General features: G+C 46.1%; 122 protein-coding genes, 2 pseudogenes, 2 riboswitches and 1 other annotated feature (1 of these 127 cut by a window edge). Of the genes and pseudogenes, 34 read left to right on the top strand and 90 right to left on the bottom strand.

The window, feature by feature from the left end:
• Positions 1-35: 35 nt before the first annotated feature.
• From BN1080_RS03275 to BN1080_RS03250, 6 genes are read right to left on the bottom strand one after another with little or no spacing between them, the layout of a single operon-like run.
• Positions 36-1109 (bottom strand): ABC transporter ATP-binding protein, encoded by a 1074-nt coding sequence (locus tag BN1080_RS03275; protein WP_052650522.1) that lies wholly within the window; start codon positions 1107-1109, stop codon positions 36-38.
• Entirely contained in the window at positions 1106-1930 is an 825-nt protein-coding gene (locus tag BN1080_RS03270) for an ABC transporter permease (RefSeq protein WP_052650521.1), read from the bottom strand. The genes BN1080_RS03275 and BN1080_RS03270 overlap by 4 nt, the downstream gene beginning before the upstream one ends.
• On the bottom strand, positions 1930-2814 hold the full coding sequence (locus BN1080_RS03265) for an ABC transporter permease (RefSeq protein WP_052650519.1): 885 nt from the start codon (positions 2812-2814) through the stop codon (positions 1930-1932). The genes BN1080_RS03270 and BN1080_RS03265 overlap by 1 nt, the downstream gene beginning before the upstream one ends.
• Positions 2798-4045 (bottom strand): ABC transporter substrate-binding protein, encoded by a 1248-nt coding sequence (locus BN1080_RS03260; RefSeq protein ID WP_052650517.1) that lies wholly within the window; start codon positions 4043-4045, stop codon positions 2798-2800. Before BN1080_RS03260 ends, BN1080_RS03265 begins: the two co-directional genes overlap by 17 nt.
• Positions 4046-4070: 25 nt before the next feature.
• On the bottom strand, positions 4071-4736 hold the full coding sequence (locus BN1080_RS03255) for a TVP38/TMEM64 family protein (RefSeq protein WP_052650515.1): 666 nt from the start codon (positions 4734-4736) through the stop codon (positions 4071-4073).
• A complete protein-coding gene (locus tag BN1080_RS03250; protein WP_052650513.1) occupies positions 4733-6619 on the bottom strand; it encodes an FAD-dependent oxidoreductase in 1887 nt (628 codons plus the stop codon). Before BN1080_RS03250 ends, BN1080_RS03255 begins: the two co-directional genes overlap by 4 nt.
• Positions 6620-6771: 152 nt before the next feature.
• Here BN1080_RS03250 and BN1080_RS03245 point away from each other — a divergent pair, with 152 nt between their 5' ends.
• The 6 genes and pseudogenes from BN1080_RS03245 (at position 6772) to BN1080_RS03220 (ending at position 11446) form a co-directional block, all read left to right on the top strand.
• Positions 6772-7353 carry a CDP-alcohol phosphatidyltransferase family protein gene (locus BN1080_RS03245; protein ID WP_052650511.1) on the top strand — a complete coding sequence of 194 codons (582 nt, stop codon included), beginning with the start codon at positions 6772-6774 and terminating at the stop codon, positions 7351-7353.
• A gap of 15 nt (positions 7354-7368) precedes the next feature.
• A complete protein-coding gene (locus BN1080_RS03240; protein ID WP_052650509.1) occupies positions 7369-8460 on the top strand; it encodes an FAD-dependent oxidoreductase in 1092 nt (363 codons plus the stop codon).
• A 91-nt stretch (positions 8461-8551) separates the two neighbouring features.
• Positions 8552-8656, top strand: a pseudogene (locus tag BN1080_RS17330) (hypothetical protein); the annotation flags it as partial.
• 179 nt (positions 8657-8835) lie between these two features.
• A complete protein-coding gene (locus tag BN1080_RS16960; RefSeq protein WP_234398920.1) occupies positions 8836-9900 on the top strand; it encodes an IS3 family transposase in 1065 nt (354 codons plus the stop codon).
• Between the two features lie 201 nt (positions 9901-10101).
• On the top strand, positions 10102-10425 hold the full coding sequence (locus BN1080_RS03225; RefSeq protein ID WP_052654367.1) for a PadR family transcriptional regulator: 324 nt from the start codon (positions 10102-10104) through the stop codon (positions 10423-10425).
• The gene (locus BN1080_RS03220) at positions 10418-11446 is read left to right on the top strand and encodes a DUF4097 family beta strand repeat-containing protein (protein ID WP_052650505.1); all 1029 of its coding nucleotides are present in this window, start codon (positions 10418-10420) and stop codon (positions 11444-11446) included. The genes BN1080_RS03225 and BN1080_RS03220 overlap by 8 nt, the downstream gene beginning before the upstream one ends.
• A gap of 42 nt (positions 11447-11488) precedes the next feature.
• Here BN1080_RS03220 and BN1080_RS03215 read toward each other — a convergent pair whose 3' ends face one another.
• The 3 genes from BN1080_RS03215 to BN1080_RS03205 all read right to left on the bottom strand — a co-directional run bounded on the left by BN1080_RS03215 (position 11489) and on the right by BN1080_RS03205 (position 14648).
• Positions 11489-12337, bottom strand: a complete 849-nt coding sequence (locus BN1080_RS03215) for a patatin-like phospholipase family protein (RefSeq protein ID WP_052650503.1) — start codon at positions 12335-12337, stop codon at positions 11489-11491.
• Between the two features lie 55 nt (positions 12338-12392).
• Complete coding sequence (locus BN1080_RS03210) at positions 12393-13070, bottom strand: SOS response-associated peptidase (protein ID WP_052650501.1); 678 nt, start codon at positions 13068-13070, stop codon at positions 12393-12395.
• A gap of 90 nt (positions 13071-13160) precedes the next feature.
• Complete coding sequence (locus tag BN1080_RS03205) at positions 13161-14648, bottom strand: GGDEF domain-containing protein (protein ID WP_052650499.1); 1488 nt, start codon at positions 14646-14648, stop codon at positions 13161-13163.
• A gap of 290 nt (positions 14649-14938) precedes the next feature.
• On the opposite strand from BN1080_RS03205, the gene BN1080_RS03200 reads away from it, so the two are divergent.
• Entirely contained in the window at positions 14939-15370 is a 432-nt protein-coding gene (locus tag BN1080_RS03200) for a hypothetical protein (protein ID WP_052650497.1), read from the top strand.
• Positions 15371-15493: 123 nt separating this feature from the next.
• Here the strand turns inward: BN1080_RS03200 and BN1080_RS03195 are convergent, their stop codons facing one another.
• On the bottom strand, positions 15494-15682 hold the full coding sequence (locus BN1080_RS03195; RefSeq protein ID WP_052650495.1) for a hypothetical protein: 189 nt from the start codon (positions 15680-15682) through the stop codon (positions 15494-15496).
• 67 nt (positions 15683-15749) lie between these two features.
• On the bottom strand, positions 15750-16229 hold the full coding sequence (locus tag BN1080_RS03190) for a metal-dependent hydrolase (RefSeq protein WP_052650493.1): 480 nt from the start codon (positions 16227-16229) through the stop codon (positions 15750-15752).
• Positions 16230-16322: 93 nt separating this feature from the next.
• Here BN1080_RS03190 and BN1080_RS03185 point away from each other — a divergent pair, with 93 nt between their 5' ends.
• From BN1080_RS03185 to BN1080_RS03170, 4 genes are all read left to right on the top strand, one after another.
• Entirely contained in the window at positions 16323-16949 is a 627-nt protein-coding gene (locus BN1080_RS03185) for a YfbR-like 5'-deoxynucleotidase (RefSeq protein ID WP_052650491.1), read from the top strand.
• Positions 16950-17043: 94 nt separating this feature from the next.
• Positions 17044-18345, top strand: a complete 1302-nt coding sequence (locus BN1080_RS03180) for a hemolysin family protein (RefSeq protein WP_052650489.1) — start codon at positions 17044-17046, stop codon at positions 18343-18345.
• Between the two features lie 157 nt (positions 18346-18502).
• Positions 18503-18862 carry a YolD-like family protein gene (locus BN1080_RS03175; protein WP_052650487.1) on the top strand — a complete coding sequence of 120 codons (360 nt, stop codon included), beginning with the start codon at positions 18503-18505 and terminating at the stop codon, positions 18860-18862.
• A 122-nt stretch (positions 18863-18984) separates the two neighbouring features.
• Positions 18985-19833 carry a YihY/virulence factor BrkB family protein gene (locus BN1080_RS03170; protein ID WP_052650485.1) on the top strand — a complete coding sequence of 283 codons (849 nt, stop codon included), beginning with the start codon at positions 18985-18987 and terminating at the stop codon, positions 19831-19833.
• 36 nt (positions 19834-19869) lie between these two features.
• Here the strand turns inward: BN1080_RS03170 and BN1080_RS03165 are convergent, their stop codons facing one another.
• The 31 genes from BN1080_RS03165 to BN1080_RS03015 all read right to left on the bottom strand — a co-directional run bounded on the left by BN1080_RS03165 (position 19870) and on the right by BN1080_RS03015 (position 49254).
• Positions 19870-20643: a class I SAM-dependent methyltransferase gene (locus BN1080_RS03165; RefSeq protein ID WP_052650484.1), complete on the bottom strand. Its 774-nt coding sequence runs from the start codon at positions 20641-20643 to the stop codon at positions 19870-19872.
• Positions 20644-20653: 10 nt separating this feature from the next.
• Positions 20654-21613, bottom strand: a complete 960-nt coding sequence (locus BN1080_RS03160; protein ID WP_052650482.1) for a dipeptidase — start codon at positions 21611-21613, stop codon at positions 20654-20656.
• Positions 21614-22336: a gamma-glutamyl-gamma-aminobutyrate hydrolase family protein gene (locus BN1080_RS03155; RefSeq protein ID WP_052650480.1), complete on the bottom strand. Its 723-nt coding sequence runs from the start codon at positions 22334-22336 to the stop codon at positions 21614-21616.
• A 153-nt stretch (positions 22337-22489) separates the two neighbouring features.
• Positions 22490-23872, bottom strand: coding sequence for an LLM class flavin-dependent oxidoreductase (locus tag BN1080_RS03150; RefSeq protein ID WP_199876581.1), 1383 nt, complete (start codon positions 23870-23872; stop codon positions 22490-22492).
• Between the two features lie 31 nt (positions 23873-23903).
• Positions 23904-24449: an NADPH-dependent FMN reductase gene (gene ssuE, locus BN1080_RS03145; protein ID WP_052650478.1), complete on the bottom strand. Its 546-nt coding sequence runs from the start codon at positions 24447-24449 to the stop codon at positions 23904-23906.
• A gap of 99 nt (positions 24450-24548) precedes the next feature.
• A riboswitch (SAM riboswitch) is annotated at positions 24549-24657 on the bottom strand.
• 41 nt (positions 24658-24698) lie between these two features.
• Complete coding sequence (locus BN1080_RS03140; RefSeq protein ID WP_052650476.1) at positions 24699-25289, bottom strand: DedA family protein; 591 nt, start codon at positions 25287-25289, stop codon at positions 24699-24701.
• Positions 25290-25309: 20 nt separating this feature from the next.
• The gene (locus BN1080_RS03135; RefSeq protein ID WP_052650474.1) at positions 25310-26422 is read right to left on the bottom strand and encodes an MGDG synthase family glycosyltransferase; all 1113 of its coding nucleotides are present in this window, start codon (positions 26420-26422) and stop codon (positions 25310-25312) included.
• Between the two features lies 1 nt (position 26423).
• A complete protein-coding gene (locus BN1080_RS03130) occupies positions 26424-26993 on the bottom strand; it encodes a hypothetical protein (RefSeq protein WP_052650472.1) in 570 nt (189 codons plus the stop codon).
• 183 nt (positions 26994-27176) lie between these two features.
• Positions 27177-27446, bottom strand: coding sequence for a hypothetical protein (locus tag BN1080_RS03125; RefSeq protein WP_052650470.1), 270 nt, complete (start codon positions 27444-27446; stop codon positions 27177-27179).
• Between the two features lie 104 nt (positions 27447-27550).
• Positions 27551-28795 carry a dicarboxylate/amino acid:cation symporter gene (locus BN1080_RS03120; protein ID WP_052650468.1) on the bottom strand — a complete coding sequence of 415 codons (1245 nt, stop codon included), beginning with the start codon at positions 28793-28795 and terminating at the stop codon, positions 27551-27553.
• A 510-nt stretch (positions 28796-29305) separates the two neighbouring features.
• Complete coding sequence (locus BN1080_RS03115; RefSeq protein WP_052650466.1) at positions 29306-30292, bottom strand: quinone oxidoreductase family protein; 987 nt, start codon at positions 30290-30292, stop codon at positions 29306-29308.
• Positions 30293-30314: 22 nt separating this feature from the next.
• Positions 30315-31706 (bottom strand): short-chain fatty acid transporter, encoded by a 1392-nt coding sequence (locus tag BN1080_RS03110; protein WP_052650464.1) that lies wholly within the window; start codon positions 31704-31706, stop codon positions 30315-30317.
• A 12-nt stretch (positions 31707-31718) separates the two neighbouring features.
• The gene (locus tag BN1080_RS03105) at positions 31719-33242 is read right to left on the bottom strand and encodes a class I adenylate-forming enzyme family protein (RefSeq protein ID WP_052650462.1); all 1524 of its coding nucleotides are present in this window, start codon (positions 33240-33242) and stop codon (positions 31719-31721) included.
• Positions 33243-33260: 18 nt separating this feature from the next.
• Positions 33261-34034: an SDR family NAD(P)-dependent oxidoreductase gene (locus BN1080_RS03100; protein ID WP_052650460.1), complete on the bottom strand. Its 774-nt coding sequence runs from the start codon at positions 34032-34034 to the stop codon at positions 33261-33263.
• A gap of 58 nt (positions 34035-34092) precedes the next feature.
• Positions 34093-34446: a MaoC/PaaZ C-terminal domain-containing protein gene (locus tag BN1080_RS03095; RefSeq protein ID WP_052650458.1), complete on the bottom strand. Its 354-nt coding sequence runs from the start codon at positions 34444-34446 to the stop codon at positions 34093-34095.
• Positions 34443-34892, bottom strand: coding sequence for an FAS1-like dehydratase domain-containing protein (locus BN1080_RS03090; protein ID WP_052650456.1), 450 nt, complete (start codon positions 34890-34892; stop codon positions 34443-34445). Before BN1080_RS03090 ends, BN1080_RS03095 begins: the two co-directional genes overlap by 4 nt.
• Before the next feature lie 23 nt (positions 34893-34915).
• Complete coding sequence (locus tag BN1080_RS03085) at positions 34916-35971, bottom strand: phosphotransferase family protein (protein ID WP_052650454.1); 1056 nt, start codon at positions 35969-35971, stop codon at positions 34916-34918.
• A gap of 21 nt (positions 35972-35992) precedes the next feature.
• Positions 35993-36838 (bottom strand): 3-hydroxyacyl-CoA dehydrogenase family protein, encoded by an 846-nt coding sequence (locus BN1080_RS03080; protein WP_052650452.1) that lies wholly within the window; start codon positions 36836-36838, stop codon positions 35993-35995.
• Positions 36839-36857: 19 nt separating this feature from the next.
• Positions 36858-37640, bottom strand: a complete 783-nt coding sequence (locus tag BN1080_RS03075) for an enoyl-CoA hydratase/isomerase family protein (protein ID WP_052650450.1) — start codon at positions 37638-37640, stop codon at positions 36858-36860.
• 17 nt (positions 37641-37657) lie between these two features.
• A complete protein-coding gene (locus BN1080_RS03070; protein ID WP_052650448.1) occupies positions 37658-38404 on the bottom strand; it encodes a 2-phosphosulfolactate phosphatase in 747 nt (248 codons plus the stop codon).
• Positions 38405-38430: 26 nt separating this feature from the next.
• Positions 38431-39015, bottom strand: coding sequence for a TetR/AcrR family transcriptional regulator (locus tag BN1080_RS03065; protein ID WP_052650446.1), 585 nt, complete (start codon positions 39013-39015; stop codon positions 38431-38433).
• Positions 39016-39059: 44 nt separating this feature from the next.
• Positions 39060-39608, bottom strand: a complete 549-nt coding sequence (locus tag BN1080_RS03060) for a TRAP transporter small permease (RefSeq protein WP_052650444.1) — start codon at positions 39606-39608, stop codon at positions 39060-39062.
• Between the two features lie 23 nt (positions 39609-39631).
• On the bottom strand, positions 39632-40957 hold the full coding sequence (locus BN1080_RS03055; protein WP_052650442.1) for a TRAP transporter large permease: 1326 nt from the start codon (positions 40955-40957) through the stop codon (positions 39632-39634).
• 75 nt (positions 40958-41032) lie between these two features.
• Entirely contained in the window at positions 41033-42145 is a 1113-nt protein-coding gene (dctP, locus tag BN1080_RS03050; RefSeq protein ID WP_052650440.1) for a TRAP transporter substrate-binding protein DctP, read from the bottom strand.
• A 58-nt stretch (positions 42146-42203) separates the two neighbouring features.
• Positions 42204-42980 (bottom strand): enoyl-CoA hydratase/isomerase family protein, encoded by a 777-nt coding sequence (locus tag BN1080_RS03045; RefSeq protein ID WP_052650437.1) that lies wholly within the window; start codon positions 42978-42980, stop codon positions 42204-42206.
• Between the two features lie 17 nt (positions 42981-42997).
• Positions 42998-43978 (bottom strand): NADPH:quinone oxidoreductase family protein, encoded by a 981-nt coding sequence (locus tag BN1080_RS03040; RefSeq protein WP_052650435.1) that lies wholly within the window; start codon positions 43976-43978, stop codon positions 42998-43000.
• 33 nt (positions 43979-44011) lie between these two features.
• Positions 44012-45238: an acyl-CoA dehydrogenase gene (locus BN1080_RS03035; protein WP_052650433.1), complete on the bottom strand. Its 1227-nt coding sequence runs from the start codon at positions 45236-45238 to the stop codon at positions 44012-44014.
• On the bottom strand, positions 45231-46814 hold the full coding sequence (locus BN1080_RS03030) for a class I adenylate-forming enzyme family protein (RefSeq protein ID WP_052650431.1): 1584 nt from the start codon (positions 46812-46814) through the stop codon (positions 45231-45233). Before BN1080_RS03030 ends, BN1080_RS03035 begins: the two co-directional genes overlap by 8 nt.
• 226 nt (positions 46815-47040) lie before the next feature.
• Positions 47041-47757, bottom strand: a complete 717-nt coding sequence (locus BN1080_RS03025; RefSeq protein WP_052650429.1) for a YebC/PmpR family DNA-binding transcriptional regulator — start codon at positions 47755-47757, stop codon at positions 47041-47043.
• A gap of 140 nt (positions 47758-47897) precedes the next feature.
• Positions 47898-48137 (bottom strand): hypothetical protein, encoded by a 240-nt coding sequence (locus tag BN1080_RS03020; RefSeq protein WP_052650427.1) that lies wholly within the window; start codon positions 48135-48137, stop codon positions 47898-47900.
• 13 nt (positions 48138-48150) lie between these two features.
• On the bottom strand, positions 48151-49254 hold the full coding sequence (locus BN1080_RS03015; protein WP_234398919.1) for a nitric oxide synthase oxygenase: 1104 nt from the start codon (positions 49252-49254) through the stop codon (positions 48151-48153).
• Between the two features lie 127 nt (positions 49255-49381).
• Between BN1080_RS03015 and BN1080_RS03010 the strand changes: the two genes are divergently transcribed.
• On the top strand, positions 49382-50185 hold the full coding sequence (locus tag BN1080_RS03010) for an HAD family hydrolase (protein ID WP_052650423.1): 804 nt from the start codon (positions 49382-49384) through the stop codon (positions 50183-50185).
• A 20-nt stretch (positions 50186-50205) separates the two neighbouring features.
• On the opposite strand, the gene serA is transcribed toward BN1080_RS03010, so the two are convergent.
• The 11 genes from serA to BN1080_RS02955 all read right to left on the bottom strand — a co-directional run bounded on the left by serA (position 50206) and on the right by BN1080_RS02955 (position 62484).
• Complete coding sequence (serA, locus tag BN1080_RS03005; RefSeq protein ID WP_052650421.1) at positions 50206-51792, bottom strand: phosphoglycerate dehydrogenase; 1587 nt, start codon at positions 51790-51792, stop codon at positions 50206-50208.
• Position 51793: 1 nt separating this feature from the next.
• On the bottom strand, positions 51794-52951 hold the full coding sequence (locus BN1080_RS03000) for a pyridoxal-phosphate-dependent aminotransferase family protein (protein WP_052650419.1): 1158 nt from the start codon (positions 52949-52951) through the stop codon (positions 51794-51796).
• An 85-nt stretch (positions 52952-53036) separates the two neighbouring features.
• Positions 53037-53263, bottom strand: a binding site (T-box leader).
• 219 nt (positions 53264-53482) lie between these two features.
• On the bottom strand, positions 53483-54061 hold the full coding sequence (locus BN1080_RS02995; RefSeq protein ID WP_052650417.1) for a TerD family protein: 579 nt from the start codon (positions 54059-54061) through the stop codon (positions 53483-53485).
• Positions 54062-54087: 26 nt separating this feature from the next.
• Entirely contained in the window at positions 54088-55167 is a 1080-nt protein-coding gene (locus BN1080_RS02990) for a toxic anion resistance protein (protein ID WP_052650415.1), read from the bottom strand.
• 19 nt (positions 55168-55186) lie between these two features.
• Positions 55187-56800 (bottom strand): YceG family protein, encoded by a 1614-nt coding sequence (locus tag BN1080_RS02985; RefSeq protein ID WP_052650413.1) that lies wholly within the window; start codon positions 56798-56800, stop codon positions 55187-55189.
• A 15-nt stretch (positions 56801-56815) separates the two neighbouring features.
• A complete protein-coding gene (locus BN1080_RS02980; RefSeq protein ID WP_052650411.1) occupies positions 56816-57631 on the bottom strand; it encodes an HAD family hydrolase in 816 nt (271 codons plus the stop codon).
• On the bottom strand, positions 57628-58737 hold the full coding sequence (locus tag BN1080_RS02975) for a cysteine protease StiP family protein (RefSeq protein ID WP_052650409.1): 1110 nt from the start codon (positions 58735-58737) through the stop codon (positions 57628-57630). The genes BN1080_RS02980 and BN1080_RS02975 overlap by 4 nt, the downstream gene beginning before the upstream one ends.
• Positions 58734-60104 (bottom strand): phosphoribosyltransferase family protein, encoded by a 1371-nt coding sequence (locus tag BN1080_RS02970; protein ID WP_052650407.1) that lies wholly within the window; start codon positions 60102-60104, stop codon positions 58734-58736. The genes BN1080_RS02975 and BN1080_RS02970 overlap by 4 nt, the downstream gene beginning before the upstream one ends.
• Positions 60037-61182, bottom strand: a complete 1146-nt coding sequence (locus tag BN1080_RS02965; RefSeq protein WP_052650405.1) for an HpcH/HpaI aldolase/citrate lyase family protein — start codon at positions 61180-61182, stop codon at positions 60037-60039. The genes BN1080_RS02970 and BN1080_RS02965 overlap by 68 nt, the downstream gene beginning before the upstream one ends.
• A 93-nt stretch (positions 61183-61275) precedes the next feature.
• Positions 61276-61854, bottom strand: a complete 579-nt coding sequence (locus BN1080_RS02960; protein ID WP_052650403.1) for a TerD family protein — start codon at positions 61852-61854, stop codon at positions 61276-61278.
• 15 nt (positions 61855-61869) lie between these two features.
• Complete coding sequence (locus BN1080_RS02955) at positions 61870-62484, bottom strand: TerD family protein (protein WP_052650401.1); 615 nt, start codon at positions 62482-62484, stop codon at positions 61870-61872.
• Positions 62485-62809: 325 nt separating this feature from the next.
• Here BN1080_RS02955 and BN1080_RS02950 point away from each other — a divergent pair, with 325 nt between their 5' ends.
• From BN1080_RS02950 to BN1080_RS02925, 6 genes are all read left to right on the top strand, one after another.
• On the top strand, positions 62810-63751 hold the full coding sequence (locus tag BN1080_RS02950; protein ID WP_052650399.1) for a glycosyltransferase family 2 protein: 942 nt from the start codon (positions 62810-62812) through the stop codon (positions 63749-63751).
• Complete coding sequence (locus BN1080_RS02945) at positions 63738-64148, top strand: GtrA family protein (protein ID WP_052650397.1); 411 nt, start codon at positions 63738-63740, stop codon at positions 64146-64148. Before BN1080_RS02950 ends, BN1080_RS02945 begins: the two co-directional genes overlap by 14 nt.
• Positions 64149-64152: 4 nt before the next feature.
• Positions 64153-66735, top strand: a complete 2583-nt coding sequence (locus BN1080_RS02940) for a YfhO family protein (protein WP_052650395.1) — start codon at positions 64153-64155, stop codon at positions 66733-66735.
• Positions 66736-66854: 119 nt separating this feature from the next.
• Positions 66855-67439: a superoxide dismutase family protein gene (locus BN1080_RS02935; protein WP_052650393.1), complete on the top strand. Its 585-nt coding sequence runs from the start codon at positions 66855-66857 to the stop codon at positions 67437-67439.
• Between the two features lie 120 nt (positions 67440-67559).
• Complete coding sequence (locus BN1080_RS02930; protein WP_052650391.1) at positions 67560-68435, top strand: SDR family oxidoreductase; 876 nt, start codon at positions 67560-67562, stop codon at positions 68433-68435.
• Positions 68436-68558: 123 nt separating this feature from the next.
• Positions 68559-68954 carry a DUF2512 family protein gene (locus BN1080_RS02925; protein WP_052650390.1) on the top strand — a complete coding sequence of 132 codons (396 nt, stop codon included), beginning with the start codon at positions 68559-68561 and terminating at the stop codon, positions 68952-68954.
• A 119-nt stretch (positions 68955-69073) separates the two neighbouring features.
• On the opposite strand, the gene BN1080_RS02920 is transcribed toward BN1080_RS02925, so the two are convergent.
• From BN1080_RS02920 to BN1080_RS02910, 3 genes are all read right to left on the bottom strand, one after another.
• On the bottom strand, positions 69074-69898 hold the full coding sequence (locus tag BN1080_RS02920; protein ID WP_052650388.1) for a manganese catalase: 825 nt from the start codon (positions 69896-69898) through the stop codon (positions 69074-69076).
• A 64-nt stretch (positions 69899-69962) separates the two neighbouring features.
• Entirely contained in the window at positions 69963-70214 is a 252-nt protein-coding gene (locus BN1080_RS02915; RefSeq protein WP_052650386.1) for a hypothetical protein, read from the bottom strand.
• Positions 70215-70396: 182 nt separating this feature from the next.
• Positions 70397-70816: an organic hydroperoxide resistance protein gene (locus tag BN1080_RS02910; RefSeq protein ID WP_052650384.1), complete on the bottom strand. Its 420-nt coding sequence runs from the start codon at positions 70814-70816 to the stop codon at positions 70397-70399.
• Between the two features lie 205 nt (positions 70817-71021).
• On the opposite strand from BN1080_RS02910, the gene BN1080_RS02905 reads away from it, so the two are divergent.
• Positions 71022-71726 carry a type 1 glutamine amidotransferase domain-containing protein gene (locus BN1080_RS02905; RefSeq protein ID WP_052650383.1) on the top strand — a complete coding sequence of 235 codons (705 nt, stop codon included), beginning with the start codon at positions 71022-71024 and terminating at the stop codon, positions 71724-71726.
• A gap of 57 nt (positions 71727-71783) precedes the next feature.
• The gene (locus tag BN1080_RS02900; RefSeq protein WP_052650381.1) at positions 71784-71993 is read left to right on the top strand and encodes a hypothetical protein; all 210 of its coding nucleotides are present in this window, start codon (positions 71784-71786) and stop codon (positions 71991-71993) included.
• A 70-nt stretch (positions 71994-72063) separates the two neighbouring features.
• Here BN1080_RS02900 and BN1080_RS02895 read toward each other — a convergent pair whose 3' ends face one another.
• From BN1080_RS02895 to ribE, 11 genes and pseudogenes are all read right to left on the bottom strand, one after another.
• Entirely contained in the window at positions 72064-73260 is a 1197-nt protein-coding gene (locus BN1080_RS02895) for a S1C family serine protease (protein WP_052650379.1), read from the bottom strand.
• Between the two features lie 13 nt (positions 73261-73273).
• Positions 73274-74143, bottom strand: a complete 870-nt coding sequence (locus tag BN1080_RS02890; RefSeq protein WP_052650377.1) for a peptidylprolyl isomerase — start codon at positions 74141-74143, stop codon at positions 73274-73276.
• A gap of 136 nt (positions 74144-74279) precedes the next feature.
• Entirely contained in the window at positions 74280-75695 is a 1416-nt protein-coding gene (locus BN1080_RS02885; protein WP_234398918.1) for a sensor histidine kinase, read from the bottom strand.
• Positions 75676-76359 (bottom strand): response regulator transcription factor, encoded by a 684-nt coding sequence (locus BN1080_RS02880; protein ID WP_052650375.1) that lies wholly within the window; start codon positions 76357-76359, stop codon positions 75676-75678. The genes BN1080_RS02885 and BN1080_RS02880 overlap by 20 nt, the downstream gene beginning before the upstream one ends.
• Positions 76360-76472: 113 nt before the next feature.
• Positions 76473-77486 (bottom strand): GTPase, encoded by a 1014-nt coding sequence (locus BN1080_RS02875; protein ID WP_199876580.1) that lies wholly within the window; start codon positions 77484-77486, stop codon positions 76473-76475.
• A gap of 67 nt (positions 77487-77553) precedes the next feature.
• Positions 77554-79377, bottom strand: coding sequence for an LTA synthase family protein (locus BN1080_RS02870; protein ID WP_052650373.1), 1824 nt, complete (start codon positions 79375-79377; stop codon positions 77554-77556).
• Between the two features lie 56 nt (positions 79378-79433).
• Positions 79434-79958, bottom strand: coding sequence for a histidine phosphatase family protein (locus BN1080_RS02865; RefSeq protein ID WP_052650371.1), 525 nt, complete (start codon positions 79956-79958; stop codon positions 79434-79436).
• 11 nt (positions 79959-79969) lie between these two features.
• Entirely contained in the window at positions 79970-80677 is a 708-nt protein-coding gene (locus BN1080_RS02860) for a DUF421 domain-containing protein (protein ID WP_052650369.1), read from the bottom strand.
• A 126-nt stretch (positions 80678-80803) separates the two neighbouring features.
• Positions 80804-81268 (bottom strand): 6,7-dimethyl-8-ribityllumazine synthase, encoded by a 465-nt coding sequence (ribH, locus tag BN1080_RS02855; protein WP_052650367.1) that lies wholly within the window; start codon positions 81266-81268, stop codon positions 80804-80806.
• 74 nt (positions 81269-81342) lie between these two features.
• Positions 81343-81954: pseudogene (gene ribB, locus BN1080_RS02850) on the bottom strand (3,4-dihydroxy-2-butanone-4-phosphate synthase); the annotation flags it as partial.
• Between the two features lie 14 nt (positions 81955-81968).
• The gene (gene ribE, locus BN1080_RS02845; RefSeq protein WP_052654359.1) at positions 81969-82598 is read right to left on the bottom strand and encodes a riboflavin synthase; all 630 of its coding nucleotides are present in this window, start codon (positions 82596-82598) and stop codon (positions 81969-81971) included.
• Positions 82599-82918: 320 nt separating this feature from the next.
• A riboswitch (FMN riboswitch) is annotated at positions 82919-83149 on the bottom strand.
• An 87-nt stretch (positions 83150-83236) separates the two neighbouring features.
• On the opposite strand from ribE, the gene BN1080_RS02840 reads away from it, so the two are divergent.
• The gene (locus tag BN1080_RS02840; protein ID WP_052654357.1) at positions 83237-83563 is read left to right on the top strand and encodes a CHY zinc finger protein; all 327 of its coding nucleotides are present in this window, start codon (positions 83237-83239) and stop codon (positions 83561-83563) included.
• Positions 83564-83618: 55 nt separating this feature from the next.
• Here the strand turns inward: BN1080_RS02840 and BN1080_RS02835 are convergent, their stop codons facing one another.
• The 10 genes from BN1080_RS02835 to BN1080_RS02790 all read right to left on the bottom strand — a co-directional run bounded on the left by BN1080_RS02835 (position 83619) and on the right by BN1080_RS02790 (position 90643).
• On the bottom strand, positions 83619-84116 hold the full coding sequence (locus BN1080_RS02835) for a GNAT family N-acetyltransferase (protein WP_052650365.1): 498 nt from the start codon (positions 84114-84116) through the stop codon (positions 83619-83621).
• Between the two features lie 118 nt (positions 84117-84234).
• Positions 84235-85059, bottom strand: coding sequence for a metallophosphoesterase (locus BN1080_RS02830; protein ID WP_052650363.1), 825 nt, complete (start codon positions 85057-85059; stop codon positions 84235-84237).
• Between the two features lie 66 nt (positions 85060-85125).
• Positions 85126-85512 (bottom strand): VOC family protein, encoded by a 387-nt coding sequence (locus tag BN1080_RS02825; protein WP_052650361.1) that lies wholly within the window; start codon positions 85510-85512, stop codon positions 85126-85128.
• A 137-nt stretch (positions 85513-85649) separates the two neighbouring features.
• Positions 85650-86435 (bottom strand): ABC transporter permease, encoded by a 786-nt coding sequence (locus BN1080_RS02820; protein WP_052650359.1) that lies wholly within the window; start codon positions 86433-86435, stop codon positions 85650-85652.
• A complete protein-coding gene (locus tag BN1080_RS02815) occupies positions 86432-87316 on the bottom strand; it encodes an ABC transporter ATP-binding protein (RefSeq protein ID WP_052650357.1) in 885 nt (294 codons plus the stop codon). Before BN1080_RS02815 ends, BN1080_RS02820 begins: the two co-directional genes overlap by 4 nt.
• The gene (locus BN1080_RS02810) at positions 87313-87507 is read right to left on the bottom strand and encodes a PLD nuclease N-terminal domain-containing protein (protein ID WP_052650355.1); all 195 of its coding nucleotides are present in this window, start codon (positions 87505-87507) and stop codon (positions 87313-87315) included. The genes BN1080_RS02815 and BN1080_RS02810 overlap by 4 nt, the downstream gene beginning before the upstream one ends.
• A 35-nt stretch (positions 87508-87542) precedes the next feature.
• Positions 87543-88643, bottom strand: a complete 1101-nt coding sequence (locus tag BN1080_RS02805; RefSeq protein WP_052650353.1) for a DUF1648 domain-containing protein — start codon at positions 88641-88643, stop codon at positions 87543-87545.
• Positions 88640-89029 carry a GntR family transcriptional regulator gene (locus BN1080_RS02800; protein WP_052650351.1) on the bottom strand — a complete coding sequence of 130 codons (390 nt, stop codon included), beginning with the start codon at positions 89027-89029 and terminating at the stop codon, positions 88640-88642. The genes BN1080_RS02805 and BN1080_RS02800 overlap by 4 nt, the downstream gene beginning before the upstream one ends.
• Positions 89030-89140: 111 nt before the next feature.
• Complete coding sequence (locus BN1080_RS02795) at positions 89141-89836, bottom strand: MgtC/SapB family protein (protein ID WP_052650349.1); 696 nt, start codon at positions 89834-89836, stop codon at positions 89141-89143.
• A gap of 129 nt (positions 89837-89965) precedes the next feature.
• A complete protein-coding gene (locus tag BN1080_RS02790) occupies positions 89966-90643 on the bottom strand; it encodes a peptide-methionine (S)-S-oxide reductase MsrA (RefSeq protein WP_052650346.1) in 678 nt (225 codons plus the stop codon).
• A 152-nt stretch (positions 90644-90795) separates the two neighbouring features.
• Here BN1080_RS02790 and dacB point away from each other — a divergent pair, with 152 nt between their 5' ends.
• Positions 90796-92280 carry a D-alanyl-D-alanine carboxypeptidase/D-alanyl-D-alanine endopeptidase gene (gene dacB / locus BN1080_RS02785; protein ID WP_052650345.1) on the top strand — a complete coding sequence of 495 codons (1485 nt, stop codon included), beginning with the start codon at positions 90796-90798 and terminating at the stop codon, positions 92278-92280.
• 106 nt (positions 92281-92386) lie between these two features.
• Positions 92387-92971 (top strand): protein-L-isoaspartate(D-aspartate) O-methyltransferase, encoded by a 585-nt coding sequence (locus tag BN1080_RS02780; RefSeq protein WP_110925554.1) that lies wholly within the window; start codon positions 92387-92389, stop codon positions 92969-92971.
• A 99-nt stretch (positions 92972-93070) separates the two neighbouring features.
• Here BN1080_RS02780 and BN1080_RS02775 read toward each other — a convergent pair whose 3' ends face one another.
• Together BN1080_RS02775 and BN1080_RS02770 are read right to left on the bottom strand one after the other, a co-directional pair.
• Entirely contained in the window at positions 93071-93274 is a 204-nt protein-coding gene (locus tag BN1080_RS02775; RefSeq protein WP_052654353.1) for a heavy-metal-associated domain-containing protein, read from the bottom strand.
• Positions 93275-93350: 76 nt separating this feature from the next.
• Positions 93351-95459 carry a type IA DNA topoisomerase gene (locus BN1080_RS02770; RefSeq protein WP_052650343.1) on the bottom strand — a complete coding sequence of 703 codons (2109 nt, stop codon included), beginning with the start codon at positions 95457-95459 and terminating at the stop codon, positions 93351-93353.
• Positions 95460-95600: 141 nt separating this feature from the next.
• Here BN1080_RS02770 and BN1080_RS02765 point away from each other — a divergent pair, with 141 nt between their 5' ends.
• Complete coding sequence (locus BN1080_RS02765; protein ID WP_110925552.1) at positions 95601-96278, top strand: oxidoreductase; 678 nt, start codon at positions 95601-95603, stop codon at positions 96276-96278.
• An 85-nt stretch (positions 96279-96363) separates the two neighbouring features.
• Here the strand turns inward: BN1080_RS02765 and BN1080_RS02760 are convergent, their stop codons facing one another.
• Together BN1080_RS02760 and BN1080_RS02755 are read right to left on the bottom strand one after the other, a co-directional pair.
• Positions 96364-96816, bottom strand: coding sequence for an OsmC family protein (locus BN1080_RS02760; protein ID WP_052650339.1), 453 nt, complete (start codon positions 96814-96816; stop codon positions 96364-96366).
• Positions 96817-96843: 27 nt separating this feature from the next.
• On the bottom strand, positions 96844-97785 hold the full coding sequence (locus tag BN1080_RS02755; protein ID WP_052650337.1) for a carbohydrate kinase family protein: 942 nt from the start codon (positions 97783-97785) through the stop codon (positions 96844-96846).
• A 165-nt stretch (positions 97786-97950) separates the two neighbouring features.
• On the opposite strand from BN1080_RS02755, the gene BN1080_RS02750 reads away from it, so the two are divergent.
• Together BN1080_RS02750 and BN1080_RS17145 are read left to right on the top strand one after the other, a co-directional pair.
• Positions 97951-98511, top strand: coding sequence for a GNAT family N-acetyltransferase (locus tag BN1080_RS02750; RefSeq protein WP_052650335.1), 561 nt, complete (start codon positions 97951-97953; stop codon positions 98509-98511).
• 206 nt (positions 98512-98717) lie between these two features.
• The gene (locus BN1080_RS17145) at positions 98718-98894 is read left to right on the top strand and encodes a hypothetical protein (protein ID WP_199876578.1); all 177 of its coding nucleotides are present in this window, start codon (positions 98718-98720) and stop codon (positions 98892-98894) included.
• Positions 98895-98946: 52 nt separating this feature from the next.
• Here BN1080_RS17145 and BN1080_RS02745 read toward each other — a convergent pair whose 3' ends face one another.
• Positions 98947-99732, bottom strand: a complete 786-nt coding sequence (locus tag BN1080_RS02745) for a carbon-nitrogen family hydrolase (protein WP_052650333.1) — start codon at positions 99730-99732, stop codon at positions 98947-98949.
• A gap of 89 nt (positions 99733-99821) precedes the next feature.
• Here BN1080_RS02745 and BN1080_RS02740 point away from each other — a divergent pair, with 89 nt between their 5' ends.
• On the top strand, positions 99822-100985 hold the full coding sequence (locus BN1080_RS02740) for a pyridoxal phosphate-dependent aminotransferase (RefSeq protein ID WP_052650331.1): 1164 nt from the start codon (positions 99822-99824) through the stop codon (positions 100983-100985).
• Positions 100986-101032: 47 nt separating this feature from the next.
• Here the strand turns inward: BN1080_RS02740 and lepB are convergent, their stop codons facing one another.
• The gene (gene lepB / locus BN1080_RS02735) at positions 101033-101566 is read right to left on the bottom strand and encodes a signal peptidase I (RefSeq protein ID WP_234398917.1); all 534 of its coding nucleotides are present in this window, start codon (positions 101564-101566) and stop codon (positions 101033-101035) included.
• A 138-nt stretch (positions 101567-101704) separates the two neighbouring features.
• On the opposite strand from lepB, the gene BN1080_RS02730 reads away from it, so the two are divergent.
• From BN1080_RS02730 to BN1080_RS02720, 3 genes are read left to right on the top strand one after another with little or no spacing between them, the layout of a single operon-like run.
• A complete protein-coding gene (locus BN1080_RS02730; RefSeq protein ID WP_052650329.1) occupies positions 101705-102607 on the top strand; it encodes an acetamidase/formamidase family protein in 903 nt (300 codons plus the stop codon).
• Positions 102608-102619: 12 nt separating this feature from the next.
• A complete protein-coding gene (locus tag BN1080_RS02725; RefSeq protein WP_052650327.1) occupies positions 102620-103144 on the top strand; it encodes a GNAT family N-acetyltransferase in 525 nt (174 codons plus the stop codon).
• A gap of 49 nt (positions 103145-103193) precedes the next feature.
• A complete protein-coding gene (locus BN1080_RS02720) occupies positions 103194-104213 on the top strand; it encodes an SEC-C metal-binding domain-containing protein (protein ID WP_052650325.1) in 1020 nt (339 codons plus the stop codon).
• 350 nt (positions 104214-104563) lie between these two features.
• Here BN1080_RS02720 and BN1080_RS02715 read toward each other — a convergent pair whose 3' ends face one another.
• Positions 104564-105046 carry an acyl-CoA thioesterase gene (locus BN1080_RS02715; RefSeq protein ID WP_052654348.1) on the bottom strand — a complete coding sequence of 161 codons (483 nt, stop codon included), beginning with the start codon at positions 105044-105046 and terminating at the stop codon, positions 104564-104566.
• 126 nt (positions 105047-105172) lie between these two features.
• On the opposite strand from BN1080_RS02715, the gene BN1080_RS02710 reads away from it, so the two are divergent.
• Positions 105173-105994, top strand: a complete 822-nt coding sequence (locus tag BN1080_RS02710) for an AAC(3) family N-acetyltransferase (protein WP_052650323.1) — start codon at positions 105173-105175, stop codon at positions 105992-105994.
• 24 nt (positions 105995-106018) lie between these two features.
• On the opposite strand, the gene BN1080_RS02705 is transcribed toward BN1080_RS02710, so the two are convergent.
• The 4 genes from BN1080_RS02705 to adh form a co-directional block, all read right to left on the bottom strand.
• Positions 106019-106615 (bottom strand): Fic/DOC family protein, encoded by a 597-nt coding sequence (locus BN1080_RS02705; RefSeq protein ID WP_052650321.1) that lies wholly within the window; start codon positions 106613-106615, stop codon positions 106019-106021.
• Positions 106608-106802, bottom strand: coding sequence for a hypothetical protein (locus BN1080_RS02700; RefSeq protein WP_234398916.1), 195 nt, complete (start codon positions 106800-106802; stop codon positions 106608-106610). Before BN1080_RS02700 ends, BN1080_RS02705 begins: the two co-directional genes overlap by 8 nt.
• 234 nt (positions 106803-107036) lie before the next feature.
• Positions 107037-107399, bottom strand: coding sequence for a DUF779 domain-containing protein (locus tag BN1080_RS02695; protein WP_052654343.1), 363 nt, complete (start codon positions 107397-107399; stop codon positions 107037-107039).
• 35 nt (positions 107400-107434) lie between these two features.
• The gene (gene adh, locus BN1080_RS02690; protein WP_052654341.1) at positions 107435-108955 is read right to left on the bottom strand and encodes an aldehyde dehydrogenase; all 1521 of its coding nucleotides are present in this window, start codon (positions 108953-108955) and stop codon (positions 107435-107437) included.
• Between the two features lie 234 nt (positions 108956-109189).
• Here adh and rluF point away from each other — a divergent pair, with 234 nt between their 5' ends.
• The 3 genes from rluF (at position 109190) to BN1080_RS02675 (ending at position 111241) form a co-directional block, all read left to right on the top strand.
• Positions 109190-109897, top strand: coding sequence for a 23S rRNA pseudouridine(2604) synthase RluF (rluF, locus tag BN1080_RS02685; protein ID WP_052650319.1), 708 nt, complete (start codon positions 109190-109192; stop codon positions 109895-109897).
• Between the two features lie 11 nt (positions 109898-109908).
• The gene (locus BN1080_RS02680; RefSeq protein ID WP_052650317.1) at positions 109909-110625 is read left to right on the top strand and encodes a DUF6904 family protein; all 717 of its coding nucleotides are present in this window, start codon (positions 109909-109911) and stop codon (positions 110623-110625) included.
• 199 nt (positions 110626-110824) lie between these two features.
• A complete protein-coding gene (locus tag BN1080_RS02675; RefSeq protein WP_052650315.1) occupies positions 110825-111241 on the top strand; it encodes a hypothetical protein in 417 nt (138 codons plus the stop codon).
• 49 nt (positions 111242-111290) lie between these two features.
• Here BN1080_RS02675 and BN1080_RS02670 read toward each other — a convergent pair whose 3' ends face one another.
• Both BN1080_RS02670 and BN1080_RS02665 read right to left on the bottom strand, forming a co-directional pair.
• Positions 111291-112013: an amino acid ABC transporter ATP-binding protein gene (locus BN1080_RS02670; RefSeq protein ID WP_052650313.1), complete on the bottom strand. Its 723-nt coding sequence runs from the start codon at positions 112011-112013 to the stop codon at positions 111291-111293.
• A 14-nt stretch (positions 112014-112027) separates the two neighbouring features.
• Positions 112028-112388, bottom strand: the 3' portion of a protein-coding gene (locus BN1080_RS02665; RefSeq protein ID WP_052650310.1) for an amino acid ABC transporter permease. Its footprint extends 305 nt past the window's final position; 361 of the gene's 666 nt are visible here — the last part of the coding sequence; its start codon lies beyond the right edge, outside the window; it ends in the stop codon at positions 112028-112030.

Here is a 112388-nt window from a genome sequence, read left to right as displayed (position 1 = left end):
CAGCGCTCTTTTTTGCAATATTAGGAAGAATAAACTCATCGGCTGACGAAGTGCAAGCCTTTTAACTGGGCACTAAGCTTCACCTTTTGACCGATGGAAACTGTTTCCGCTTGTCTGCTGGAAATTGAGCATTCCAACAGCGTGTTTTCCGTTTGGACGGTGCAAAGATAAAAACCGTGATTGAAGCGCAATTGCTTTACGATCCCTTCAAATATGATTTCCTCAGCTGTCGATTGCTTCTCCAAATCGGTGGAAAGCTGCAGTTTTTCAGGGTGGATGATCAAATGCGTCATGGAAGACTTTCTTGAATCCGCTAGCTCAACTTGCTGGCTTCTGTTTTCCATCCCAAACTTTCCGGCGCTTCCTTTTAAAATATTTTTAAGGCCTAGAAAAGAAGCCACTTGAATGCTGGCCGGCTTTTCGTATAATTCCTTTGCACCGGCCACTTGCAGCAAGTTTCCGTCGCTCATCACACCGATTCGGTCGGAAAGATGGAAAGCTTCCTCGCGGTCATGAGTGACGAACACGACCGTTGTCCCAAACTCTTGGTGGATGCGGCTCAGCAAAATCCGCATTTCTTCCCGCAGGCTCGGATCCAGTGCACTGAATGGTTCATCCATCAATAACACGCGCGGATCCGACACAAGCGCCCGTGCAAGCGCCGCCCGCTGCTGCTGTCCGCCGCTCAGTTCATCCGGAAAGCGTTGCCCATAGCCTTTTAAACCGACATGCCCGAGCATTTCACGTGCCCGTTCAATCCGTTCGGCTCTTTTCACCTTCTTCATTTTCAGGCCAAAGGCAATATTGTCTTCAATATTCATGTGCGGAAACAAGAGCGGCTGTTGAAAGACCATGGCAAAGTTCCGTGATTCGGGAGGGACATTGGTTATCTCCGTTTCGCCTATCCAAATTTCTCCCTGGTCCGCCTGCTCCAATCCTGCCAGCAATTTCAATAGCGTGGTCTTCCCGCAGCCGGACGGCCCCAAAAGCGAAAAAAATTCGCCTTCTTTTATCGTCAAATGAACCGGTTTAAGTGAAAAAACCGGGTTCTCATCCTTTTTTCTGTCTTCGAACTTTTTTTCGAGCTGAATAATCCGCAGCTGATTCATTCCCTCACTCCTTTACTGGCAGCGGCCTGCTTTTTCTTATAATATCTTTTCAATGCCAAGTCCAGAATGAGCAAGGCAGCAACGGCCATCCCTGCAAAAACTAAGGAATAGGCCGAAGCGATTGCCGGATCTCCGCCGCTGATAAATGGAAACAGCAGAATCGGCAAAGTCATCACTTGTCCGCTGCCAATAATGAAGGTGATCAAATACTGGCTTAAGGAAATCAAAATGCTCAAGCTGGCTCCTGCTGCGATGCCTGGCAGCAAATGCGGAAGCACCACATGATAGAAACGTGAAAGGGGGCCTGCCCCCAACATTCGCGCTTGGTCTTCCCAATCGATCGATAAAGTATTGTAGCTGGTCATCGCAGCCCGGACGACGTAAGGAAGCGTCGGCGAAAGATGGGCGAGAACCACGCCGAAAATCGTTTCCGTCAAACCAAAACGCAGAAAGGTTAAATGGATGCCCAAAACGGCTACAAAAGGAGGGATAACAATAGGCGCAAAAATAATTGCTTCAAAAAGCCATCTCCCTTTTAAGGGATAGCGCACAAGCGCGTTAGCAGCCGGGACCGCCAAAATAATGTTGATTGCCGTGACGATAAAAGCGATCAGCAAGCTGGTGCCAATGGCTTGCCACGTACCCGAGTTGTCGAAGAGCACATACTTCCAGGCACTTAGGCTGAAAATTTCCGGCAAAACGTTCGGCCATTCCCAATTATAGGAAAAACTTGATAAAACCAATGGAACAAAAGGGAGAACGATGAACATCAACAGGAAAATGAACAGGAAGGTATTTGCTAGGAGGCGCTGTCTCTTCATCATTCCCACCCCTTCAATACATTCCAGCGCTTGCTGAAATAATAGGCGATGAGCCCCAACAACACCGTTAACAGCGCTAAAATGAGATTAACAGCCAGAGCTTCAGGCCGGTCAGCCAACGTTCCGCTTGAATAGAGCTGATAGGAATAGACCGGCAGCATGCTGGGGTAAGTGACGCCTAACAGATACGGCACCTCAAAGGCAGAAAACGTAAAGACGAAGACGATAAAAGCCGCAACCGTCCAAGCGGGCAAGATGGCAGGAACCACAATTTCACGGATGAAATCCCAATTCCCTGCCCCGTATACCCGCGAAACATCCCGCCACTTCCTGTGGATTCTCTCAAGCACCGGATAAACCATCAAAGCGACAAACGGCGCTTCTTTCCATGTATATGCCAGGATGATCCCCCATCCGAACGAGTCATTGACAAGCACCGGAAAATCCGGAATTTGCTCAATGACTCCCACCTTCGCTAAGATTTTCGATAAAAATCCGCTCTGCATGAACAAAAGGACAATTACATATCCTCCCACAAGATGCGGGATCGTCAATGGCAATTGAAACAAACGATTCCATAAGTTCAACGCTCCCGATCTCGACTTTTCGTGCATCATGAACAGAACGACAGCCACAATCGCTCCTAAAAAAGCAGATAGTACGGAAGAAATAGCGGCAATTCGAATGGTAACAATTAAGGAATCCCAAAACGCATCCGAGTGAAAGAGGCTGGAATAAGCCTTCAACGAAAACCCGGTTTCGCCAATAGCCGGAAAATAGCCGAGGCTTTTCAAAAAACCGTCAAAAAGCCCTCCGAAAAACAGGAGGACTATGGTGGCGGCGGCAGGAAAGAGCAAAAGATACGGTTTAATCTTTCGCAACATTTTCCATCCACCCTTTTTCGATCACTTCGATATAATCGGAGGATAATTCAGGCAAGCGATTTCCTTCCAGCTCTTCAAGCGGCAAAGTCGCCGGGCCAAAATCCACTTCGTTCATGGCCTTCTGCTGTTCAGCAGACAGCTTCTCGAAATCCAATGCAGACAGATCCCCCCAATTCTCAGGAGACAATTTCGCAGTCTGGGCTTCCGGAGACAGCATTTCATTGATCGCCACTAAAGCTCCTGCTTTATCAGAAGAATTGAATGGAATCGATAGAAAATGGGTGTTTGCCAAAGTCCCGCCTTTCAATAGGAAGGTCTTGGTCGATTCCGGGAATCGGCCTTTCATGACTTCACTTGCTGCAAGCGCCGGATCGTAGCTCATGGTCATCGAGACTTCCCCGTTTGCATACAATTGGTCCAGTTTCGCCAGGCTTTCAGGGTAGGTTTCGCCTTTACGCCATAAATAAGGTTCAATTTCATTCAAATATTGCCACATGGGCGCTAAACGCTGTTCCAAATCTTCGATATCCGCTGCCGGCTGCTGGTATTGTTCATATCCGCCGGTCGTTTCATAAAGCACGTGGCGAATAAATGCGCTGCCTGTAAAATCCGGCAATGCGGGGTACGTAAACTGGCCTGGATTCTCTTTGACCCATTCCGCCAGTTCTTCCATGGACTTTGGCGGTTCAGCAACTTTCTTCTCATCATGGACAAAGACAAATTGGGCTTTGCCCCACGGTGCTTCAAGCCCCTCAACTGGTTCTCCAAAGTCCTCCGCCACTTCTAACGCATCCGGATTTATGTATTCATTGAAGTTCGGCAGTTTCCCGGCAAAATCTCCCCACAGCAATTCATTGTCTTTGGCGGCCTTGAAATTTTCTCCGTTAATCCAAATGATATCGATGCTGCCCTCTTTCTTTCCGGCCGATTTTTCGTCCACCAATTGATTGATAAAATCTTGGGCATCATTGACCGGGACGCGCTGCAAATCCACATCATATTCTTCTTGGAGGCGGGGGGCTACCCAATCATCCAAATAACGGTTAATGTTTTCGTTTCCGCCCCACATATACATATTCACTTCTTGCCCTTCGGCTTCTGCAGCAATCGTTTTCCAATCACTATCCAACAAATCATCTGTATTTTCTGCTGCCGGATCACTTGCGCCATTCGAACATGCCCCTAGCGCCAATGCCAATAACCCGGTTGCTGCCAATGCCCACTTCTTCATTTTTCCACTTCCCAAACTTTGATAATTACATTCTGTCCGCCGTGCCTTCGGTGCGCTTCCATCGATTCCGAAGGAGGGCCAATCCACTTGTCAAAACAATAAATACTGCTATAGCTCCTGTTATAATTGCCGGATTTCCGCTGATGAAACTGCTCCCCACAAAGTTTAAGGCAAACGTGCCGGGGATGATTCCGATAATCGTCGCAATGGAGAAAGGGACAAAACGGACTTTTGCGATAGCGGCTGAATAGCTTACTAAGTCAAAACTGAATCCTGGAAATAGGCGCAATGCCAAAACATAAAAAAAGCCGTTTCGCTCCATCTGCGTTTGGATTTTCTTCCTATTTTCCGGCCATTCTTTTTTGCCCAACCTGACGCCTATTTTCTTGGCCAAAACGAAAGAAAGCATGGCACCGAGCGAAGCCCCAATGATGGTATAAAAAGTTCCCATCCATGGACCGAAGGCCAACCCTCCGGCGATGGACAGGATAGAAGCAGGAAAAAGCACCAGCGGCCTAACTGTGTAAACTGCTATATAAATAAGCGGTGCAGCTACTCCAAAAGAAAGGATCCAGCTGCGGACTGCCTGTGCATCCAGTTGAAAGACGGAGCGGCTGATCCAGTAAACCGCTCCAACCCCTAAAATGGCGGCCAGCCACAGGAAAACTTTTGAAAACTTCCTGTTGCTCATAAGTCTCTATTATGGCTGGAAATGCTGAAATAGCGGTTTCTCATTTCATTATAGCGTTTGCGGTTAACGCCGGCATCTGAATAGCCTACACGGGAAGCTGAACGGAACTCGATCTGCTGAGCTGCATCGTTGAAGTAAAATTCGATATCGTCCTTAAATTTCATTGTTTTTGATCTTGCTACGGCATAGATGTAATTTTCATCTTCCTGCAAGATCGTTACACCTTCATACCCTTTCAGCATGCTGATCAAATTCTTTTTCGCCTGGCTCTTGCTGCCATGGTACGGCAAAGCCGCTACATATTTTTCAAGGTCAAGCGCTTGGGATGAAACGGCGTTTGGAGTAGAAGGAACTTCCTTCAATCGCCCATCTTCAACTCCCAGCTTCGGCTTCACATTGTTTTTCACTGCCATCGTCGCCACAGCAGATCCTGCCGCTATAGCTGCAGTCGCCAACACGCCTTTCGTTGTTACCGGGTTTTCTCCATCTTTCGCTTTATTGAACGCTTTCACAACCGGTTGGTTCAATAAATTATCGACATAGACTTTCTTGCCGATCTTCACCAGCACTTCGCTGTATGTCGGGTACGGATGAATCACGCCGGATAACTTTCCTAAGTTGATGTGGAGCGTTTTAATCGTTTGAATTTGGCTGATGATTTCGCCTGCCCGGTCCCCCAGCACACTGGCACCCAAGATAAAGCCTTTTTTATCCAGGATGATTTTCACTTTTCCGATGCTGTCTTTCTTCGTGTTTGCCCGATCCAGATGCGCATAATCATGCTCATAGACCCGGATGGAATCGCCATATTTTTCACGGGCTTCTTCTTCTGACAAACCTGAGTGGCCTAGCTCTGGATCCGTATATGTACACCAAGTCACATGTTCGTAATCCATTTTTTTATTGATCGGCAAAATCGCATTTTGCGTAGCCGTGATGCCTTGGGTATTTGCCATATGGGAAAGCTGGTATGGGCCGACCACATCGCCGATGGCATAGATGCCCTTCGCCGTCGTTTCCAAATGATCGTCGACTTGGATGCTTTTTGAATCGTATTTTACTCCAGCTTTATCAAGTCCGTATCCTTCTACATTCGCTTTTCGGCCAAGTGCTACGAGAAGGCCTTCTCCAGCAATTTTTAATTCTTCACCGTCTTTTTCAACAAATAACGTGATATTTTTGCCCTTCTGTTCCGCTTTCACAGCTGTAGCTGATGTATGGATCGTTACGCCTTCATCAATCAACCGCTGCTGCACCATCTGTACCAGTTCTTCTTCATCTTTTGGCAAGATCCGCTCCGATTTTTCCACCAGCGTGACTTTCACGCCTAAACGGTTCAAGGCCTGGCTCAATTCGACGCCAATTGCGCCTCCGCCAAGGATTGTCATCGTTTCCGGGAAAGAATCGAGTGTGAAAATCGTTTCGTTGGTTAAATAAGAGACTTGGTCCAATCCTTCAATCGGCGGGACCATTGGCGATGAGCCTGTAGACAAGATGAATTTCTTCGCTTCTACGCGCTCGCCGTTCACTTCTACAGCATGGGAATCCAAAAATTTCGCATAGCCATTGATGAAATCGATGCCGGATTCCTGTAGGACTTCCGGTGATTCCCCTTCGTATACTTTCTGTATGATGTCTTTAATGTCTCTTAGCACTTCCGAAGTATCCACTTGGAGATCCGGGGTGTATTTTCTCGCGTGGTGAACTTCTTCTGCAATGTTGATCAAGGATTTGCTTGGGATACAGCCAGACCATGTACATTCTCCCCCTGGCAGATTTTTATCAATCAACACTACTTTTTTTGAAAATCCTGCTGCTGTAAAAGAGGCGGTCAACCCTGCCGCTCCTGCTCCGATGACTGCAATATCATATTTCTTTACCATTTGTGATCATTTCCTTTCTCTATTGTCCTTTTTATTTGGCCGCACAGCCTTTCTATCTCTGCTCCTTTTCCGTTGCCGAAAGCTAGATTAGAGGATTGAAAAGAAAAGCTATACTATACTGAAACTATCTTAAAAATGAAAAGGTGAAATTCATGCTCGATACTCATGCCCGAAAACATGTTCAACCGATTGTCGAGAAGACTGCCGATGCCTTAATAAAATGGGGCTTTACAGCTAACGGCGTCACAAAAATCGCGTTTGCCATTGGGATCTTATCCGGTCCCCTCATTTACTGGGACCAGCCTTTCCTTGCCGTGATGGCTCTTTGGGTGTCTGGCTACCTGGATGTGGTCGACGGCACAATGGCCCGAAAAACGAAGCCTTCGCCTTGGGGGACGCTGCTTGATATCAGCTTTGACCGCCTAGTGGAAATCGGAGTGATTTTGGGGCTGGCTTTTCGTTTCCCCGATTCGATGTGGGCATTGCTGCTCCTCTGCGCGTCCATTGTTATCGCCATGACCATTTTTCTGACAGTCGGCGCCTTGTCCGATAAAAAAGGGATGAAATCCTTCTATTATCAGGCCGGTTTGGCTGAACGGACTGAAGGCTTTATTCTCTTTACCCTAATGATTGTTTTTTCAACATATTTAACAGCTATTACATTGATTTTTTTCGCAATCCAGATTTTCACGATTTCCCAACGCCTCGCAGAAGCTAGGCGAATCTTGAAATAGAAAGAAGGGGAGGAAATGAAAACCCTCGTGCTGGTTGGCGGCGGCCATGCCCATTTATATGGCTTGCGGCAGCTGATTCTTGAAGGGCTGGAGGATGTGCACGTATTATTGATCTCTACGTCCCGCTTCCAATACTATTCAGGAATGTTTTCAGGATTTGCTGAAGGGTTTTACAAGCTGGAAGAGACCCGAATCGATCTCCAAAAAATGTGCCAAAAAGCAGGCGCAATCTTTATTGAGGACCGGATTGTCCAAATCGATGCAGACAATAAAGAAATGGTCGGAACCAAAGGCAAGGTTTATACATATGATGCGGCCTCGTTTGATATCGGTTCAGAAACGGCCGTGCCGAATGAATGGAAAGATCTTGTTTCCACCGTTAAACCTAACTTCCGCTTTTCGGAAACCATCGCTTCATTTCGTAAAGCTGCTTATCCAACAGTCGTCGGAGGCGGTGCTTCCGGCGTCGAGCTGGCACTGGCTGCATTAGCGTGGCGAAAACAGCATTGCCTATTGGAAAATGTCGCTGTAGTCAGTTCTTCTCCTTTACTGGCCGCCCAGGGTGAGCATATTTCAAAGAAAATCGAAGCGATCGCCCAACGCAAAGGGCTGCAGATTCTGGCCAATCAAACCGTCATTCAAATAGATAAGCAAAGTTTTAGCACGAGCAGCGGCAGCGTATATCCCCAGTCCGAAATCCTTTGGCTCACCGGGCCGGCAAGTCCCGCATTGTTCCGGCATTCCAAATTGCCGGTAGATTCTTCCGGCTTTTTATTGCTCAACGAATTTTTGCAGAGTGATGCCTTCCCTTCCATTTTTGGCGCAGGCGACTGCGCAAGCATAAAATCCTATCCTTCTCTTGCCAAAAACGGCGTTTATGCTGTCCGGCAAGGCCCAGTGCTATGGGAGAACCTGCAACGTTTCCTCTTCCATCAGCCGCTGAAGCCCTTTGTCCCTCAAAAGCGTTTCCTTTCCATCCTGTCGACGGGCAATCAGGAAGCTTTGCTTTTATACGGCAAGCGATCTATCCACGGAAAGTGGCCATGGCTTTTAAAGCAGCACATCGATCGCAAATTTATGAAGACGTATCAAAAGCTTTACGAATAAATCGTAGAATGGAAAATAAATAAATCAGAGGCAGCCTTTGAACTGCACCGAAATTGTTAGACACAACTAACAGTGGAGGTGCAGTTTTTCTATGTCAAAATTTACGGTTGAAACCAAACTACAGGCAGCTCGAGACTATTTAGCCGACCTAGATTCTCAATATGAAATTGCCAGACGCTATGGCGTTAACCGAAAAGGGCTCCAAGAATGGATTGAACGGTATCGGCATCACGGCGAAGAAGGGTTTCGGAAACGGTATACAAACTATCCAGCTGAGTTTAAACTGGACGTACTGAACTTTATGAACGAGACTGGGGCGTCCTCTATTAAAGCAGCTGCCGTTTTCAATATTCCTTCCGGAACCACAGTAGTAAAATGGAAGGAAGCGATGGATCGAAATGGAGTAGACGCCCTGATTCCAAAGAAAAAGGGGCGTCCATCCATGAAAGAGAAACCGAAGAAACCCGTACGGTCAAAAGAGTCGAACGAAACCCTTCAGGAAGAAGTCGAACGGCTGCGCATGGAGAATGCGTATTTAAAAAAGTTGAATGCCTTAGTGAAGGAAAAGGAAGCGTCACCACGCAACTTAAAGCACAAGTAATCTATGCGCTAAGGCATGATTTTAAGGTCGTCGACCTTATTCAAGTGGCATCTATCCCAAAGAGCACCTACTATTATTGGATTAAACATCGGGAACGTCCCGATAAATACAAAGAGACAAAAAGGGTCATTTCCCTCATCTTTCACGAGCACAGAGGACGTTATGGCCATCGGAATATCCAGATTGAACTGCAGAAAAGAGGCATCCAGCTGGATCCGAAAACCGTTCTGAAGTTGATGAACGCCATCGGTCTTACCTGCCACGTGCGGATGAAGAAATACCGTTCTTACCGGGGCAATGTCGGAAAGACGGCACCGAATGTGCTGAGCCGGGATTTCATGGCCGACAAACCAAATCAGAAGTGGGTGACGGATGTGACAGAGTTCTCCCTTTTCGGACAAAAACTCTACCTTTCCCCTGTGCTTGATTTGTTCAACAGTGAAATTATTGCCTATACCGTTCAGAGCCGACCGACTTTTGACTTGGTTTCCACCATGCTCGATCAGGCTTTTAAACGTCTGGGGCCTGGCGACGAACTTGTCCTCCACTCGGATCAGGGCTGGCATTACCAGATGACAAAATACCAGACCGCATTAGCGCATCGAAAGATTACCCAAAGCATGTCCCGTAAGGGGAACTGCCTCGACAACGCCGTCATGGAGAACTTTTTCGGTATTCTTAAAACGGAACTCTTCTACCTGCAGAAATTTGAGAGTATAGACCATTTCCGCCAGGAACTGGATGCCTATATGGTGTATTACAACCAGAAACGAATGAAGAGCAAATTAAAAAACATGAGTCCGGTGGAGTACCGAACTCATGTCGAGCAAGCTGCTTAATTTTCTGTCTAACTTTTTTGGGTCAGTTCACTTTCAACGGCGGCCTCTTTTTTCGTCCACTTATTGATTAAAAATATCAAGCCTTTTAAAAAATTTTCTGTCATTTCTCCCTACTACCTTGCAATGAATAGTACTACATGATATATTGTTCTATATTCACTACTGCACAATGAACAATAGCGTAGAAAGGAGTGAATGAAAGTGAATGTCCAATTTAAAAAAGGGGTCTTAAATCTGTGCGTTTTGGTGTTGCTGGAAAAGCAAGACCGCTACGGGTATGAGTTGGTTCAAAAGATTTCAGACCGCATCTCCATATCAGAAGGCGCTGTCTATCCTTTATTGCGAAGATTGACGAAAGAAGGTTATTTCACCACTTATTTGCAGGAATCTTCCGAAGGCCCGCCAAGGAAATACTACACATTAACGGAAGCCGGCCGAACATATCTTGCCGAACAACTGACTGAATGGAAAAGTTTTACCGATGGCGTCAACCAATTGATCGAGGAGGGAATTTCCAATGACTGAACACCAATTTCTTTTAGAGCTAGAAGCGGTTTTGCACCAATTGCCAGCAGAAGAACGACAGGACATTTCTCAAGATATTCGCGAATACTTTTTAAATGGACGCCGTGACGGAAAACAAGACGAAGAAATCGCAGCGGAACTTGGGGCGCCGGCAGCTATTGCCCAAGAATTGCTCGCTTCATTTGACTTCAGCCAAGTTGAAGCAAAACCGAAAGCCGTCAACCTTTCAAAAGACGAATTTGATAAAGTGGATATTCAAATTGACAACGGCACATTGGACATCGGATTATCACAAGACGGGAAAATGCATGTGGACGTAGAGGACAAAGGCTATAATCAGCAGTTGTTTGTGGATGTCTTGGACCGGACATTGGTCATCACTTTAAAAGAGGAAGCAAAGAAATGGGGAATTTTCAGTTTTGCAATCAATACGAAATCGCCTCGTGTACGTATCCAGCTGCCTTCTAAGATCTATGATTCCCTGAAAATAGTGACAGATAACGGGAGAATCGATGGAGCCGATTTGGAAAGCAGCGTTTTAACGGCAAAATCAGATAACGGCGGCATCTGTTTTGAAGATCTCAAAACGGCTGAATTGCGCATTCGTTCGGATAACGGCGCTTTGAAATTGAAATCGAGCCGGACAGAAAAAGCCGAGATGAAATCGGATAATGGCAAGATTGAACTGGAGAACATTGAAGCGGCGCAAATCAGGCTTCAATCCGATAATGGCAGCATCTTGATGGATCGTGTGGAAGGGAGAATTTCTGCAGAAAGCGATAACGGCCGAATCAGATTGTTCACTTCCAATCTTGAACGCGACATCACCCTGAAAACAGACAACGGCAGCATTACGGTTGAAACAGCAGAAGAACCAACGAATGCTTCTATCCACGCCCACAAGGATTACGGAAAGGCAAAAATTTTCGGCGTAAAAAGCAATCATACGGTATACGGCTCCGGCCAACATTCCATCATTTTGAAGACGGATAATGGCAGCATCGAAGTAAAAAAATCATAAGCTTTTGCTTCAGCCGCTGAACTCTCAGCGGCTTTCTTCCTGTCATGAACGGAGAAAACGCTGGATTTCTTCCAGCTTCTGCTCTGTATCGTGATAGCCTAGTTCATAAAGCTCTGTAAGCTTCTCGACGTCCCGCTCCATCCCGGTCATTTTTATGAACCTTGAAGGTTGGATGATGATTGCTTTCCCTTCCGCTTCCAGCTGTTCGATAAATTCCATTGTTTCGTTGTAGCGGAGATACCAATTTTCCATACTTTTGATGATGCCAGGAAACTGGCGGTAAAAAGCCGGCATTAAACGAGCGAAAGAATTTCTTTTTTTTCGGTAGCCCCTTTCTTTGGTCAATACGATAATCGGTTTTGTCACCCCGTCCTCAAGCGCTTTTCGGATGGGAATCGGATCTGCTACCCCGCCGTCCATTAAAAGGCGGCCTTCGAATTCTACCGGCTTCGCCATAAAAGGCAAGGAGCTGGACGCCCTAACAATGGATAAAACATCTGCCGGATGATCCCGCTTTTCAAAATAGACCGCTTCACCTGTCATGCAGTCGGTGGTTCCGACTACAAATTCTTCCGTCGCTTTTTGAAATCCGGCATAATCAAACGGCACAAGCCGGTTTGGGATTTCATCAAAGATCAAATTCATGCCAAACAGCTCTCTTTTCAGCACCAAATTCTTCACGGAAATATAATCAGGGTGCTGGACGTAGCCGATGGTGACTTCACGGTTTCTCCCCATTTGGCGGGAAATGTAAGATGAGGCATTGCACGCTCCTGCAGATACGCCAATGATATAATCTACAAAAACCGCTTCCTCTAAAAACCGTTCTAAAACCCCGCCTGTATAAACCCCTCTCATGCCGCCGCCTTCTAAAATCAAACCGCTTTTCATGGCACACCGCCCTTTCCTATGCAAATAAGCCGGCAAATTTTCTGCCAGCCTGCTTTCACCCTATTTTCTCAATTAATTCCGGCCCATTGTTTTTGGGTGAATTCACCGCTTCAGATACTTCATAAGCTTCCATTTCTTCCGGATTAAAAGGTTTCAATAATTCTCCAAGTATCTCCGGGTCTTGCACTTTAGGATCCAGCCATATTTTTTCAGCTTCCTTCGTTAATACGACTGGCATACGGTCATGGATAGCCGCCATTAAATCATTCGGTTTGGTCGTTAAAATTGAACAAGTATTTACGGTTTTTCCATCCGGCGACTTCCAGGATTCCCATAAAGCCGCAAAAGCAAAAGGCTCTTCTGATTTAAGCTTGATGCGCATCGGCGTTTTTCCGGAACCGTTCCGCTGCCATTCGAAAAAAGAATCGGCTACTACAAGACAGCGTTTTTTCTTGAACGCATTGCGGAAACTCGGTTTTTCGGCTGCGGTTTCCGCTCGTGCGTTGATCATTTTATATCCTACTTTTTCATCTTTAGCCCAAGGCGGGATCAATCCCCATCTGAGCAAACCCAATCGGTTTTTCGAGCCGTCGTTAACGACAGCCAACACTTGGTGGCTGGGCGCAATATTGTAGCTTGGCTGGTAATCCTCTTCACGTATAGCGGCTTCTTCAATATCGAAACGCTGCAATATGGCACTGTAGTCTGCATATAACGAATATCTTCCGCACATATTGAATCCCTTCTTTCAATGAAGTCGGTTCCTTATTATCCGATATAACAGAATTGTTTGTTTTTTGTTATTTCCATCTTATTTACCTGCCTATACATTTATCGCATCTCCTGTAAAAAAGCGATACTGGTTCTTGCCAAAATTTTTGGATTCGTATAGCGCGAGATCCGCCTTTTTATATAAAGTTTCTGCGTCATCATTTTCTTGGCCGAAGGCGATGCCAATACTGACGGTTACATCAATTGCATCGGTTCCAGGCTCCTGCAGCATCAGCGTCCGCATTTCGCGGATTAACAGCGAAGCTGTACGTTCAATCGTTTCCTGGTGTGCCTCCGGAAAAATAACCGCGAATTCATCTCCACCAAGCCTTGCTGCCACAATTTCTCTCCCGGCATGATGCTGGATAATTGCAGCGGTCCGCATTAAAAACCCGTCGCCTCCGTCATGCCCAAGAAAGTCATTGACCAGTTTAAAATTGTCTAAATCCATCATCATCAACACGGGTTTGCTGTCTTTCTTCTGCAATAGCGCTTTCAGGCAATCATCAAATGCAGCCCGGTTTTTTAAGCCTGTGAGGCTGTCATGGAAAGCTAAATAAATCGGACGCGCTAACCAATGTGCGATTAAATAAGAAAGAATGATGGCCATTGCCAAAATGAGCAGCAGCGACCAAATGAAGTTTTGTTTATATTCCATCGATACCGCTTTCAGCTCCTGGTCATTGCGCACCATCTCGATAATTCGCTGGACCGGCATCCCTTGGCTGTTTAAAGCCGTGTATGGAATATAGCGGTAGAAGACGTCGCCGCCTTCCCACTCTCCCTCCATCTCCAATGTTTTTCCATTGGCGAGGACATTTTCAAAAACCGCTTTTTTCGACTCGGCAATGACGGGATTTTCATCGTCTTCCATCGTTCTTGCTCCATCCACCAAGGAGCCGTCCGTTTCATAAATGTGTATGGCATTCAAGGAATCATGGGTGTAAATCAGTTCCTCGGCTGCCACCAAAAAATTGAATGTGTGGTAAATGGTTTTATCGCTTATAGAATAGGCGAGGACAAATAGATATTCATGGTCCGGTGAAGGCACATAGCCATATTTCTTAATTTCTCCATCTTTTTGCTGCAGCTTCATCGGTTCCTCTATAAAAGCCAAACCGTTTCGCCGTTCATCGAGATTAGAAAAAAGGCGTTCCGTTTCCTTTTCGGCTATGGAAACATCCGTACTTTGGACTATCTTATCGCGGGAATCAATGACATAAATATCCATATTGAACTTTTGTTTTAAGACAATCAAATCCCAGCTCTTTACATCCGGATTCTCTGAATAGCGTTTAAGCAATTCTTCACTGTTCCATTTCATGCGGTCTGTAATCTCCGTATCAAATAATTCGTAAGCGCCGTCTACGGATTTTAAGGAATTGACTACTGTTTCCTCTACTAATTGCAGTTTTTCCGAATATTCTCTTTCCGCTAGCTTTTCCATTTGGCGAAAGTTGAGGAAGGCTACAGAAAAAGAAACTATTATCGAAAATACGAGAATGATTAAAGTTAAGCGTATTTTGAAATTCCGGATCAATTTTGCAGCCTCCTCTAACTAATTCAAAACTACCAAGACTATTATATTATTTAATTTACAAATTAGAACGGTTTTTATTTTGAGTTTTCCACTTTATTCTGTTGTCTTTTCACTTTCTTCTATCATTTCTTCCAGAACGATAAAATATGCCATTTTCAGAAAAAATTCAAATCTTTTGGCAATCCTTTAGCCAATTAGATGCGAAAGCCTGACGAAACGGCAATCTTTGCCCATTTCCGAACGAAAGAGTGGTATAATGGAGATATCATTAGTTTAATAGGAGGAATTACATGGCTACTGCACGAGAAATGAGTCTGGTCAATAAAGATTTTCTGGTAGAAGAACTTGGGCTGAAACAGCAAGGGAATTCAACTATCTTTACGAACGAAGATTGTTTTGTATTGTCTCCATCGGTTCAGCGTTACGAAAAGGGATTTGATATCAGTGAATTCAACTTGGCTAAGTTTGATCCTGAGCGTCAGCAAGGCTTTTTAATCGTACGGTATATGGATACCTTTTTAATGGCAAAACTTGAAAGTTTCCGAACAAAAATGATGCCGCCAGAGTTGCAGATCCAAAAGAAAAACACGAAGCCGCATTGGAAATTCACTGTTGCTGAGAATCCTGCTTACCATCTGGTAAATACACAAAACAAAGAACTTCGCTACCGGCTGCAAGAGCCTTCGAAAAAGCAAATCATTTCATTCTTTAAAAAAATATAACGGTGTCCCGCAATGAATGATTATTGCGGGATTTTTTGCGGGCAGATACACAAGAATGCCAGCTTTCCAATTTATTTCCATAAAAAAAGCAAAGCACCCATTTGGCATGCTTTGCTTTTTCGATTATTCTTCTTCTGACTCTCCGATGGGATTCTGTTCATCGCCAATCCCTTCATTGCTGTGAGCCCCTCTTTTTTCCATTTCTTTTCCATCTTCTGCAGATTCTTGCTCAATGCTTTCATATTCTTCGCGTTCTCTTCGGTTCCCTTCTTCTCTTGGATGCCGCTCATCAGAAAAATTATCTTTGCCCATAACTTCTCCTCCTCTATCCATTTTCAAGGAGTATTCCCACTTCGCCTTTTATAAAACAAAGATTTTTTTAAAAATAAGATAAGAATATGTCATATCCAAAGTAAACGACCAACACTGAGAGTGCTGCGAAAACAAGATATTCAACTGTGCCGCCTGTAGTTGTCGTGACCGGAAAGCGGACGGTCATTTTCAGCGGAAAAAAAAGCTTGATCCCATTCTTCGTTGCCATGTCCAATACGTAATGGCTTGCCATGCCAACAAGCAGCCCCGCAGTGACCGCTTCCTCAACTCCAAAAGCATTCAATAAAACGGCCATCAGTACTAGAAACAACAGGCTGTGCGTAAATGTGCGGTGCCCGAATAATTTATTGACCACTTTTGAAAGAACTGGAAACGTTCTTCCGATTTTACTGCCTCCGTGGCAAATATCCGGCAAAATTGCCCCTGCCACTCCGGATATGAGCAGTACGACAGGATCATAATTTGTGATTTGGGCAAAAGCAAGGCTTGCTGCAATGCCCCCCGTGATGTGTGTTTTTCCTGTCATGCTTGATTATTCCCCTTTTTTTAGAATGTCTATTTCATTATACGCAAAATGGGGTATGGTGTTGGTATAGAAAATAATAAAGGAGTAGAGGGAATGGGAATTCATAAGTTTTTTACTTCATTAAACGATTTGGAGCGGATTATCCGCGCTCCCGGAAGATTTAAATTTGAAGAGCACAATGTGGCGGCTCATTCCTGGAAAGTCAGCCAATATGCGTTGTTTTTCGCTACAATCGAAGAACGCGATGGCCAAACCATCGATTGGAAATCCTTGTATGAAAAAACAATCAATCACGATTTTGCAGAAGTCTTTATCGGGGACATCAAAACGCCGGTCAAACACTCTTCGCCCGAACTCAAAGAAATGATTGCCAAAGTGGAGGAAGGCATGATGGAGAAATTCATCCTGCGCGAAATCCCGGAAGAATTCCAAGACGTGTTTTTTGATCGGATGAAGGAAGGCAAAGACGCGACCATTGAAGGCCGCCTGCTGGAAATGGCAGACAAGCTGGACCAATTTTACGAATCGTTCGCAGAATTGAAAAGAGGCAACGCCGACAAGGAATTTGTCGCCATGTACCGCATCGCGCTAAAAAAATTGCTGGCCATTCCGTTAAAAGCAAGCGTCACTTATTTCCGTGAAGTGATGCTCGATGATGTAATAAGTGAAGAAACCGTCATTGATATTAAAGAGATCACGCGCCAAGTGCTAGAGGACTAAAGGGAGTTCCTTGTATATTTCCGGGTCAAATTATGTTAAATTGTTCATAATACCAAAAAATCTCGGAGGTGAATCCCTTAGTTAAGGGAATTTATTGGACCCCATACTTTTAGTGAATTTAGCTTTACTCGTTTTATTAATCGCGTTAACCGCCTTTTTTGTCGGTGCAGAATTTGCCGTCGTTAAAGTCCGGATGTCCCGCATCGAACAATTGATTGAAGAAGGCAATAGGAAAGCCGTCCTTGTAAAAAAAGTCGTTGGCAACCTGGATTATTATCTTTCCGCTTGCCAGCTTGGGATTACGGTGACGGCACTCGGACTCGGGTGGCTCGGAGAACCGACCATTGAACGCCTTTTGCACCCGCTTTTTGAAACGCTCGGTGTGCCTAATTCTGTTTCCATTGTCATTTCTTTTGTGTTGGCTTTCTCTCTTGTGACTTTCTTGCATGTCGTCATTGGAGAAATGGCGCCAAAATCACTGGCTCTTCAATTTGCAGAACGCATGACGTTGTTTTTGAGCCCGCCGCTATACTTGTTCGGCAAGATCATGGCACCATTCATTTTCCTGTTGAATGGCTCTGCCCGTGTATTCTTGCGCATTTTTGGCGTTCAGCCGGCAAGAGAAGAACAAGCCCACTCAGAAGAAGAATTGAAAATCATCATGGCCCAAAGTTTCCAAAGCGGCGAAATCAACCAAACCGAATTGTCTTTTATGCAGAACATTTTTGCATTCGACGAACGCAGCGCAAAAGATGTCATGGTTCCCCGTACTCAAATCGTAGCGTTTCCGCAAGATTTGAGCTGTGAGGAATTGCTCGGGGAACTGCGCGAACATCGATATACGCGCTATCCGATTGCCAATCATGGCGATAAAGATGATTTGATCGGTTTTATCAACGCCAAGGAAATTTTGACACATTTCGCAGTGGCCGGCGACGTTCAAATGGAAGAGTTTATCCACGACCTTCCCTATTTCCATGAAACGACGCCGCTTCAGACCGCCCTGATGAAAATGCAGAAAGACCGCACTCATATCGCATTGGTCATTGATGAATACGGTGGGACGTCCGGCATTATCACGATGGAAGACATTCTCGAGGAAATAGTCGGGGAGATTCGCGATGAATTTGACGATGAAGAAGAAGCTGAAATTATTAAAGAAAGCGATGACCGCTATATTTTAAATGGACGCGTACTCTTGAAAGACCTTCACGAACGCTTTAATTTGGAATTTGACGACAGCGAAGACATCGACACCATTGCGGGTTGGATCCAGCATCAACTCATTGAAGCTGAAACCGGAGATGTCGTCGAAAAAGCCGGCCATCGCTGGTCTATCCTGGAAATGGATAATCACCACATCTCAAAAGTGGCTGTAGACATTCTAAGAGATTAACCGATTTCGCAGAAAATCCCCTGACCATTCAGGGGATTTTTTTATGATTTAAGAAAGGCAGTGCTCCCCTCTTCCCCTGTTCTTATTTGACCTTTCCTTACCTTTTCTATAATATAAGAACAAATGTTCTATCTTTTTTTACAAGGAGGGGTCAACGATGAAGATTAACAAACAATTGACGCTAAATGGCCAAATTAAAGACCGGGGAGGGATCAAGTGGACAGCCATGATGCTGCCGGAGCATGTCCAGATGCTGCGGGATTGGCAAAAAGAGGATCCTTTCAATAAAAAGCCCGATTTGGACGCTTTTGACCTCGAAGCCATCTACGAAGAAATTCACCTTGCAGTGGTTCGGCAATGTGCCATTGAGATCCGCCTTTGGCGCAGCCAGTCCCAAGTTTTTACCGGAACCATTGCCGCCATCGACTTGAATGCTAAATTCCTCTTCTTGGACATAGGGCTGCAAAGCGAGAAGATTTCCTTTGCTGAAATTATTGGCGCAAAAACAATCGAATAGTCTATAACCTAAGAAGCGGCATGGTAGGCCTACCATGCCGCTTCTTTCCTCATTTAGGGTTAAACTCTCCTAAGATAGGGCATATAATGAATAACTAATTTCAACTACAGGAGGTTAAAGCTATGAGCAAAGCTGTATCAATTGCCAAAGAGCTGGCAGGCGAATTCAAGAAAGACCATGCGACGACGCTTGCTGCTGCACAGGCCTATTATTATTTACTCGCAATCGTACCTTTATTGATCCTTTTACTCGCAATTCTTCCTTATCTTCAGCTAGACCCCAACCGGGTAATGGATTTCATCGGCACTATTCTTCCCGGAGAAGTCGCAAACACCTTCGAAGATACTATTGTCAGTGTTGTGACCACTCCTTCCGGCGGATTGTTGACATTTGGTATTCTCGGTACGCTTTGGTCGGCTTCCAATGCGATGACCGCTTTTATCGAAGCAACTAACCAAGCCTATGATGTAGAAGAAAGCCGTTCTTTCATCAAACTCAAAGGGACAGCGATTATCTTGACGCTGTTCATGCTGGTGGCAGTCATTATCGCTTTAGTGCTGCCGATTTTTGGGGGAGCTATTATTGACTCAATCAGCTCTTTCCTGAATTTGCCGTCCCAAACGGAAATCATTTTCCAAGTTCTTCGCTGGGTGATTTCCATTGCCGTCATGAGCATCGTTTTAGCGTTCCTTTATAAATTTGCGCCGAACAAGCATTTCCCTTTTAAAGAAGTAATCATTGGGGCAGTCATTGCTACGGTTTTATGGCAAGTTGTCTCCCTCGGCTTTTCGTTCTACGTTGCTAATTTCGGCAGCTATTCCGCAACTTATGGAAGCCTTGGCGGCTTAATCGTCTTAATGCTTTGGTTCTTCCTGACCGGACTGATCTTAGTCATCGGAGCCGAAATCAATGCCATATTGCATAGACGAAAAAATGTAAAAAATGCACCTGCGCAAGTCTATGAAGAATAGCAAAAACACCGGACTCGCATGGGTCCGGTGTTTTCTTTATTTTTTCTCGGCTAAAACCATCCATTCATCGATGGCGAAGCTTTCAATTTCCTGATGCTGCTGCCGTATTTGAAAATAATTCAATTCTTCTTCGGTAGCTGATAAGAGGTGGCGGCGAACTTGTTCGATTTGCTCCTCCGTCTCTGCTGTCCGCCTCACCCAGGAAGGAAATTGGAATGTTTTTTTACGGTCCGCGGACTGGATTTCCTCTAATCCGTGTTCTTGCAAGAGCTGCCGCCATTCTGTTTTGGACAAACATCTTCCATGGCTATCATCCCGGAGCTTCTCGGTCATGTTCATGAATTCCGCGAGCTCTTCTTTTTCCGGAGCCGTATTATCGATCAGCACAAACCTTCCGCCGGCTTTCAGCACCCGGGCAGTTTCAGCAATAAACTTTTCGAGATGCGGAAAATGGTGCGGCGCTATCCGGCAAACTGCCGCATCAAATGTGCCATTTAAAAATGGCAGGCTTTCTGCATCCGCCACTACGTAAAATATATTTTGATATTCTGCCCGCAGATGCTTTGCCGTATTTTCAAGCATGGCTTCTGTCAAATCAGTCGAAATGACTTGAGATGTATGAGGAGCCAGAGTTTTTGATACGTGGCCGCCTCCTGTGGCAATGTCCAGAACCGTCCAGGTTTCTTTCGGCTTCAGCCAATCCACCAGCAAGGCCAAATCATCACCTTTTGCATGGATATCGCTCGTCACGTATTTATCCGCATTCTTCCCGAATATTTCCTTCACCTTTTCTTTTGCTGTATTTTCCATTATACTTCCCTCATCTTCTAGCTGCCGGACGGTGCTCCAAAAAGTTTCGGTAAGCAAAGCCTTCCACTTCGCTCTCACTGAAGTGCTTTTGCAGCTCATTGATCAAATTCTGGAATTCCGAAGCATTATTTAAATTTTTCATATAGGCGTCTATGCCATCGAAATCCGACCCGATGCCGATATGTTTAACGCCGCCTAAATTGCTGAAATGATCGATGTGTTTTACCAAATCGGCGATTCCCACATCTTTCCCGCCTTCTTTAATGAAAGGAAGGCAAAAGACGACATCAATCATGCCATTCTTGGCAAACATCGCTTTCGCTTGGTCGTCGTTCAAATTTCGGGGATGATCGCATAAAGCGCGTGCATTGGAATGGCTGGCAATCGGATAATCGGCAAGTTCCATGACGTCCCAGGAGCCTTTGACAGATAAATGGGAGACATCCGTAAAAATTCGGTGTTCATTGTTCAAACGAACCACTTCTTTGCCGAGAAGCGTCAACCCGCCGCCTCTTGGTTCACCGGCTCCGTCTGCACATAAATTTGCATTGTTCCAGGTGAGCCCAATCGAAAGCACACCCAAACGGTACAATTGGCGCAATTTCATCAAATCATTGCCAAACGCATCGGCCCCTTCCAGCGTTAGAACTGCACCAATCTCTCCTTCCTTCAGCGAGTCGATGTCTTCCCATTTTTTAATGTGATTCATAGAAGGATTCTTCCCAAGAATTTCTGTATAAAACAGGTCTACTTGTTCCAAGGCATGCTGCCATTTTTCATTGTCAGGCAGGTCCGGATATAAAAAGATCGCGAAGAACTGAACGTAGACGCCGCCTGCCTGCAAACGCTGAAAATTTGTATCAAGTTGATCAGAGTTCGTGAAATTCAACGGTTCTTTGCCGTAGAAAGTGCCGCGTTTGGCTAACTGAAGTTTTAGTAAAGCATCGCAATGCGTATCAATAATCTTCATTTACTCATTCCCTTCTTCCATGCACGCTTCAATGAACCCTTTAAAAATCTTCATAGAAGCTTCATCCGATGCAATCGCCATATTTTCCGGATGCCACTGGACACCGAGGACAAAACGGTGTTCCGTGCTTTCAATCGCTTCAATTACACCATCGCTTGCCTTGCCGCTGATCAAAAACGAATCCGGAACCCGGCGGTTCGCTTGGTGATGGCGGCTGTTCACTGTCAGTTTCACGCTCCCGGTCAACCGGTTCAGCAAAGAACCCTCCGGTACGTGAACGAAATGGGAGCCGTGGAATTTCGGCGCTTGCTGTTTATGCTGCAGCAAGTCCCCTTCGATTTGATCGGTGATGTCTTGATACATATCTCCGCCAACCGCAATATTGAGGATCTGTGCGCCTCGGCAAACCCCTAAAATCGGTTTTCCCAGTTCCAGCACTTTCTTCATCAGCTGCAGTTCAAAAGCATCGCGGGACGGGATAATCACACCTAAATTCGGATGCGGCTCTTCCCCAAACAAGGTAGGATCGATGTCATATCCGCCTGCTGCAAACAAACCGTCGATATGTTCGGCAATCTGCTCAATTTCCTCTTCTCTCCGCAAATGCGGGAGCATGATTGGCAGCCCCCCTGCCTGCATAATAGCTTCGGTATCAGCCTGCTCGATTGAATAATGGTCGTGCCCTAATTCTTTTGATGCGGTAATTCCAATAATCGGTCTCATTCTATATCCCCCATTACTTTATCTGAATATAATAAACATACAGAATAAATCGCTAAATTACTAGCTGATTCATTGAAGTTCTTTTTTTTCACGCTAAAAAACCATGGAGCATTGAAGGCTCTCCATGGCTTCCCTTAAATTTGCATAAGGTTTTTAACGAACTTCTGCTTTCTCCAAGGAAAACTTTTTTCCATGATGATGGGCAGGCAGCCGGTCCCCTTTGCCGAACAGGCGATCACGCAATGTGCTCCCTTCGTATTCAGCCCGCAATAAGCCCCGTTCACGCAAAATCGGCACCACCAATTCGATAAAATCTTCGAATGTTCCCGGTGTTATGGCGTAGGCAATATTAAAGCCGTCCACTCCGGCTTCTTCCACCCATTGCTCCAAAGTATCAGCGACCTGTTCAGGTGAACCCACCGTATATGCACTCATGCCGCCGATTCCCACAAATTCCTTGATGTCGTCTACTGTCCATTTCTTTTCCGCATCAATTCTTGTGAAGTTTTCCAACGCTGATTGGATAGAGTCATTCTCAATGTATTCCAAGGGCTGGTCAGGGGCATAGCTCGACAAGTCAATTCCCGTCCATCCGCCGAATAAAGCAAGCGCCCCTTCATGGCTGATATGTTTTTTGTACTCTTCGTATTTTGCCCATGCTGCTTCTTCCGTTTTTCCGACAATCGGCGTCAGCATCGTTAAGATCTTCACTTCTTCACGGGACCGGCCTGCACGTTCGATCTGCTCATGCAATTTATCCACTGACCGCTTTGCGGCTTGGATGGTCGGCGCCCCGATAAAGACGCATTCTGCATTCTGTCCGGCAAACTCCACTCCTTTTTTGGATGCCCCCGCCTGATACAGGACTGGCGTCCGCTGCGGGGAAGGTTCCGTTAAATGGGCGCCGGGCACTTTATAATATTTCCCTTCATGATTGATGTCATGGACTTTTTCCGGATCGGCGTAGATGCCATTCACTTTGTCCAAAACAACGGCGTCTTCTTCCCAGCTGCCTTCCCACAGCTTGTAGCAGACTTCCAAATATTCTGCCGCGATATCGTAGCGTTCATCGTGTTTCACTTGATCCTCCAGCCCGATATTGAGCGCAGCGCTTTTTAAATAGGAAGTGACGATGTTCCAGCCGACGCGGCCATTCGTCAAATGGTCCAATGTCGACATCCGGCGCGCAAATGTGTAAGGATGTTCGTGAGTCGTCGAAGCGGTAACGCCGAAGCCTAAATGTTTTGTCACGGCAGACATCAATGGCACGACTAACGCAGGATCGTTTACCGGAGACTGTGCACCTTGCCGCACTGCCGCATCGCGTGAGCCTTTATAAACATCGTAGGTTCCGAGTACATCTGCCAGAAAAATGGCGTCAAAACCGCCGCGTTCCAAAAGCTTTGCCAATTCAATCCAATATTCGCTCGTCTTATACGTATGAGAGCGATCTTCTGGATGTGTCCATAATCCTGGGGATTGATGGCCGGCACAATTCATGTCAAAAGCGTTCAAGTAAATCCGTTTTTTCGCCAATAGCTTCTCCTCCTCAAAAATCCTTTTCGTTTTAAGCGCTCGTGACAGGCTGTCTTTCAATAATCTCCAAGAAATAATCCAGCTGTTTTTTCAAACGCTGCTCCACTTGGGCTTCAATGATCGGCTCATGCGGATTCGTTTTATCAATTTGGCTGTCGACTAAGTAGATTCCTTTCAAATTTTGTCCCTTCAAGTTCGCAAGCAGCGGTTTTAATGTATATTCAAGCGCTAAAAGGTGAGCGGAACTGCCTCCCGTCATCAACGGCAAGACCGGAGTCGCTTGCAGAACATCCTGCGGCAAGAGATCAATCAATGCTTTTAGCACACCTGAATAGGCTGCTTTATAGACGGGTGATCCTACAATAACGCCCCGTGACTGGTGGATTAACGCGCTGATTTCATCGATAGCCGGACTATCGAAACGCCCTTCGAACAAATCGTCTTTCAGAACGTCTCTCACTGAAATATGGGTGACCGAAATTCCTTTCCTCTCCAATAACCCTCCTAAATGCTTTAATACTGTTTCAGATCTGGAGTCCTTTGAAGGGCTGCCTGATAAAATTACAACTTCACTCATCTGATTCTTCCTCTCTGATTAAAATTTTATTCAAAAATGAAAAATGGCCTCCTTTTCTCGATATCAAGAAAAGAAGGCCATTAAATCTAATAGGTCCTGTCCTTATCTCTCAAGAAAAAATCTTCTTGCTGGAGTTAGCACCTTTCTGACAATGTCAGAGGTTGCTGAAGCGTCAACGGGCCAGTCCCTCGGCTTCTCTGGATAAGTTTATTCGATTAATGCCTATCATAATACTAGGGATTAGGGGTGTCAAGCTTTAAATTTATTATTCTGACTCTTCGCTTTCAGATACAGCCAAATGCCCGCTGCTCCCAAGGCAGCAGCCAGATAGCCGTAAATGGGAATTGGACTGGCTGACATAAAAGATGTAAACGCCTCATAATTCCCGTTAAAATAATGCCCAATGCGGAGCATAGCAAAACACCACGGGTAAATGCCGATAAAAGTCAGCACCGCATATTTTCCAAGCGGAATTTTACTTATGCCAGCCAAATAGGAAATGTAGTTGCCGATGCCGAATGGCCGCGAAATCGCAATGCTCCATATGCCGTAGCGGCGAAACAAATCGGATGCTTTTTTTAACCCTTTATGGAATTTTCTCTGAAAGATGTTTTGGAATTTATTGCCCAGGAAATAGGGAATCAAACACGCCAGGTTGTACGAAGCTGCCAGTCCTGCCGACAACCAAGCGGTGGCCGGCAAGTCGTGATTCAATAATCCGCCATAAGCTATCACCAGCGCCACTCCAGGAAACGGCAAAGAAGATCCTTCCAAAAACATGACGCTGAATAATCCTTTCATCCCCAAACTTTCGAGAAAAGCCAGTATTCCTTCAATCATACCGCCCACTCTCCAGTCCTTTAATTGCCCACTAAAATCTTTTCGAGCTCCATGTAAATTTCATCCGAGTTCTTCAGGCTCAAAGAATTTTTATAAGCTTTAATGCGCTTCTGGAAACGCCCAATGGCTTCCTCATCCGCCAAAGTTTCGTCTAGAAAATCCATCAGCCTGCGTCCTTCAGGCACTGCAAACACCAGTTTTTCCTCCAGCAAGTAAGCCAGATTGATTTCCTCCTGGCCCGGAAGAGCCGCCGGAATAAAAATCGGCAACTCTTTCCGCAGCGCTTCGCTGACGGTGACGCCTCCCGGTTTTGTCACAAGAGCATCCGCTTTGCTGTACAGCTCATTCATCATTTCCTTTGAAGAAATGTAGGGGATCGCATGGATCGCCGGATGGTTTAAAGCGGTAATTTTCTGCTGAAGTTTTTTGTTGGTTCCGCATAGAACTTGAAAATTCCATTTTTCCTCGTTAACCTCTTCATCCAGCTGGTTCAAGACTTCGCTCAGTCCCGTGCTTCCTCCGGAAACTAAAACGGTTAGCCGTTTAGTGGAATGCCGCTCTTCCTGACGGCTGAACTTTTCACTTACCGGTATGCCTGTCACAAAAATACGGTTTTCCGGAATTCCATAGCGCTGGCATAACGCTCCTTTTATCGCTTCGTTTGGAGCAAAATGATATTCGATGCATTCTCTTCCCCATACATCATTCACAAAAAAATCCGTGTACACATTCAGGCAAGGGACTTTGCATTTTCCTTGTTTCTTCAACTTATTGATGAAAATCGACGGAAACCCATGTGTGCAAATGATTAAATCGGGTTTTTCCCTTTCTAAAATCTCGCTGACTTTTTTCATGAAAAGCCATTCATACGTTTTATGGCTCTTTTCTTTTGACGATTTATAGGCAAATTGCCGATAAATCCATGCATACGAATTGGGTGCTCTCCGTATCCAATTTAAGTAGGCCTTAACAGTTACCGATTCCACTTTTGCATTCCATTCGCTCAATAAATCCACCTTTTTGCATTGGACTTCCCCAGTATGGTCTCGGATGAATTCACTCATTGCTTCCGCCACTTGATGATGGCCGGAAGGCATACTGTTCAATAGCGGAAATATCAGTACTTTTTTCATGTTATAGAGCCTCCATCAACATAGTATTTTCCATTTTGCATGGCTGTTCAGAAACCAATGGCGGATAAGACGATAAGGGGCCACTATAAGCAAGCTGCAGAAAATCCGCACAGAAAATATCTCGCGGCATCATTAATCGGGAAGGCTTTTGCGAAATTTCGATTCTGCCTTGACGCAGCACTTCTGCTACAAATTGGGAGCAGAAAAACGAATTCTCGCCTCCGAACCCGCGTTTCACCACCACTCCAAACAATCCTGCCACATTGTATTTGTAGCGGTCGCGCTCCTGTTCCATGGCAAACACGAAGTTCTTCATCGCTTTGAGCCCCTTAGCATCAACCGGGCATTTGAAAATTGCACAATGTGCACGCTGAAATAGATGGTTGTGCATGTCCTCTTTTACAAAGCCGCCGTTAAAAGCATTGTCTGCATTTTTTCTGCCAAAGCTGTACACCTCTGTCAAATCAGAACTGAACGCTAACGATACGTGACTGTAAGGATGGCGTGTATACGCTTTGATCATTTTCGATAAAGGAGTTTTGGTATCCGTGAAAATAATATAGACATCCATTGCTTCATCTCCTCTTAAGCTGCCTGTCCCAGCAACGTTTAATAAGTTATTCTCAGTTTAGCCTCAGCAGAAAATAACAGCATCGGGCGCTGGACTTTTTCCTTGCAGGACTTGAGGCGTAGATAGATGTAAGCAATTCTGATTCATCCAAAGAAAAAAAGAGATGCATATCTGCATCTCTCTTCAGCCTTCCCATTGCACTTTGGTGGAATAAATCAATTTTTCTCCTATAAAAATCAAACATTGTGCTTCCAGGCACTTGATGCCGATGGAAACTTTAATATCTTCTGTTTCTCCGTCTTCATTTTTCAGCTTGCCGAACAATCTTGAACTCAGGGCAAAACCGATTTGCTCATCCTGCAGAACGCCATCTACATAAAGCTTTTGGCTCCTTAAATTTTTCTCTACCCGGATATTGTGCAATTTGTATCGGATTTTCCAGATATCGTTCATCTCTTCGCCTCCTGCTTCTGCTTTTAAAGACAGTATATCATCAAAAGTTCAGATAACTTAAAACAGCCTCCTTTCGCCGCAAAACGAAAGGAGGCTGTCATTTTTTACGCTTCTGCTTCTTGTTTCCTGATCTCTCTCTTGCCTTCAGTTTCTGCTACATAAACGGCACATGCCGCATCGCCTGAAATATTGACCGCAGTTCGGGTCATATCCAATAGACGGTCAATCCCGATTACCAAACCGATTCCTGCTACCGGAAGGCCTACACTGCTCAATACCATCGCAAGCATGATAAGGCCGACTCCAGGAACCCCTGCTGTACCGATACTTGCGAGTACCGCAGTCAAGACAACTGTCGCCAGTTCCATAGCCGTCAAATCGATGCCGTAAGCTTGCGCGATGAACATCGTTGCTACGCCTTGCATGATCGCTGTCCCATCCATATTGATGGTTGCGCCAAGCGGCTGCACAAACGAACTGACTGACTTCGGAACACCCAAATCTTTTTGAGCTACCTCCATCGAAACCGGCAGGGTAGCCGTACTGCTTGACGTACTGAATGCGACAGTCATAGCAGGAGCAAACTTTTTGAAAAACCAAATCGGATTTTTCTTAGCTAAAAGGGCGATTGTCCCGCCATAAGTAACGGCTGCATGAAGTGCTAATGCTGCCAATATGACCAGCATGTAAGCTCCCATCGCTTTCATCGCTGAAAATCCTTGCGAACCGACAGCTGTTGCAATCAATGCAAATGTACCGTACGGAGCGAACTTCATCACGATTCCGACCAAATACATCATCACTTCATTGCCTTGCTCCATCAATTTAAGCAAACCAGACGTTTTTTCTTTTAACGCCGTTAAAGCCAAACCAATAAAAACGGCAAAAACAATGATTTGCAGCATGTTGCCTTCCGTCAACGCAGCTAACGGATTGGATGGGATAATATTCAATAAAGTATCGACTACTGATGGCGCTTCTTCAGATTCAAAAGAGGCCCCTTGTAAATCAAAATCGCCAGCAAGCCCTGGTTGAATTACTGATGCCAGCGAAAGGCCAATCACGATAGCGATTGTCGTTGTCACTAGAAAGTAAGTAATCGTTTTCAAACCGATGCGCCCCAATTTTGCCGGATCCCCAAGACCCGCCGTCCCAAGGACAATGGAAAAGAAAACTAACGGAACAACGAGCATATTGATCAAACTTAAGAAGATTTGTCCAACAGGGACAAATACGTATGTATTTAAAGTCTCAAATGAGCCAGGCGCAAACAAATTGATGAGTAAACCGACAATTGCCCCTAAGACCAATCCAGTTAAAACTTTTACAGTTAAGCTTTTTTTCTTCATCTATCATCTTCCTTTTTTTAGAGTAGAGTTCAGTTTACCCGAAAACCAATAAATTTTACAGTAAAATATCATTAGGTTGTAATAAAAATTCCGTATATTTATGTAATATTTATTGAAAACACTTTTTCCAGATTACTGCTTACCTCGTAATACCCTTGATTCATCTGCTTTAATCGCGAATCAAAGGATTTTCTATCCTTATTTTCAATTCCGTATATTTATTCAAAAAATATTAAATTTAACTATATAAATATACCTTTCCTTACTCAACTTCAACCATAATTTAAAAAGACCGCCTTCAGCCATCGATCGCGGAAGAACGGTCTTGAAAATTCATCATTCTTTTCTTTTTAAATATTTTTTGAGTTCGATCTTGTATTCTTCAGCCCATCGATAAACAGTGCTGGACGAAACGCCTAATTTCCCGGCTGATTTTGCTGCGGAAATGCAGGTGTTAAAACAAAAACTGCCTTGCCAGATCCAAGGCAAGGCAGTCAAATAAGAATGCATTCAGGGCAGCAGCATCACTTTTCCGATGCTTTTCCTGCTTTCAATATGAGCATGTGCTTGGGCAGCTTCGGCTAATGGATGGCGCTTCGATATGGCAATGTTTAATTTGCCTTGAAGCAATAATTCCATGATGGCCGAAGCGCCTTCCTGCAAAAATTCAGGGCGCTGCTTCCGATAATTTCCTGTGCTGTAGCCAATCACTGAGCGGCAGCTCGAATGGAGATCCGTGGTTTTGATACGTCCTGCTGCAGAGCCGTCATTGGCGTGCCCGAAACTGATAATCCTTCCAAATGGTGCTAAGCAATCCATGCTCTTTTCAAAATGGCTTCCTGCTATCGTATCTAAAATCACATCGGCCCCTTTCCCATCTGTTAAGTCGTTTACTCGCTCAGCAAAATCTTCAGTCGAATAGTTGATGACATGATCAGCGCCGAAACTTTTGGCAGCCGCAATTTTTTCATCACTTCCAACGGTTCCGATAATTTGGGCAGCACCATAAACTTTAGCCAGTTGAATGGCAACCGAACCGATGCCGCCAGCTGCCGAATGAATAACGACCGTCTCTCCCGGAACTAAGCGCGCCATTTTTTTTATAACATTATAAGCGGTGACTCCTATAGTCAGTGAAGCTGCAGCTGTTTCCATCTCCAATTCATCCGGCACATGGAATGTTAACGCTTCATCCGCTGCTGCATATTCTGCATAGCTTCCCGCTTTTGGAAATGCCATGACGCGCTGCCCCACTTGAAAACGGCTTACCTCTTCCCCTATTTCAATGATTTCACCTGAACAGTCCAGCCCCGGAATAAACGCAGAACCGGCTTCGATGCCATGATATTGGCCTTGCCGCGCCTTGATATCAGCGAAATTCACACTGATGGCCTGAACACGGATCAATACTTGATTTGGAGCAATAGCCGGCTTGTCTATTTCTTTAAGCTTTAACACTTCAGGTGGACCCGGCTCATTTACTAGAATTGCTTTCATAGGATAACGCCGCCTTTACAAATTAAAATATCAGCATACATGCCCCGATGACCAGGCCGCCATAGATCAAGGCAATCATCGTGTAGCCCATGATATCGCGGATTTTAAGTCCAGCAATCGCGAGGAGCGGGATGGCCCAGAACGGTTGGATCATATTTGTCCAACTATCGCCCCACGCTACTGCCATGACCACTTTTGCAGGATCCACACCCATTTCAAGCGCTGCCGGAATGACAATCGGAGCCTGAACCGCCCATTGCCCGCCTCCGGATGGTATGAAAATATTGAGAATTCCCGCAGAAAGGAAAGTCCAAAGCGGCAGCGTATTGGCATTGGAAATATCGATAAAAAAGTTAGATAAAAGGACAGCCAAGCCCGAAGCTCCGAGCATCCCCATAATTCCGGCATAGAACGGATATTGCAGGACAAATTGCCCTACGCTGCTCACCGATTTCAGTAAGCCTTCCGCCAGTTCCCGTACGTTTGCAAATAACAGAAGTGCAGCGGTTAAGAAGATTAAATTGACCGTGTTCAAATCCAGTGAGAACCCATTTGTAATGAAATGGTTGACCAAATAGCTCAACCCTAAAAAGCCTCCAATGAGAGGAATGAGGCGAGTTTTTTCAATTTTATCATTTGGATAATTCGTTTCTTCTTTTTTCTCTTCAATTTCGATTTTATCTTCCAAGCGGGACTGCTCGACAATAAAGCGGTCTTTCGGATTTTTCGGATGGATAAAGCGCATGACAAAAGGCAGAGTGAAAAACAGAATAAGGACGATTGCGATATTTACACCCGACATCAACGTCTCCGAAATGGGTACGACCCCGATATCCCCTTCGAAAATGTGTCCTGCTGTTGCAACGAATAGGGCTGGAGAGGACGACAAACCGCCTTCCCAGATTAAGAATCCAGAATAGCCTGCAGCAACCAAAACACGGTAATCCACATCAAGTACTTTTTTGGCCACCAGCTTCGCCATAATTCCTGCGACAACCAAACCGAAAGCCCAGCTGATCATAGAGGCAGCCAGTGCAGTGAACGTCACCATCAAAATAGCAGAATTCGGCGTCTTGCATTTAGCCGCGATTTTTTCAAGCGTATCGGACACTGTCTTCGTCAAGGCTAAGGCATAGCTCAAGACAAATGTGGTGATGATTTGAGCAGTGAACGTCAGAAGACCCCACATGCCGTCTCCCCAATACCTCATCATATCGAGCGGGCTTGAATCAGTGAAAATGACACCTGCAACAAAAGCGATAGCGGTTAGGATAATGGCAAAGACAAAGGCATCCGGCAGCCATCTTTCTGCAATTCGCGCAAAAAATCCAGCGACTCTTGCCAGCGGGTTGTTCTTCTGGGCGTTTAAGACTTTCTCTCTTTCTAATTCCTCAGCATTCTTCACTTCCACCATTCCCATTCCTCCTCATATCCATTTTTTCATTTGATGTTTTTGAATTTTCCCGACGGATGTACGCGGAAATTCTTCTGTAATGTGGACCTCTTGCGGAACTTTAAACTTTGCCATCCGCTCCTTGCACCACTCGACCAATTCATCGCCGTTTACAGAAGCCCCTTCCTTCAAAATGACAAACGCATGAATCGCTTCTTCATAAACCGGATCCGGAACCGATACGACCGCGCTCTCAAAAACCGCTTCATGCTCATTTAAAACAGCTTCCACTTCACCCGCTGCAATGTTCTCTCCCGCCCGTTTCATCATGTCTTTTTTCCGGTCTACAAAATAGAACCGGCCGGTTGCAGGATCCTTCCTTGCCATGTCTCCGGTATAGAGCCAGTTTTCCTGGATGGTCTCTTCTGTTGCTTGTGGATTCTTAAAATATTCTTTCATGATGGTCATCCCGGGCTGTCCATAAACCGTAATTTCGCCTTCTTCTCCAATCTCCACTTCCTTTCTTTGTTCATCTCGCAAAATGACTCGGTAACCGCAAACTTCTTCACCTATGGTCAAATGATCCAAAGTATCATTCAGCGGGCGCATTAAAGGGATCGCTACTGTTTCTGTCATGCCATATAACTGCCGAAGCGGCACTTGATACCTTTCTGTAAATAAAGTGTATTGTTCATCTGTTAAAGCTTGGGCATAAATGATCAAACGCATCTTATTTTCTGCGTCTTGCGGATCGTATTCTTTCTTCAAAATCATTTTTATGGGCGCTGAAAATAGTGAACCGATCGTGGCATTCATCCGCTTTGCCTGTTTCATGTAATTCGTGGCACTGAAAGTTTCTGTAATTGCAATGCTAGCGCCGGCATAAAGTGCTGGCATTGCCATATAATACTGTCCATTCCCGTGAAACATCGGCAACACGATTAATGGCCGGTCTGTTTTTTGATAGCCTAAATGCTCAGACATTTTTTGACCAGTATGGAGGTAATTATAATGAGTCAAAACGACCCCTTTCGGCTTGGAAGTGGTTCCGGATGTGTATAGAATGGCCGCTTCGTCTTCTGGTAGAATCATAGGAAGATTCTGAAGCGTGGTTGATTTTCTGATTTCTTCTTCCAGCCAAATTCCTTCTTGGCCGCTGCCAAGCCTTGAAAAGAGCAGCGGAAGGTCGAATGCGGTGAACTTCGCTTCATAAGCCTTTTCCGTGATGATCAGTTTGCTTTCAGAGTGAGAGGTTAGATAATCCATTTCTTCTCTTGTCGAAAGGATATTTGTCGGCACCATCACGGCACCGATGGACAGAATCGCAAACCACGACAGCATAAATGCGCTCCCATTCGGAAGATGAAGCAGCACTTTATCTCCTTTTTGGATGCCGTATCCTGATAGAACGCTCGCCAGTCTCTGCACGTTCTCCTGAAATTCACGATAAGTCATCGTTTCTATCTCACCGTGCCTATCTTCTACTAACACAAATTCTTTATCCGGGTTTTCTGCAGATTTCTCTGCCAGCAATGCCGGGACAGATTGATAATTCATTGAGGCCACCTCACAATTTTAATTAGCGGTCCATCCTCCATCGATATATAGAGTCTGGCCGGTCACGTAGCTGGAAGCATCCGAAGCAAAAAAGACCGTAGGGCCAATCATTTCTTCCACTTCGCCCATCCGTTTCATCATGGTGCGGTCGACAATTTTCCCAAGGCGTTCGGGATCTTCCAGAAAATGCGCCGTCATCGACGTTTTGATATACGCAGGGGCAAGCCCATTGACCGTAACATTGTATTCGGCTAATTCCGCCGCCCACACTTTCGTCAATTGGTCGATGCCGCCTTTGCTTGCAGCGTAACTCGTTTGCAAGGAATTTCCTACTTTTCCGAGAATCGATGAGATGTTGATGATTCGACCATTCTTTTGCTCCATCATTCGTTTGGCAGCTTGCTGCCCCACGAGAAAAATTCCTTTCAGATTGGTATCAAGCACACGGTCCCAATCTTCTTCCTCCACCTCGACCAATAATTTGCGGATGTTCATCCCCGCGTTATTGACCAAGATATCCAATTGGCCGAATTCTGCATCAATGTGTTTAAATAACGCCCCTACATCTTCTTTGGAAGTAACATCGGATATTTTCCAGCTGACTTTGCCGCCTTCGGCATTGAGCGCTCTTGCCGCTTCGATCAAAGCTTCTTCGTGGCGCCCCGTTATCATCACTTCGGCCCCGTAATGCGCAAGCCCCGCTGCTATCGCTAAACCGATGCCTTTGCTGCCGCCTGTCACAAGGGCTTTTTTGCCTGCCAGATCAAAACTGGGATAAGCAGTAATTTGCATGTACATACCTCCTAACCGATAAATGAACGAATGTTCCGAAAATTAAAGCTCTACATATTTATTGAATCTCAAAGGATCCTCTTAGTTTCACTTCGCCAACCGAATCACTGATTATAATTTCCCCTTTATTTCCATCTGCAGCTCCGCTGATGAAGAGCTCACTGCCCGGATGGGTGACTGCTTGAAACCGGACTTTGAACCGGCTTAACTTTGCATCAGGAAACCATTCGGATATGGCTTCGCCCGCCCACCCCATTAAAAACATGCCGTGGGCGATAATATCTTTCAGCCCTTTTTCATGGGCAACGCCTGGAACCGTATGTATTTCATTGAAATCACCCGAAGCTCCTGAATACTTGACTAAGTCAATCGGCTTGAGCGGCTGTTTCCGGATTACTGAAAATTCATTCATTCGCTTGCAGCCGCCCTTTCGATTAAAGTGGAACGATTGATCAATACAATATCTTCTCGCTGGTTCTTATAGACTGTTTCAAGCTTGAAAAAATTCATTGATTTTTTCTGGATGCGTTCTTTTACAATGGCTTGGGCACGAATAACATCTCCAGCATATAGAGTCTGGATATACTCATATTCCTGTTCTCCGTGAAGCACATGATTCGGATCCAGGCCAATTTGCTGAAACAATTGATAGAAATCCCGTTCATTCCAAAAATCGATCACGGTCGCAAAAGTCGGCGGCGCCGGTATTGCCCGGTGCCCCTTTTCTATTGCCATGCCGGCATCGAAATAAATCGGATTTGTGCTGCCGATCGCTTTGGCAAACTCCCGGATCTTCCCTTCTTCTATGAGAAAAGGGGTGTAATCGAAGATAATTTCATGATTAGAAATTTCGGTCATGGTCCACCCGCCTTTGTCTCGTTTTACAGCAATCGATTGCTGCGTGTTTCATTGGCCATTTCAATTAGATTGCGAACCGCAATATTCAACACGCCAAAACGATCGTCATCGATTTCACCAATTTTCCAACGGTAGTGGATTTGCTGCAGGATCACAGCAAGTTTATAAAAACCGAACGTTACGTAATAGTTGATGTTCGATACATCTCTCCCGCTTGTTTTGGCATAAGCTTCCACAAATTCGCGTCTGCTGTAGAATCCTTTTTGGTTCGTGACGATATTGATGCCCATATCCGGGTCATCCAGCTGTCCCCAATAAGCCACCGTTGATCCCAAATCGCTCATGGGGTCGCCAATCGTCGAAAGCTCCCAATCCAGAATGCCAACCGCTTTTCCGGGATCATGCGCATCCAGTACCATATTGTTCAATTTAAAGTCATTATGGACAATTGTTGTTTCCCGGGTAACCGGCAAGTTTTCCGCCAGCCACTTCTCGAGTCCGTCCAACTCCGTAATGGCTTCGGTTTTAGAATGGTCATAGCGCTTGATCCACCCTTTCACCTGCCGTTCAAGAAACCCTTCAGGCTTCCCCATTCCGGCAAGCCCTGCTTCTTGATAATCAATCGCTTGAAGCTGCGCAAGCGTTTGTATGACAGTCTCCGAAATCTTCGGCCCAGCCTGTTCGGATCCCCCGTAATTTTCAGGAAGCACGTCATCGATCACTACACCTTGTTTTTTCTCCATGACATAGAAATGCTTGTCCATGATGGCCGGATCTTCGCAGTACACATAAGGCTTGGGCGCTAATGGAAACACCGGGTTCACTTTTTCAAGCATTCGGTATTCCCGCTGCATATCGTGTGCTTTCGGCGGCACTTCTCCAAACGGAGGCCGCCGCAAGACGCCTTCCCAATCGGCAATGTTCAATAAATACGTTAAATTGGAATAGCCTTCTGAAAATTGCCGCACATTCAGTTTCCCATCCGGCAAATTGGGAATCGATTTACGCAAATGCTGTTCAACAACCTCCCAATTGATGGAGTCCTGCGATTTTCCGATTGCTTGCTTTGCGTCGCTCATAGCCATCTCTCCTTTAAAAGCTCAGTCGTATTTGAAAAATCCTTCTCCGGATTTCCGTCCCAGTTTGCCAGCCCGTACGTATTGCTTCAATAAAGGCGCTGGCCGATATTTGGAATCGTTGGTTTCGTTGTAAAGTGTTTCCGCTACAAAAAGCATCGTATCCAACCCGATCAAATCGGTTAAGGCAAGCGGCCCGATCGGATGGCTTGCGCCAAGCATCATGCCTTTATCAATATCTTCAGCTGACGCGATGCCTTCCGATAATACAAAGATTGCTTCATTGATCATTGGCGTCAAAATCCGGTTAACCGCAAACAGCGGCGCCTCCTTGACCGAGATCGCTGTTTTATTAAATTGTTGGGCCACTTTGTGCGCCACTTCAACCGTCTCATCGCTTGTCTGTTCTCCACGGATGATTTCAACCAATTGCATGACGGGAACCGGGTTGAAAAAATGCATGCCGATGACTTGGCCGCTTCGTTCTACAGCTGCTGCCATTTCTGTAATGCTTAACCCGGAAGTATTCGAAGCGAAAATCGTAGAGGGTTTGCAAATTTGGTCAAGCTCTGCAAATAACTTTTTCTTAGGTTCAATCTGTTCAATAATGGCTTCAATGACCATATCTACTTCCTTCAACTCTTCGATGCTGCTCGTCGGCCGGATTCTTTCTCTGATCGCATCCGCTTCTGCCTTTTCAATTTTTCCTTTTTCCACATTTCGGGACAAGGTCTTTTCAATTCGCTTAATTCCTCTATCAAGCCCTTCTGGGTTCACATCGTATAAAATTACTTGATAATTTCCTTCTGCCGCCACTTGGGCAATTCCATTGCCCATAATTCCGGCCCCAATCACTGCAATTTTTTCCATAGGCGATCACTCCTCGACTTTATTTCCCTTGAAATACAGGCTTTCGTTTTTCTTTGAACGCTTTAACTCCTTCTTGCATATCTGCGGTTCCCACAAGCTTTGAAAACAAATAGCTTTCCAGCTCCTGCGCTTCAGCGAGCGGCAATTCAATTCCTTCATTTATGGCGCGCTTCGCATTGGCCACTGCCACTGGCCCTTTCGCCGCTACCTTCTCCGCTAATTCTTTCGCCGCTTCAAAAGCGCCGCCTTTGGGCACAACCCGTTCTGCCAGTCCCACTTCGTAAGCTTCCTGCCCTGACAGCAGGACACCGGACAGCACAAGCTCTTTTGCTTTTCCGATTCCGACTAAACGGGACAGGCGCTGTGTTCCGGCATATCCCGGCAAGATGCCAAGCCCTGTTTCAGGAAGCCCGAGTTTGGCATCTTCTTCGACCACCCGGATGTCGCAGGCAATGGCGAGTTCCAGTCCCGCTCCTAAAGCCAGGCCTTGGATCGCACAGATGACTGGAACATTTGAAGCTGCTAATTTATCGAAAACCCGTTTGCCTTTATCGACCAGTTGAATTCCCGTTTCTTCTGTCAAAGAAGGAAATTGGCCGATATCTGCACCTGCTGCAAAGGCTTTCTCCCCTGCAGCGCGCAAGATAACGGCGCGGATATCCGGCAATTTCGCTATTTCCTCTATGGCTGCATCCAATTCCGAGATGATTTGATCGGTCAGTACATTTACGGGTGGGTTCGCTAATATCACTATAGCTAAATGCCCTTCCGTTTCTACTTGAATCAATTCTTTATCCTCCATTTCTGCTCGACTCCTTTTTATCCATTGCCGGAATTTATTTTGACGGTGGCATTTCGGATTGCGCCGTTTTCAACTAGCGGAATGACCGTTAACTTTTCATGATTGCGAATGATCAGTTCCATCGATTCTGCAAAATCGAATCTTCTAAGCAATTCTGCCGTTTCGCTTTCATACAACTCAGCAAAACCAGTTGCCAGCGACGCTTCGTAGGCAGACTTGGCCAATTTAGCAGCATCCGAAAGCTGATAGTCGCCGCTATCCTTCAAGTGGTGCACAATTTGTCCTGCTCCGATAAAATCCTCCATTGAAAAACGGTCATCATTTCCTGAACAAATCAACACGATGGAGGATTCGTCTTGTTGAATGTGAAGCTGTTCAGCAATCACATGGCCATTCACTAAAGAGGAGATGAAAAGCGTTTTTGCCTTAGCCGCTTTTTCAATCGCCCTCGTGCCATTTGTTGAGCAAATGATCGCTGCCTCCTGGCTGCTGCATGGCTCGATCAAACAAGGATCGGGATATCGAAATCCTTCAATCGATTCGCCTTTTGTTTCCCCAAGCAGGATATAATCACCTTTTTGTTCATCTGCCAGTATTAAAGCATCTGCACTGTCTTTCACTGCATATATCGGTCCGTAGTTATGCTCCAGCAAAAAAGTAATTGTCGAAGTTGCCAAAAAAACATCAATGACAACGGCTGAACAACCGATCAGCTTTTCTTCTTTGACCGCTTCTTTCTGTGTAATTACATGGATTCTTCTCATGCACTCCAAATCCTTCATGGTTATTTTCAAAGCAGCATTTTAAGCAGATAGTCCGCATAAATCTCTTCAATTTCGTCTTTACTGAATTCGCCTTTATCGGAATACCATACTTGAATCCAGTTCGTGGCTCCAAGTATGATCATCCGCGCCATTTTTTGCTGCCTTAAATGAAACTCGCCTCTTTCAGCCCCTTGAGCAATGATTTTATCGAATAATCCCGCATAGACATCTCTTTTATTCACGATGTCTTCAATATGGTCTTCCGAGAAGATTTGTTCCGGCTTTACGATCAGATTAAAGATTTCTTTTTCCTGGATCGCGATGTCCAAATGGGCTTTTATCGCTTTTTTCATCTTTTCCACCGAAGAAATGTTTTCCTGATAAATGTCTTCTATCAATTCCATTGCACCGGTAAGGATCAAATCATGGCAATGAAAAAGCAATTCTTCTTTGTTTTTGAAATAATAATAAAGCGAACCTTTCGTCATCAGCAGTTCAGCAGCGATGTCTTCCATCGTTGTTTTATGGAAGCCCTGCCGTGAGATAACGGAACTGGCTGAACGAAGAATGTCTTCTTTTTTCTTAGCTGCTTTTCGCTCCCGTAGACTCATTGCATTCCCTCATTTATTCAATAGATTTAATCTGAGTGCAGATTTCACAATAATTCTTCCGGTTTCTCTTCGACTTCCCGCATTGTCAAGGAAGGTTCTTTTATCAAAATGTTGCGGATCAAAATAAATACATTTTCAATGACAATCAGGGCAAATGCAATTGGAATCAGGAAAAACAGCGGATATAAAGGATACAGTGTGCCTGCAGCCGGGAAAGCCGTCTTTCTTTCGAGTCCGTTCATTGCATATTCCCAGCTAAACTGGACAATGAGGACCAATACAAATAGCTCCAATAAAATCATTAAAAAGATCAGGACCTTCTTCGCCTTTTGACCGATTTTATCAAGCACCAAATCCATCTTCGGCAAGACACCAGAAGCATACACGTATGCAAGTCCCGGGAAAACCACAAGCGGCATCATGTAATTCTGGATAATTTCAAATCCGCCGCGTATTGAACTAGAGAAAAGGGAACGGACCGCTACATCATAGACGATCAGGAACATCATCACTAAAACACTGATGCCGCTGACCCAAATTCCTGCCAATTTTATATAGTCGAAAACTTTATAGGCTTTCCATACACCATTCATGAAGCTTACCCCCTTTCATTAATTCACATCGAATTCGGAAGCCATGTAGCAAGTCCCGGAAACGCAATCATCAAGCCACAGACCACAATCATTGCCACAATGGCAAATACCATGGCGATTTTGAAAATCGAACCCGAATTGATTCCGCTGACGCCAGCTACGGCATAAACACTAAGGCCGACCGGAGGGGTGATCAAGCCGATGGTACAAATGACGGCGATAAAGACGCCGAACCAAAGGACATCTACTTGAAGTTCCTGGATGATCGGCAAGATGACCGGAATAGACATCAGGATAACTGCAGCTCCCTCGATAAACATAAACATAATGAAAAGAACGACCGAAATGGCGATCAGCACAAGCACTGGCGTATCCATAATCGGTTCGATAAATTCGATCAGCTTTCTTGGCAATAACGAAAGAGAGACAAATCGCCCAAAAATCTGTGCGCCGATCATGATAATCATGACCATTCCTGTCAACTTAACGGTTTCAACCACAGACACTTTAAAGAAATTAAAATTGACTTTTCCTAGTACCAATGCAGCCAGCAAACCGACAAACGCTCCGACGGCCCCTGCTTTAGTAGGGGTGAAAAGCCCGGAGTAAATCCCGCCGAAGATCACCAATACGATGACAATGGCAATAACACTTGCAGCGATCAAGCGAAACGCTGACAGCTTTTCAGGCGTCCCTGCGGTTTCTTTGATCTCTGGTTCATTTGCAGAAGCTGTTTTTTTCTTCTCCATTCGGAAATATACCAACATCACCAAAATAAATACGATCATCGTCAGAATGCCTGGGATAAACGCTCCGACAAACAAGCTGCCGACCGGAGTTTCCGTTGCCACTCCATATAAAATCAAGATAATGCTCGGTGGAATGATTCCGGATAAAGAGCCGCCAGAGGAAGCGATGGCTCCAGCGAGCGGAGCGCTATATCCATGTTTTCTGAGTTCCGGAATCGCCACTTGCCCGAGCGAAGCAGCGGTTGCCGTACCTGAACCCGATACCGCTCCAAGCATCCCTCCGATAATCAAGGTCAGTACGCCAAGAAGGCTGTTTTTTCCTTTTGATACTTTATGGACCATATAGAAAATATCCTGGACGAGTCCCGACTGCAGGATAAATTGAGCCATTAAAACAAACAGAGGAATCGTCGTCAGTGTATAACTGGCAACCCGATTAAACGGTTCGTTGCCGAGCAAACCTGGCAGAATGCCAAAGCCTTCCAATAGGATTAAACCGATAATTCCACTGGCAAGGAGCACGGAGTGAATGTACAACCCCGCAATCAACAAGATGATCATCATTGCGATAATAATTCCAATAACCACTAAATTATCCATAAAGGGCCTCCCTGCAAAAGTCTGAAAAGAAAAGGGACGGCGATCTTTTCTGCGCTATCCCTTTTGATGGTGCTGCTATTCTAAATTCATAATGGCTTCCGGCACTTCTCCGCCTTCTTCCACCACTAAATCTCTCCATTTAATGACAAGTTCATTGCCTGGAAGGCCGTTGTCTTCCAAAAGCTTCGCGTAATCTGTCCATGTATCTTCAATTCCTGTATTAAAGTGGTCTTGAACTTCTTGGTCCAATTCGCTAAAGTCGACGAATTTTCCGCCATTTGCTTCATTTTCCGGAATAATCGCTTCTGCGCGGTCCATCCATTCTTGAGCTCCTGGTTCGAAAATTTCTTCGTTTGCTTGTGTCATTGCTTCTTGCACATTTTCGGGCATTTCTTCCCATTTATCTTGAGACATTCCGATAAATGCATTGAAATGGCCGAAATTGATGCCGGTTACTGTGTAGGTAAACAGATCTTGGAAACCATATCCGGTCCAGTCGGCAATACTATAGAAAGCACCTTCAAATGTACCGCGGCTTAGCGCATCATAAATTTCAACTGCCGGCATCGTCACACTATTGATTCCTGTTTTTGCAGCATACATTTCATGGATCCGTGAAGGCGTACGAAGTGAAGTGCCTTTTACATCGCCAACCGAATTAAACTCATGGCCAGTAGTCGAAATGGAATACTCCTGGGTAGTGGATACAGGGAAAACTTTAAAGTTTCCAAACTGCATTTCTGTATACGTTTTGCCATCCGCTAATTCTTCATCACTTTCCAAAAGCTTTTTCCAAGCATTTGAAGCGATTAAGGTATCCGAATGGTTCAACGGGAGCATCGTTACTTCAGCCATCGGGAATTGGTCCGGCTGATAGATCGGCAATACAAGGGCTACGTCAACGGTGCCGCTTTCCAAAGCTTCCGCTTCATCCGGCACTGCTACCAATTCTCCACCCGTAAAGGTTTCAAATTCAACTTGTCCGTCCGTCAATTCTTCAACTCGCTCCATCCATGGAACCATAGATTTTTCCCACCAAGCATGCTGGGCACTTAAACCGGTTGCAGCCCGCAACGTAATTTTTTCGCCTTCTGCTGAAGTGCTGCCGGAATCGTCACTGCTGCACCCACTCAGTAGAACTGCCAATCCTAGACTTGCCACCAGCAACTGCGATTTGAACTTTTTCATTATTTTCCCTCCATCCGTTTGTTTATCTGCCTTTCTGTATTGCCGTTTTTCAAGGGTTTTAGTTCCCTGTAAACTGCGGCTCTCGCTTTCCGAAGAAAGCGGAGACGCCTTCTTTATGGTCAGCTGTTTGCAGCAGCATCGCCTGAATGATATTTTCCTGCGTAAAAGCCGTTTCGGCGTGAAGCTCCCCGACATGGTTGACTAAATACTTCACGTATTTATTGCTGATAGCTGGGCCTTTAACGATGAATTCCGCAAATCGTTCCGCTTCCTCCAGCACTGGCCCTTCAGAAATTCGATTGATGATGCCGTTGTCATAGGCTTCTTTGGCTGACACGACTTTTGCAGACGAGATCCATTCCTTCGCAATCGGTTTGGAAACCCGTTCGGATAAAGACTTGATCAGCCCTAGATCCGGGATCAATCCGATATTGGCAAAACTTAAAGCGAATTTGGCCTGTTCATCCGCCACGATGAAATCTGCAGCCAATGCAATGCTGAATCCGGCACCGGCAGCATATCCATGAACCGCCGCAATGATGTACTTATCCGCGTCCATCAGTTTCTTGGATACCCCCGAGATAAATTCCATCCATTCTGCTACTTCCGCAGCACCGGCCAATTCCTTCATCGAGGCAATATCGCCGCCTGCTGAAAACGCCTTTCCTTCTCCCGAAAGGATGATTGCTTTGACTTCTTTATCCTTATTCAACGAATCCAGCCCTTGAAGCAGTTCTTCAGCCAATTCTTTTGATAAAGCATTCAGTTTATCCGGACGGTTCAATTTCAAATGCCCGATTCCATTTTCGATTTGAATCTCCACTAAGTTCCCCATCGGCTTCCCCCTTTGTTTTATGGAATCACTACCAATTTCCCGTAGGTCTTGCGGTCTCCCAATAAATCCAAGGCAGCTGGCACTTTTTCAAAAGGCAGCTCTTCGTAAATCAGCGGCTTGATGGCTCCCTGCTCAAACAGATCCATCAATTCCAGATGCGCTTTCATGACTTCTTCAGGCATCAGGTTCCGGAACAATCCAAAATGGACCCCTACAATAGAATAGTTTTTGATCAAAGCATGGTTTGTCGGAGCATCGGCAATTCGGCCGCCTGCAAAGCCAATTACCAAAAGCCTGCCTTCGAAAGCGATGCATTTTCTCGAACGGTCGAATGTATCGCCGCCCACCGGATCGAAAATCACGTTTGCCCCTTTGCCATTTGTCGCTTCTTTCACGATTGAAACAAAATCTTCCGTCCGGTAGTTGATGACCTGATCGGCTCCAAGCTGTTTGCAGATTTCCGTTTTTTCATCGCTTCCTGCTGTTGCAATGACGGTCGCGCCTGCCGCTTTTCCAAGCTGGATGGCAGCGGAGCCGACGCCGCCGGAACCCGCATGGACAAGCAGGACTTCCCCCGGCTGAAGCCGGGCTGTCCGGTGTAGAGCGAAATAAGCGGTTTGATACGTAATGAACAGGGCGGCTGCTTCGGAGAATGAAAGCGAATCCGGTATCGGGAAGATGCCCTCTTCCTTTACACATGTCCATTCCGCGAGGCCGCCGTTTGGAAGAAGCGGCGTTGCCAGAACGCGTTGTCCCACTTTGAACGCCACTCCTTCCCCGACCGCCTCAATCACTCCGCCGATTTCTGCTCCCGGAGTAAATGGCAGGGGCGGCTTTTCCTGGTATTTCCCTTGGCATTGCAGAATATCAAAGAAATTCAAAGCGGCTGCCTCGACTTTTACAAGCACTTCACTAGGCCCTGGTTCAGGCTTCCTGTTTTCAACCAGTTCCAGTGCTTCTTGTGGATCTGCCAACTTTGTCACAGACCATGTTTTCATCCGCTAACCTCCTCGTTGTCACAAATTCTTTTCTTATTTGTTTTTCACTTCTTCTTTTAATTGTTCGCGAAGTTCAAGCCGGCCGATATCGCGCAAGTGGACTTGGTCCGGTCCGTCCACTAAACGAAGCGTCCGTGCATTTGCATAATGGGCAGCAAGCGGGAAGTCTTCTGTTAAGCCGCCTCCGCCAAATACTTGGATCGCCCGGTCGATGACATTCAATGACACACGCGGGGCTGCAATTTTAATCATGGCAATTTCTTTTCGGGCTGCTTTCGCGCCTTCTTCGTCAATTTTATGGGCCGCATGCAAAGTCAACAGGCGTGCCTGTTCGATTTCGATTCGGCTCTCCGCAATAATTTCACGAATGACATCTTTTTCAGCTAACGTAGAGCCAAAAGCTACTCGGCTATCTGCACGTTTGCATAATAATTCAAGTGCGCGTTCTGCTGCTCCAATGGCGCGCATGCAGTGGTGGATTCTGCCTGGCCCAAGGCGCCCTTGAGCGATTTCAAACCCACGCCCTTCACCGAGCAGCATATTCGATGCCGGTACCCGGACGTTATTGTAATGGACTTCCGCATGTCCTTGCGGGGCATCGTCGTAGCCGAAAACCGTCAGCGGACGTTTGATTTCGACTCCCGGAAGATCGAAGGGAACCAAAATCATCGATTGCTGCTGGTGTTTTGGCGCATCCGGATTTGTTTTCCCCATCACAATCGCCACTTTGCAGCGCGGATCCATGGCGCCTGTCGTCCACCATTTCTTGGCATTGATAACATATTCATCTCCATCCCGTACGATACTGCTTTGGATGTTCGTTGCATCCGAAGAAGCCACGTCAGGCTCCGTCATGGAGAAGCAGGAACGGATTTCACCGCGCAGGAGCGGCTCAAGCCACTGTTTCTTCTGCTCTTCGGTTCCATATTTCACGAAAACTTCCATGTTTCCCGTATCGGGTGCGTTGCAGTTGAAAATTTCGGGAGCGATTAATGAGCGGCCCATGATTTCGCAAAGATGTGCGTAATCATAATTGGATAGCCCCGCTCCATATTCCGGATGGTCCAGGAATAAATTCCACAATCCCTGTTCTTTCGCTTTTTCTTTCAATTCTTCGATAATCGGCGGGATCGTCCAGCGGTCTTCCGCTTCCTCAATGTATTTTTCAACCGTTTTTTCGTTTGGATAAACGTATTCGTCCATAAACTTTATTAGTTTTACTCGTAATTCCTGGGCTTTAGGCGACAGCTCTTTAAGCATTCTTTTCTCCTCCTACTTGTTTTAAGGTGTTTTTCAAAATTTTCCCCGATGCATTTCTTGGCAGGCTTTCAATAATCTCAAATTCTTCCGGTACTTTAAACTTAGCCAGCGATTTTCGGCAATGCTCTTTTAACATCGAGAAATCGTCCGGATCCAGCGATGGCCCTACTACAAAAGCTTTTACTTTTTCTCCAAAAACCGGATCCGGTATGCCGATTACTGCTGCTTCCACCACATCCGGATGGCTCTTCAACACATCTTCCACTTCGATGGAGAATATTTTTTCCCCCGCCCGGTTGATCATGTCTTTTTTTCGGTCCCGGATGTAAATATAGCCTTCATCATCCATTATTCCGAGATCTCCTGAATGCCAGTAGCCATCAGTGAAACTGGAAAGATTGGCTTCCGGATTGTCCCAGTATTCTTTGACGACCATCGGGCCTTTGATGTAAAGTTCGCCTGACTCTCCCGGCTCACATTCATTGCCTTCGCTATCCATTATTTTAATATCGGCTACGGCAACTGGCCGGCCGACCGATGTCACTTTCGCTTCCGGATAGGATACCGGCATTAAAGTAGCGGGAGAAGTGGTTTCCGTCGACCCATAAGCGTTGTGCAATTGAGCGTTCGGAAAGGCTTGCTTCAGCATATTGAAAGTTTGCTGATAAATCGGAGACCCGCCAAAGGCCACTTTCTTCACAAAATCAAACGAATGATTTTGGAACTTTTCACTTGTGGACATCATGATAAAGATGGTCGGGACATTAAACAGAAAGTTGATTTGATCCTTAAGGATTCTCTCGATATAGGCTTCGTTTTGATAGCGCTTCATGCTGTAGACCGTTCCGCCGACATAAAGAACGTGCAGCAATTGCCCAACCAGTCCCGTCACATGGAACATCGGCACCGCAATCAGCGTTTTCATTGTGTCGTCAGTTTGGAACACGTATTTATAATTCATCACGCTGTGGATGACGTTGATATGGGAAAGCACTGCACCTTTTGGTCTTCCTGTCGTTCCGGAAGTGTACAAGATAAACGCCCCGTCCTCTTCTGAAATAGCAGCTTCCGTCAATTCGGCATTTTGTTCAAGCAAGGAACTGAACGTATTTTCCCCTTCTATTTCGAATAATCGGCTGCCAGCTTCCAGGCTGCCGCTTGCTTCTGCCGCTTGCCGAACTTTTTTGGTGAACTCCTGTTCCACGATTATCACTTTCGGTTTGGAATGTCCGAGAATGTACTCAATCTCCTCCATCGCTAATTTCACATTGATCGGAACCATAATCGCCCCTATTTTCGAACAGGCGAAGACCATAATCGGGAATTCATGGCGATTGCCGATCACAGCTGCCACACGATCGCCTTTTTCAATTCCTGCTTGCTGAAGGTTCGCTGCTGCGATAGATGAAAGGTCATCCAATTCTTTGTATGTAAGCTCATGCTCCTCTGTTGCAACCGCAACTTTTTCTCCAAATTGCTGCACACCGTCCGAAAGAATTTCTGTTATCGCTTTCGGGCGATTTTTGAAAACCTTAATATGTTCACGTCCAAAAAGATTCATTTCAGAAATCTCCATACATTGCCTCCTCTGTCTTCACCCAAAATGTAACCCCTTACATTTTTTCATAAAAAAATAAACAAAAAATTTAGAATATAACTTCAAAATTAGTATAAGGGTTCTTTTTTTGAATTACAAGTCAATTTTCAAACGATTTAAAATATTTATTCAACTCCTATTATTATTAAAACGATGAACCAAAATAAAAACCCTTTCTGCCGAGGCGGAAAAGGTTTTCAGGAACTTATTTTAATTCGACGTTATGGTAGACTTGCTGAACATCTTCTAAGTCTTCAATTGCATCAATCATTTTTTCAAACTGAGCTTGTGCTTCTTCCGGAAGCTCCAATTCGTTTTGTGCAAGCATCGTTAATTCCGCTACGGTGAATTCTGTAACGCCGACACTTTTGAATGCTTCTTGCACCACGTGGAATTGATCCGGCTCTGCGTAGACAATTACCGAGTCTTCCTCTGCGACGATGTCGCGCACATCCACATCCGCTTCCATCAGCAGTTCAAGCACTTCCTCTTCCGTCTTGCCTTCAATGCCGAAGACTGCTGTGTGGTCGAACATATAAGCAACAGAGCCGCTGACGCCCATATTGCCGCCGTTCTTCCCGAAGGCTGCACGCACATCTGATGCGGTGCGGTTGACATTGTTGGTCAACGTATCGACAATTACCATCGAACCATTCGGCCCAAATCCTTCGTAGCGAAGTTCATCATAGCTTTCTTCTGAACCGCCTTTAGCTTTTTCAATGGCCCGGTCGATGATGGCTCTTGGCACACTGTAAGTTTTCGCGCGCTCCAGCACCACTTTCAGCGCTTGGTTCGATTCAGGATCCGGTTCCCCTTGCTTCGCCGCTACGTAAATTTCACGGCCGAATTTTGCATATATCCGGCTAGTATTAGCATCTTTTGATGCTTTTTTTTCTTTGATGTTATTCCACTTGCGTCCCATTCTGGTTTCCCACTTTCTTTCAACTTTGAATGTGAAGAACGTTCACTCCTTCTATTATATAATAAAAACCCGGATTTTTTCGAGTTATAGAAATTGAAAAGAAAAATTTGAGAGCTGAACAACAAAAAAACGGACTCCCTTTAATGAGAGTCCCGCTTTGTCTTTCCCTTTTTATCCGTCCGGAAATATTCGGAGAGTTGAATCGTCCGAACTTTCCCTGTGTGAAGTTCGTGGTAAATGCCGCGGCTGTCTGTGAACGAAATGTATTGATCCCGTTCGCTTCGGACCAGCCGCTCCGCTTCTTCCTGTGACTCCAGATGAATGAACCTTCGGATATAATGGTTTTCGTCAAAAAAGTACGTAACTTTGAACTCCTTCATGAAAATCCACTCCTTACGTTGAATACGGCGCTTGCTGATAGAAATAATTCGGCTTCACTTTATCGTTCTTATACGGCCTATGGAAAATATGCGTAGTGGCTGGAGACATCGGCGGAATGAGCCAAGCCCAGTTGCCGGTGACGTCCCTTCCTGCACCAGCCTCTTTTTTTTCAAAGCTTTGAAATTGTTTAGCAGCCGTATGATGATCCACGATGGTGGCGCCGGCTTCGCTGAAAGACTCCAAGACGGCAACGTTCAGTTCGACAAGCGCCCGGTCTTTCCAGAGCGTCCGGTTCGAGCTTGTATCCGCACCGATCGCTTCTGCTACTGCCGGCAATAAATCATAGCGGTCTTCATCAGCCAAATTCCGCGCCCCGATTTCGGTGCCCATATACCAGCCGTTGAACGGCGCCATCGTATAATGGATGCCGCCGATTTCGAGCTTCATATCAGAAATGATTGGAACGGCATACCATTTGGCAGCTATTTCCTTAAACCTTTCAAAAGTTGGGTGCGTGATTTCCACTTCCATCACGGATTCTTTCGGCAACTCGAAAAAGCGAGGCTCTTGCCCTTTTACTTGAATCACGATTGGGAGAAGATCAAAATGGGTCCCTTCACCTTTCCAGCCCAATTTTTCACATTGCCGGGTGAATTCGATCGAACTGGAGTCTCCAACCACTTTTCCATCTTTTTCATAGCCGGCATAGCGGATCAATTGATGATTCCAAATGCGCATCTCATCTTCTCCGTCGTGTGCAGCCGGGAAGACCGTAATCGTTGGACGGATTTTTCCTTTATTCGTAGCAAAATCAATGTGTTGAATCAGTGCATCAAATGCACCTTCCGCTGTTTTTTGAAAACGTTCATCAAAAACCGTCAATGAATTCCAAAATAGCCGGCCGATGCAGCGGTTGTTGTTGCGCCACGCCATTTTCGCACCGTGCTCCAATTCTTCGAACGTATGGCGGTAAGTGCCAGTCGCATCAATTTCCTTGGCTACCCCCTCTATTCTATCTGCCAGCTCTTGCTCATTTTTCCCTAACTCGGTATAGCAAATTGCCAAAAAATTAGCTGCTTCTTCCAGCAAAGCATGCCTTGTCTCAACTGCCTTCACGAACATCACTCCTTGGATTCATCATACCATCTCGGCTCTCATTCTCTAAATGATAGCTCTTTGTTTTTAGATAAGGATGCAGTAGACTTGAAGGAGTTTGAAAATATAAATTAAGGAGATTCCATCCATGGTAAAAGCGATTTTCTTTGATTTGGACGACACGTTATTGTGGGATAAAAAAAGTGTGGCGACCGCTTTCGAAAAAACTTGTGAGCTCGCAGCTGAAATCAGCGGGAAAGACTGCAGCCGCCTTGAAGAAGCGGTGAGAAGCGAAGCAAGCAAGCTTTACGCGAGCTACTCTACTTATCCTTATACACAAATGATCGGCATCAACCCTTTCGAAGGATTGTGGGGAACATTTGACGATGAAGGCAGCGATTTCCAGCAAATGAAAGCTATAATGCCGGATTACCAGCGAAACGCCTGGACTCGCGGATTAAAAGAGATCGGCATTGAGGACCCTGCACTCGGCGAAAAGCTGGCCGCTTATTTTCCGGAAGCAAGAAGGCAAAGCCCGACTCTTTATGAAGAATCTTTGGAAATTCTCGAACAATTAAAAGGGCGTTATCAATTATTGCTGCTGACGAATGGCTCTCCTTCGCTGCAACAGACGAAACTGGAGATTACACCGGAAATTGCCCCTTATTTTGACCATATTGTCATTTCTGGCGCCTTCGGAAGCGGCAAACCGGATCCTGCGATTTTCCAGCATGCCTTATCCCAATTCGGCCTGCAGCCGGAAGACGCATTGATGGTCGGAGATAATCTCATGACCGATATCATCGGTGCGGAAAAAGCCGGCATCCGTTCCGTCTGGATCAACCGGGAAGCGAAAGCTCCCCACGATACCATCATTCCTACATACGAAATCAAACACCTCCAGGAATTGCTGCCGATTCTGGAAGCAATCAAAAAAGCAGAAGGGCTCTGAAGAGCCTTTCTGCTTTTTGTTTAAAGATTGATCGCTGTTACTTCTTCGATTTCTGCTAAGTTTTTCAATTGCTCGAGGCTCGATTGCTGGGCTGCTTTATCGATGGACAGCATCATGATCGCAGCTCCCCCTTCATTTGAACGCCCCACCTGCATCGTCGCAATGTTGACATCTTCTGTTCCAAGCAAGGTCCCGACGCGTCCGATTACCCCAGGGCGGTCATTATGGCGAATGAACAATAAATGCCCTTTCGGCACCACATCGACGATAAAATCATCAACCTTGACGATACGTGCGCCTTGGCCATTCAACAAAGTTCCAGCTGCTTTTCGCGTGCCTTTTGCCGTCTTTACTTCCACTGTAATCAGGTTCGTAAACCCTCTCGAAGTGGTAGACTTGCTTTCGTTCACCATTATCCCTTTTTGATTGGCCAAATACATCGCATTGACATCATTCACATGCGTACCGAGATGGCGCTTCAATAGGCCTTTTAATGTATTGCGCGTCAGCGGCCCCACTTCCATATTCGCCAGCTCTCCTGAATATTGGATATTGACTTCTTCTGCGGTGCCGTCGGCCAAATCCGTCAAAAAGATGCCAAGCCGTTCCGACAATTCGAAATAAGGTTCAATTTTTGCCATGATTTCTTTCGGCACAGAAGGCAAGTTCACGGAATTTCGTACGGTCCCTGAAGTCAAGAAACTGATGACGTCTTTGCTGACATCCACTGCCACGCTTTCCTGCGCTTCAATTGTGCTAGCACCAAGATGCGGCGTCGCCACCACTTCCGGCAAGTCGAGCAAACGAAAATCCACCATCGGCTCCTGTTCAAACACATCAAGTGCTGCACCTGCTACTTTTTTCGATTTGATGGCATGGTATAAGGCATTTTCGTCAATAATTCCGCCTCTCGCACAATTGACGATCTGAACGCCGTCTTTCATGATGCTAAATGCCGCTTCATTGATCAAATGCCGTGTTTCTTTCAATAAAGGCGTGTGTACGGTGATAAAGTCTGCAGCTTTTAACACTTCTTCCACGGTACCAAAATCAATGCCCAGCTTCTCCGCTTTTTCAGCTGTCAGAAAAGGATCGTAGGCAATGACATTCATCCGCTGCCCTTTTGCCCTTGCCGCTACTTCCGCGCCGATTCGGCCCAGTCCGACCACGCCAAGTGTTTTGTTTTTAAGCTCAACCCCTACATATGATTTCCGGTCCCAGGTTTTATTGCGCAGCGCATGGAAGGCTTGAGGGATTTTCCGGGCCATCGACATGAGCATCGCCATCGTATGTTCGGCGGCGGAATTGGTATTGCCGTCCGGCGCGTTTACGACGATGATGCCGCGTTCGGTAGCCGCTTCGAGATCAATATTGTCCACGCCTACCCCTGCCCGGCCAATAATTTTCAGGTTCTCCGCTTTTTCGATAATTGCACGCGTCACTTGCGTTTGGCTTCTGACTAGAAGCGCATCGAATTCGCCGATCTGTTCCCCTAATTGTTCGGGAGTCCATTTCGTTTCCATGACAATATTGAAGCCTTCTGCCTGCCGCAAAGGATAGATGCCGTCTTCACTTAGCGGATCGCTGATTAAAATTTGAAAAGCCATTTTATCTCTTCCCTTCATTCAAATAGATTTCCTGCGCTGCCCGGACGCCTTTGCCGAGTTCAACCGCTCCTCCGGCTTTGGCGATGCCAATTTCCATGGCGGCAATCGCTTGAAGCATATCGGCAGGCGAACAATATCCCATATGCCCGATGCGGAAAACCGTTTTCGCCATGTGCTGCTGCCCTCCGGCAATGTCCATTCCGAATTCCTGTTTCATGATTTTCCGGAAAACTGGTGCTTCGAAGTCCGTCGGCTGGACGGAAGTCACGGTTGGCGAAGCATCTTCGCCGCTTGTCAGAAGCGGTACTCCTAATGCGTTAAAAGCTGAACGCGTCATCTCCATCATCAACCGGTGCCGGGCATATACTTCCTCCAGACCTTCTTCCTCCATCAACCGGAGCACTTGCTGGAGACCGAAAAGAAGTGAAATTGCGGGAGTAAAAGGCGTCGTGTCTTTGATGATATTGTCGCGATGTTTTTTCATATCCAGGTAAAAACGAGGCCGCGGGTTGGCTCCGATTTTTTTCCATGCCCGTTCACTCGCCGCGATGAATGCTAAGCCCGCCGGCAGCATAAAGGCTTTTTGGGACCCTGTTACGACGACATCCAATCCCCATTCGTCCATTTTCGTTTCCACCCCGCCGATGCAGGAAACGCCATCGACAATGAGGAGGGCCTCTGAAACTTCTTTAATGGCCGAAGCCAGTTCCGCTATCGGATTCAATACGCCCGTTGACGTTTCGCAATAAGTAGAAAAAACGGCTTTCACTTCAGGATGTTCCTGCAAAAATTCTTTGATCGCCGAAGGCTCCAAAGCTTCTCCCCAAGTCACTTCGATTATATGGGTTTCGATGTTATACGCTTCACAGATCTTTGCAAAACGCTCTCCGAATGATCCCGTTACTATCACCGCTGCCGTTTCTCCGGGAGCGACTACATTGACGACTGCCGTCTCTAAAGCAGAAGTTCCGCTTCCAGTCAAAATCATGACTTCTTGTTCCGTTCCAAAAACGCGCTTTAACTTCGGCCGAATATCGCTGATCATATCGGAAGTGCTCTCGCCTCTATGGCCGATCATCGGTTGGCTCATCGCCCGGTTGACACTTGGCGGTATGGGCGTTGGCCCCGGAATACGCAAAATTTGTTGGTCAGTCAGCATAGTGAAATTTCCCCTTTCGATTTAAGGCAATTAACTCATATCCAATTGAACACTAAAAAAGGCTCTCCTCCCCTTACATATAAATGCAAGGGGCGAAGAGCCTTTCGGTTCGCGGTACCACCCTAATTCACTGCCTTTTTTAAAGGCAGCCTCATTGGTTCGAATGCGTAACGGGCACAGGCCGGATGGACCTACTCAAGTTCAATCCATCTATTCAGGAGTGCTGCCATAAGCCGGAACCGCTGATTTCCACCACCCATCAGCTCTCTTCAGATTCCTCTGCCTACACCTTATCTCCATCAACATAGTTAAGTGATATTTGAATTGAGTCCATCATAATCAAATAAAAACAAGTTGTCAATATAGATAAAATATTCAGATAATATGTAACCGTTTTCAATTTGCAGAAAGCTTATTCCCTTGGTGTTTCACACATTTAAAAAATTTTTTGGGAGTTAATGAAAATAGAAAAGCCTGGGAGGCAAATGAAATTTGCTTCCCAGGCTTTTTTTGTAAATGCTATTTTCTGTTTTAAGCTAAACCGAAGTCGCTGACCAATGCAGCAAGTCCGCCTTGGTAGCCGCTGCCGATTGCGTTGAACTTCCACTCGCCGGCGTGGCGGTATAATTCACCAACGACAAGGGCTGTTTCAATGGAGAAATCTTCCCCTAAATCGTAGCGCAGAACTTCTTCGTTTGTGCTTTCGTTCAAGATGCGGATGAAGGCATTGGATACTTGTCCGAAGTTTTGGCCGCGGCTGTCCGCTTCGTGGATCGTTACCGTAAAGACCACTTTATGGATATCTGCCGGGACATTCGGCAAATCGACGATCACTTGCTCATCGTCCCCTTCCCCTTCACCAGTCAAGTTATCGCCAGTGTGGGTAACCGAACCATTTCCTCCCACAAGGTTGTTATAGAAGATAAAATCTTCCGGCCCGCGGGATTTTCCGTTTTCCCCGACAAGGAAAACCGACGCATCCAAGTCAAAATCTCCGCCGCCGCTATATTTGTTCGTGTCCCATCCTAAACCGACGAGAACCTTTGTTAATCCTGGATTTGTTTTTGTTAAGTCAATCTTCTGCCCTTTTGATAAGTTGATCGATGACATAATAATTTCCTCCTCCGACTGATTAATTAAGCTTTACGCTGGGTATCTTCGTATTTCTTTTGAAGCTCTTCTATGCGAAGGCGCCCTTCTTCACGCATTTTGCGGTTTTCCGCTTCGATTTCGCGCGTATCATTCATCCCTTGCATAATCGTTTCCCACGTCTGTTCAATTGTCTCAATTTTGATGCTCGGTTGTCCAGACATACGCGCAATATCGACGCTCTGTCTTGAGATGTCGTTTGCATTGTTCAAAAGCATTTCGTTTGTCCGGCGATCCAGCTCATTCATGCCTTCTGCGACCAAGCTTTGGCGCTTCGCGGCAATGGCATTAATCAAACCGGTTTTAAAGATCGGAATGGTCGTAACAAAAGCCGAATTGATTTTTCCGATCAATTTCGTATTGCCGCGCTGCAGCATGCGGATTTGCGGAGCGGATTGGTACGATACTTGTTTCGCCATCTCTAAATCGTAGACCCGCTGCTCCAATAATTCAATCGCATTCTGCAAAGAATTCAGCTCCATCAAAGCCATCTGGTTTCCGCTTTCCGCTTTTGCACGGACTTCCGGCTCCTGGGCTTTCAATTCCTGGACTTTTAAATCGCCTGCTGCGATATACTTTTCCAGTTCCATGAAATAATTGAAGTTCTGATCGTACAATTCTTCCAAGGTAGTTGTCGATTTTTTCATTTCCGATTCATACTTGGTGATTTCCACGTACACTTTATCGATTTCAGTTCCCATCGTCTGGTACTTGCTGAACAATTGTTCAATCATCTTGTTGCCTTTGTTGAAAATTTTGTTCAAGAAGCCTTTCTTTTCAACAAAATCCTTTTTGTCGAATTTGTCCATGATCTTTCCAAGCTGCTTTAGCAGTTCACTGGATTCTTCCATACTGTTTGCCTGGACAGAATTCAAGACTTTTCCCGTGAAAGCTGAAATTTCATTGGCCGGCTCACGCCCGAACTCCAATAACTCGATCTGGTTTTTCGGGTTGATCGTAGAGGCCAATTTGATGACTTCCGGGTCTTGCTTCAATTTCACTTTCAACTCATTTTCGTTTTGCATAAGAGATTCCTGCTGTTCAATTTGCTGCGGCAATGTATTCATCTTCTTCACTCCTTTTAGGTCATAGCCATTTTCTGAATATCTTTTTCACGACAGATGGTTCTCGGTAGGGCTCATTAAAACTTCTTTCATCCAGCCAATGCGTGTCGATTGCTTCCGTGTCAATCCAGCGTTCGATGTCTTGATGGCCTTGCGGGTTGATCATGATGACATCGAGGCCGAATGTATGGACAAGTGCGATTGCATTGGCATCTGCCCGGCTTAATTCAGCGTCTTTTTCTTCATTATAGAACAAAAGAGTCGGCACAAACTGAGGATAATCAAATAACTGGATTAACTGGATCACCGAATCCGGAAGTGACATCGATTGTGAAAATAAATAAAGCTGAAGGTCTTCAAACGATTCTCCCGTTTGCGGAGTCAGCATCGGCTTTTCTACATGTCTGGCAATCGCTTCGCAGATAGCCGTTTGCACCCCATCAGGCAATCGGCTGTATTTCCACCAATTGGCGTTTTTCATTTTTTCCGGATCTAGCCTTCCGGTCTTATCCAGTGCTGCTCGGTAATGAAACAATTGGTTGCCTTTCCGTTCTTCAATAAACGGGAAACTGCGGATCAATAATGTATCTTCTCTTTCCGTTAAGTTATGGATATTGTCCCAAAACCGCTTTCGGTCTTTTTCGATCCCCATTATTTTAGCAAATACTACGGGAATGATAACGCTTCCCCGCTCGACGCCAAAAGAAGGCCGGACCATTGCACGTTCTTTGGCGAGCATGAACGCTTCGTCAATTGTCGTTTTTAGGCGAATCGAACGTGTCGAGTACGATTTAAACTGGAAAGGCTTGTATAAGCCTGAATCATCATGATGCAGCAAACGGTCCACTTCCTGCGTAGCGCGAAAAGCGACGGTTCCGACACGTTCCGGTTTTTCATCCGGAAATTGCACTACATGATCACTCGTTACCTGGAAGCTATGGCTGAGAAGATCTTGCCCTCCTACTGCATCGGCGAGCCAATGTTTGCCTTCAGGATCATACGCAATGATGTGGAATCCGAACGCTGCAGAAAATTTCAGGAACCATTTTTCGCTTTCAGACATATCGGCATACCATAAAAAAGCGGGCAAGCCTTTTTCCAGATTTAGCTTTTCAAGTTCCGGCTCAATGTGATTGAATGTCCATTTCACTAAATCCGTTGCTACTCTGCGGAAAGAAGAATGGGTTGTGGCAGCTGCCGAGTGGTTCTGGAACTCTTTGAGGGTATCAATCAGCACGAGCCGCAGCCTGCGGTTCAAGCCGGGATCTTTCAGCTTCGGCATAAGGCCTTTGCCGTCAAGAAATGCGACAATCCGGCTCGGCGACAGGCCGTTTTCTTTTTTGTTCATATCAAACAAATCCTGCAGGCTGCGCAGCCGTTCGGAGGAAATTTGTTTGTTCAGTTTCCCGGATAGCCGGATCAGACGTCCTTCTGCGGCTTCCATGGTGTCATAAATGCCAGCAAAATAATCGTCTTCGTCTAAGGACATGCCGACGAATTCACCGATAAGCTGAGGATAGGTCAAGCTATCTTCTTCAATTTTCGTTTCTGGATGATTGACGATGGGCTTATTCAGCCACTCCCCAATCTTTTCCGGATCCCACGTTCTCACGCGTACCGGATGCAGTTGAACCATGGGATTCCCTCCTCATTATTTATGCTGCAAAATTTCTTGCTGAACACGGAAAAGTATTTCTTCTCCCGCTTCGATTCCTCGTTTTTCAGTCGTTTCGATGTGCGCTGAAACGGGGATCCTGCTTCTTACTGCTTCACCGTGGGCAGCCAACAGGCCAAGGTCTGCGCTTTCAAGCAAATCGAGATCCAAGAGCGAATCGCCAGCTGCTACCACATAGTCAGCGCCAATGCGTTCTTTAACATACTCCATCGCCCCTGCTTTTGTGATGCTTTCGGGCATGAAATAAAGCTTTCTGCCCTGAAGCGACATCGACCAGCCGATTTCCCGAAAAGTCTTTGTATAAAATGCCAATTTTTCGGATGGAAATTTTTCACGGTCAATAATCAAGTAGACAAACCACCCGTCTGCTTCTCTTACACGCAAAACCCACTCTTCCGAGAAATGCTGATCAATTTTGGGCATAAGCTCTTCTACAATGGTTTTCTTGCTGACGCATTGCTTGCGGATATGGTCTGACCATTCTTTGATCGGTTCGCCGTCTTCTAAAATGACGGCACCATTTGAAATCACAGCGAATTTCGGTGCAGCATCGCCTTTATAGATGCCGGTAACGCGTTCATACTGGCTCTGAGTCCGCGTTGTAACAGGCAGAAAGCAAAGCTCTTCAGCCAACTCGTGAAGCATTCGCTGACCAGTTGCTGTCATGAAGGACTGCGGGTTTCCTTCATAGCGCTCGACTTCCCGCAAATCGGATTCAACCGCCTGTTTTCCCATGGACCGTTTCGAATAGATTAATGTCTGGTCTAAATCACTGGCAAATAGGAATGTCATATTTCTTTTCCTGACTTGATCAATCCAATGGAACGATAAAACAATTCAGGAACTACTTCAACCGGCACATTTTTCTCTTTCGCTAAAATCAGCAGATGCTGGACGTCTGGATGCTCCAAATCATTCACCAGCACTTTCCAAGGGCTTCTGCGCAGCAAAACGCGCGTCGTCTCGCCTACACCCGGCTTGATTAAATGGTAATCCGTTTCGCTGTACATCTTCGCTCCTATTTCTTCGACTTCCTTCATGCCTTGCCATGTTCTTTCGGCAGTGACCGGAGTAGATGAAACTTCTTTTTCAACTGCCTCTGCAGTTTCGAGGAAACACGCGGTGACTTCGTCTACGAAATTATTGGATAAGTCTTCTGCCAATAATTCTTCGTAGAATTTGGCCCCGTGAAAATCATCTTCGCCAATATAGCGTTCATTTAGGATCGTCCGGCTCACAAGACCGGAAACCGTTGAGTTTAAACAAGCGCTTGGAATCAGGAAATCTTCCCGCGTGCCAAAAAGCACAGCACAAGCACCTGGATCTGCCAAAACGGCCATATCATCCTGCAAATTCCAACCTTTTCGGCTATTCAGGCTATCAACGGATTTCGTCAATTCTTTTTGGATGGCGCCTTTTCCAGTCCAGCCGTCTATAAATTGAATGCGGCTGCCTGGATGCGCCGCCTGAATAGTTTCAATCGCTTTTTCATCAATTCCTTTATCCCGAAGAATCGAGACGCTGTAATGCGGCCAGTTCAATCCAAGAATCTGTTCCGCATACCGGCGAATCAAAATGCCGACCGGGCTTCCGGCCCGCGCCAACGATACCAGCACGACATCCTCTGTCTGCGCATTAAGCAAAATGCGGCGAGAAACGACTCCCACCAGATGGCTTAGGCGCTCCTTCGTTGTCTCAACAGTTGCATGGTAGAGTTCTGTATATTCCTGAGATGGCTGATATTCCATAGGCAGGCGCTCCGCATAATGCGCTCCGGAGCGGACGGCATTTTCGCGTTCTTCGAGCGTGCTTTCCTCAAAATCAGCTGTGACATCTTTCAATAAAAATGTGATATCTTCTTTCGGATAACTGGTTCTAACTAATCCCGTAGCAATCATTGAGTGGAATTCCTCCTTTTGGCTGCCGTCAATGAAATCCATTCGACCGGCGCTTTCTTCTCCAAATAACTGATTAACGGACCCCAGTCTGCCAGCTCTGAAACAGATTCAGCCAGCAGATAGATCCGGTCAATATCCAAACCATTCAGGTTATAGATAAACTGATCCACTCCATCTGCATCCGGCAGTCGGAAACCGGCTTTCTCACGAATCGGATATCCTTCCTGATCCGCAGCGAAAATCGGGCTTCTCGTGGTTGTTTGGACAATCGAGTCATCGCTAAGCGCAAGCCCGAAACGGAGCGCCAAATACATATTTTCGCCGATTCCTACTACTAACGGCCTTTTTAGCTTCTGCTCAAGCTTCGCTGCTGTTTCTAATGCCCAGCTGTCGATTGCCTGCTGCTCTTTGCTCGATAGCCCGAATCTTCCAGTCAATCGTATATATTGCTGTCCCGTAGAAGATTCATAAGGGAGCTGTTCTGCCTCGGCGAGCTCCTGCGGCTGTTTTGGGGAACTGCCCTCCAATTGTTCGATTGGGGATTCATCCGGAGACGACCCATGGTTCAATTCAAAGTGCCCGGCCATCAAGGACAATACCGCTATATCGATTTTCAGGTCCTGAGCCAACTGGCTGAATTTCTTCTGCTGCTCTTCATTGCGCCAATCCAATATGGAAAGGGACGTATATTTTTTGCCCGGAAACTGTTCATCCAAGGCGGTGATTAAATTAATCAGCGTATTGCCGGTTGAAATTTCATCATCGACCAAAACAATCGCTTCCGCTTCTTCCAACAGCCCTTCCGGTGCATATACCTTATGGGAAGTGGCATGCGAATGCTCTTCTTCAAAGACAAAGGAAGGCTCTAAACCGCTAATTTGTTCACGGGTCGTATGGATATAAACTGCATTTTCAAAATGCTGAAAAACAGAATGGCCAAGTCCTGTAGCCGTTTCTGCCATCCCGATAAATACCGTTTTCTCCGGCAATGCTGCCGTATGCCGAAGCGATTCTTTCGTCACTGACGGGTTTGGCACCCCGCTCTTCAACATTTGGACCAGCTGGGCAGACTGCGGAATAGGAGGCAGCCCCTCTTTTTGCATCAATAAAGAAGCCAATAGGCTGCCGGCCCCAAGCGCAATCGAAGGAGACACAGCAAGATGCTTGGCGATAAGTTTGCTGACAAAGAGAAATTGGCGTTTTTTATTGACCCGAAGGCCCATTGAAAAAAGCGCTTCTGCCGGAAGGCCCTGGTAAGCCTCACGGACCGTCACAGTTAAATCCAAATTCTCCCATAACTTATAGTTGAGTTGATAATTGGTTTGATCGAATATGGTTGAGGACATCGATTGGTTTAAAGTTTTCATTCAGCACCCCATAGACTTCCGCCTGGGCGGCAATTTTTCTTGCCCAGCTTAAATGCGGTTTTACTTCGTTCATTTTATTGCGCGTCGGACTTTGCAGGATCCCGTTGAATTTTCCGCTTTCTGCGAGAATCAGGGATGCATCGTCGTACGTTTCCTTTGTCACCATATACCCTGCATTTACCGTCATGATTTGGGACGGATGGATACAGGTTTTTCCTTTAAAGCCGTTTAAAACGTCCAGCTGTACTTCTTCCCATAAGGTTTTTTCAGCTTCTGATGCAACAAATGGAAATTGGACGGTCGAAAAGTGCTCATACACCGGGCCAGACACGATAAACCCGTCCTCTGCCCGCCCAAACTGATTGATGATGTCTACTAAACAATCGCGAACTACATGGACATCATATATGGTGCGCTCAACTGGACGCCGCAATCCGTAAAGGCTGGAAAAGTCAGTAGCTCCAACACGTACAGTCAAAATACGATCCGCTTTTTCTTTTAAAATCCCGTAAATTTCCTTTAAAGTATGTTGTCTCGTTTCCGCATAGAGGACTTCTTTTGTCTCAAGCAGCGGCAAAGCATATAAATTGCGTCCTGCTGCTTCGCTTGCCCGATCGAGCGCTTGGAAAAAAGCCCGCAGATTTTCAGCGTCGCATTTGGGAAAAACGATTCCTGTCAAAATGCTAAGCGCTTTTCCAGCAGAAGCGATCAGGCCGTCCAACTGTGCTGCGCTGCGGATCCGCAAAAAAAGTGCCGGCCCCTCAGTAAGCTGGCAGGAGTTTGCTGCATCCAAACGTTTCAGCTGCTCGGCAACATTCTTTTCAGCATCTACTAATTCCGCATCAGCTACCGCATCTTCCAAACAAATGATTAAAGTAGCCAATCCGGCGAATGCTCCCCGGCGATAATTTCCTCCCAGTATTTTCGAAGCGATATCCTGTCTGGAACCAGGGGTGTAAAGAGCTGCGCCTAATGCCAGCCCCAATGTTTCCCTTGCCGTATCTCGGGAGAATTCTGCCGGGGAATATTTAAAAAACGCTTTTAAATCCGATTTACTCAATACGTCGAAATGTTTCATCTTCCGTCCTCCCGGCACAATTAAACAAATAAATTTAAGCGAGTCTAAAAAAGCAAGGAGACGACAGGCCCCTTGCTTTCTATTTGTGCAAAATTAGCTGTCTAAACCAAAGTCCTTAACAAGTGATGCCAGTCCACCTTGATAACCGCTGCCAATCGCATTAAATTTCCATTCTCCTCCGTGGCGGTATAGCTCTCCTACGACAATCGCCGTTTCGATGGAGAAGTCTTCCCCTAAATCATAGCGGATCAATTCTTCATTAGATCCTGCATTCACAATGCGCACATATGAATTGCTGACTTGCCCGAAGTTTTGGCCGCGTGCTTCTGCGTCATGGATCGTAATGGCAAATGTTACTTTCTCAATGGAAGAAGGGATAGAAGAAAGGTCGATATTTACTGCTTCATCGTCCCCTTCGCCTTCACCAGTTTTGTTGTCTCCCGTGTGTTCGACTGCACCGCCGGCACCGATTGTATTGTTATAGAAGACAAAGTCAGCTTCTGAGGCCGCTTTGCCGCTCGCATCCAATAAGAAGACCGATGAATCCAAATCGAAATCCTGTCCGCCGTCGTATTTATTTGTGTCCCAGCCAAGGCCGACGACCACTTTTGACAACCCCGGATTGGATTTTGTTAAATCTACTTTTTGTCCTTTTGATAAGTTAATAGCCATTTAATTGTCCACTCCTTAAGCGTATTTGTTTGCGATTGAACCGATATCTGCATCCATTGTGCCTTCACCGACAGCAGAGAATTTCCACTCGTTGCCTTGGCGGTACAATTCTCCAGGAATCAGCGACATTTTACCGGCGTAGTTTTCAGTTAAATTATAATGAACAAGTTCTTCTTTTGATTGATTATCCACTAAACGGATGAAGGCATTTTGAATCATGCCGAAATCTTGCTTTTTCTGTCTTGCATTGTAAATATTTACAACGAAAACGAGACGGTGGATCGAAGGCGAAATTCGTTTAAGGTCGACGTTGATTGTTTCGTCATCCCCTTCTCCTTCGCCGGTCAAGTTATCGCCTGAGTGAACGACGCTGCCGTCTTTGCTTTTTTTGTTGCCGAAATAAATCAAGTTTTCTTTGCCTTTCAACTTGCCGTTTTCATCCAGCATGATAACAGAGGCATCACAATCGATGTCGGCTCCGCCACCGCCGCCTCCAAGCAATCCGCTTAGGAAACCGCCGCTTTTTTTCGTTTCAACTGGGTCCCACCCAAGGCCGACCATGATGCTTGAAAGACTTGAACGCCCTTTTGTCAAATCAATTTTCTGACCTTTTACAAGATTAATAGCCATTTCCAGCACTCTCCATTCATCTTTATGTACTTACAGTTAATAGTATTTGTAAATCCGGAAAATTTCAATTATTAAGGGTCCTTTGTCAGCCGTACAAAACGCTTTCCGCCTTACAATGGACAACTCTTTCCGCCAGCTGTATGAAAATGGGCAAATGCCTTTATAATAGCTGATAAAATACATACGTTTGGGAATGAAATAAGTTTCATTTTGAAAATTATTCTGTAGTGCTTTTACGGAAAGAAAAATGCAAGCATATTTTCAAAGGCGTTAGGGTAAACAAAGTCATAGAGAAATATGATACATAAGGAAAGGGGAATGCGATATGAAACTGGTCTCCATCGTAGTTCCGGCATTTAACGAAGAAGCCAATATTGCACGGATGTTCAGCCGGTTGACTGAAGAACTCGAACCGCTGCCTTACCGCTATGAAATTATGTTCATCAATGACGGCAGCCGCGACAATACTCTTCAAGAAATTTTAAAACTGGCAGAAAAACATCCGAGTGTAAAATACATTTCACTGACAAGAAATTTCGGAAAGGAATCCGCAATTCTTGCCGGCTTGAGCCGCATCAAAGGAGACGCGGCTATTTTGATGGACAGCGACTTGCAGCATCCGCCCCAAATGATCGGCGAAATGATCGCAGGTTTTGAAGAAGGGTTTCATCAAGTCGTCGCCAAACGCTCACGCAGCGGCGAATCGAAAATGCGGAGCTGGCTCTCGTCTGCTTATTACAAACTCGTCAATTCCATCACCGATGTTGATTTTGTCGACGGCGAAGGCGATTTCCGCCTGCTGAGCCGAAAAGCCATCAACTCCATTTTAAAACTCAGCGAAAGCAACCGGTTTTCAAAAGGCCTCTTTTCCTGGATCGGCTTGAGCAAGAAAATTATTTGCTATGACAACGTGGTGAGAAATGAAGGAACCTCCAAGTGGTCGTTCGGCAGTCTGGTGAATTACGGCATCGACGGCATTATTTCTTTCAATTTGAAGCCGCTCCGCGTCTGTTTTTACACTGGATTTCTTGTCCTTTTCCTTTCGATCATCTACATCATCTGGACTTTTTACCAAATCATGCAAAACGGCAACAGCGCGCCTGGATATTTCACCACGATTACCGCGATTCTTTTTTTAGGCGGCATTCAATTGCTCAGCCTCGGGGTCATCGGCGAATATATTGGACGCATCTATAATGAAACAAAACAGCGCCCGAATTTCTTGATCGATGTCAGCAATGTGGATGAATACGATGAACTTCGCTAAGCTGAATACCGAATTCACTCGCTTTGTCGTTGTCGGTGTTATCAATACGCTCACGTATTACAGCATTTACCTCATCCTGCATAACTTGTTTTCCTTGCCTTATTTGGCTGCTCACGTGATCGGATTTTTTATCAGTTTAAACATTTCATTTTTCTTGAATTGCTATGTGACTTATAAAATCAAACCTACCTTGAAAAAATATTTGTATTTTCCGCTTACCCAAGTGGTGAATATGTCTGTATCCACTTTTTTAATATTTATTTTTGTAGAATGGCTGCGTATAAACAGCAACATCGCTCCGTTTGCCGCAGTCCTATTCACTGTGCCCATCACCTTTGTCATTTCCGGCAAAATTTTAAAAGGCACAGCCGCACCAAAATTCGCAAAAAGACGGTGAATCTATGCGCAATCGCTTCTTCCATCTGTATTTATTGCTCGGCAGCTTTTTTTTAGCCATTCTCGCCCATGCGGTCTTTTTATATCAATGGACACGCAGCCATTTCATGGTCGGCATCGATGACGGCAGTTCGCAGATGCTTCCTTTTAAAAAGTTGTTGTATGACCAATATACGTCAGGGGAATTCTTCTATTCTTTTGATTTTGGGCTTGGAGCCGGAACATTTAGTGAACTTTCCTATTATTTCTCGACATCCATTGTCTTTCTGGTGAGCGTCCTCTTTATTTTTCTGCTTGAAACAATCGGCATTGTCCAAACTACGGATATTCTGTTCTGGGCGAATGCCGCTGTCTTCATCAGCATCATCCGGCTCACGTTTATTTTGTTCATCACGACGAGGCTGTTTATGTATATGAAAATTTCCTGGCTGCCCGCCTTGCTTGGCGCCTCTGTCTACGGCATCTCAGGAATGTATTTCCGCCATACGGTCTACTGGGAATTTTTTGCCGATGCCTTTCTTTGGCTGCCTCTATTAATTTTGGGAATCGAGAAGATTTTCCGGGAACAGAAACCCGGCTGGTTTTTGCTGGCGGTTTCAATTTCCATGATCGATAATTTTTACTTTTCGTATATCAATTTCCTGTTGGCGGCGATTTATATCGCTGTCAGATTATTCATCCCGCTCACATCCGGCGAAACAAAACGCTTAAAGGCTTTATGGACATTCCTGTGGGCAGGCCTGCTCGGATTCGGCATCAGTGCCGTTTCTTTCATCCCTGCCGTCTATGCATTTTTGAATAACCACCGCCCCGCTTTTGAACAGGAAATCGACTGGATGGACTTTACCGACAATATTCTATTTACGAGCCGCTATATTGTGCTGCCCGCTATTTTTGTTTTACTGCTATTCATGGGCCGCCTTTATCGAAACCGGACCTTCCGTTTGTTTGCAATTCTTGGAGCCATCGGAGTCGTTCTGCATTTCAGCCCCTTGGCGGCCAGTATATTCAATGGATTTTCAGCCCCTCAATTCCGGTGGGAATATTTTCTTTCCTTAATGGCTGGCGGTGCAATTGCTGTCGGACTGCGTGAATTGCCGAATGTAACCGTCAAGCAATTCCTGCTCGCTTCACTGATTACGGTATTTTTGTTCATTTATACAGGTTCCACAGACGAAACGCTCAAATGGCAATCATCGGCTTCAATCCTTGTGCTTATAAGTCTTTTCATGAGTCTGCTTTTCAGTTTCTCCATCATCAAATGGAAAACCTTCCAGATTCGAAATGCCTTTATTGCTTTTCTGCTGATTTTCCTCATTGGCTTTACCAATCTTTATCAAGTCGAGAAGCTGCTTGAAACAGGGAAAATCGGACAAGTGAACGAAGGATTATTGACGGGATCCGAATATGACGACCCGGAAATCAGGGAGCTTCTGGCTCAAATCGATAAATCAGAGGCAAGCAGAAATTACCGCATTGAATGGATGGAAGGCGTCCGAAACAATACCCCTATTGTCCAGGACTTCCGTGGATTGAGCGCTTATTCCAGCATTCTCAATAAGAATCTGCTGTACTTCTATTTATACGATTTGGAAATTGATATGGGCCGGGAAAGTGTCAGCCGCTATGCAACACTCGGGAAACGCACGAATCTCCACAGCATGCTTCAAGGAAAATACATCATATTGCCAAAAGACGACAACAACATCCCTTATGGATTTACTGACGCTTTTTCCTCTGGCAAGTACACGGTTTATGAAAATTCATTTGTACTGCCTTTCGCCCGTACGGCTTCTGTCGTCTATCAGGAGCAGCAGCTTGAAGAGTCTCCTGTATTAGCGCGTGAGCACGCCATGTTGACGGGTGTCGTACTCGACGGTTCCGGCGGACAAAGTGAACTGCCGAAAGCTGAAGAGAAAACGGATGAGTTTGAAATCGCAGAAGCCGATGCCCATTATGAAAATGGCATTCTGGAAATTACAGGTGATGAAGGCGGATTGGATTTCATCAGGCCGAATTCCGACTTCCAAGATGGCGATCTGTACATCTCGTTTCATCTCGAAAATTTTGCGGCTTCGACCGGATTTTCGTTGAAACTTAACGATTATTCCACTACGCGGAAAGCAAACGACTCAATCTATCGAACCTTTGTCGATGATTTGACCCTCCGTACGGAAGCATCTGAAAAAATTTCCCTGCGGCTTCCAAAAGGCCGTTATGCGCTAACCAATATTGAAATTTACGAAGAACCGTATGAGGTACTGAAAACGCAAACTACGAAAGAATCCGGACTAAGCCAGTTGAACATCGACGGAAGTTCGGTTGAAATGGTTTATGATAATAAAGAAAAAGCCCCTTATCTAACGGCCGCAATCCCATATGAAAGAGGCTGGAGCGCTGAAGTCAACGGCAAAGAGGTCCCTGTACGGAAAGCTAATTATGCTTTTGTGGCGGTGCCTCTGGAAGAAGGCAAAAACAGCGTGTCATTTAGTTATCGCCCGCCATTCTTCAAGGTTTCGTTGGCTCTATCCGTACTTTCCCTGGCTGTCAGCCTATTTCTGCTTTTCGGCCGCAAAAGGCGCCCCTAATGATCTAACAAAGCGATAAAATTACTCCTACAAAAGGCGCGCTTTCGACGAAAAGAGTTTATTTTCGAACGAAAATGTGTAATGAGAGAATAAACCAATTTCGAATAAGGGGTGATCAGATGAAGCGTTGGTTCTTGCTTGTGCTTGCAATGGCATTTCTTCTTTTTCTTGCTGCCTGCGGAAACGATAACTCAGAAACGGAACCGGCCACCGAAACAGATGGCGCTACGGAAGTTGAAGATGAGAATGTAAATGAAGGCGAAGAAACTCCACCGAACGGTGAAGAAGCTGAAGACAATTCGGACGAAGGTTCCAGCGAAGATTTAATGTTTGTGACAGTCGACTTGATGAACTCGGACGGCGATTCGATCGGCACAGCAGAAATAGCTGATGAAGAAAACGGCGTTACGGTCGTGCTCGATTTGACAGACCTGGAAACCGGCACCCATAAAGTGCAATTTCTGAATGCCGGAAAATGCGAAGTCCCCGACTTCGAGACAGCGGGTGAAGTATACGGAGAAGAATTGCCATCCGTGGATGTTGGCGATGACGGCACAGTACAAGAAGAATTGACAGCGGAAGGATTCACCTTAAAAACCGAGGAAGAAAACTCCTTGCTGCAAGAAGGCGGCACTTCACTGGTCCTTGAATCAGAAGAATCCAGTGAGCGCGTCGCATGCGGCGTAGTCACCGGAGAAAACTAAAAGAGCGGCTTTGCCGCTCTTTTTTGATTGGGCAATGCCTCGCTTGTTTGAACCTAAGCGTTTATCCGCATCTATTTAGGGAATGAATAAATTAGACAATATTTCAAGGAGGACTTTTACATGGCAGAAGATAAATTTGAAAAAATCGATGAACAAGTAGACCCTCAAGAACAAGGAAGACAGCCTGGCTTTGAAAAAGACATGTCTCCTGAACCCATTTATGATGACAAAGACTATAAAGGCGCCGGCAAACTGGAAGGAAAAGTAGCATTGATTACCGGAGGCGACAGCGGAATTGGGCGAGCGGTCGCTATTGCCTTTGCAAAAGAAGGCGCCAATGTGGCGATTGCTTATCTGGATGAACACGAAGATGCGGAAAAAACAGTAAAAGAAATCGAATCTTATGGCGTAAAAGCTTTTAAATCAGCGACTGACGTATCGGACGTCGAAAACTGCAATCAATTAGTTGTCGATGTCATTTCGGAATTTGGCCAGTTGAATGTTTTAGTCAATAATGCCGGCAAGCAATTTCCGCAAGATGATTTCTTGAACATCTCCCCCGATCAATTGATGGAGACGTTCACAACAAATATTTTCAGTATGTTCTATTTGAGCCAGGCAGCGATCCCCCATATGCAGAAAGGGGATTCGATCATCAATACATCTTCGGTGACAGCCTATCGCGGTTCATCCGAACTGATCGATTATTCGGCGACTAAAGGCGCCATTACGACTTTCACCCGCTCATTGTCGCAAAGCTTAAGCGATAAAGGAATCCGGGTAAATTCTGTAGCACCCGGCCCAATTTGGACGCCGCTGATTCCCGCTTCTTTCGATGCTGGAAAAGTAGGTGAGCACGGAGGCGATACGCCGATGGAACGCAGAGGACAACCGTCCGAAGTAGCTCCGGCATACGTCTACTTCGCTTCAAAAGATTCAACTTACGTTACAGGACAAGCAATCCATGTCAACGGCGGAGACTTTATTTCTTCTTAACTTTCACTTAAACCCGGACTTCACGAAAGACCGGGTTTTCTTTGGATGAAACTTCTAATTTACAAGATTAGCCGATGCTTTTCGGGTATATCAAAGCAACAGCGCTGCAAGGAGGTGACAGAATTGAGATACATTGAAGCAATCCTTATGAAGTTCGCAATGGTCTTCGCCGTGTTGTTTGTGATTCTCGGCCTTGTCTATGGAATTGAATTGATGGATATTTTCTTGATAAGCCTCGTGATCACGATTGTTGGCTTTATTGGAGATTTGGTGATTTATCCAAAAACTTCGAACAAGGTGGCAACAGCAGGCGATTTGGTGCTGGTATTCTTGCTTGTCTGGCTGCTCGGGATGGTCTGGATTGAAAATCCGGAATCTTCGCTGATTATGCCAGCTATCTTTTCTGCCATTATTATCGCTGTAGGAGAATGGTTCTTCCATATCTATCTGACCAAACGATTATGGGAGCATAAAGAAACTTCCCATACGACTACCCACGATGAACCAAGACAATCTTAATCAGAAAAAAGCTGCTGAAACATATCGTTCGGCAGCTTTTTTGGGGGAGGCGTAAAGAACACACCTGCCTCCCCCAAAAAAGAACAGGCCCTTTTGATAAGGGCCTGTTCTTTTTGCTATTATTTCATGTCTTCGGCCGGAAGCGTATTATGCGCTTCTGGAGGAGCCGGTTTCAAGATAGGGCGTCCACTTAATGGCGCCGGTTTTTCTACAGTAATTGGATGGCCGTCTGGTGCCGGCCCGCTTGCCCATGGCAATTGTGAAGCTGTACTTGTTTCTGGATTTGTATAAAGAATATGTGAGAATTCAGTTGCTTCCCATTCAGGTGGAATGGTAGACGGAACGATTGGCCCTTCTTTGGCTTCCAAATCTTTAATGGCTGCTAACCATTGGTTTTGGTGCATTGTATCGCGGGCGATTAGGAATGAAAACAGATCTTTTACACCGCGGTCATCGGTCATGCTATAAAGTCTCGCAACTTGCAGACGTCCTTGAGACTCTGCATTGACGTTGGCACGGAAATCTGCCAATAAGTTGCCGCTCGCTACGATATAGCCGGCATTCCACGGAACCCCGTTGCTGTCTTTAGGAGACGCTCCTAAACCGTGAACGATTGCATGCTGCGGGTTCATCCCACCCATGATTGCACCAATGATTGGGTCTTTTGCAGCTTTTTCCTGTTCGTACACGGGCGCACCTTCGAGTAGACGGGCTACCATTGTAGCCAGCAATTCGATGTGCCCTAACTCTTGCGTACCAGTATCCATTAAGAGGTCACGGTATTTTTCATTGCCTCTCGTGCTCCACCCTTGGAATAAGTATTGCATCGCTACGGACATTTCTCCGAATTGCCCGCCAATCAGTTCTTGGACCTTTTTAGCAAATACCGGATCTGGAGAGTCCGGTTTTGAATGGTATTGAAGTTCGCCTGTGTGAAAGAACATGAATAAAAACCTCCTGTATATTTTGGTTTAGTTGAAGTTGGTGTAGATGGAGTTTCTGCGGTTTTCACCGTTTCTCTGGGGAAACATCAGTTGGATGTCCGCCATCATAATCCGAATCGTTGCCTCCGGCATTAACTGAATCATTGCTTGCTTTTCCACTGCTGTTTTGGTCTGTAGGATTTTGTTCTGGCTGCCCTCTTTCAGTGATGGAGTTTTTCTCTTCTTCCTCTGCAGCATATCTGTTGTTTCCGGATTCTCTTTTTTCATGTTCCATGTCTTTCATTTTCTTTTCATGTTCTCGCTGATCCTTCTCCATCTTTTTTCCTCCTCTCCTGAATTGAATGCACATTACGTGAATACCCTCCACTTCTTTATTAAAACCATATCCTGTCTATTGTTAAATTTTTATTTGAAAAGTTGCACCCTCACTTATGATTTATGCAAAAAAAAGCCGTTTGGAAATATTGAAATCTCCAAACGGCTTTGTATTGCTATGATTTAATTCACTTTTAATTCGACATCAATATTCCCTCTTGTCGCTTTGGAGTAAGGGCATACTTGGTGAGCGGCTTCCACCAATTCCTGCGCTTTCTCCTGGTCCACTCCCTCAACCGTTACGTTTAAGGTTACGGCAATTTTATAGCCGCCGTCCGATTCGTCTTTTAAAAAGTGGACGTCTGCTTTAACCGATGTGCTCGAGACATCTGCTTTTTGTTTCCGGATAACCAGATTTAAAGCACCGTCAAAGCAAGCGGAATACCCGGCTGCAAAAAGCTGCTCGGGATTGGTCCCTTCTCCGCCCGGACCGCCTAATTCTTTGGGTGAAACAAGCTGCATATCGATGATATTGTCTTCAGATACCACTCTTCCTGATCTTCCTCCGACTGCTGTGACCGATGTAGTGAATAATGCTGACATTTTCTCATCCTCTTTCCTGTTTATATTTTTCCAAATAATTAGATAACAAATCAAACGTACTGGTTTTTTTGTCGGGAGTCAACGATTTTGATTTTTGATCCCTCACCGAAGAAATCTGGCAAGCGCCGGAAATCTGCTGAACGTTTCAGCTTCCTGCGAAAGGGTAAATGACAAATAGATTAGATTCTCTGAGGAGGAAAACAGAATGGCAAAAGTATTAGCGGTCCTATCAAATGGACATGTCAATGAAGAACATAACTATGTAACCGGCTGGTGGGCCGAAGAATTATTCGCACCTGTATTAGAACTGGAAAAAGAAGGCCATATTGTCGGACTGGCTTCTCCCAAAGGGGGCAAACCGGTGGTCGATCCGCTGAGCCTCAGCAAAGAATACGACCCTGACGGCAAATATAAAGAACTTTACGAACGCGGCATAGCGGATAAAACGACGCCGATTGTAGATGTGAAAGCAAGCGATTACGATGCGATTTTCATCGTCGGCGGCCACGGGGCCATGTTTGACCTTGCACATGATGAAGACTTGCAGGCCGTCATCAACATCGTTTACGAGACGGGCGGCATTGTGTCGGCTGTCTGCCATGGCCCTGCGCCGCTTATCTATACGAAGCTGAAAAACGGCAAAGGGATTTTGGACGGGTTGAAAGTGACAGGCTATCCGAACAAAATGGAGCCAAAAGAAGTGGACGGGCTGCTGCCGTTCAGCCTTGAAGACGAAATGAGAAAAATCGCTGATTATTCGGATGGCTCCGATGAAAAAGAGTATGTGGTTTGGGGAAGCGAACAGATTCTCACAGGACGCGACCCTCAGTCCTCTCCTTTATTCGGACGGGAGCTTGCCAAGAAATTGACAAGCCTCGAAGAAAAGGAAGAAGAGAAGTTCTTTGATTAAAGACCTTCCATTCAGGGTATGGGATGTACAAGGAGACCGACAGAAGGAGGCAATAAAATGAGCGAAAAAGATCCGAAAGAAGAAAAGTACATGAAAGAAAATAAAGATACGATGCAGCGCCCTCCGGTACAGAAAGAAGGGCTGCAGGAACCCCGAACGACTGGATACCGTCCAGTGCAAATCGGCATCGTGGTTTTCGCCATCATTGTTATCGCGATCATCATTTGGGGAATCAGTTCCAATATGTGGGGACTTTTCAGCAATTAATCACGTATATTTCTTGAAAAGAGCAAGAACTCAAAAAGGCTGCCGAAGGATTTCGGCAGCCTTTTTCCATTTATAGACTTTCAGTCAATTCAATTGTGAACTCCTGAATCTTCCCATCTCTGTAGACTTTCATTTTCAGCGTATCGCCCACTTCACTTTCGTTGTATAAATGCTGGCGAAGCTCCATGACTGAATTGACCGCTTCTCCATCCATTTCCACAATGACATCATACGCTTTTATTCCCGCTTTTGCTGCACCAGAGCCGTCCGCTACAGACTGAACGACAACGCCGCCTTCGACATCAGCCGGCAAATTCAATTCACTTTCGCGGTATTGCTGCGGAATGTCGTTTAAGTCCAGGATGCCGACCCCAATTGAAGGCCGTTGCACTTCGCCTTTCGACTCCAAATCTTCGATGATTGGAATAGCCGAATTGATCGGAATGGCTAAGCCGATTCCTTCCACTGCATCTTGGGCGATTTTCATCGAATTGATTCCGATGACTTGTCCCTGGCTATTGATCAAAGCACCGCCGCTGTTGCCTGGGTTGATCGCAGCATCTGTCTGAAGTACTTCAGACTGCCAATCTTCTTTGCCGTCTTGGTTAATATCGATCGGAATCAAGCGTTCAGTTCCGGAAACCACTCCCGTAGTAACCGAACCAGAAAACTGGAGGCCCAGGGGATTGCCGATTGCGATCACCGGCTCGCCCGCTTTCAGCACAGAGGAATCTCCGAACTCCGCCACGGTCTCGATTTTGTCTCCCGCTACTTTTAACACCGCTAAATCTGTCCAGGCATCGGTGCCTAATACTTCCGCTTCCAATTCCGTTTCATCCGCCAGGGTCACTACTACTTGTTCAGCCCCCTCGACCACGTGGTTGTTCGTGACGATATAAGCGGATTCACCGTCTTTTTTATAGATTACCCCGGAACCTACACCTGCTTCCTGTGCTTCGCTTTCAGCTGCAGGCATGAACGGGTTTAATTGCGCTTTTTGAAGATTGGAAACCCCGACTACGGCTCCAGAAGTCTGCTCCACCGTTTCCGTCACATCGGTCGTAACAATATGAGAAACGTTTTGGACATTGTTGGACGCTTCTGTAGTTGATGTGCCGTTAACCGCTGATTCGGTAGCCTGCTCGTTGTCTGTAAAGCCCGGAAGTACAACTCCGACGAGCAGCGCCCCGGCAATCAAACCGGTAAAGCTTGAAGCGAAATAGCCGCTGCGTTTTTTCTTCGGTTCACTTGAATTATAGTATCCCATTGATGATTCCTCCCTAGTTTAATGTGTTTTCAATTTCATAGGATTCCTGTTTTTCTGCTATCCACGTCGTATACGCTGCATTCAGCTTTTGATCGAAAAGCAGTTCTTTGATTTGGTCTTTGCTGTCTTCGAGCGTCGCTTCAGCGGCTTCTTTCTTGTCAGTCACTTGAATGATGTGGAAACCAAAATCCGTTTCTACCGGATCGCTGATGTCATCGACTTTCATCGCAAATGCCGCCTCTTCAAATTCGGCTGCCATTTCGCCGGTCCCGAAAAATCCAAGTTCTCCGCCGTTTTGGGCGGTTGCCGTATCTGTTGAATATTCTTTCGCCAATTCAGCAAAATCTCCGCCAGCCGCAAGTTTTTCTTTTACTTCATCCGCTTCCTCTTTGGTTGCTGTGAGAATATGGCTTGCCTCTACTTGAGCCGGCTGTGCCAAACTTTCTTTGTTTTCTTCAAAATAGCTTTCTATTTCTCCATCTGTCACTTCAATATCCGGGCCAAGCAATTTTTCGACTTTCACATAGCTTTCCATTTCAGCCGTTAAATCTTCCATCGTCATTCCGCTCGATTCCACTGCTGCCGCTAAAGCATCTTTTCCGCCATAGGATTTTTCATAGACAGCCATTTCCTTGTCCAGCTCTTCCTCCGTCACGTTGATGTCCGCTTTTTCAGCTTCTTGATCCAAAATTTCATCTGTGATCATGGCATTCAATGTGTCGGGCCCTGAAGTTTTTACCAATTCTTCATAAAGTGCATCCTTTTCAATCGCTTTGCCATTCACTGTCGCGACTGCTTCGCCATCTCCCTTGACGAAGCCGGCAATTAAAAATATCGCTGATGCGGCGATGACGCCAATGGCAATGTATACTGCTTGTTTCATATCCAGCCCTCTTTCTTTTCTTGTTAACAATACTTTACCAAGCAATTATGAATAAACTATGACCGAAGTTTTAAAAGAGATGGAAAGTTAAGAGCCTGCAAAGAAAAGGGATGCTTTTCTTTGCAGGCTCTCATATTTAGGTGGTTTCATGACTTTTGTGGGGAAGCTGAATGCTGAACTTCGTTCCTTTGCCTTTTTCGCTTTCTACTTGAATTTCTCCATTGTGCAAAGTGACAAGCTGTTTAACAATGGAAAGGCCCAAGCCGAATTGGCCGCTGCCTCTCGAAAGGTCCGATTTGTAAAAACGCCGCCAAATCAAATCGATTTCTGCCACATCAATGCCAACTCCGGTGTCTTCCACTTCCATAACCATGAATTCCTGTGTACTGTATGCCCGTAAAACAATTTGTCCATTTTCAGTGAACTGGATGCTGTTTCTGACGATATTCGTCAGTATCTGAATCAGCCGGTCCATATCGCCGTAAATGACTTGGCCAGGTTCGGTTTCCACGATAATCCGATTGTGTTTCTCGGCGGCTTGCAGCTCAAGCTGTTCCTGAATAATTTCCAGCAGCTCTTCCGCTTCAATCTCCTCTTTTTCCAGCTCCACTTGATTGGAACGGATTTTTTCATAGTCCAGGTTTTCATTGACCAGCCGCATCAGGCGTTTCGTCTCATCGCTGACAAGCCGGATGCCTTTTTCCCGCTGGTCTTCTTCGATCATATTATTGCGCAGCCCCTCAATCACACCGGCAATTGTCGTTAACGGTGTCCGCATTTCATGCGAAACGTCTGCCATAAACTGGCGGCGCCGATTCTCAAGCCGCTCAATTTCTTCGCTGGACTGCCGGAGCTTTTGGGCCATTTGATTGAAGTCTTCCGCTAAATCACCGAATTCATCAAAATTGGATTCAGGCAAGTTCACGTCGTAATGCCCTTCGCTGATCATCGCCGTCGCTTTTTGCATTCGCTGAAGCCGGCTGACATGCATTTTGGACAACAATAAACTCAAGAGGAGCGCAATCGCCAAAGCGATCAGGATGGTGGTCAACAAGGATTTATTGAGTTCTGAAATCATTTCACTTGTGCCGCTGATCGGTGAAGCGAGAAGCACCCCTCCAACCAATCCGCCGTTATCCACATAAGGCAACGCAACAAACGTGACAGTGCTTTCAAAACGGTCGACGTCCCGTTTGACGACAAGCGTTTCGCCTTGTTCAATCACCCCCCATTCCTGCTGCGTCAGTTCGACTGTTGGAAAAGCCCCGGAAACCGGATAAAGAATCCGGCTCTGCTGGTCAAAGACGATGAAGTCAATATTTTGGGACCGGAGAATCGGAACAAAGGACTGAATTCCTGTTCCAGGCCGTGACTGCTCAAGCGCCTGGAGAATCTGCTGTCCGTAGCTTTCCAATTCTTCCGCTTTATCCTGGTAGGCAAAGTCTTCAACATACCGGACAAATAACAGGCTTAAAATCAAAAATGCGATGAGCAGGATGCTCAGGTGGCTCGCAATCAACTGATAAAAGTACTTAATCCGCAAGTTCTTCAAATTTATAGCCAACTCCCCAGACCGTATGGAAAAGCCCTTCTCCACCCGCTATTTTTTTCCGGAGCCTTTTAATATGCACATCCACCGTCCGCTCATCGCCGTAGAACTGATATCCCCAGACCTGTTCAAGCAATTGCTCCCTGCTGAACACTTGTTTTGGATGCTGCAGGAAAAAGACCAATAAGTCGAATTCCTTCGGCGTCAGGCTTTGGACCGCTTCTCCATCTTTCAGCACCGCTCTCGTTTCCTGATTGACCTGGAAATGCCGGGTCTTGATCACATTCGCCTGGACTTGTCCATTCTTCAGCGACCGCCTTGTCACTGCCTTGATGCGAGCCATCAAGGTCAAGGGGCTGAAAGGTTTTGTCACGTAATCATCTGCGCCCATTTCAAACCCGATGACTTGATCCGATTCGCTGTCTTTTGCCGTCAGCATAATAATCGGCACCGCATCTCCCTGCTCCCGGATTTTACGGCATAGGGCAATGCCGTCCAGTCCTGGAAGCATCCAGTCGAGGATGAGCAAATCATAGTCGTGTTCTGAATACATCCGATATCCTTCTAATCCATCTGAAGCAAAGCTGCCTTCAATTCCTTCTTTTGAAAAAAACAATTCCAGCATCGAACTGACGCTTGGGTTGTCTTCCACCACCAAAATTTTCATGTCTTCCCTCCACTGCCTGTTTTTATAAAAGTAAATCACATTCAGAAAAGGCGCAAGCTAAACGGAAGGCCCATAAATGAAAAACCGCTTCAAATAAGAAGCGGTTTGGACCTTCAAGCATTTTTTTCGCGTTTTTTGTATTTCTGGAACAGATCGCCGATCATATCGTAGTCAATGGCAATATTATTTTCATAGGCATACTTCACGCCGTAGCCGAGCGCCAGCGTCATCGCGGATGCGACGGTTCCGCCAATTACAGAACCTGCACCCGGAATGAATTTCAAGGCCTGGCGGTAGATGGTATGCCCGATCGTCTGGGTCGCGGTGATGACGATCATGTCTTTTGCCGCTTTTTTCGTCAACGGCTTATCGTAGAGCTTTGATAGCTTGATGATCATTCCGACCTGCAGGGAAGTTAACGGGATGACATCCGACCCCGGAATGGGAGAAGCCCCGATGACGCCTGCCGAAACGCCTGAACCGATGATCCAGCGGTTTGCTGCAGCTGATTTTTCTTTCATGCTTTTAGCGAAGAGCAGGTCTTTTCCCTTCTTTTCGAGCAAAAAAAGAATTTCCTTCTTTAGGGTTTCCAAGTTTTCTCCGGTTTTCGAAGAAATCGGAATGACTTTGTATTTATTGTTTGTGTGGTTTTTAACAAATTGAACGATGGACGGGATGTTTTCTGCTGCATCGATTTTGTTCAACACGATGAGAATGTCTTTGTTGTGCTTTTCGATGCCCATGAATTTTTCTTTCTCACTGTCCGAGAAAACCGTGCCTGCCGCATTCAAAAAGAACAGCACGACATCGGATTTTTGGACGAATTCAAGTGTTTTCTTCGGATTTTCATCGTTCGGGTCATTAAGTCCAGGGGTATCCATGAACTTGATGTTTTCCAAGCCGCGAATGTTGTAGGGATCGACGCTGACCGTTTCGCCTGGCATCGGATTGGTGCTGGCGATGTCTTCGCCGATTATTTTATTGACCGTAGAAGATTTTCCGGCGTTGACTTCACCAATCAAGGAAATGAGCAATTCTTGGTCTAACAAGTCATTCACTTTTTTCATTTCATTTTCAAACATTTGGTCCATCATACGGTTTACTTCTTCTTCAAATTCTCTGACCACTCTCCAGTCCCCCTTTTCCAATATTTACTCCATATTATAAACAATTCCCTCTTTGGCGCCTACTCATTCACTTTTCAATATACGGTTTTAATAAAGTATCGCTGTATTTTAAAATTTCCAAAGCATTTTTCTTATGTTTTTTCGTTGCGCTGTTTTTAGCGCGTGTATCCATTGTCTTCATATCGTACATGGTGTCGGGAAGTTTGGCTCCGGCCGCTTTATACAATTGCTCGGATTGAATAAATGAACCTCCCGGCATATAATAGCGCATGCCTAAAAGGTTTTTCTTATATTCAAAAAGGTTATGGCCGATCAACGGGGTATCCGTGTCCACTCCCAGCAGCGCTAGAATCGTCGGCATAATATCCACTTGGCCGCCCAAGCGCGTCATTTGATGCCCTTCTTCAAATAAATTGCCGCCAGACATGATTAATGGAATGGTAAAACGGTCTTTCATCGTATAGGAGTGCCCGATAAATTCTTCGAGCAAGACTTCATCTTCTTCTGTTACCGGAGAGCCGTGCAGCCCGGAATGGTCTCCAAAGACCACAATCAGTGATTCGTCGTAAAGCCCTGCTTTCTTCAACTCATCGATAAAACGGCCGATCTGTTCATCTGCATAGCGGATAGATTGCAAATAATTCCCCGTATACGTATCGGCATAGGAATCAGGCAATTCGAGATGCTGCATCTCTTCAGGCAAAATAAACGGCGTATGGCTCGTCAAAGTGACGATGTTCGAATAGAACCGTTCATGCTTCTTTAATTGCCCGGGCAATTTTTCTAATACAAAATCAAACAGCACTTCGTCTGAAGGTCCGTACCCCACTTCTTCCATATCCGGAATTTCCTCAATTGAATAGACTTCTTCATAGCCAAGGACCGGATAAAGAACATTCCGATTCCAGAAGCCGAGATCATCGGCATGATACGTAGCGGAGCCGTAGCCCTCATTTTTTAATATTCTGGACAGTGACACGGCTTCCTTTCCATTTAAACTATTAACCGTCGGAACCATGCCTTCCGGATGCAGCCCGGTATTCGCGATCCACTCCGAATCAGACGTCGTGCCTGCGCCGATTTGCTGAAAAACATTCGAAAAATAGGCGCTTTCCTCTATCAGATCGTTGAGGTTCGGCGTGATTTCCTGCCCGTCCAACGTCCGTCCGATCGTAAAAGTCTGCAAAGATTCCACTTGAATCATGAACAGATGCCGCCCTTCCGCTAACCCGAACGTTTCGTGAGAGCTGACCGGGACGTATTTATTCCCTTTCAGCTCTTCCAGTTCTTTCGGTGTCAACTCTGTGGAAGAAGCATGGGCCGTCTCATTCGCCCGTTGATACATCTGAACGAGCTGGGACTGGATATAGCCGTTTTCTTTTGCAAAAAAGGAGACATCGATAATGGGCTGTTTGAATGCATAGGCTGTGCTCACCAGGCAGATAGCAGCCATTCCGATTGAAAAGTATTTCAAACGCACATCTTTTTGCGGGGCCTCCCGCCGTTTCGCTAAAATGAAAACAATCACGAGATCCAGGAAGAATAAGAAATCGTAAGGGTTTGTCAGTAAAGCGATCGTATGTCCGACAGAAGCCGATTGGGTGGTCTGCTGCAGATCATAATAGGATGGAATCGTAGAATAATAGCGAATGTAGAGCGTTATCGCGAAAAAGATGGCAGAGACGATAAAATTAAAAATGCCAATAGCCAGCCAAACCCGTTTCTTAATAAGCATGAGCAGAATCGCCAATATTAATGCCCACATTGGAAACTCCACAAAAAGGATGTGAACGATGGAACGTGTATCAAAAATTAACACACGGAACGCAATGACTTTTATCAGCAGCAATGCAAATATCAGCAGATAGGAAAATTTGCGCGGCTTTTCCATTTTAGTCACCTCCTTTACTGAACGAATGCATGCCTTAACTGTTTCCCTCTAATTTTTCATGCCCATATTCGCTTGACGCTGCCTTCTTCCATATCAATTTCATAGACATCGGGATTGGACAGCTCTTTCCATTCCTTGAATCCGTAGCGCGTATCCATTTTCTTAAGCAACAAACCCAGTAAATTCCCGTGAGAAACAAGGATACTGCGATCCGGTGCAGCAGCCACCACTTCCATCCCTCTTGCCATGGCTTCATTTCCAGACTCGCCGCCCATCAGCTTCAAATCCAAGTTGCCGAATGATTCTTCCAAACGCTCCATCCAATCCGGCAAATCCTCCGGACTCAGTACACGCTCCGAGAGGCGGCTGTCAATTTCGATTTGCAGCCCCAGTTTGCTCGCTGCCGGTTCAATGGAATGGATTGCCCGGGTGAAGGGACTTGAAATAATATGCGCTATCTCCATTTCTTCAAAAAATTGCGCCAGCTGTTGGGCCTGCTCTGCGCCTCCAGCCGTCAGCCCGGCTTCCGGTGCTTGTCCTGTTGCTTGGCAATGCCGGACCAAAAAAATCTTTTTCCTCATTCCCCATCCTCCTAATTCCCTTTTTTGATGTCGTCTTTATCCTCATTATAAGTCTTTATAAAGAATCCGTCCGTTTCGGACCATTCCGCATACAGCACATCCTTCACAGTAGAATAGCCTAATTTTTGAAGCTCGTCATAGAGCCATTGGCTTGATTTTCCGACATACTTCAGAATCTCTTCATTCACTTTTCCTTCATCAACGAATAAAAAATTCAAGGCTTCGTCTTCTACTTTTATATCAAGCATCGCAGGCGTTACCTCGCTGAATTTCGGATATTTCCTCAAACTGACCGTCCCGCCCGGTTCCAGATACAAATCCCGCACTTCGCGAAGGGAAAAGACGCCTTGTTGGCGAAGCATGATGCGCAGCTGCTCCATCTCCAAATGATTCTTATTCAATTCACGGACATTGAATTCACCGTCCCGAATCAGGATGGACGATTCGCCTTTCAGCAAAATCCGGATTTTGTCGAATTTCTGCGATAACTTCTCAATGAGGTATAGCATAATTCCCCAAACCGCCACCGCAAACCAGACATGCAGGCCGGAGACTTTGTCATCATAAATGCTTTCTTCCAAAATCCCTCCTAATACAATCGAATAGATAAAATCAAAAGGAGTCAATTGAGACATTTCCTTCTTCCCCAACAGCCGGGTGACCACCAATAAAGCGATCAATCCAAACACTAATTTGATGCCGATATCGAAATAAGCCATTCCCTGACCTCCATTCAATAATCTCCTACAATCCCCATTCCCCTTATTTCATTTCCTAAGCCCATAAAGAATGAAAGCAGGATTCGGGACAAAAAAACTCCGGAGCATACGCTCCGGAGCCCAGTATTACAGCTTTTTCATCAAATTCGCCATTTCAATTGCACCTGCAGCCGATTCCCAGCCCTTGTTGCCCGCTTTCGTGCCCGCCCGTTCAATCGCCTGTTCAATCGAATCGGTTGTCAGAACGCCGAAAATCACCGGAATTCCCGATTGGTCGCTGACGCGGGATACACCTTTTGCCGCTTCGCTGCAGACATAGTCAAAATGCGGTGTGGAACCGCGGATAACTGTCCCGAGCGTAATGATCGCATCGTACTTTCCGCTTTGCGCCATTTTCTTCGCCGCCAGCGGAATTTCGAAAGCTCCCGGCACCCAAGCAATCGCTACATCTTCATCGTTCACGCCATGGCGCTTTAGCGCATCTTCTGCGCCGCTCAACAATTTGCTCGTAATAAACTCATTGAAGCGCCCCACCACTATTCCGATCCGCAATCCCTCGCCATTTAAATATCCTTCATAATGTACCGTCATTTAGTCTGCTCCTTTGGAACATCAGCGATCGCTGATGTAAATTATTTTTATCGCACTTCGCAATTCTTCATTCAAATGGCCAGTTCGTGTTCCTTGCGGTACGCAACCAGCGATTCAATCGTCAAAATTCCCAATCCGAGGCGCTCTGCCACTCCCAGCAGATCATCGACACGCGCCATCGTGCCATCCGTTTTTAATATTTCACATATGACTCCAGCCGGAACCGAACCGGCGAGCTTCGCCAAATCCACAGCTGCTTCCGTATGTCCGTTGCGGACAAGCACACCGCCGCTTTTGGCAATCAGCGGGAATACATGGCCCGGCCGGTTAAAATCGTTTGCTTCTGCCAATGGATCCGCCAAACTTTTGATGGTATGGGAACGTTCAAAGGCGCTGATTCCGGTCGTCGTTTCTTTATGGTCAATGCTGACCGTAAATGCGGTCCCAAAATCATCCGTGTTTTCATCCGTCATCAGAGGCATGTTCAATCGGGCCGCGATTGATTCGTCAATCGGCGCGCAAATCAAGCCTCTCCCTTCCGCAGCCATCAAATTGATGATTTCAGGCGTCGCAAATTCAGCCAAGGCAATAAAGTCTCCTTCATTTTCACGGTTTTCATCGTCGATCACGATTACAGCTTTTCCTGCTTTCAAGTCACGCACGGCTTCTTCAACTTTATAGAACAAGACTTCCACCTCCATTAGAATCCATTTTCAGCTAACCAATCGCGTGTTATTTCAGGTTTAGTTTGTTGAATCCGTTCGGTATATTTCGCAAGCATATCGCATTCGATATTGACTTGTGCGCCGATCCCTTTTTGGCCAAGCACTGAATCGGCTTGGGTCGTCGGGATGAGGGAAACGGCAATCGAGCGAGCGCCCAGTCTAAAAATGGTCAAAGAAGTGCCGTCAATTGCAACTGAACCTTTATACACCATGTACTTCATCAAGGCAGGGGCAACTTCAATTTCTTTTGTCCAAGCGTTCCCCTCTTTTCTAACCGCTCGGATTTTGCCGACGCCGTCAATATGGCCGCTGACGAAATGGCCTCCGAATCGGCCATTGGCGGGCATCGCCCGTTCCAAATTAACGGGTGAACCGTTTGACAGCTCTTTGAGCGCCGACGATTTAAACGTCTCTGGGATGACATCGGCAGTGAATGACTGCTTTGCGAAACTTGAAACCGTCAGGCATACGCCATTGACCGCTATGCTGTCGCCTCGCTTCATGTCTTCTAAAATCAGCGAACAGGCAATCGTCAGTTCCAACGCTTGTGTTTTGGGCTGAACGGAAGAGATCGTTCCGACTTCTTCTACAATCCCGGTAAACAAATACATCACGCTCCTTTTTAAGCTGCTGCAGCTTTTGATGTCCGGCTCTAAACCGGCCACATTTTTTGCATACCAAAAAAACGTCCGGATTTCCGATATGCTGGGTTCTTCGGTGTCTGGGACACCCTTTCGGTATTGCTAAATTGGATTCTTTCCACCAAGGGGCTGTCGGGTGGCAAGGAAAGGAAAAACAAAAGAGGATAAAAAATGCACTTTTTTGATGGGCACCGCTAAAAGGGTACGCCAAATAAGCTTCATTTCTTGGCTGCGAAATGAAAAAAGAAGCTATTTAGAAAAAAGAGCATAACAAAATAAGCCTTCAAATTCTTCTCCCATCCAGACTTTCACTGTCGGTGCCGGATTTTCACCAGCTCCACCGCTCTTTACTGCCAGCAAATGTGCCTGTCCGGAACCGGCGAATGCCGGAACTGGACGATGCAAAAGCCCAGGCGGGGATGCCTGAAACTTTCATTTGCTTAAAGATCGGGTCACGGACTTACAGTTTCCTGCTCACCGCCGGTAAGGAATTTCACCTTGCCCCGAAGAATTTGATTCGATTATTTGTCATTATAAGGGTAACATACTTAAGAGAAGATTCCGATGATATCGAATGGATTTTAAAAAAAGGGGTGAAAAGGATGGCACACGAAATGACTGTAAAAGGATTGGACGTAGACCCTGAAACCCGCTGCCGGCATTACCATTCTGAAGTGGACCGCATTGCGATTAAATTTTACTGCTGCGGAATTTACTATCCGTGCTTTGAATGCCATCAAGCCGTCGGGTGCGGCCGGCATCAAGTATGGCCGTCCGGACTTTTCCATGAGAAAGCAGTTCTCTGCGGGAGCTGCGGCCATCAATTGAGCATTGCGGAGTATTTGGAGTGCCGTTCTGAATGTCCGTCGTGCCATTCCGCTTTCAATCCGGGCTGCAGTTTGCACAAGCATCTGTATTTTGCTGCATAAAAAAAGGGCTGTCCGCTGAGTCGTTTTTCTCAGCAGACGGCCCTTCCATTTATTTTCAAGCACTTTCAGTAGCGCGTTCGACTCTAAGGCACATGACGATTTGTTCTCCTTTTGAGCGCATCAGGCGCCGGCCGGTATCTTCAAATCCGGCTTTCTCGTACACACGCTGCGCCGCAAGATTCCGTGCATTCACCCCTAGCACAATTTCATCAAATTGCGGATATTCTTTTCTGATGAATTCCGGAAGGGCATAAATGGAACCTGTAGCGATTCCGCGGCCCTGAAACTTGGGATTCACTGAATACCCGCGAAGCAATAACGCCCGAGGATTATTGGAGTATTTTTTCCGGTCATCGGATTCATCCAGCTCGAAAAATCCAGCCACTTCATCACGTGCTTTAATGATAATCAAATGCTTTAACGGATTTTTCGCATCCCGCTCGATGATGTCTTGGGGGAGGCCGGTAAATTCAAGCTGATCGGATGGCAAATCGTAAGTGACAGCCACTTTTGATGAGTAAGGATGAAGCGATACTTCTTTCTTTTTAATCATAATCAACGCCTCCTTGCTGCTCATGGAATTCCATTTTCACTCCGATTATAGCACGCTTTTATTTTATTGAGTTTTCAGGAATGTAAAGTTTGAAAATCCGGCAAATTTGAAGAAAGCACTAGGCTTTTTCCAACGTGACCACAATGATTTCCGGCAAGTTGAAAATTCTCACCGGAAAACCGCTATTGCCTAAGCCGCGGCTCAATACGAGACGCGTTGGGCCCTCTTCAAAAAGGCCTTCGGTCATAGTTGGAAACCATCCTTGGCTCGGCGCAAAAAGGCCTCCAAGACCTGGAAAGCGGATCTGCCCGCCATGCGCATGACCTGCAAATACTAAGTCGATTTCTTCGTCTGCGTAGACGCTGAACATTTCCGGACGGTGGGCCAATAGCAGAGTAAAACGTTCATCGATTCCCGCTTCTGCCAATGCATGATAGGTGAAATCCTGCTCGGTTTGCTGCACATCCATCAACGGGTCATTGATTCCGGCAATCTGGACTGATTCGCCTTCTATTTCCCAGTCCATCGATTTGTTCATTAAGACGTGGACGCCTCTTTGTTCCAGCGCTTCCGTAATTTCGTCAATTTTGTTCACAGCCACTTCATGGTTTCCGAGAACATAATAGACTTCGCTCATTTCCACCAATGCATCGACCAGCGTTAAACTGCCCTCCAAATCATAGCGATTGCTGTCGATCAAATCGCCCGTCAGGAAAATGGCATCAGGCCCTGCAGCCTCCACTTTTTCGATTAACGAAGACTGTCCTTCTCCAAAATTCGCATCATGCAAATCGGAAATCTGAACAATTTTTTTGCCGTCAAAAGCTTCCGGCAGCTTCTCCGATTCTATCGTGAATTCCGTTGTTTGAATCCAATGATTATTAACCCAAATAAAGCCCCATAAAAGGAGCAGCACAACTAATAAAGCACCTAATTTTTTCATACTCTAACCTCTATTCACAATTGGCCGAATGGCCGGGTTCCGTTTCGCATCCATCATTTCCCTTTTTCATTCGGGCGCCACGATCTCGAATTTCATCCGGTCCGGCGCTTCTATAAATACTGCATAATAGTCCGGTCCGCCAGCAAACGGATGCCGGTCTTCATACAAAATGCGGAAGCCCCTTTCCCTGGCTTTTTCCGTTAATGCATCTACATGGCCCCGCGAATCCGCATGAAACGCCAAATGGTTTAAACCGGTCGCTTTCCGGTGATAGCCTTTCGGCAAAAACGCTTCTTCTGTTTGGACAAATACCACATATGTCCTGCCCATTTTATAGCTGACCCCTTCCGGCCATTGCTGATACAGCTCGTATCCCAAGTCCGGCAAAAACGCTTCATAAAATTCCCGCGCTTCCGTTAAATTGGACACATTGATTTCTACATGATGAAGCATCGTTCTTCGCCCCTTTTTTCCATAGTAACAGATAGTCATGGCGGATTTCGAATTTGAAAAGACCGGCTGCCGGCTCCTCTTATTGGGAATCTTAACGAACATGAAAAAACCGCAGCATGCTGCTGCGGCCCAAACTGTCAAACTTTGGCAGTCGAAGCTTTCCTTTTAGCCATCCAGATTCCGAAAAAGAGCAATGCTAGGATGAAGGCAATAGCTAGGGCAAGCGTCCACCAGTAATCGCTCATGTCCGGCTTTCCATACAGCCATTGCGCTGCGTAGGCCGGAATTTTCATCGGCGAAAATGTCCAGTAAGCCCCAAGCAGGCTGTCTGCGATTTGCATGAAGAAAACGAGAGCCAATGAAACAGCAGCAGCCATTCCCGCATTCGGCATCGCAGCACTTGCTGCAAGTACAATTGTTATCACCAACAAAATCCAGACACTATACGTTCCCGCAAACTGCAGAAAAGAAATGATCTCCACTTGCTCAAACAGGAGAAAAATATAGTAATAGGCAGCCAGCAGCCCCAGCCAAACGCTCATTACGCCAGTGATGCCCGCCATCAGCCATTTGCTCAGGAAATAATCCCGGAAGGACAGCGGCCTCACATAAAGCAAGGTGGCCGTCCCGCTCTTTCTTTCGCCTGCTATCGAACCCATATAGGCTAGGATCAAAATTGCCATGCCGATCAGCTGATACTGGCCAAGGACCGCCTGCAAAATTTCTTCAGGCTGTGGCACCGGCAATTCAATGACTGCTCCTTCCGGCAAGTTGCCTAGGGAATCCAATAGCTGAGGCAAAAAGTAATTCGTGACGGGTTCAAGAATCCCAAAAAGGATGAAAACGATCGGTATCCAGAAAATCTTATAATTGCGGAGGTTTTCTCGCCATTCTTTACGGAATAAAACACCAAATTGATTCATTTGCCGCCCGCCACCTTTATAAAGATTTCTTCCAATGTGGCTGTCTTCTGCTCTACACCGACTACGCCTTCAGAAGTGTCAGCGAGCTTGGCCAGTACTTTTTTCATAGCTGTATCGCCTTCTTCTTCAATAGCCAGTTCCACGGCCGATCCATCCAGATCTGCCGGCCAAGATACCTGCCCGGCAAATACGGCAGCTTGCCTGGCTGTTTGAAAACGGATCCGAATGCGCGGTTCCGCGTATCGCTCCTTCACTTCTCCCAGAGATCCATGCTCAACCAGCTTTCCGTGCTGCATAAAAAGCAATTGATCGGTCATTTGTTCCGCATCGTTCAAAATATGTGTCGAGTAGAGAACCGTCGTATGCGGCTGCAAAGATTTCAATAAATCCATGATTTCTCTTCGGCCGGTGGGATCAAGAGCGGAGACCGGCTCATCCAGCAATAAGAGCTTCGGTTCATGCACAATCGCCTGTGCCAATCCAAGCCGCTGTTTCATCCCTCCGGAAAAAGTACCGGTCTTTTTGTTTTGAACCGACCCCAAACCGACAAATTCCAATGTTTTCTTCGATTGGGACAAAGCATTTTTTGAATGCACGCCACTCAGTTTCGCTGCCATTTCCATAAATTCCAGTGCCGTCATCCACGGAAAGAAATGAGGATGCTGGGGCAAGAACCCCACACCCGATTCCCGATGCCAGTTGATTGAGCCGCTTGTTGCCCGGAGCAGTCCGGCTAACATGGACAACGTGGTGGTTTTCCCTGCGCCGTTCGGGCCGATCAATGCCGTCGCTGTCCCTTCTTCCAAAGCAAAAGAGAGATCTTTGACAGCCACTTGCTCGCCGTATCTTTTCGTCAAATTCCGGACTTCTAAAATCGTCAATAGTTCCGCCTCCCGATCACTAAGTACAAAATAGGGCCGATGATGTTCACAACAACGATAAGAACGGCCCACATCCATTTTGGTCCGTTTGGATTCGGATTCTTAATCAAATCTACCAGTGCAAAAATCATTAAACCAAGTTGAATGAACAATATCGGCAAAAGCAAGAGTACAATCGTTGATTGATCCATAATTTCTCCCTCCTTCTTCTATGGCTAAGCTTTATTTATTTGACCAAAAAAGCAATGAGCAAAATAGCCGCTAGCGGCAAGAACACCATCACCCAGCTTTTTGGGTTTCCTAAGTTGACCGTCCAGCCGATGCCGAACCGCTTTTCCACCATGATTGATGGATCTTCCTTATTGACGTAAAAGATGCCCGCTTTCCAATGCCGATCGTTGTCTGCATCGATAATGCCGGAGTCGCTTTGGCCAGCTGCAGGACTTGAAGCGAACTGGGCGATTTTGACCGTATAAAGAGCCGTACCGGCCAAAACCAGGATCGCGAATCCGATCGTCATCGCCATGACCCAAAGCGCTCCGCCAAGTTCCGGATAGATCAAGGAAAGCTGCAGGCTCCCAAGCAACAGCGTCACAGATATCGACGTGACGAATAGGAGCCAGCTTCCGTACTTCCGCGAAGCCAACTCCCTTTTGCGGGATTGGGCTTTTTGCGTCGCGCTGATTTTTGAGCCGCTTGTTTTTCTCGCTTGGTTCATAAAATAAAAGAGCACTTGCATAATGAGCAGAATCACCGGCATCGAAATGCTGGAGAAAATGGTTTTCTCGGAAAAACGGTCCGCTTGGCCATCCGCACCCCAATGGGCCGGTATCTTGTCCGGCAATTGGGTGTAGTGAGTTAACGTCAAAGCGATCAATCCGACAGTGATCAGCATGGGCAGCAGGAAAGCGATGCCTGAGACCATTTCAAGGTCATTGCGGAACTGGAGATCCACGATAACTTTTTCCTTTTTTCCAAGCACCCATCCTTGCTGCTGCTTTTCTTTTTTCACCGTTAAATGGTTTTTAAAATAAAGAGCCATACTGAATGCGACGATCCCTAATTGCAGCCCTACTCCCCAAATGACGCCCTGGCCTTCTGGAATATGCAAGAGATTCACCGCTAATGCGTAGAAAAGAACGGACGTAAGCCCACCTGCCAGCACTAAGCGGCTATAATTCTTTTTTAGCCGGCCGATAAATTCCTGCCGATAATGAGGCTCCGGAACGTAAATGCCAAAAACCTCCGTAGCCTTGACCAAATAAGGCATGAACGCTTGAACTGCTGCAAGCAATACCATAATGAAAACCATCAAACCTATTGTCATTCAGATCCCTCCCTTATCTCCCTCACCATCTTCTCGACCATCACAGCCAACTCTTCCCTGTTCAATTGAAGGCACAGGGCTTCGGCTAAAATTGGCCGAAGTTCCTCTTCCATGCGTGCCTTCTCTTCAGGACTGGCAGAACGAATCGCATTTGCGTGTATAAAAACCCCTTTTTTCGGAACGATTTCAATCATTTTTTTCTCTTCCAAATAATGATAAGCCTTATTCACGGTATGCATGTTCATACCTAAATCTGCTGCAAAAGCCCTTACAGAAGGCAACGGTGTTTCAGGTGCCAATTCTCCCCTGGCAATGCCTTCCATGATCTGCTGGGCCAATTGAAGATAAATGGGGACAGCAGAGTCCGGTTCGATTTCAATAAACATTTTCTCACCTCTTTGTTCTATATTACATAGAACAGTTGTTATATAAATAATAGAACAGTATATAAAATAAATCAATACAAAAAAGCTGTGAATTTTTCATTCACAGCTTTCTTAAATTTTTATATGGTAGACAAAATCCAAGCGCTGCAAGGCTTTTATCACTTCCATTTCTTTTTTTAGCTGCCCCTCGCTAAAGATGAAGGTGTAGCCTGAAACTTTTCTGTCGCTGTAGGCTTCAAGCGATTCAATTTGAAAATCCAGAATGGAAAGTCCATTTTCTTCAAAGGACTCGCTGATTTGTTTAAACGAGTTCTCCCGGTCTTCCGCTATGACCAGCATTTCTTTTTGCCGATGAAACGAAAAATATTTTTTCTCCAGCTTCTCAAGAACGTACAAGGTGATCAATACGATGAGGGTTGCCAATAGCGCCACGTAATACATGCCAATCCCCGTGACCAACCCAACACCAGCCGCCACCCAGATAGAAGCGGCCGTTGTCAAACCTCTGACAGATCCCCGCTGGACAATAATGGTGCCGGCTCCTAAAAAACCGATGCCGCTGATGACATAGGAAGGAATGCGGGAAGGATCGTAGCGGATGTTCTCGTCATCGTTCTGGATAAAAAGGTCAAAGCCCGTTACGGACAAAATCATCATCAGACAGGAACCGGTTCCAACGAGCAGATGGGTCCGCAACCCCGCCGGCTGTTGTTTGGATTCCCGTTCTACGCCAATTATTCCGCTCAAAAAAGCCGACAGCAGCAGCCGCCCAGCAATTACAGCATAGTCATGGGGCAGAAAGTCCATTTTCCTCCTCCTCGGCTTGTCATTCTAACTCCTTTCTTTTTGTTTACCCGCAAAACCCGGATAACATCGCGTTCAGGCGAATAAAAGGGCTGAAAAAAAGCGCTTGAATGGATTTCAAGCGTTTTTTCTTTACCATTTCATGGCCATCAGTTTATTGATCAGGATTTCCTGATATTCGGGAGCGATGTTCCAGCCCGCAATCTCCGATTTGAGATTTTGGCGATTCCCGAACCCTTTGACAAAACCGTTCAAACGGGCAGCAAACGTTGAATCGACCAGCAGTCCATTCTCCGGATACAAAGGCGCTAACTGCACCATCGCTTTCGGATAGCGCTTCAAATAATATTTCTGGTGCCGTTCTTCGGCCAATGTGAAATCGGTGAAAGGAGCAATATCGGTTTCAATTGCCTCGCCTATTTCCTGCTCCATTTGCCGCTTCACTTTTTCGATTGTTTGTTCTTGCTCTGTGTTGTGAAAGCGAATGAGGGAAATATATTGCCGTCTTTTGTATTGATCACGGTTTGGATAGTGGTTCTGCCAAAAGTGCAGAAGGATCTCTTCGTAAGTGAGAATTGCCGGATCAAAGTCGACTTCCACCGTTTCAGTGTGGTCGCCCATTTCCCGATAGCTTGGGTTCAAAGAAGTTCCGCCAGAAAATCCTACACGCGTCCGGATGACTCCAGGAAGGCTTCCAAAGCGGGCTTCCGGCCCCCAAAAGCAGCCCATTCCAAAGGTAGCCGTTTCCATCTTTTCTGCCGTTGCCGCCAATCCTTGTTCGATAAGTCGAATCGTTAATTCTTCGGCCATTTCTCTACCTCCTTAATGGCTTTCATTAGAACATAATGCTGTCGAATTGAAAAGTTTGGATGTATTTTACAAAAAAGATTTTAATAATTACAGTATTATCTGATAATTTCATGATAAAATGGAATAAATTTAAAAAAATTTAGGAGGAAAATATGAAAATTAAACAGAAAATGATGGCGGGAATGGTCGCTTTTACCATGTTCTTTAGCGGCGCCGCATTTACAGCGCCGTCCGCTGATGCCGCTTCCCCGTATTCATCTCTTCAAAGTTCTGCCGCATCTGTTTTGAATGACAGCCGATTAAAAGGGGTTACCCATAGCGTCACGGTCCAGAATGCGACAACAGGTGAAGTCGTATTTGAAAAGAATCCGAACCAATTGGTCACACCCGCTTCCACATTGAAAACACTGACGGCTGCTGCCGCTCTCGAGACGCTCGGTGAAAACCATCGCTTCACGACACAAGTGCTGACGAACGGTTCTGTCGCCAAAGGCACATTATACGGCAACCTTTACTTACAGGGACAAGGCGATCCCACCTTGCTGAAAAAAGATTTTGATGCCTTTGCTTCTATATTATCGAAACGCGGAGTCCAGCGCCTATCCGGTCATTTGATCGGCGACGATACTTGGTACGACGCTGACCGCTTGTCTCCAGGAATTTCAAAAGAAGACGAATCCTATTACTACGCTGCCCAAATTTCCGCCTTGAGCTTAGCGCCGAATACAGATTACGATACCGGATCCGTCATCGTGCATGCAAAAGCCTCCAGCCAAGGAAAACCGGCGAAGGTCACTTTGACTCCTGCCACAAACGTGGTTCAAATCATCAACAAGTCCAAAACGGTCGCGAAAGGTTCCCGCAACACGTTAAAGATCGAACGCCAATACGGCACCAAAAAAGTCATCATTACCGGCAATGCCCCGATTGGCAATGACGGCACGAAAGAGTGGATCGCCGTTTCCAATCCGACCGCTTATGCACTAGACGTCTTCAAGAAATCGCTTTCGGAAAAAGGAATTCGTTTTGTTGCCACTTCTAAAACGGTTTCAGGCAAAACGCCAGCGAATGCACGTGTTTTATTGACCAAAAACTCAATGCCCTTGAAGCAACTGATGGTTCCGTTTTTAAAACTCAGCAATAATACCCACGCCGAAGTCTTGGCAAAAGAAATGGGCAAACAGGTTTACGGAGACGGCAGCTGGGATTCAGGCCTGAAAGTAATGCGCGACTACGGCGCTTCCATTGGATTGGATATGAGCAAATGGAAATTCGAAGATGCTTCTGGCATGTCTCATGCCAATAAAACCACTTCAAAAGAATTAAGCAAATTGCTGATCCATGTCCGGTCTGAACCTTGGTATAAGAGTTACTTGAATGGCCTTCCGGTCGCCGGAGCGAAAGAACGGTTTGTTGGCGGAACATTGCGCCAGCGGTTGACGACAGGTGCAGCCAAAGGCAATGTCATTGCCAAAACCGGCAGTTTGAATAACGTCAGCGCCCTTTCAGGCTACGTTAAAACAAAAGACGGAGAATGGCTGACTTACTCGATCCTGACCCAAAATACGAAATCCAGCACCGTGCCGGTCATTGACCGACTGGCTTCAACAATCGCCAATTCAAAGAAAACCAAGTAGCCTATTAGAAAATTCCACTGCTTTTCATTAAAATAAGAATAGAAAGTATATTGCTGCTATTCGTTTTTCTGAATCGAACTCCCCTTTTGGAAAGTGAGTGAGTGCTATGGAAAAAAGCCGCAAAGAAGAGATTCAATCTTATTTCCGTGAATTGGACAGAAGCTTCTTTATGGATATTCATAAAGAAGCGGCCCATTTGGACGAAGCGGTCCCTATTGGATATGAGCAGACCATCTCACAGCCTTCACTTGTACTGGAAATGACACTGGCCCTGGATCTCCAAAAAGATTCTTCCGTTCTTGAAATCGGAACCGGATCCGGATTCCAGACGGCGCTGCTTGCCGAGTTTTCAAAAACGGTTTATACGGTCGAACGGATTAAAGAATTGCACACACGCGCAAAAGAACGGCTCCAAAAAGCCGGTTTTCAGAACATCCATTTCAAACTGGATGACGGCAGTATGGGCTGGAAAGAAAAAGCGCCTTTTGACCGGATCATGGTCACCGCTGCCGTTTCTGAACTGCCGAAAGAATTAGTCGATCAATTGGGGCCTGGCGGAAAAATGGTGATCCCAATCGGCAGCACCCTGGTCCAGAAATTAAAGCTTATTGAAAAGAACGACAAAGGAAAATTGACCACCACCACTTTAAATTACGTTCGGTTCGTTCCGCTAATAGGAAAATATGAATAAGAAAAGGCTGTATCTGCTGTTTCCCGGGGAAACGGCAGGCACAGCCTTTTTCATATCCATCTCCGTTTTTGCAAATCAGAAAATGAGATTATTAGGTGATTAATCTTCTTTTACCTGAAAACCTTCAAGCTGGATTCTTTTTACAATCTGGTCTTCTCCAACCTGCATTTCATCGTAAGTGATTTTCACTTCGCCTTCTTCGGTATCAACGAGCGCTCTTTCGATTTCTTCCATATTCATCAACACCGATTCAAGTGCTTGAATCGGATTTTCTGCTGTCGCTTCTTTTACGTAGATAGTCATCGTTGCCAATATCCATCATCCTTTCGCGGAATGCCTTTCTTTTCCTTTACCCGAAATTCTGATTTGGCAAAACTATTTAAAACTCCATTTTCAGCTTGCCTTCTTCCAGCACTAACCGCGCACTGAATTTCTTGCCATTTTTTGAAACGAACCCTTTGATGACAGGCGTTTTTCCTTTCGTGCACAAATACTCAATCTGTTTAGCTGTCAGCCGCTTCTTCGCGAAAATGGCAGGAAATGATTGCTTGCAGCCATTGTCGTATTCCGTACAATTAAAGGATCCTCTTCGAAAAACAATTTTTCCTTTTTTGCATCTTGGGCAAACCGCAATTTCGTCTTTGCCTTCCAAAGCCGGCATTTTTTCCGGCAAGCCATTCGTTTCCATTTGGTTCGGCACTTCATCCAGCAATTTCTGGATAAACTTCGCGATGGTTGCTAAAAACACCTCGGCAGAGCCTTCCCCTTTGCCGATTTTCTTTAAATACGTTTCCCATTTTGCGGTCATCGAAGGGCTTGAAAGCAGATTCCCTTCGATCGATTGGCACAGGATGCGGCCTTTATCGGTAATGGAGACGATATTCTTTTTCACTTGAATGTATTCATGCCGCTTAATGGTCTCGATAATGCCGCTTCGCGTAGCCTCTGTTCCAAGCCCTTCGATTTCTTTCAGGATTTCGGTGTCTTCTGCATCTTCCACCAGTTTCCCGCACGTTTTCATCATGGCGATCAATTGCCCTTCTGTATAGGGCTTAGGCGGTGTTGTCATGCCTTCTTTAATATCCACTTTCGCTTTTACCGGCTCCTGCTCCCGAAGTTCCGGCAAGGACGGCTCCGCTTTTGCTTCTTTCGCCGGCGGAAACAGCTCTTTCCAGCCTTGCTCCAAATCGGTTTTTCCCGTTGTAAAGAAATCGAGGCCTTTAACATCGGTCGTTACTTTCGTTTCTGCATAGCGGTAATCACGGTGGAACATCGCAAGCGAAGTCCGCAGCACTTCTTCGTATAAATTGCGCTCGTCTTTGGCGAGCCCTTCCAGTTTCCTCGCGGTCGGAATCGATTTTGTCGGGATGATGGCATAGTGTTCCTGTACTTTTGCACTGTCGACAAAGCGCTTTTTCGGCGTCCGCGAAGCTACAGGAAATTCTGCACCAATCAGCTTTTGGTACGCTTCCACTTGATTCGCCAAATAACTGAATTCAGCAGGCGTGATGTGCTGGGCATCCGTACGCGGATAGCTGACCAATTTCTTTTCATATAAGCCTTGCATAACCGACAATACTTTAGCAGGGCTGTATTTCCATTTCCGGTTCGCTGCTGCCTGCAAGGTGGACAAAGAATGCAAAAGCGGCGGCTGAATCCGTTTTTCCGTGGTTTTCAGCTGCTTTACAACCCCGTCTTCCGTTCCGCCAATTTGATGCTTCAACAGCAGGGCTTCCGCTTCCTGCCGCTCTTTTGCTTTAATCTTTGCTTTCCCTTTATACTTTCCTTTTTCCGCTTTGAAGATCCCTTCAATTTCATAGAAAGGTTCCGGCACAAACGCTTCGATTTCTTTTTCGCGCTGGTAAATGAGGAACACGGTCGGCGTTTGCACCCGGCCGATTGCGAACACCTCGCGGATGCCTTTTTCCTGGAGCAAGAGCGAATACAGGCGGGAGCCGTTCATGCCGACCAGCCAGTCGCTGATCTGCCGGGCCTTCGCTTCCTGGTACAGCAAAAGATCCTGCCGGTTGTCCCGGAGCTGCTGGAATCCTTTCCGTACTTCATCGACTTCAAGCGAATTGATCCATAGACGGCGGATCGTCTTTCCTTTCGCGCCAGTATGGTAATAAATGCTGTAGAAAATATTCGAGCCTTCCCGGTCCACGTCACAGGCGTTGATAACGGTATCCGTTTGCTGGATCAGCTTTTTGATCACTCCGAATTGCTGGGCTTTTCCTCTCGCTATTTGAAATTGATAGCGCTCAGGCAAAATCGGCAAGGCAGCAAGAGACCATCTATTCCATTTCGGATCATAGGCTTTCGGCTCTTTCAACTCCACCAGATGGCCAATTCCCCAAGTGATGTAAGCCCCTTCCGGAAAAATCGGATCGGGCGCCACTTCCATATAGCCGTCGCGTTTTGTCGTCTTAAACGCTTCAGCATAGGCTTTTGCCTGGCTCGGCTTTTCGGCTACGATAACTGGTTTCATCTATTTCGTCCTTTCACTTCGTTGTTCTTTATTCTTATTGTACTCCTTCAAGTAAATAAACAAAGTAAAAGCTGATGCTCCACCTATTGTTTTTATGAAAATAGCTGTACAATATAAAAAAGCTTGAAGGAGTCGATGAGTTTGGAGAATAAGTCCGCATTGATTGCCGGCGCCAGTGGCCTGGTAGGGCATGAGTTGTTGCATTTTCTGCTTGAAAGCTCTAACTATGAATCCGTAAAAATTCTGGTCCGAAAATATATAGATGTCCAGCATCCGAAGCTTGAACAAGTCCTGGTCGATTTCAATCGCCTCGGAAATTATGAAGAACACCTGAATGTAAATGATGTGTATTGCTGCCTAGGAACCACCATAAAAAAGGCCGGCTCGCAGGAAGCCTTTCGAAAAGTCGATTATGAATACCCGATGAAATTGGCGGAACTCGCCAAACAGCATCGCGTAAATAATTTTCTCATCGTCTCTGCACTTGGCGCAAACGCTGAGTCCAAAGTATTCTACAGCCGCACAAAAGGCCAATTGGAAATGGATTTAAAAAACTTGCAGCTGCCGGCGCTTCATATCTTCCAGCCCTCGCTGCTGCTCGGCGACCGCAAGGAATTCCGTCTCGGCGAAAAGCTGGCCAGCCTTTTAAGCCCTATTTACAGCCCGCTCATGGTCGGCAAACTGAAAAAATACAAACCGGTCCGGGCCCGTAGAGTGGCGTATGCCATGTATGTCATCGGCCAAACCGATCTGGCTGGCCCTTTCACTTATCCTTCCGACCAGATCCACGAAATCAGAAATCAGAGCTTAATGAAGTAGGAAAGCGGTAGTGCAAATCCAATGTCCATACTTTCTGATCAATAAAAGCCGGCAGAAAGCAATGCTTCCTGCCGGCTTTTGAATTTCATTGAGTTGCCAGAACGATTGTAGGCTGCAATTCGATTTCTACATTGCCTTTGAGCGCCCGGCTGATCATGCAAGAGGCTTCTGCTTTTTCAGCGAGCTTGTTAGCTAATGCTACGTCTTTTTCAGAAGCATCCTGCTTCAATACGAGATGGGGGCGATGAATAATGCGTTCATAGGTGAAGACGCCATTCGTCACATCCACAATCCCCTCCGCTTCCATCGTCAAGGATTCTTTTTCAAGTTTGCTGCGTTCCATCATAGCTGCCAACGTAATAATGTAGCAAGTTGCGGCTGCACCGAGAAGCATTTCATCCGGATTTGTCCCAATTCCCGGGCCATCCATCTCCGGTGGAATCGAAATTTTTGTTTTTAGATTTCCTGCTTCGATTTCTCCCGAATCATTTCGGAGTCCTGGCCAATTCGCTGTTAAATGAAAACTGTGTTTCGCCATATCCCATCTCTCCTTTGTTAAAATCCCTCAATCAAAAAAATTCTCTAGCTCTTCCAGCCGGGGCAACGCAGTCAAAGCGCCTGGCTTTGTCGTGCAAATGGCGCCGAGTTTATTGCCGAAATGAGCGCATGCCATGACTTCTTCACGCGTAGCAGGCAAGCCGTTCAAATGGATATGGCGCAGAATCCCCGCCATAAACGCATCTCCCGCTCCGGTTGTATCGACCGGTTTTACCGGCACCACCGGAACGTGGAGAATCTCTCCTTCAAAGACGGCATAGGTTCCGTTCTCGCCATCCGTTACGAAAATCAACGGAATTTGGAACTCAGCAAGACGTTCAATGCCTTCTTCCCATGTAGCAGTTTCCATCAAGAAAATGGCCTCTTCTTTAGCAAGCTTCAGCACATCCACAGATGGCAGAAAACCTTTTACCGTTTCCCGGCATTGTTCTTCGCTTTCCCAGCGAAGCGGACGGATGTTGACATCGAATGAAAAAATCGCCCCATGTTTTTTGGCCATGTTCATCGCTTCCAACGTGGTCGACAACGCATCCGGATGGAACGTCGTACCGGAACAAATGTGAAAGACACTCGCCTTTTCAAAAGCTTCTTCCTGCAAGTCGGCTTTCATCACTTGAAGATCCGGCGTGTCATTTTCATATTTGGCGAATATGCGGTCGAACTCGGGCGTTAAATGCACGTAAACTCCACTGACCCGCTTTTCGGGCATTAATACTGAATACGCTAAATTGACTCCTTCCCTTTCCAATTCCTCTCGGACAAACGCCGAAGTTTCATCGTCCCCTGAAATGGTGATGAAGGCCGAAGGGATCCCCAGACGGCTGACACCGGCAGCTACATTGACGGTCGCGCCCCCCAAATGCCGATTAAAAGAATTGTTCTCGATCGTCTGTGCAATATAATCAACAAAAGCATCCCCATAAACGAGGACGTGCTTCGTATTTTCCATGCAGCTGTGCCTCCTGATAACTGCGGCTCTTTCCAGCCGCTTCCCATAAAAAGATTTTTTCCGATATACTGGATGAAATGCCAGTACAGGATGTGCATGTACAAATATGCACCTCTCTATTATTTCAAGCATAGCTGCCAGATAGCAAGCAAAAGGAGCGATTTTATGAATTTCCAAATTCGACAGGCGAGACCAGGCGACAGCGAAGCCGTTGCTCCGCTCATCGTCAATGCCATCGGTGAAATTGCCGATCATATGACTGCGGAAAATGAACCCGAAAAAATTTTACAGAAACTTCGAGCTATGGTCGAAGGTGAACACACACGGCATAGCCATCGATTCACTTATGTAGCGGAAGTGGACGAGGCGATTGCCGGGATTTTGGTCCTTTATCACGGGAAAGAAGCGGAAGCTTTAGATCGCTATTTGATTGAACAGCTTAAGCAGGAAGGCCACGCACGCACCATCGAGCCGGAAGCTCACTTGGACGAGTGGTATATTGATACCGTCTCCGTCGATCCCGCTTTTCAAGGACAGCGAATCGGCAGCCGCCTATTCGAATACGCCGAAACGATTGTCGCAGAAAATGGCGGGGGCAAACTTGCTCTCAATGTCGATCTCCAAAAAGAAGGAGCGATCCGCTTGTACCATCGCCTCGGTTTTGCCATCACAGAACCATGGACCATAATCGGCGAACCTTTCCACCATATGGTGAAAACCATTTAAGCGGTATAACCAAAGCTGCCGATTGAAGATCGATATGAAAAAGCCGACATTATACTAAATTTGGAAAAATTATTTTTTCTAAGTAAATATATGTTATATTAATGTTATTTAATTTGATTGAAAAGTTAAACTTTTTACAGGACTCAGTATTTCAGAAACGAAGAGCTGCCGGAAAGTTAATGATTCGGGAAAAGGAGGACATTGATGTGGCCATTTTGTTGATTGCGCTATTATCCATTGCCGTATGGTATGCTGCCCTTCAGGAATTTTTAAAGCCTGAAAGAAAGCAGAGCAGCCGAAAGATCATGACCTTGACTTCCACAGGAACTTTGCTGACAGTCGTTCTTACGATTTCATTTTTCCAAGACTTGGCGATTTTTTAATTGAACATGCATGACAAAGAGCCGCCCCTTCACAAGGCGGCTCTTTGTTTGATCATTTATACTTTTCATAAAGAGGCACACGGCGGTCTTCGAATACCGGAATCCGCTTTCTGACCTCTTCAACTTCCGCCAAATCAATCTCAGCATAGCCAATGCCTTCCTGCATCGCCATATCCAAACGGATTTCTCCCCACGGGGCAATGATGAGCGTACTGCCGCCGAATTCATTTTTCGGATCTTTCCCGATGCGATTGACTGCGACGATAAAGCATTGGTTTTCAATTGCCCTTGCTTGCAGTAAAATCCGCCAATGGTCGATTCGCGCAAGCGGCCATTCTGCTGGCACAAAGATCACTTTCGCTCCGTTGAGTGCAAGAGCCCGGATCCATTCAGGAAAACGGATGTCGTAGCAAATGACGCCGCCGCACGTTGTATCTTCTAAAGAGAAAAGGCCGAGCGCCTCTCCCTCTTCTAAATGGATGTGCTCATCCATCAATCCGAAGCGATGGGCTTTATCGTATTCAGCGACCAATTCTCCTGACTTATCCGCCACATACATCGTGTTGTAAAATCCTCGTTCTTTTTGAGTCGAAACAGAACCCCCGACAATATTCACTCCATGCTTTTCGGCAAACTCCGTCAGGAACCTTTCTGTCCGCCTTGTGCCATCGGCCAGCGCATCAAGCTTTGTAAGCGCATAGCCGGTGTTCCACATTTCCGGCAGCACAATTGTATCCGCTCCGTTCGCCGCTGCTTCTTCCAGATACCCCTCGACTTTCTGGAAATTCGCTTCAGGATCGCCAAAAGCAATATCCATTTGAATACAAGCAAGCTTCATATCGTTCCCCTCCAGTAGACAATTTATCTTCAACTCTATAAGATTTGGAGTAGATGTGCAATTATTTAGAAAATAAGGAGGGTTCGCCCATGGAATTTTCAAACAGGCTGCAGCAATTGCCTCAGCAATTCTTTTCAAAACTCGCAGCACAGACCAGCCTCGCCATTGCAGAAGGCCGCGATGTCATTAATTTAGGGCAGGGAAACCCAGACCAGCCGACACCTCCCCATATTATCCAAGCCATGCAGGAAGCAGTGGCAGATCCCAAAAACCATAAGTACGCCCCTTTCCGCGGCATCCATGAACTGCGCCAGGCAGCGGCCGATTTCTACAAACGCGAATACGATGTCGACATCGACTCCGACCTGGAAGTCGCGATTCTTGGCGGCACGAAAATCGGGCTGGTTGAATTGCCGCTTGCCTTTTTAAATCCGGATGAGCTGATGCTGCTTCCAGATCCAGGCTACCCCGATTATCTGTCCGGTGTGCCTTTAGCCGAGGCACGTTTTGAAACAATGCCGTTAACGGCTGAAAATCGCTACTTGCCTGACTTCAAAGCTATTCCTGATTCCGTAACCGAACGGGCGAAGCTGATGTATTTGAATTACCCGAACAATCCCACCGGAGCAGTCGCGGACCGGGCTTTTTTCGATGAAACGGTGGAGTTCGCAAAAGCGCACCAGATTGCCGTCGTCCACGATTTCGCCTATGCGGCAATCGGATTCAATGGCGTCAAGCCTCCAAGTTTTTTGCAGTCCAAAGGAGCAAAAGACGTCGGAGTGGAAATGTACACCTTGTCCAAAACGTATAATATGGCCGGATGGCGCATCGGTTTTGCGGTCGGCAATTCCAAAATCATTGAAGCGCTCAATCTTATCCAGGACCATTTCTTCGCCGGCCAATCGCCTGCCCTTCAGCTCGCTGCAGCAGAAGCGCTTACCGGCGACCAGCAATGTGTAGCGGATCTGCTTGAGACTTATGAAAGCCGGCGGTCTGTACTGGAACGGGAATGCACCCGCATCGGCTGGAAAATAACAGCGCCGAAAGGTTCTTTTTTCGCCTGGCTTCCAGTCCCGGATGGATTTACCAGCGTTCAATTTGCAGATCATTTATTGGCGCACGCCGATATTTCGGTAGCGGCTGGGAGCGGTTTCGGTGCAAGCGGCGAAGGGTATATCCGCGTTGGTTTGCTGGTTGAAGAAAGCCGGATCGTCGAAGCTGTCCAACGGATCGAAAAGCTGAACCTGTTTTAATCAATAGATGCTAAAAGGCCCCGGATGGATCCATCCGGGGCCTTCCATTATTTCAATAAACCAAAATGCTTGAACGGGGAAATTCGGAGCTTCGCTTCGCCAATCACGGCATCTTCCATTATAAAACCAATGGTGCGCGAATCTACACTGTTCAGCCGGTTATCGCCAAGCACAAAATAACAGCCTGTCGGCACGAGGTACTCCCCAAAATCAGCCGTCAGAAATGGGAACCCATGCTGCTTTGCCCACTCCCGATTTTCTTCCAGATACGGCTCTTCCACCGCTTCACCATTCAAATACAATTGATCGCCGCGCATCTCTACCCGGTCTCCCGGAAGCCCAATCACGCGTTTAATCAAGTTTTTGTCGTCAGAAGCTTGAAAGACAATTAAATCGAAATTTTCGATTCCGCTTATTTTAGTCAAAATGACTTTGTCGTCTTCTTCAAATGTCGGCATCATGGAATGGCCATGGACCGAAACCGGTTCGAATAAAAACTCGCGGGACGCCAGAACAATCAGCGCCGTCAAAAAAATGACTTTCATCCATGCAATCAATGTCTCTACTGAATAGGGCACCACTGGAATCCCTCCTCAAAAGTGATGGTAATTTCATCTTACTACAGACGTTTCCGCGATGCACTTCAACTTTCCGGCTTTTGCTATTGCGGCTTATGATTGCTACAATTGTGTAAATATTATAAAAAAGGAGTGGCCCTCATGAAAACTTTATCCACACAAAGCGTCATCTACAGTTTCTCTCAATTGAATGAACCTGTCCTTCGCGTCCAGCCGGGAGAAACGGTAGCCATTGAGACTTATGATTGCTTTAAAAATCAGATTCAATCAGAAGACCAGGAAGTGTCAGCCATCGACTGGGACGCCATCAATCCGGCAACCGGCCCAATTTTCATTGAAGGGGCCCAGTTCGGTGATTTGCTGAAAGTGACAATCGATGATTTAGAAATCGGAGACCAAGGCGTGATGGTCACTGGCCCCGAACTCGGAGTCATGGGCCATCGGCTTGAAAAAATGGAATCTAAAATCATTCCGATTGTTGGTGGTAAGGCCATCTTTAATGAGCAGATTCAGTTGCCGCTCAATCCGATGATCGGCGTTATTGGCGTAGCACCGGAAGGAAAACCCGTTTCTTGCGGAACTCCTGGTGCACATGGCGGGAATATGGACACCAAATTGATCACCAAAGGTGCGACGCTTTACTTCCCGGTTTTCACAGATGGCGCCCTTTTTGCGCTTGGAGATTTCCATGCCGCGATGGGCGATGGTGAAGTCAGCGTTTCCGGCATTGAAGTGCCCGGCCGGGCGACAGTCACGTTCGACTTGATCAAAGGGGTGCATCCGAATTACCCGATTCTTCAAAATGAAGAAGGCCTTGCGCTTCTTGTGTCAGCCATGACACTGGATGAAGCGGTGAAAATTGCCGTTGAAGAAACCATTGATTTGCTCTTGCCCTATACGGAGCTGAGCGTCAGTGAAATGACGATGCTAATGAGCGCAGCCGGAGAGACGCAAATCAGCCAAGTGGTGGATCCGCTCGTCACGGTTCGGTTTTTCGTGCCGCAGCACATACTCGATTCACTTCACATCAAATTATTCGCTTAAAGGAGAGTTCTTATGTTTATTGGCGAAAAAATCCGCTTGACCGCCATGCGGGCTGAAGATTTGCCAGAGTACAGGAAATGGAACAGCGAAGCGGGGTTCGGCCGGAATTACAATTCTTCGCCGATCCGCGAAATCCCGGAGAAACAGGCAGAAGAATGGCTTCATGAAAATTCCGATCGGGATTTCCGTTTCGCTATCCGCCCGCTTGAAAACGAGAACTTTATGGGCGTATACGCCATTGAAGACATCGCATGGTCCCATCGCGTCGGCTGGCTGTCCATTGCTCTCGGTTCTGATTACCAAGGCAGCGGGTGTGGAACCGAAGCGATGAAGCTGCTGATGAATTATGCGTGGAATGAGTTGAATCTGCACCGTCTCCAGCTGACTGTATTTGAATACAATAAGCCCGCTATCGCAATCTACGAGAAATTAGGCTTCCAAAAAGAAGGGGTGTTCCGTGAATTTCTGCAGCGCGACGGCAAGCGATTTGATATGTATCTATACGGCAAATTGGCGTCAGAACCTTCCGACTTTTGAGCGAAACGCCATTTTGTGTTACACTCAAGAAAAAATGTAGGTGATTAGAATGGTAGGAAGAAATGATCCGTGCCCATGCGGCAGCGGCAAAAAATATAAAAAATGTCACGGAAAACAACAATCCGTTTCAATTAATGATTTAGTAAACGAAGAATTGTTCAAAGTACGCCAGCAGTTCTTTTCGGAAAATCCGAATCAGGAACAATTGCCGGCTTTCCGCCAGCTTCAGCAAGAATGGCAGCCCCGGTTAATGGAATCGATGGCAGAAAACGATGCACAGGCTTTTGTGATTGAAAACTTCCTATTCATGCAAAAACCCGAACTATGGGAAGAGTTCTTAGCGAAGCAAATAGAGCTTGCACAGCGTCCGACAACGAAAGAAGTGCTTCAAAACTGGAAAGATGTCCGCGTATTCCTTGGCCAATACATTCAAGGCAACGAAGAATCTGCCCAGTTCAAGGATGCATTCACAGGCGACCTTTATCAAATGACTGACCAGCCTCCAACGGATATGGAAGACGGACAAGGCTTGCTTGCCATCTTGCTTCCGGATGCACGCATCGGCGAAAATGGTGCGTTGTTCCTTAACGGCTATTTGACAGTCGTCGGCGAATTTGCTCCTTTCTTTGAACAATTGAAATCTTCTATGGAAACTGCCAATGCTTCTGATGGCAGCCAGTACATTACGGATAACTACCTTACTGTAGTAGAACATATTGTAAAATATTCGACCGGCACGGTTGAAGAAAGCATTGAGCTTTCACCGGAACACGAATCGGTTATGGCAGAACTCCGCAGCCATATTGCTCAAGCGGAATTCGACAAAGAAACGGTCGATAACGTGACAAGCATCTTAAACAGCTACCTGGTTAGCCAACAGCCGACCGTCCAGAAGCCGGAAGCTTTGGTTGCCGGTTACTGGAGATTCCTTCAGGATCATGAATTGATTAACGGACCGATGCTGGCGCCTAAAGATCTCAGCGAAAAATTCGGAGTTTCTTCAAGCACAATCCTGAAACGTTCAAAAGAATTCGGTGCTTACTTCGAAGGACTACTAGCAAAAAAATAACCAGTAAATAAGCAGCCTAGGCTGCTTTTTTTATTCTCTGGCCTTCTCAAGCAGCGAACAATCATACCCGTAGCCGCAAGAAATAAAACCTCCATACGTGCTGCCAAAAGCGCGCTGTAAAATTATACAGCTTGTTGATAACTTGAAGAAAATCCGAAAAAAAAGGGTGAAATCCTGTTATTCTTGCAATAAACAGCACCTTATTCACATTTCTGAAAAGTTATACAGTTTTTTTGTGGAACAACTTTGTTATTTACACTTATACACATGTGGATAAGTTCTCAATATACAGCAGATATTCTTACCTTATTCATAAAAAAAGTGCTCCGAGTTTTCTCGGAGCACTTTTTTTATTTGGTTTTTGGCGTTTTGGCGCGCATTTTCCGGTATTCTCTCCGGGCAGGAGCGGTTTCAAAGAACAATTTCTCGCCTTCGGATTCAGGAATGACCGCCGGTACCGGCGTAGGTTTTCCGTCATCGCCCATCGCCACCAATGTCAGGAACGATTCGGTCGTCAATTTTTCCTCGCCAGTCTGCAAGTTCTGTGATTTCACACGAACGTAGACTTCCATAGAAGTCCGTCCAGTAGACGTCACATTGGCTTCCAGTTCAAGTACATCTCCCACATGGGCAGAAGATAAAAAGTCGACCGAGTCGATTGAAGCGGTAACGACCACTTGGCGGCTCGAGTGCTTCATCGCTGCGATCCCCGCAATTTCATCAATATAGGCCAATACCTTTCCTCCAAAGATCGAATCCATGTGATTCGTATCCGGCGGCAATACCAGCTTCGTTTGGATCGTTCTTGATTCTTTCATCGGTTTTGCTTCCATTTCCAACATTCCTTTCGCTTCATTTCATTGGCTGATCTCTCTGAATTCCCTTCTCAATGCTAGCTTGCTGAAAGCAAAACAGCAAGTTTCACGATTATGCTATAGTGAAAATGAGGGGGAAATAAATTGAGTGAATTACTGAGTATTTTAAATACACCTGAATTTCAATCGAAACATACATTAAAAAAACAACTGCAGACGCTCGGATTTGGAGCAGGCGACTATGTCATGGTCCATTCCTCGCTTAAATCCATAGGATGGATTGCAGGAGGCGCACAGGCGGTAGTAGAAGCCCTGCTTGAGACCATTACGGCTGAGGGCACCTTAGTGATGCCTTCACAGTCTACTGACAACTCAGATCCCGTCTATTGGATGAATCCGCCAGTTCCCGAAAACTGGCACCAGCCCATCCGGGAAAACTTGCCGGCATTCGATCCTTTTTTAAGCGAAATGCGCGGCATGGGCAAAATTGCGGAATGCTTCCATCGCCATCCGGGCACGATTCGCAGTCCGCATCCTTCCCATTCGTTTATCGCCTGGGGCAGCAAAGCTTCCGAATGGATGCGCGAGCAGCCCCTTGAAGAATCTTTCGGAGCAGGATCTCCGCTCGAAAAAATGATGGAGGCACCGGTTAAGATTCTGTTGATCGGGACCGGCTTTGATTCTTGTACGGCTTTGCATTACGCAGAATTCATGCAAGAAAATCGCACCACTTCTCCTCAAGGCGCCGCCTTATTGGAAAACGGAACACGCGTCTGGCGCAGCTACAACTGTGTAGATATGGACTCGGACCGCTTTCCGGAACTCGTAAAAGACTATCCCGGCACAATACAGGAAGGAACACTTGGCCAAGCTTCAGTGAAAATTGCCGATATGCAGCCGTTAATCGAATTCGGCATCCAGTGGCTCCGGGAACATCCCGCTCCTCCTGAAACACCGCAAGCGTAAAGCCGGTCCATCTGCGGACCGGCTTTACGCTTTAGCTGAAATGATTTCATCCAATAGGCTTTCAAGCTTATCGTTATTTGCATTAAAGGAGTCCACAAATGCATTAATGATTTCAGCAGTCCCGGGAATCTTCTCCCAATCCAGCTGATATCCAGCGTTCCAAGCAAGCTGCCGGGCAAACTCGCGGGTTGTGCGGCCATTGCCTTCACGGAACGGATGAAGAGCATTCAATTCCGCTAAATAATAAGCCAGCCGGGAAATAAATTCATCCCGCGGCAAATTCTTCAAATAATCCTCTTCTTCCAAAGCCTGAAAGATTTTATGAAGCTCAGGCTCTATAAATTGAGGATGCGCAAAAGAAGAAGATCCTTTCGAAATCATCTCTCTTCGCAATTCTCCAGCAAACGGATAAACGTCCTGCAGGATATAGCGATGAATTTCCAAAAAAGCCTCCATATTCGATGGATTTTTTGGCGGATTGATCTTTAACTCAGAAAGCCGGAAAAGCGTATAGACTTTTTCCAGCTCTTTCAGCTTTTCATCATCTGTGATGTCAAATAAATTAATCAATACATCCGAATCCGGGTAGCAATACAGAGAGGTATGCTGATATTTAGACATCGAATTTCATCTTGATGGCCCGATGGAATTGAGCTTCCGTCTGTTCACCCGTCAAGACCGACCGCACAAAATTCTTATCCTCATGTGTCACTTCGAACCCTTCCGTAACCAAGGAATGCGACGCATAGGAAATTGCTTGATTGGCTTGTTCATGGGACACCCGGTTTACTAATTTCGTCAAGATCATGACCACCTTTCATTCTCTAATTATAGCATTTTCCAGCTCTTAAATCCAATAACGACAAGGGTTTACGGCAAATAAAAGGCTGGTTTTCCAGTGGGGAAAAATACATATTTGGCTGAGAGGCATTTTGGCTAATCGGGAAGTTTTCACAAGGAAATACGAAGGGGGAAAAGTGCGGATATTCCTTCTTGCTGTATTAAAACATAAAAAAAGAAAGCCAGCGCTGCTGGCTTTCTTTTACGCTTGTTGCTGCAATTCTTTTGTTTCTTCAGAAGTGAATGCCCTCGATCTCGTCAAAAACCGCTTGCCTTCCACTCCTTCAAGAGAAAACATGCCGCCGCGCCCTTCGACAACGTCGATGATCAGCTGCGTATGGCTCCAGTAATCGAATTGGTTCTTATGCATGTAGAATTTGCTGCCGCCGATTTCACCGAGCAGCACATCCTGGTCGCCAAGAAACAGATCCCCTTCCGGATAGCACATAGGTGAGCTTCCATCACAGCAGCCTCCTGACTGATGGAACATCACTGGCCCATGCTTCTGTTTCAGCAGTTCAATCAATTCAAGCGCCGCATCTGTTGCGGTTACACGTTCAACCATGCCAATCCCTTCTTTCGTTATCCGTTCCAGCCAGATCAAAAGAATCCTTGTTTGTTGTCGCTGTAGCTGACAAGCATATTCTTCGTCTGCTGGTAATGGTCAAGCATCATTTTGTGGTTTTCACGGCCGACGCCGGACATTTTGTATCCGCCGAAAGCAGCGTGAGCCGGATATTGGTGATAGCAGTTTGTCCAAACGCGCCCTGCCTGAATGCCGCGTCCAAAACGGTAAGCGGTATTCGTATCGCGCGTCCAAATGCCTGCGCCCAATCCATATAATGTGTCATTGGCAATTTCCAATGCTTCTTCTTTTGTTTTGAATGTCGTAACCGATACAACCGGTCCGAAAATCTCTTCTTGGAAAATGCGCATTTTGTTGTCGCCTTTGAAGACCGTCGGCTTAATGTAGAAGCCTTCCGCCAATTCACCTTCAAGCATGTTGCGGTCCCCACCGATCAGCACTTCTGCCCCTTCCTGTTTGCCGATATCCAGGTAAGACATAATTTTTTCCATCTGTTCCTGTGATGCTTGAGCGCCCATCATCGTTTCCGGATCCAGCGGATTGCCGATTTTGATGGCGGCAACACGTTTCAGCGCACGCTCCATGAATTCTTCATAGATGTCTTCTTGAATCAATACACGGGACGGACATGTACAAACTTCGCCTTGGTTCAAGGCAAACATGACAAACCCTTCCACCGCTTTATCCAAGAAAGCATCGTCTTCATCCATGATGTCTTTGAAGAAAATGTTCGGTGATTTTCCGCCAAGCTCCAGCGTAACCGGAATCAGGTTTTGTGAAGCGTATTGCATGATCATCCGGCCAGTTGTCGTTTCACCCGTAAAGGCGATTTTGCTGATGCGCGGGCTGGATGCCAGCGGCTTCCCGGCTTCAAGGCCGAATCCGTTGACGATGTTCAAGACACCCGGCGGAAGAAGGTCGCCGACCAATTCTGCCCATACCAAGATGCTTGCCGGTGTTTGCTCAGCCGGTTTCAAAACGACGCAGTTGCCGGCTGCAAGAGCCGGCGCCAATTTCCAGGTTGCCATCAATAACGGGAAGTTCCAAGGGATGATCTGCCCTACAACGCCCAGCGGCTCATGGAAATGATAAGCTACGGTATCTTCATCAATCTGGCTGATGGATCCTTCCTGCGCACGGATGACACCCGCAAAATAACGGAAGTGGTCAATCGCCAACGGAATATCCGCATTCAGCGTTTCACGCACCGCTTTGCCGTTATCCCAAGTTTCAGCTACAGCAAGCATCTCTAAATTTTCTTCCATGCGGTCTGCAATCTTTAACAGGATATTCGAACGTTCTGTGGTGGATGTTTTCCCCCAAGCTGTTTTTGCAGCATGGGCAGCGTCAAGCGCCGCTTCGATATCTTCTGCTGTTGAGCGGGCGATCTCGGTAAATTTCTTGCCGTTGACTGGAGAAACGTTGTCAAAATACTGGCCTTTCGCCGGCGCACGCCATTCGCCATTTATATAATTCTCGTATCTCTCTTTAAAAGAACTTTTTGCTCCATCACTGTTCGGTCTTGCATATGCCATTACCATTCATGTTCCACCCCTTTGATTGGTTTGCTCTTTTCGATGTATCCGCTTTCATTTTTTTAAAAATTAGATAACGGGAAACCGAAAAGGCTTCACCTCTATATTGTCAAATTAATCGGAAAATTGCAATCATTATTTGCCGATTTAATTAAACCCGCCGCCGTTTTGTTTAATTGGAAGAGAGGTTATAATGAAATCAGGCAGAAATTAAAGAAGTAAAGGGAGTTTCCTATGCGAATCAATAAATTTTTAAGTGAAACAGGCATCACTTCCCGCCGCGGTGCCGATAAATTTATCGAAGCCGGGCGTGTTACGATAAACGATAAAACGGCGGAACTTGGCAGCAAAGTGGAAGACGGAGACGTGGTGCGGGTAGACGGCAAGGTCATTGAACAGCCCAAACAGCAATATGTCTATATCGCACTCAACAAGCCAATCGGCATCACCAGCACCACCGAACGCCACATTAAAGGAAACATTGTCGATTTCGTTAATCATCCGCTTCGCATTTTCCACGTCGGCAGACTCGATAAAGATTCTGAAGGCTTGATCTTGTTGACCAACGACGGCGATATCGTCAACGAAATCTTGCGCGCTGAAAATGAACACGAAAAAGAATATATCGTAAAAGTGGATATGCCAGTGACTGATTCGTTCCTAAAGAAAATGTCTGAAGGTGTAGAAATTTTGGATACGGTGACATTGCCGGCTAAAGCTGAAAAGCTTTCGAAATTCACGTTCCGCCTGACGATCCGCCAAGGATTGAACCGGCAGATTCGGCGCATGTGCCAAGCTTTAGGCTACGAAGTCCGGAATCTGCAGCGCGTACGGATTATGAACATTCATCTTGGAGACCTTCCAGTCGGCGAATGGCGGGATCTCTCCGATAGCGAACGAAACGAACTGTTTGCCGAATTGGATTACAAACCGAAACGATAGGAGAGTTGCGGATGCTCACATTAATGAATACTCCGAATCATACAGGCGTAAAAATCAGCGGCGATTATTTTGACTTGGATGAATTGAACCAAGCCATTTATCATGTTATCGGCGATGAAAAGAAATATTATGACTATGCGGGCTCCCGTATGCGCATCCTTGGAATCGCCTACGAAGTTCGGCATGCAGCCCAAGGTGACCGGAATGTGGAATCCGTATTCAACGGTCTCCATGACCACACGAAGAAACAGCACGGTTTTATCGCTCCGGACAAAAACATCTATTTTTCTACCGAAATTCTTTGGCCCGAACTCCTCTATGCGGCTCTTGCCTTGAAGGAATTTTCTGCCTTGCATCGGCAGCAAGCCAAGAGTTCCGAATGGGATGTGCATTTGCCGGTTATTCAGCGATTTCAGGCACTCATCCTCGACTGCCTCCACGGCCAAGTACCGGAAGAAGAATATCAGGCAATCCTGAAAACGTTCCAGGAAGCACCTTCTTTAGAAGACTACGCTGTTCAATATGTCGATTTTTTAAACCTGAAATACATTGAAATGCCTAAAGCCCAAAAGGAAAAGACGCTGCCGTTAATAGCGATGAAGATAGCAGCCCAGGACAAAGATTATGCGGCTTTTCGCAATCAGGTATTGGCGGCTTCCAACCCTGAAAAACGGCCGATCCATGAAATCCGGCTTCAAGCTGAGTATCCGGAAGACATCGTTTGGTAAAAAAACAAAAGGCTTACGTTAGGTCAGTGTAAGCCTTTTTCTTATGGTTTAATTCGTTTCAACTAATCCATTCCTTCTTATCCACGCTCTCCCTCCCGTGTCCCAGCAAAGCAGTCCAAGCGCTTCCCCGTTTAAAGCCGTCATTCTAAGGGGTATACCTTCTATAAGACAATCTTGCTACGATACAGGAGTGATTCGCATGAAAAAATTGATAATTCCTTTTGCTTTTCTTTTATTGCTTGGTGCTTGCGGAAGCGAAGATCCTGAACCGGCCGACGGCGCACAAACAGAAGTGGGCGCTCCAGAAGGCGAACTGGATCCTACCGCACCTGAAGCAGGGGATGAAGCAGAACCGGTTGAATTTTCTGCTTTGACTGATGGGACCATTGAAGAAGGGGATCCGGTCTCCCTCTCAGGCACTGCCGAAGAGCTGACGGATGACGGGGCTTTCCCAGCCTTTATCATGAGCAATGGAGAAGAAGAGATTTTCGTTCGGAATATCGCGGAGACTACGGTTGAAGCGGGTGATTCGGTTACTATCCAAGGCATCTTCGAAGGCGACGCAGAAGAAGACATGCCGCTTGTTTCTGCATCGGTTATTGAAGTGGCTGAATAAAAAAAGATGAATTCCGGTTATCCCGGAATTCATCTTTTTTATGGATTTGTTACTCCACCAATTGGATAAATTGGCGCGTCCGTTCATTTTTTGGATTCTCGAAGAATGTTTTTGGATCTGCATCTTCGATAATGACACCTTTGTCCAGCATGATGACGCGGTCCGCCACTTCTTTCGCAAACTTCATCTCGTGCGTGACGACGACCATTGTCATGCCTTCTTCTGCCAGCTGCTTCATAACCTGCAGCACTTCCCCCACAAGTTCCGGATCCAATGCCGAAGTCGGTTCATCAAACAACAGAACTTTCGGCTCCATAGCCAAAGCACGGGCAATGGCCACCCGCTGCTTCTGTCCACCGGAAAGTTTGCTTGGGTAGACTTCCGCTTTATCGGCAAGCCCTACTTTTTCAAGAAGACTGCGTCCCAGCTGCTTCGCTTTTTCCTTATCCATTTTTTTTACGATGATTGGCGCTTCAATTACATTTTCCAATACCGTTTTATGGGGAAAAAGATTAAAGTGCTGGAATACCATGCCGACTTCAGCACGGATATTCGCGAGCTTGTCTTTTTTCGGGTTGATCGTATGGCCATCGATTGTAATTTTCCCGCTATTCATTTCTTCCAGAAAGTTGAAGCAGCGCAGCAGCGTGCTTTTCCCTGAGCCGCTGACCCCGACAAGAACGACAACTTCTTTCGGTTGCACTTGCAGATCGATGCCTTTCAACACTTCCAAGTCTCCGAAGGATTTATGGATATTTTCTCCGATAATCATGATTTGTCCCACCTTTATGCTTTGTCTACATCCAGTCTGTTTTCATACCATCTGACAATGTATGTGAAAATCATGACCAATACTAAATAATAGAAACCGACAACGATGAAGGTCTCGAACTGTTTAAAGGAACTGGCTGCCGAACGGTTGGCTACTGAGAACAATTCTGCTACCCCGATCATCCACACAAGAGATGAATCTTTCAGCGTAATGATGAACTGGTTGCCAAGCGGCGGAATGGAACGGCGAAGCGCCTGCGGAAAAACAATTCTCCGCATTGCTTGGGAATTCGTCATTCCAAGAGCCCGGCTGGCCTCTGTCTGACCCGAATCAATGCCCTGGATAGCACCGCGGAAAATCTCCGCAATATAAGCT

Source organism: Planococcus massiliensis (genome assembly GCF_000821325.1).
In the GTDB taxonomy this organism is placed as follows: domain Bacteria; phylum Bacillota; class Bacilli; order Bacillales_A; family Planococcaceae; genus Planococcus; species Planococcus ruber.
Note: the sequence above shows the minus strand (reverse complement) of the source record. Positions and strands in the feature narration are given on the sequence as shown.

Bases quoted from the DNA above. Each gene is read 5' to 3' on its own strand.
- BN1080_RS03275 (WP_052650522.1), bottom strand. From the start codon at position 1,109: ATGAATCAGCTGCGGATTATTCAGCTCGAAAAAAAGTTCGAAGACAGA.
- BN1080_RS03270 (WP_052650521.1), bottom strand. From the start codon at position 1,930: ATGAAGAGACAGCGCCTCCTAGCAAATACCTTCCTGTTCATTTTCCTG.
- BN1080_RS03265 (WP_052650519.1), bottom strand. From the start codon at position 2,814: ATGTTGCGAAAGATTAAACCGTATCTTTTGCTCTTTCCTGCCGCCGCC.
- BN1080_RS03260 (WP_052650517.1), bottom strand. From the start codon at position 4,045: ATGAAGAAGTGGGCATTGGCAGCAACCGGGTTATTGGCATTGGCGCTA.
- BN1080_RS03255 (WP_052650515.1), bottom strand. From the start codon at position 4,736: ATGAGCAACAGGAAGTTTTCAAAAGTTTTCCTGTGGCTGGCCGCCATT.
- BN1080_RS03250 (WP_052650513.1), bottom strand. From the start codon at position 6,619: ATGGTAAAGAAATATGATATTGCAGTCATCGGAGCAGGAGCGGCAGGG.
- BN1080_RS03245 (WP_052650511.1), top strand. From the start codon at position 6,772: ATGCTCGATACTCATGCCCGAAAACATGTTCAACCGATTGTCGAGAAG.
- BN1080_RS03240 (WP_052650509.1), top strand. From the start codon at position 7,369: ATGAAAACCCTCGTGCTGGTTGGCGGCGGCCATGCCCATTTATATGGC.
- BN1080_RS16960 (WP_234398920.1), top strand. From the start codon at position 8,836: ATGGAAGGAAGCGATGGATCGAAATGGAGTAGACGCCCTGATTCCAAA.
- BN1080_RS03220 (WP_052650505.1), top strand. From the start codon at position 10,418: ATGACTGAACACCAATTTCTTTTAGAGCTAGAAGCGGTTTTGCACCAA.
- BN1080_RS03215 (WP_052650503.1), bottom strand. From the start codon at position 12,337: ATGAAAAGCGGTTTGATTTTAGAAGGCGGCGGCATGAGAGGGGTTTAT.
- BN1080_RS03210 (WP_052650501.1), bottom strand. From the start codon at position 13,070: ATGTGCGGAAGATATTCGTTATATGCAGACTACAGTGCCATATTGCAG.
- BN1080_RS03200 (WP_052650497.1), top strand. From the start codon at position 14,939: ATGGCTACTGCACGAGAAATGAGTCTGGTCAATAAAGATTTTCTGGTA.
- BN1080_RS03195 (WP_052650495.1), bottom strand. From the start codon at position 15,682: ATGGGCAAAGATAATTTTTCTGATGAGCGGCATCCAAGAGAAGAAGGG.
- BN1080_RS03190 (WP_052650493.1), bottom strand. From the start codon at position 16,229: ATGACAGGAAAAACACACATCACGGGGGGCATTGCAGCAAGCCTTGCT.
- BN1080_RS03185 (WP_052650491.1), top strand. From the start codon at position 16,323: ATGGGAATTCATAAGTTTTTTACTTCATTAAACGATTTGGAGCGGATT.
- BN1080_RS03175 (WP_052650487.1), top strand. From the start codon at position 18,503: ATGAAGATTAACAAACAATTGACGCTAAATGGCCAAATTAAAGACCGG.
- BN1080_RS03170 (WP_052650485.1), top strand. From the start codon at position 18,985: ATGAGCAAAGCTGTATCAATTGCCAAAGAGCTGGCAGGCGAATTCAAG.
- BN1080_RS03165 (WP_052650484.1), bottom strand. From the start codon at position 20,643: ATGGAAAATACAGCAAAAGAAAAGGTGAAGGAAATATTCGGGAAGAAT.
- BN1080_RS03160 (WP_052650482.1), bottom strand. From the start codon at position 21,613: ATGAAGATTATTGATACGCATTGCGATGCTTTACTAAAACTTCAGTTA.
- BN1080_RS03155 (WP_052650480.1), bottom strand. From the start codon at position 22,336: ATGAGACCGATTATTGGAATTACCGCATCAAAAGAATTAGGGCACGAC.
- ssuE (WP_052650478.1), bottom strand. From the start codon at position 24,449: ATGAGTGAAGTTGTAATTTTATCAGGCAGCCCTTCAAAGGACTCCAGA.
- BN1080_RS03140 (WP_052650476.1), bottom strand. From the start codon at position 25,289: ATGATTGAAGGAATACTGGCTTTTCTCGAAAGTTTGGGGATGAAAGGA.
- BN1080_RS03135 (WP_052650474.1), bottom strand. From the start codon at position 26,422: ATGAAAAAAGTACTGATATTTCCGCTATTGAACAGTATGCCTTCCGGC.
- BN1080_RS03130 (WP_052650472.1), bottom strand. From the start codon at position 26,993: ATGGATGTCTATATTATTTTCACGGATACCAAAACTCCTTTATCGAAA.
- BN1080_RS03125 (WP_052650470.1), bottom strand. From the start codon at position 27,446: ATGAACGATATCTGGAAAATCCGATACAAATTGCACAATATCCGGGTA.
- BN1080_RS03120 (WP_052650468.1), bottom strand. From the start codon at position 28,795: ATGAAGAAAAAAAGCTTAACTGTAAAAGTTTTAACTGGATTGGTCTTA.
- BN1080_RS03115 (WP_052650466.1), bottom strand. From the start codon at position 30,292: ATGAAAGCAATTCTAGTAAATGAGCCGGGTCCACCTGAAGTGTTAAAG.
- BN1080_RS03110 (WP_052650464.1), bottom strand. From the start codon at position 31,706: ATGGTGGAAGTGAAGAATGCTGAGGAATTAGAAAGAGAGAAAGTCTTA.
- BN1080_RS03105 (WP_052650462.1), bottom strand. From the start codon at position 33,242: ATGAATTATCAATCTGTCCCGGCATTGCTGGCAGAGAAATCTGCAGAA.
- BN1080_RS03100 (WP_052650460.1), bottom strand. From the start codon at position 34,034: ATGCAAATTACTGCTTATCCCAGTTTTGATCTGGCAGGCAAAAAAGCC.
- BN1080_RS03095 (WP_052650458.1), bottom strand. From the start codon at position 34,446: ATGAATGAATTTTCAGTAATCCGGAAACAGCCGCTCAAGCCGATTGAC.
- BN1080_RS03090 (WP_052650456.1), bottom strand. From the start codon at position 34,892: ATGACCGAAATTTCTAATCATGAAATTATCTTCGATTACACCCCTTTT.
- BN1080_RS03085 (WP_052650454.1), bottom strand. From the start codon at position 35,971: ATGAGCGACGCAAAGCAAGCAATCGGAAAATCGCAGGACTCCATCAAT.
- BN1080_RS03080 (WP_052650452.1), bottom strand. From the start codon at position 36,838: ATGGAAAAAATTGCAGTGATTGGGGCCGGAATTATGGGCAATGGAATT.
- BN1080_RS03075 (WP_052650450.1), bottom strand. From the start codon at position 37,640: ATGGAGGATAAAGAATTGATTCAAGTAGAAACGGAAGGGCATTTAGCT.
- BN1080_RS03070 (WP_052650448.1), bottom strand. From the start codon at position 38,404: ATGAGAAGAATCCATGTAATTACACAGAAAGAAGCGGTCAAAGAAGAA.
- BN1080_RS03065 (WP_052650446.1), bottom strand. From the start codon at position 39,015: ATGAGTCTACGGGAGCGAAAAGCAGCTAAGAAAAAAGAAGACATTCTT.
- BN1080_RS03060 (WP_052650444.1), bottom strand. From the start codon at position 39,608: ATGAATGGTGTATGGAAAGCCTATAAAGTTTTCGACTATATAAAATTG.
- BN1080_RS03055 (WP_052650442.1), bottom strand. From the start codon at position 40,957: ATGGATAATTTAGTGGTTATTGGAATTATTATCGCAATGATGATCATC.
- dctP (WP_052650440.1), bottom strand. From the start codon at position 42,145: ATGAAAAAGTTCAAATCGCAGTTGCTGGTGGCAAGTCTAGGATTGGCA.
- BN1080_RS03045 (WP_052650437.1), bottom strand. From the start codon at position 42,980: ATGGGGAACTTAGTGGAGATTCAAATCGAAAATGGAATCGGGCATTTG.
- BN1080_RS03040 (WP_052650435.1), bottom strand. From the start codon at position 43,978: ATGAAAACATGGTCTGTGACAAAGTTGGCAGATCCACAAGAAGCACTG.
- BN1080_RS03035 (WP_052650433.1), bottom strand. From the start codon at position 45,238: ATGCTTAAAGAGCTGTCGCCTAAAGCCCAGGAATTACGAGTAAAACTA.
- BN1080_RS03030 (WP_052650431.1), bottom strand. From the start codon at position 46,814: ATGGAGATTTCTGAAATGAATCTTTTTGGACGTGAACATATTAAGGTT.
- BN1080_RS03025 (WP_052650429.1), bottom strand. From the start codon at position 47,757: ATGGGACGCAAGTGGAATAACATCAAAGAAAAAAAAGCATCAAAAGAT.
- BN1080_RS03020 (WP_052650427.1), bottom strand. From the start codon at position 48,137: ATGAAGGAGTTCAAAGTTACGTACTTTTTTGACGAAAACCATTATATC.
- BN1080_RS03010 (WP_052650423.1), top strand. From the start codon at position 49,382: ATGGTAAAAGCGATTTTCTTTGATTTGGACGACACGTTATTGTGGGAT.
- serA (WP_052650421.1), bottom strand. From the start codon at position 51,792: ATGGCTTTTCAAATTTTAATCAGCGATCCGCTAAGTGAAGACGGCATC.
- BN1080_RS03000 (WP_052650419.1), bottom strand. From the start codon at position 52,951: ATGCTGACTGACCAACAAATTTTGCGTATTCCGGGGCCAACGCCCATA.
- BN1080_RS02995 (WP_052650417.1), bottom strand. From the start codon at position 54,061: ATGTCATCGATCAACTTATCAAAAGGGCAGAAGATTGACTTAACAAAA.
- BN1080_RS02990 (WP_052650415.1), bottom strand. From the start codon at position 55,167: ATGAATACATTGCCGCAGCAAATTGAACAGCAGGAATCTCTTATGCAA.
- BN1080_RS02985 (WP_052650413.1), bottom strand. From the start codon at position 56,800: ATGGTTCAACTGCATCCGGTACGCGTGAGAACGTGGGATCCGGAAAAG.
- BN1080_RS02980 (WP_052650411.1), bottom strand. From the start codon at position 57,631: ATGACATTCCTATTTGCCAGTGATTTAGACCAGACATTAATCTATTCG.
- BN1080_RS02975 (WP_052650409.1), bottom strand. From the start codon at position 58,737: ATGATTGCTACGGGATTAGTTAGAACCAGTTATCCGAAAGAAGATATC.
- BN1080_RS02970 (WP_052650407.1), bottom strand. From the start codon at position 60,104: ATGAAAACTTTAAACCAATCGATGTCCTCAACCATATTCGATCAAACC.
- BN1080_RS02965 (WP_052650405.1), bottom strand. From the start codon at position 61,182: ATGAAACATTTCGACGTATTGAGTAAATCGGATTTAAAAGCGTTTTTT.
- BN1080_RS02960 (WP_052650403.1), bottom strand. From the start codon at position 61,854: ATGGCTATTAACTTATCAAAAGGACAAAAAGTAGATTTAACAAAATCC.
- BN1080_RS02955 (WP_052650401.1), bottom strand. From the start codon at position 62,484: ATGGCTATTAATCTTGTAAAAGGTCAGAAAATTGATTTGACAAAAGGG.
- BN1080_RS02950 (WP_052650399.1), top strand. From the start codon at position 62,810: ATGAAACTGGTCTCCATCGTAGTTCCGGCATTTAACGAAGAAGCCAAT.
- BN1080_RS02945 (WP_052650397.1), top strand. From the start codon at position 63,738: ATGAACTTCGCTAAGCTGAATACCGAATTCACTCGCTTTGTCGTTGTC.
- BN1080_RS02940 (WP_052650395.1), top strand. From the start codon at position 64,153: ATGCGCAATCGCTTCTTCCATCTGTATTTATTGCTCGGCAGCTTTTTT.
- BN1080_RS02935 (WP_052650393.1), top strand. From the start codon at position 66,855: ATGAAGCGTTGGTTCTTGCTTGTGCTTGCAATGGCATTTCTTCTTTTT.
- BN1080_RS02930 (WP_052650391.1), top strand. From the start codon at position 67,560: ATGGCAGAAGATAAATTTGAAAAAATCGATGAACAAGTAGACCCTCAA.
- BN1080_RS02920 (WP_052650388.1), bottom strand. From the start codon at position 69,898: ATGTTCTTTCACACAGGCGAACTTCAATACCATTCAAAACCGGACTCT.
- BN1080_RS02915 (WP_052650386.1), bottom strand. From the start codon at position 70,214: ATGGAGAAGGATCAGCGAGAACATGAAAAGAAAATGAAAGACATGGAA.
- BN1080_RS02910 (WP_052650384.1), bottom strand. From the start codon at position 70,816: ATGTCAGCATTATTCACTACATCGGTCACAGCAGTCGGAGGAAGATCA.
- BN1080_RS02905 (WP_052650383.1), top strand. From the start codon at position 71,022: ATGGCAAAAGTATTAGCGGTCCTATCAAATGGACATGTCAATGAAGAA.
- BN1080_RS02900 (WP_052650381.1), top strand. From the start codon at position 71,784: ATGAGCGAAAAAGATCCGAAAGAAGAAAAGTACATGAAAGAAAATAAA.
- BN1080_RS02895 (WP_052650379.1), bottom strand. From the start codon at position 73,260: ATGGGATACTATAATTCAAGTGAACCGAAGAAAAAACGCAGCGGCTAT.
- BN1080_RS02890 (WP_052650377.1), bottom strand. From the start codon at position 74,143: ATGAAACAAGCAGTATACATTGCCATTGGCGTCATCGCCGCATCAGCG.
- BN1080_RS02880 (WP_052650375.1), bottom strand. From the start codon at position 76,359: ATGAAAATTTTGGTGGTGGAAGACAACCCAAGCGTCAGTTCGATGCTG.
- BN1080_RS02870 (WP_052650373.1), bottom strand. From the start codon at position 79,377: ATGGAAAAGCCGCGCAAATTTTCCTATCTGCTGATATTTGCATTGCTG.
- BN1080_RS02865 (WP_052650371.1), bottom strand. From the start codon at position 79,958: ATGAGGAAAAAGATTTTTTTGGTCCGGCATTGCCAAGCAACAGGACAA.
- BN1080_RS02860 (WP_052650369.1), bottom strand. From the start codon at position 80,677: ATGGCTTATTTCGATATCGGCATCAAATTAGTGTTTGGATTGATCGCT.
- ribH (WP_052650367.1), bottom strand. From the start codon at position 81,268: ATGACGGTACATTATGAAGGATATTTAAATGGCGAGGGATTGCGGATC.
- BN1080_RS02840 (WP_052654357.1), top strand. From the start codon at position 83,237: ATGGCACACGAAATGACTGTAAAAGGATTGGACGTAGACCCTGAAACC.
- BN1080_RS02835 (WP_052650365.1), bottom strand. From the start codon at position 84,116: ATGATTAAAAAGAAAGAAGTATCGCTTCATCCTTACTCATCAAAAGTG.
- BN1080_RS02830 (WP_052650363.1), bottom strand. From the start codon at position 85,059: ATGAAAAAATTAGGTGCTTTATTAGTTGTGCTGCTCCTTTTATGGGGC.
- BN1080_RS02825 (WP_052650361.1), bottom strand. From the start codon at position 85,512: ATGCTTCATCATGTAGAAATCAATGTGTCCAATTTAACGGAAGCGCGG.
- BN1080_RS02820 (WP_052650359.1), bottom strand. From the start codon at position 86,435: ATGAATCAATTTGGTGTTTTATTCCGTAAAGAATGGCGAGAAAACCTC.
- BN1080_RS02810 (WP_052650355.1), bottom strand. From the start codon at position 87,507: ATGGATCAATCAACGATTGTACTCTTGCTTTTGCCGATATTGTTCATT.
- BN1080_RS02805 (WP_052650353.1), bottom strand. From the start codon at position 88,643: ATGACAATAGGTTTGATGGTTTTCATTATGGTATTGCTTGCAGCAGTT.
- BN1080_RS02800 (WP_052650351.1), bottom strand. From the start codon at position 89,029: ATGTTTATTGAAATCGAACCGGACTCTGCTGTCCCCATTTATCTTCAA.
- BN1080_RS02795 (WP_052650349.1), bottom strand. From the start codon at position 89,836: ATGGACTTTCTGCCCCATGACTATGCTGTAATTGCTGGGCGGCTGCTG.
- BN1080_RS02790 (WP_052650346.1), bottom strand. From the start codon at position 90,643: ATGGCCGAAGAATTAACGATTCGACTTATCGAACAAGGATTGGCGGCA.
- dacB (WP_052650345.1), top strand. From the start codon at position 90,796: ATGAAAATTAAACAGAAAATGATGGCGGGAATGGTCGCTTTTACCATG.
- BN1080_RS02780 (WP_110925554.1), top strand. From the start codon at position 92,387: ATGGAAAAAAGCCGCAAAGAAGAGATTCAATCTTATTTCCGTGAATTG.
- BN1080_RS02775 (WP_052654353.1), bottom strand. From the start codon at position 93,274: ATGACTATCTACGTAAAAGAAGCGACAGCAGAAAATCCGATTCAAGCA.
- BN1080_RS02770 (WP_052650343.1), bottom strand. From the start codon at position 95,459: ATGAAACCAGTTATCGTAGCCGAAAAGCCGAGCCAGGCAAAAGCCTAT.
- BN1080_RS02760 (WP_052650339.1), bottom strand. From the start codon at position 96,816: ATGGCGAAACACAGTTTTCATTTAACAGCGAATTGGCCAGGACTCCGA.
- BN1080_RS02755 (WP_052650337.1), bottom strand. From the start codon at position 97,785: ATGGAAAATACGAAGCACGTCCTCGTTTATGGGGATGCTTTTGTTGAT.
- BN1080_RS02750 (WP_052650335.1), top strand. From the start codon at position 97,951: ATGAATTTCCAAATTCGACAGGCGAGACCAGGCGACAGCGAAGCCGTT.
- BN1080_RS02745 (WP_052650333.1), bottom strand. From the start codon at position 99,732: ATGAAGCTTGCTTGTATTCAAATGGATATTGCTTTTGGCGATCCTGAA.
- BN1080_RS02740 (WP_052650331.1), top strand. From the start codon at position 99,822: ATGGAATTTTCAAACAGGCTGCAGCAATTGCCTCAGCAATTCTTTTCA.
- BN1080_RS02730 (WP_052650329.1), top strand. From the start codon at position 101,705: ATGAAAACTTTATCCACACAAAGCGTCATCTACAGTTTCTCTCAATTG.
- BN1080_RS02725 (WP_052650327.1), top strand. From the start codon at position 102,620: ATGTTTATTGGCGAAAAAATCCGCTTGACCGCCATGCGGGCTGAAGAT.
- BN1080_RS02720 (WP_052650325.1), top strand. From the start codon at position 103,194: ATGGTAGGAAGAAATGATCCGTGCCCATGCGGCAGCGGCAAAAAATAT.
- BN1080_RS02715 (WP_052654348.1), bottom strand. From the start codon at position 105,046: ATGGAAGCAAAACCGATGAAAGAATCAAGAACGATCCAAACGAAGCTG.
- BN1080_RS02705 (WP_052650321.1), bottom strand. From the start codon at position 106,615: ATGTCTAAATATCAGCATACCTCTCTGTATTGCTACCCGGATTCGGAT.
- BN1080_RS02700 (WP_234398916.1), bottom strand. From the start codon at position 106,802: ATGATCTTGACGAAATTAGTAAACCGGGTGTCCCATGAACAAGCCAAT.
- BN1080_RS02695 (WP_052654343.1), bottom strand. From the start codon at position 107,399: ATGGTTGAACGTGTAACCGCAACAGATGCGGCGCTTGAATTGATTGAA.
- adh (WP_052654341.1), bottom strand. From the start codon at position 108,955: ATGGCATATGCAAGACCGAACAGTGATGGAGCAAAAAGTTCTTTTAAA.
- rluF (WP_052650319.1), top strand. From the start codon at position 109,190: ATGCGAATCAATAAATTTTTAAGTGAAACAGGCATCACTTCCCGCCGC.
- BN1080_RS02680 (WP_052650317.1), top strand. From the start codon at position 109,909: ATGCTCACATTAATGAATACTCCGAATCATACAGGCGTAAAAATCAGC.
- BN1080_RS02675 (WP_052650315.1), top strand. From the start codon at position 110,825: ATGAAAAAATTGATAATTCCTTTTGCTTTTCTTTTATTGCTTGGTGCT.
- BN1080_RS02670 (WP_052650313.1), bottom strand. From the start codon at position 112,013: ATGATTATCGGAGAAAATATCCATAAATCCTTCGGAGACTTGGAAGTG.